Annotated in this window: 105 protein-coding genes, 1 tRNA gene, 5 pseudogenes and 1 riboswitch (2 of these 112 only partly in view); of the genes and pseudogenes, 70 read left to right on the forward strand and 41 right to left on the reverse strand. The window is 58.9% G+C overall.

What is annotated here, in order from left to right; all coding sequences use genetic code 11:
* The 7 genes from AC3WP4_RS00280 to AC3WP4_RS00310 form a co-directional block, all read left to right on the forward strand.
* A protein-coding gene (locus AC3WP4_RS00280; RefSeq protein WP_074877331.1) for a DUF3455 domain-containing protein crosses the window boundary here: on the forward strand, window positions 1–131 show its 3' portion. It extends 412 nt beyond the left edge of the window; the window shows 131 of its 543 coding nt (coding positions 413–543); its start codon lies beyond the left edge, outside the window; its stop codon occupies window positions 129–131.
* A 107-nt stretch (window positions 132–238) separates the two neighbouring features.
* The gene (locus AC3WP4_RS00285) at window positions 239–805 is read left to right on the forward strand and encodes a sigma-70 family RNA polymerase sigma factor (protein WP_371916918.1); all 567 of its coding nucleotides are present in this window, start codon (window positions 239–241) and stop codon (window positions 803–805) included.
* A complete protein-coding gene (locus AC3WP4_RS00290) occupies window positions 802–1,533 on the forward strand; it encodes an anti-sigma factor (protein WP_102615860.1) in 732 nt (243 codons plus the stop codon). Before AC3WP4_RS00285 ends, AC3WP4_RS00290 begins: the two co-directional genes overlap by 4 nt.
* Window positions 1,534–1,720: 187 nt before the next feature.
* The gene (locus tag AC3WP4_RS00295; RefSeq protein WP_074877333.1) at window positions 1,721–1,996 is read left to right on the forward strand and encodes a metal/formaldehyde-sensitive transcriptional repressor; all 276 of its coding nucleotides are present in this window, start codon (window positions 1,721–1,723) and stop codon (window positions 1,994–1,996) included.
* Between the two features lie 20 nt (window positions 1,997–2,016).
* The gene (gene dmeF / locus AC3WP4_RS00300; RefSeq protein WP_102615861.1) at window positions 2,017–2,940 is read left to right on the forward strand and encodes a CDF family Co(II)/Ni(II) efflux transporter DmeF; all 924 of its coding nucleotides are present in this window, start codon (window positions 2,017–2,019) and stop codon (window positions 2,938–2,940) included.
* Between the two features lie 36 nt (window positions 2,941–2,976).
* On the forward strand, window positions 2,977–3,333 hold the full coding sequence (locus AC3WP4_RS00305; protein WP_076030848.1) for a hypothetical protein: 357 nt from the start codon (window positions 2,977–2,979) through the stop codon (window positions 3,331–3,333).
* Between the two features lie 2 nt (window positions 3,334–3,335).
* Entirely contained in the window at window positions 3,336–3,506 is a 171-nt protein-coding gene (locus AC3WP4_RS00310; RefSeq protein ID WP_074877338.1) for a DUF1289 domain-containing protein, read from the forward strand.
* Window positions 3,507–3,691: 185 nt separating this feature from the next.
* Here AC3WP4_RS00310 and AC3WP4_RS00315 read toward each other — a convergent pair whose 3' ends face one another.
* A complete protein-coding gene (locus tag AC3WP4_RS00315; protein WP_102615862.1) occupies window positions 3,692–4,609 on the reverse strand; it encodes a MerR family transcriptional regulator in 918 nt (305 codons plus the stop codon).
* 164 nt (window positions 4,610–4,773) lie between these two features.
* Here AC3WP4_RS00315 and AC3WP4_RS00320 point away from each other — a divergent pair, with 164 nt between their 5' ends.
* The 7 genes from AC3WP4_RS00320 (at window position 4,774) to AC3WP4_RS00350 (ending at window position 10,301) form a co-directional block, all read left to right on the forward strand.
* Window positions 4,774–5,220 (forward strand): PAS domain-containing protein, encoded by a 447-nt coding sequence (locus tag AC3WP4_RS00320; RefSeq protein WP_074877341.1) that lies wholly within the window; start codon window positions 4,774–4,776, stop codon window positions 5,218–5,220.
* 125 nt (window positions 5,221–5,345) lie between these two features.
* Complete coding sequence (locus tag AC3WP4_RS00325) at window positions 5,346–5,768, forward strand: nuclear transport factor 2 family protein (RefSeq protein WP_102615863.1); 423 nt, start codon at window positions 5,346–5,348, stop codon at window positions 5,766–5,768.
* Window positions 5,765–6,514 carry an SDR family NAD(P)-dependent oxidoreductase gene (locus AC3WP4_RS00330; protein ID WP_102615864.1) on the forward strand — a complete coding sequence of 250 codons (750 nt, stop codon included), beginning with the start codon at window positions 5,765–5,767 and terminating at the stop codon, window positions 6,512–6,514. Before AC3WP4_RS00325 ends, AC3WP4_RS00330 begins: the two co-directional genes overlap by 4 nt.
* 6 nt (window positions 6,515–6,520) lie before the next feature.
* Complete coding sequence (locus tag AC3WP4_RS00335) at window positions 6,521–7,768, forward strand: NAD(P)/FAD-dependent oxidoreductase (RefSeq protein WP_102615865.1); 1,248 nt, start codon at window positions 6,521–6,523, stop codon at window positions 7,766–7,768.
* Window positions 7,765–8,577: a DUF1365 domain-containing protein gene (locus AC3WP4_RS00340; protein WP_102615866.1), complete on the forward strand. Its 813-nt coding sequence runs from the start codon at window positions 7,765–7,767 to the stop codon at window positions 8,575–8,577. Before AC3WP4_RS00335 ends, AC3WP4_RS00340 begins: the two co-directional genes overlap by 4 nt.
* Window positions 8,552–9,811: an SAM-dependent methyltransferase gene (locus AC3WP4_RS00345; RefSeq protein ID WP_102615883.1), complete on the forward strand. Its 1,260-nt coding sequence runs from the start codon at window positions 8,552–8,554 to the stop codon at window positions 9,809–9,811. Before AC3WP4_RS00340 ends, AC3WP4_RS00345 begins: the two co-directional genes overlap by 26 nt.
* Before the next feature lies 1 nt (window position 9,812).
* Window positions 9,813–10,301 (forward strand): DUF2878 domain-containing protein, encoded by a 489-nt coding sequence (locus AC3WP4_RS00350; protein ID WP_076030841.1) that lies wholly within the window; start codon window positions 9,813–9,815, stop codon window positions 10,299–10,301.
* A 48-nt stretch (window positions 10,302–10,349) separates the two neighbouring features.
* On the opposite strand, the gene AC3WP4_RS00355 is transcribed toward AC3WP4_RS00350, so the two are convergent.
* The 5 genes from AC3WP4_RS00355 to AC3WP4_RS00375 form a co-directional block, all read right to left on the reverse strand.
* The gene (locus tag AC3WP4_RS00355) at window positions 10,350–10,886 is read right to left on the reverse strand and encodes a DUF3833 domain-containing protein (protein WP_074877352.1); all 537 of its coding nucleotides are present in this window, start codon (window positions 10,884–10,886) and stop codon (window positions 10,350–10,352) included.
* 10 nt (window positions 10,887–10,896) lie between these two features.
* On the reverse strand, window positions 10,897–11,391 hold the full coding sequence (locus AC3WP4_RS00360) for a chalcone isomerase family protein (protein ID WP_076031593.1): 495 nt from the start codon (window positions 11,389–11,391) through the stop codon (window positions 10,897–10,899).
* Between the two features lie 398 nt (window positions 11,392–11,789).
* Entirely contained in the window at window positions 11,790–12,206 is a 417-nt protein-coding gene (locus AC3WP4_RS00365) for a hypothetical protein (RefSeq protein ID WP_371916914.1), read from the reverse strand.
* Window positions 12,207–12,614, reverse strand: coding sequence for a Mu transposase domain-containing protein (locus AC3WP4_RS00370; RefSeq protein ID WP_371916915.1), 408 nt, complete (start codon window positions 12,612–12,614; stop codon window positions 12,207–12,209).
* Complete coding sequence (locus AC3WP4_RS00375) at window positions 12,598–12,726, reverse strand: hypothetical protein (protein WP_371916916.1); 129 nt, start codon at window positions 12,724–12,726, stop codon at window positions 12,598–12,600. Before AC3WP4_RS00375 ends, AC3WP4_RS00370 begins: the two co-directional genes overlap by 17 nt.
* 23 nt (window positions 12,727–12,749) lie before the next feature.
* On the opposite strand from AC3WP4_RS00375, the gene AC3WP4_RS00380 reads away from it, so the two are divergent.
* Both AC3WP4_RS00380 and AC3WP4_RS00385 read left to right on the forward strand, forming a co-directional pair.
* Window positions 12,750–13,067, forward strand: a complete 318-nt coding sequence (locus AC3WP4_RS00380) for a hypothetical protein (protein WP_371916917.1) — start codon at window positions 12,750–12,752, stop codon at window positions 13,065–13,067.
* A gap of 490 nt (window positions 13,068–13,557) precedes the next feature.
* Complete coding sequence (locus AC3WP4_RS00385) at window positions 13,558–14,658, forward strand: low temperature requirement protein A (RefSeq protein ID WP_102615868.1); 1,101 nt, start codon at window positions 13,558–13,560, stop codon at window positions 14,656–14,658.
* A 141-nt stretch (window positions 14,659–14,799) separates the two neighbouring features.
* Here AC3WP4_RS00385 and AC3WP4_RS00390 read toward each other — a convergent pair whose 3' ends face one another.
* Entirely contained in the window at window positions 14,800–15,597 is a 798-nt protein-coding gene (locus tag AC3WP4_RS00390; RefSeq protein WP_173860480.1) for a CmcJ/NvfI family oxidoreductase, read from the reverse strand.
* A 586-nt stretch (window positions 15,598–16,183) separates the two neighbouring features.
* Between AC3WP4_RS00390 and AC3WP4_RS00395 the strand changes: the two genes are divergently transcribed.
* Together AC3WP4_RS00395 and AC3WP4_RS00400 are read left to right on the forward strand one after the other, a co-directional pair.
* A complete protein-coding gene (locus AC3WP4_RS00395; RefSeq protein WP_102615870.1) occupies window positions 16,184–17,308 on the forward strand; it encodes an alkene reductase in 1,125 nt (374 codons plus the stop codon).
* 171 nt (window positions 17,309–17,479) lie between these two features.
* The gene (locus AC3WP4_RS00400; RefSeq protein ID WP_047530947.1) at window positions 17,480–17,785 is read left to right on the forward strand and encodes an ArsR/SmtB family transcription factor; all 306 of its coding nucleotides are present in this window, start codon (window positions 17,480–17,482) and stop codon (window positions 17,783–17,785) included.
* Between the two features lie 96 nt (window positions 17,786–17,881).
* Here the strand turns inward: AC3WP4_RS00400 and AC3WP4_RS00405 are convergent, their stop codons facing one another.
* The gene (locus tag AC3WP4_RS00405) at window positions 17,882–18,769 is read right to left on the reverse strand and encodes a LysR family transcriptional regulator (protein ID WP_102615871.1); all 888 of its coding nucleotides are present in this window, start codon (window positions 18,767–18,769) and stop codon (window positions 17,882–17,884) included.
* Between the two features lie 103 nt (window positions 18,770–18,872).
* Here AC3WP4_RS00405 and AC3WP4_RS00410 point away from each other — a divergent pair, with 103 nt between their 5' ends.
* Complete coding sequence (locus tag AC3WP4_RS00410; RefSeq protein WP_077045095.1) at window positions 18,873–19,871, forward strand: zinc-dependent alcohol dehydrogenase family protein; 999 nt, start codon at window positions 18,873–18,875, stop codon at window positions 19,869–19,871.
* Here the strand turns inward: AC3WP4_RS00410 and AC3WP4_RS00415 are convergent.
* Complete coding sequence (locus AC3WP4_RS00415) at window positions 19,868–20,170, reverse strand: ArsR/SmtB family transcription factor (protein ID WP_064680709.1); 303 nt, start codon at window positions 20,168–20,170, stop codon at window positions 19,868–19,870. The two genes, AC3WP4_RS00410 and AC3WP4_RS00415, sit on opposite strands and share 4 nt — an antisense overlap.
* Window positions 20,171–20,256: 86 nt before the next feature.
* On the opposite strand from AC3WP4_RS00415, the gene AC3WP4_RS00420 reads away from it, so the two are divergent.
* The 4 genes and pseudogenes from AC3WP4_RS00420 to AC3WP4_RS00435 all read left to right on the forward strand — a co-directional run.
* Window positions 20,257–21,348 (forward strand): NADH:flavin oxidoreductase/NADH oxidase, encoded by a 1,092-nt coding sequence (locus AC3WP4_RS00420; protein ID WP_084322895.1) that lies wholly within the window; start codon window positions 20,257–20,259, stop codon window positions 21,346–21,348.
* A gap of 189 nt (window positions 21,349–21,537) precedes the next feature.
* Complete coding sequence (locus AC3WP4_RS00425) at window positions 21,538–21,831, forward strand: putative quinol monooxygenase (protein ID WP_102615872.1); 294 nt, start codon at window positions 21,538–21,540, stop codon at window positions 21,829–21,831.
* Window positions 21,832–21,841: 10 nt separating this feature from the next.
* Window positions 21,842–22,861: a zinc-binding alcohol dehydrogenase family protein gene (locus tag AC3WP4_RS00430; RefSeq protein WP_102615873.1), complete on the forward strand. Its 1,020-nt coding sequence runs from the start codon at window positions 21,842–21,844 to the stop codon at window positions 22,859–22,861.
* Window positions 22,862–22,897: 36 nt separating this feature from the next.
* Window positions 22,898–23,077: pseudogene (locus AC3WP4_RS00435) on the forward strand (IS630 family transposase); the annotation flags it as partial.
* Between the two features lie 67 nt (window positions 23,078–23,144).
* On the opposite strand, the gene AC3WP4_RS00440 reads toward AC3WP4_RS00435, so the two are convergent.
* The 3 genes and pseudogenes from AC3WP4_RS00440 to AC3WP4_RS00450 all read right to left on the reverse strand — a co-directional run bounded on the left by AC3WP4_RS00440 (window position 23,145) and on the right by AC3WP4_RS00450 (window position 26,093).
* A complete protein-coding gene (locus AC3WP4_RS00440; protein ID WP_102615875.1) occupies window positions 23,145–24,452 on the reverse strand; it encodes an OprD family porin in 1,308 nt (435 codons plus the stop codon).
* A gap of 484 nt (window positions 24,453–24,936) precedes the next feature.
* Window positions 24,937–25,160 (reverse strand): annotated as a pseudogene (locus tag AC3WP4_RS00445) (hypothetical protein); the annotation flags it as partial.
* 345 nt (window positions 25,161–25,505) lie between these two features.
* Complete coding sequence (locus AC3WP4_RS00450; RefSeq protein WP_173860481.1) at window positions 25,506–26,093, reverse strand: TetR/AcrR family transcriptional regulator; 588 nt, start codon at window positions 26,091–26,093, stop codon at window positions 25,506–25,508.
* 149 nt (window positions 26,094–26,242) lie between these two features.
* Here AC3WP4_RS00450 and AC3WP4_RS00455 point away from each other — a divergent pair, with 149 nt between their 5' ends.
* From AC3WP4_RS00455 to AC3WP4_RS00480, 6 genes are all read left to right on the forward strand, one after another.
* Entirely contained in the window at window positions 26,243–27,343 is a 1,101-nt protein-coding gene (locus tag AC3WP4_RS00455) for an alkene reductase (protein ID WP_102615877.1), read from the forward strand.
* 52 nt (window positions 27,344–27,395) lie between these two features.
* Window positions 27,396–28,184: an SDR family NAD(P)-dependent oxidoreductase gene (locus AC3WP4_RS00460; protein ID WP_076030826.1), complete on the forward strand. Its 789-nt coding sequence runs from the start codon at window positions 27,396–27,398 to the stop codon at window positions 28,182–28,184.
* 67 nt (window positions 28,185–28,251) lie between these two features.
* The gene (locus AC3WP4_RS00465) at window positions 28,252–29,121 is read left to right on the forward strand and encodes an alpha/beta fold hydrolase (protein ID WP_102615878.1); all 870 of its coding nucleotides are present in this window, start codon (window positions 28,252–28,254) and stop codon (window positions 29,119–29,121) included.
* A 68-nt stretch (window positions 29,122–29,189) separates the two neighbouring features.
* Entirely contained in the window at window positions 29,190–30,188 is a 999-nt protein-coding gene (locus AC3WP4_RS00470) for an NADP-dependent oxidoreductase (RefSeq protein ID WP_102615884.1), read from the forward strand.
* A 370-nt stretch (window positions 30,189–30,558) separates the two neighbouring features.
* The gene (gene acmB / locus AC3WP4_RS00475; RefSeq protein ID WP_102615879.1) at window positions 30,559–31,743 is read left to right on the forward strand and encodes a methyl acetate hydrolase AcmB; all 1,185 of its coding nucleotides are present in this window, start codon (window positions 30,559–30,561) and stop codon (window positions 31,741–31,743) included.
* Between the two features lie 106 nt (window positions 31,744–31,849).
* The gene (locus AC3WP4_RS00480; protein ID WP_102615880.1) at window positions 31,850–32,773 is read left to right on the forward strand and encodes a transporter; all 924 of its coding nucleotides are present in this window, start codon (window positions 31,850–31,852) and stop codon (window positions 32,771–32,773) included.
* Window positions 32,774–32,852: 79 nt separating this feature from the next.
* Here AC3WP4_RS00480 and AC3WP4_RS00485 read toward each other — a convergent pair whose 3' ends face one another.
* A complete protein-coding gene (locus AC3WP4_RS00485; RefSeq protein ID WP_102615881.1) occupies window positions 32,853–33,878 on the reverse strand; it encodes an AraC family transcriptional regulator in 1,026 nt (341 codons plus the stop codon).
* Between the two features lie 53 nt (window positions 33,879–33,931).
* A complete protein-coding gene (locus tag AC3WP4_RS00490; RefSeq protein ID WP_207250588.1) occupies window positions 33,932–34,882 on the reverse strand; it encodes a LysR family transcriptional regulator in 951 nt (316 codons plus the stop codon).
* A 394-nt stretch (window positions 34,883–35,276) separates the two neighbouring features.
* Between AC3WP4_RS00490 and AC3WP4_RS00495 the strand changes: the two genes are divergently transcribed.
* The 11 genes and pseudogenes from AC3WP4_RS00495 to AC3WP4_RS00545 all read left to right on the forward strand — a co-directional run bounded on the left by AC3WP4_RS00495 (window position 35,277) and on the right by AC3WP4_RS00545 (window position 47,997).
* Window positions 35,277–35,606 carry a DUF485 domain-containing protein gene (locus AC3WP4_RS00495; protein WP_074877444.1) on the forward strand — a complete coding sequence of 110 codons (330 nt, stop codon included), beginning with the start codon at window positions 35,277–35,279 and terminating at the stop codon, window positions 35,604–35,606.
* On the forward strand, window positions 35,603–37,252 hold the full coding sequence (locus AC3WP4_RS00500) for a cation acetate symporter (RefSeq protein ID WP_076030821.1): 1,650 nt from the start codon (window positions 35,603–35,605) through the stop codon (window positions 37,250–37,252). The genes AC3WP4_RS00495 and AC3WP4_RS00500 overlap by 4 nt, the downstream gene beginning before the upstream one ends.
* A 168-nt stretch (window positions 37,253–37,420) precedes the next feature.
* Window positions 37,421–38,671 carry an OprD family porin gene (locus tag AC3WP4_RS00505; RefSeq protein ID WP_207250586.1) on the forward strand — a complete coding sequence of 417 codons (1,251 nt, stop codon included), beginning with the start codon at window positions 37,421–37,423 and terminating at the stop codon, window positions 38,669–38,671.
* A 353-nt stretch (window positions 38,672–39,024) separates the two neighbouring features.
* Complete coding sequence (locus AC3WP4_RS00510; protein WP_102616558.1) at window positions 39,025–40,728, forward strand: AMP-binding protein; 1,704 nt, start codon at window positions 39,025–39,027, stop codon at window positions 40,726–40,728.
* Window positions 40,729–40,830: 102 nt separating this feature from the next.
* Window positions 40,831–42,339 carry a CoA-acylating methylmalonate-semialdehyde dehydrogenase gene (locus AC3WP4_RS00515; RefSeq protein WP_102616559.1) on the forward strand — a complete coding sequence of 503 codons (1,509 nt, stop codon included), beginning with the start codon at window positions 40,831–40,833 and terminating at the stop codon, window positions 42,337–42,339.
* A gap of 29 nt (window positions 42,340–42,368) precedes the next feature.
* Window positions 42,369–42,485 (forward strand): annotated as a pseudogene (locus tag AC3WP4_RS00520) (enoyl-CoA hydratase); the annotation flags it as partial.
* Between the two features lie 25 nt (window positions 42,486–42,510).
* A complete protein-coding gene (gene mmsB / locus AC3WP4_RS00525) occupies window positions 42,511–43,407 on the forward strand; it encodes a 3-hydroxyisobutyrate dehydrogenase (RefSeq protein ID WP_102616560.1) in 897 nt (298 codons plus the stop codon).
* Window positions 43,404–44,492, forward strand: coding sequence for an enoyl-CoA hydratase/isomerase family protein (locus AC3WP4_RS00530; RefSeq protein ID WP_102616561.1), 1,089 nt, complete (start codon window positions 43,404–43,406; stop codon window positions 44,490–44,492). The genes mmsB and AC3WP4_RS00530 overlap by 4 nt, the downstream gene beginning before the upstream one ends.
* A gap of 18 nt (window positions 44,493–44,510) precedes the next feature.
* On the forward strand, window positions 44,511–45,662 hold the full coding sequence (locus AC3WP4_RS00535) for an acyl-CoA dehydrogenase family protein (protein WP_102616562.1): 1,152 nt from the start codon (window positions 44,511–44,513) through the stop codon (window positions 45,660–45,662).
* A 68-nt stretch (window positions 45,663–45,730) separates the two neighbouring features.
* Entirely contained in the window at window positions 45,731–47,359 is a 1,629-nt protein-coding gene (locus tag AC3WP4_RS00540) for a methyl-accepting chemotaxis protein (RefSeq protein WP_102616563.1), read from the forward strand.
* The gene (locus AC3WP4_RS00545; protein ID WP_076030814.1) at window positions 47,356–47,997 is read left to right on the forward strand and encodes a TetR/AcrR family transcriptional regulator; all 642 of its coding nucleotides are present in this window, start codon (window positions 47,356–47,358) and stop codon (window positions 47,995–47,997) included. Before AC3WP4_RS00540 ends, AC3WP4_RS00545 begins: the two co-directional genes overlap by 4 nt.
* Before the next feature lie 81 nt (window positions 47,998–48,078).
* Here AC3WP4_RS00545 and AC3WP4_RS00550 read toward each other — a convergent pair whose 3' ends face one another.
* Entirely contained in the window at window positions 48,079–49,014 is a 936-nt protein-coding gene (locus AC3WP4_RS00550) for an AraC-like ligand-binding domain-containing protein (protein WP_102616564.1), read from the reverse strand.
* Between the two features lie 548 nt (window positions 49,015–49,562).
* Here AC3WP4_RS00550 and oxdA point away from each other — a divergent pair.
* The 12 genes and pseudogenes from oxdA (at window position 49,563) to AC3WP4_RS00610 (ending at window position 61,860) form a co-directional block, all read left to right on the forward strand.
* Complete coding sequence (gene oxdA / locus AC3WP4_RS00555) at window positions 49,563–50,621, forward strand: aliphatic aldoxime dehydratase (protein WP_102616565.1); 1,059 nt, start codon at window positions 49,563–49,565, stop codon at window positions 50,619–50,621.
* Window positions 50,622–50,749: 128 nt separating this feature from the next.
* Window positions 50,750–51,619 (forward strand): transporter, encoded by an 870-nt coding sequence (locus AC3WP4_RS00560; protein ID WP_076030812.1) that lies wholly within the window; start codon window positions 50,750–50,752, stop codon window positions 51,617–51,619.
* Between the two features lie 209 nt (window positions 51,620–51,828).
* Window positions 51,829–53,343 carry an amidase gene (locus tag AC3WP4_RS00565; RefSeq protein ID WP_102616566.1) on the forward strand — a complete coding sequence of 505 codons (1,515 nt, stop codon included), beginning with the start codon at window positions 51,829–51,831 and terminating at the stop codon, window positions 53,341–53,343.
* A 93-nt stretch (window positions 53,344–53,436) separates the two neighbouring features.
* A complete protein-coding gene (nthA, locus tag AC3WP4_RS00570; RefSeq protein ID WP_102616567.1) occupies window positions 53,437–54,036 on the forward strand; it encodes a nitrile hydratase subunit alpha in 600 nt (199 codons plus the stop codon).
* Between the two features lie 41 nt (window positions 54,037–54,077).
* On the forward strand, window positions 54,078–54,740 hold the full coding sequence (gene nthB / locus AC3WP4_RS00575; RefSeq protein WP_074877475.1) for a nitrile hydratase subunit beta: 663 nt from the start codon (window positions 54,078–54,080) through the stop codon (window positions 54,738–54,740).
* Complete coding sequence (locus AC3WP4_RS00580; RefSeq protein ID WP_102616568.1) at window positions 54,737–55,960, forward strand: GTP-binding protein; 1,224 nt, start codon at window positions 54,737–54,739, stop codon at window positions 55,958–55,960. Before nthB ends, AC3WP4_RS00580 begins: the two co-directional genes overlap by 4 nt.
* Before the next feature lie 934 nt (window positions 55,961–56,894).
* Complete coding sequence (locus tag AC3WP4_RS00585; RefSeq protein ID WP_074877491.1) at window positions 56,895–58,037, forward strand: sensor histidine kinase; 1,143 nt, start codon at window positions 56,895–56,897, stop codon at window positions 58,035–58,037.
* Between the two features lie 361 nt (window positions 58,038–58,398).
* Window positions 58,399–58,803, forward strand: coding sequence for a DUF6632 domain-containing protein (locus tag AC3WP4_RS00590; protein WP_102616569.1), 405 nt, complete (start codon window positions 58,399–58,401; stop codon window positions 58,801–58,803).
* A gap of 240 nt (window positions 58,804–59,043) precedes the next feature.
* Window positions 59,044–59,562, forward strand: coding sequence for a cysteine hydrolase family protein (locus tag AC3WP4_RS00595; RefSeq protein WP_102616570.1), 519 nt, complete (start codon window positions 59,044–59,046; stop codon window positions 59,560–59,562).
* Between the two features lie 129 nt (window positions 59,563–59,691).
* Window positions 59,692–60,069 carry a c-type cytochrome gene (locus AC3WP4_RS00600; protein WP_074877497.1) on the forward strand — a complete coding sequence of 126 codons (378 nt, stop codon included), beginning with the start codon at window positions 59,692–59,694 and terminating at the stop codon, window positions 60,067–60,069.
* 142 nt (window positions 60,070–60,211) lie between these two features.
* Window positions 60,212–61,436: pseudogene (gene tnpC, locus AC3WP4_RS00605) on the forward strand (IS66 family transposase); the annotation flags it as partial.
* 58 nt (window positions 61,437–61,494) lie between these two features.
* The gene (locus tag AC3WP4_RS00610; protein WP_102616571.1) at window positions 61,495–61,860 is read left to right on the forward strand and encodes an NIPSNAP family protein; all 366 of its coding nucleotides are present in this window, start codon (window positions 61,495–61,497) and stop codon (window positions 61,858–61,860) included.
* Between the two features lie 382 nt (window positions 61,861–62,242).
* On the opposite strand, the gene AC3WP4_RS00615 is transcribed toward AC3WP4_RS00610, so the two are convergent.
* From AC3WP4_RS00615 to AC3WP4_RS00630, 4 genes are all read right to left on the reverse strand, one after another.
* Window positions 62,243–63,019, reverse strand: coding sequence for an MFS transporter (locus tag AC3WP4_RS00615; protein WP_146011614.1), 777 nt, complete (start codon window positions 63,017–63,019; stop codon window positions 62,243–62,245).
* Between the two features lie 450 nt (window positions 63,020–63,469).
* The gene (locus AC3WP4_RS00620) at window positions 63,470–64,225 is read right to left on the reverse strand and encodes an HvfC family RiPP maturation protein (RefSeq protein WP_074877503.1); all 756 of its coding nucleotides are present in this window, start codon (window positions 64,223–64,225) and stop codon (window positions 63,470–63,472) included.
* Window positions 64,218–65,063: an HvfB family MNIO-type RiPP peptide maturase gene (locus AC3WP4_RS00625; protein WP_102616573.1), complete on the reverse strand. Its 846-nt coding sequence runs from the start codon at window positions 65,061–65,063 to the stop codon at window positions 64,218–64,220. Before AC3WP4_RS00625 ends, AC3WP4_RS00620 begins: the two co-directional genes overlap by 8 nt.
* A gap of 143 nt (window positions 65,064–65,206) precedes the next feature.
* Window positions 65,207–66,541, reverse strand: coding sequence for an acetamidase/formamidase family protein (locus tag AC3WP4_RS00630; RefSeq protein ID WP_102616574.1), 1,335 nt, complete (start codon window positions 66,539–66,541; stop codon window positions 65,207–65,209).
* Between the two features lie 464 nt (window positions 66,542–67,005).
* On the opposite strand from AC3WP4_RS00630, the pseudogene AC3WP4_RS00635 reads away from it, so the two are divergent.
* A pseudogene (locus AC3WP4_RS00635) lies at window positions 67,006–67,251 on the forward strand (LysR family transcriptional regulator); the annotation flags it as partial.
* Between the two features lie 409 nt (window positions 67,252–67,660).
* Here AC3WP4_RS00635 and AC3WP4_RS00640 read toward each other — a convergent pair.
* The 6 genes from AC3WP4_RS00640 to AC3WP4_RS00665 all read right to left on the reverse strand — a co-directional run bounded on the left by AC3WP4_RS00640 (window position 67,661) and on the right by AC3WP4_RS00665 (window position 72,187).
* Window positions 67,661–67,736, reverse strand: a tRNA-Gly gene (locus tag AC3WP4_RS00640).
* 62 nt (window positions 67,737–67,798) lie between these two features.
* The gene (gene pgsA / locus AC3WP4_RS00645) at window positions 67,799–68,359 is read right to left on the reverse strand and encodes a CDP-diacylglycerol--glycerol-3-phosphate 3-phosphatidyltransferase (protein WP_008150904.1); all 561 of its coding nucleotides are present in this window, start codon (window positions 68,357–68,359) and stop codon (window positions 67,799–67,801) included.
* A gap of 32 nt (window positions 68,360–68,391) precedes the next feature.
* Window positions 68,392–70,215, reverse strand: coding sequence for an excinuclease ABC subunit UvrC (gene uvrC, locus AC3WP4_RS00650; protein WP_074877509.1), 1,824 nt, complete (start codon window positions 70,213–70,215; stop codon window positions 68,392–68,394).
* Window positions 70,216–70,217: 2 nt separating this feature from the next.
* Complete coding sequence (gene gacA / locus AC3WP4_RS00655; protein ID WP_008015884.1) at window positions 70,218–70,859, reverse strand: response regulator transcription factor GacA; 642 nt, start codon at window positions 70,857–70,859, stop codon at window positions 70,218–70,220.
* A gap of 126 nt (window positions 70,860–70,985) precedes the next feature.
* Entirely contained in the window at window positions 70,986–71,429 is a 444-nt protein-coding gene (locus AC3WP4_RS00660; protein ID WP_074877511.1) for a GNAT family N-acetyltransferase, read from the reverse strand.
* Window positions 71,429–72,187 carry a carbon-nitrogen hydrolase family protein gene (locus AC3WP4_RS00665; RefSeq protein WP_102614320.1) on the reverse strand — a complete coding sequence of 253 codons (759 nt, stop codon included), beginning with the start codon at window positions 72,185–72,187 and terminating at the stop codon, window positions 71,429–71,431. Before AC3WP4_RS00665 ends, AC3WP4_RS00660 begins: the two co-directional genes overlap by 1 nt.
* Window positions 72,188–72,347: 160 nt before the next feature.
* Between AC3WP4_RS00665 and AC3WP4_RS00670 the strand changes: the two genes are divergently transcribed.
* From AC3WP4_RS00670 to AC3WP4_RS00725, 12 genes are all read left to right on the forward strand, one after another.
* Window positions 72,348–72,476, forward strand: coding sequence for a hypothetical protein (locus tag AC3WP4_RS00670; protein ID WP_256581310.1), 129 nt, complete (start codon window positions 72,348–72,350; stop codon window positions 72,474–72,476).
* A gap of 336 nt (window positions 72,477–72,812) precedes the next feature.
* The gene (locus AC3WP4_RS00675) at window positions 72,813–73,901 is read left to right on the forward strand and encodes a 3-deoxy-7-phosphoheptulonate synthase (RefSeq protein WP_102614319.1); all 1,089 of its coding nucleotides are present in this window, start codon (window positions 72,813–72,815) and stop codon (window positions 73,899–73,901) included.
* 291 nt (window positions 73,902–74,192) lie between these two features.
* Entirely contained in the window at window positions 74,193–75,074 is an 882-nt protein-coding gene (locus tag AC3WP4_RS00680; protein WP_102614318.1) for an esterase/lipase family protein, read from the forward strand.
* Between the two features lie 108 nt (window positions 75,075–75,182).
* Window positions 75,183–75,464 carry a peptidylprolyl isomerase gene (locus AC3WP4_RS00685; RefSeq protein ID WP_046048458.1) on the forward strand — a complete coding sequence of 94 codons (282 nt, stop codon included), beginning with the start codon at window positions 75,183–75,185 and terminating at the stop codon, window positions 75,462–75,464.
* 134 nt (window positions 75,465–75,598) lie between these two features.
* Window positions 75,599–77,467: an extracellular solute-binding protein gene (locus AC3WP4_RS00690; RefSeq protein ID WP_074877518.1), complete on the forward strand. Its 1,869-nt coding sequence runs from the start codon at window positions 75,599–75,601 to the stop codon at window positions 77,465–77,467.
* Window positions 77,467–78,528, forward strand: coding sequence for a microcin C ABC transporter permease YejB (locus tag AC3WP4_RS00695; protein WP_076030787.1), 1,062 nt, complete (start codon window positions 77,467–77,469; stop codon window positions 78,526–78,528). The genes AC3WP4_RS00690 and AC3WP4_RS00695 overlap by 1 nt, the downstream gene beginning before the upstream one ends.
* A complete protein-coding gene (locus AC3WP4_RS00700; protein ID WP_102614317.1) occupies window positions 78,528–79,550 on the forward strand; it encodes an ABC transporter permease in 1,023 nt (340 codons plus the stop codon). The genes AC3WP4_RS00695 and AC3WP4_RS00700 overlap by 1 nt, the downstream gene beginning before the upstream one ends.
* Before the next feature lie 14 nt (window positions 79,551–79,564).
* On the forward strand, window positions 79,565–81,148 hold the full coding sequence (locus AC3WP4_RS00705; RefSeq protein ID WP_074877525.1) for an ABC transporter ATP-binding protein: 1,584 nt from the start codon (window positions 79,565–79,567) through the stop codon (window positions 81,146–81,148).
* Complete coding sequence (locus AC3WP4_RS00710; protein WP_102614316.1) at window positions 81,145–82,560, forward strand: sigma-54 interaction domain-containing protein; 1,416 nt, start codon at window positions 81,145–81,147, stop codon at window positions 82,558–82,560. Before AC3WP4_RS00705 ends, AC3WP4_RS00710 begins: the two co-directional genes overlap by 4 nt.
* Window positions 82,561–82,846: 286 nt before the next feature.
* Window positions 82,847–84,238 carry a GntP family permease gene (locus AC3WP4_RS00715; RefSeq protein WP_074877530.1) on the forward strand — a complete coding sequence of 464 codons (1,392 nt, stop codon included), beginning with the start codon at window positions 82,847–82,849 and terminating at the stop codon, window positions 84,236–84,238.
* Window positions 84,239–84,245: 7 nt separating this feature from the next.
* Window positions 84,246–85,019 (forward strand): 3-hydroxybutyrate dehydrogenase, encoded by a 774-nt coding sequence (locus AC3WP4_RS00720; protein WP_074877531.1) that lies wholly within the window; start codon window positions 84,246–84,248, stop codon window positions 85,017–85,019.
* A 152-nt stretch (window positions 85,020–85,171) separates the two neighbouring features.
* Complete coding sequence (locus tag AC3WP4_RS00725) at window positions 85,172–87,127, forward strand: acetoacetate--CoA ligase (protein ID WP_102614315.1); 1,956 nt, start codon at window positions 85,172–85,174, stop codon at window positions 87,125–87,127.
* A 116-nt stretch (window positions 87,128–87,243) separates the two neighbouring features.
* Here the strand turns inward: AC3WP4_RS00725 and AC3WP4_RS00730 are convergent, their stop codons facing one another.
* On the reverse strand, window positions 87,244–88,353 hold the full coding sequence (locus tag AC3WP4_RS00730) for a PilT/PilU family type 4a pilus ATPase (RefSeq protein ID WP_074877534.1): 1,110 nt from the start codon (window positions 88,351–88,353) through the stop codon (window positions 87,244–87,246).
* 119 nt (window positions 88,354–88,472) lie between these two features.
* Between AC3WP4_RS00730 and AC3WP4_RS00735 the strand changes: the two genes are divergently transcribed.
* A complete protein-coding gene (locus tag AC3WP4_RS00735; protein ID WP_102614314.1) occupies window positions 88,473–91,010 on the forward strand; it encodes a PAS domain-containing hybrid sensor histidine kinase/response regulator in 2,538 nt (845 codons plus the stop codon).
* Between the two features lie 66 nt (window positions 91,011–91,076).
* The gene (locus AC3WP4_RS00740) at window positions 91,077–91,352 is read left to right on the forward strand and encodes a peptidylprolyl isomerase (protein ID WP_007898282.1); all 276 of its coding nucleotides are present in this window, start codon (window positions 91,077–91,079) and stop codon (window positions 91,350–91,352) included.
* Window positions 91,353–91,407: 55 nt separating this feature from the next.
* Here AC3WP4_RS00740 and AC3WP4_RS00745 read toward each other — a convergent pair whose 3' ends face one another.
* The 8 genes from AC3WP4_RS00745 to AC3WP4_RS00780 form a co-directional block, all read right to left on the reverse strand.
* Window positions 91,408–92,343 carry a sugar kinase gene (locus tag AC3WP4_RS00745; RefSeq protein ID WP_102614313.1) on the reverse strand — a complete coding sequence of 312 codons (936 nt, stop codon included), beginning with the start codon at window positions 92,341–92,343 and terminating at the stop codon, window positions 91,408–91,410.
* Window positions 92,344–92,483: 140 nt separating this feature from the next.
* Complete coding sequence (locus tag AC3WP4_RS00750; protein WP_102614312.1) at window positions 92,484–93,701, reverse strand: amino acid deaminase; 1,218 nt, start codon at window positions 93,699–93,701, stop codon at window positions 92,484–92,486.
* 39 nt (window positions 93,702–93,740) lie between these two features.
* A complete protein-coding gene (locus AC3WP4_RS00755) occupies window positions 93,741–94,505 on the reverse strand; it encodes an IclR family transcriptional regulator (RefSeq protein ID WP_033061664.1) in 765 nt (254 codons plus the stop codon).
* Window positions 94,506–94,648: 143 nt separating this feature from the next.
* The gene (locus AC3WP4_RS00760) at window positions 94,649–95,038 is read right to left on the reverse strand and encodes a RidA family protein (protein WP_007898265.1); all 390 of its coding nucleotides are present in this window, start codon (window positions 95,036–95,038) and stop codon (window positions 94,649–94,651) included.
* Between the two features lie 44 nt (window positions 95,039–95,082).
* Window positions 95,083–95,874, reverse strand: coding sequence for an amino acid ABC transporter ATP-binding protein (locus tag AC3WP4_RS00765; RefSeq protein WP_102614311.1), 792 nt, complete (start codon window positions 95,872–95,874; stop codon window positions 95,083–95,085).
* Entirely contained in the window at window positions 95,871–96,533 is a 663-nt protein-coding gene (locus tag AC3WP4_RS00770; protein ID WP_074877545.1) for an amino acid ABC transporter permease, read from the reverse strand. Before AC3WP4_RS00770 ends, AC3WP4_RS00765 begins: the two co-directional genes overlap by 4 nt.
* Window positions 96,534–96,542: 9 nt before the next feature.
* Entirely contained in the window at window positions 96,543–97,205 is a 663-nt protein-coding gene (locus AC3WP4_RS00775; protein ID WP_074877547.1) for an amino acid ABC transporter permease, read from the reverse strand.
* Between the two features lie 52 nt (window positions 97,206–97,257).
* Complete coding sequence (locus AC3WP4_RS00780; protein WP_074877549.1) at window positions 97,258–98,106, reverse strand: transporter substrate-binding protein; 849 nt, start codon at window positions 98,104–98,106, stop codon at window positions 97,258–97,260.
* 484 nt (window positions 98,107–98,590) lie between these two features.
* Between AC3WP4_RS00780 and AC3WP4_RS00785 the strand changes: the two genes are divergently transcribed.
* Window positions 98,591–99,022, forward strand: a complete 432-nt coding sequence (locus AC3WP4_RS00785; protein WP_102614310.1) for a thioredoxin family protein — start codon at window positions 98,591–98,593, stop codon at window positions 99,020–99,022.
* A 67-nt stretch (window positions 99,023–99,089) separates the two neighbouring features.
* Here the strand turns inward: AC3WP4_RS00785 and AC3WP4_RS00790 are convergent, their stop codons facing one another.
* On the reverse strand, window positions 99,090–100,649 hold the full coding sequence (locus tag AC3WP4_RS00790; RefSeq protein ID WP_102614309.1) for a TerC family protein: 1,560 nt from the start codon (window positions 100,647–100,649) through the stop codon (window positions 99,090–99,092).
* A 267-nt stretch (window positions 100,650–100,916) separates the two neighbouring features.
* Entirely contained in the window at window positions 100,917–101,783 is an 867-nt protein-coding gene (locus tag AC3WP4_RS00795) for a LysR family transcriptional regulator (protein ID WP_074877560.1), read from the reverse strand.
* Window positions 101,784–101,886: 103 nt separating this feature from the next.
* Here AC3WP4_RS00795 and AC3WP4_RS00800 point away from each other — a divergent pair, with 103 nt between their 5' ends.
* Together AC3WP4_RS00800 and AC3WP4_RS00805 are read left to right on the forward strand one after the other, a co-directional pair.
* A complete protein-coding gene (locus AC3WP4_RS00800; protein ID WP_102614308.1) occupies window positions 101,887–103,458 on the forward strand; it encodes an MFS transporter in 1,572 nt (523 codons plus the stop codon).
* Between the two features lie 55 nt (window positions 103,459–103,513).
* Window positions 103,514–104,740 (forward strand): NADH:flavin oxidoreductase/NADH oxidase family protein, encoded by a 1,227-nt coding sequence (locus tag AC3WP4_RS00805; RefSeq protein WP_102614307.1) that lies wholly within the window; start codon window positions 103,514–103,516, stop codon window positions 104,738–104,740.
* Window positions 104,741–105,031: 291 nt separating this feature from the next.
* Here the strand turns inward: AC3WP4_RS00805 and AC3WP4_RS00810 are convergent, their stop codons facing one another.
* The 5 genes from AC3WP4_RS00810 to cobW all read right to left on the reverse strand — a co-directional run bounded on the left by AC3WP4_RS00810 (window position 105,032) and on the right by cobW (window position 113,447).
* Window positions 105,032–106,678 carry a phospholipase D-like domain-containing protein gene (locus AC3WP4_RS00810; protein WP_102642470.1) on the reverse strand — a complete coding sequence of 549 codons (1,647 nt, stop codon included), beginning with the start codon at window positions 106,676–106,678 and terminating at the stop codon, window positions 105,032–105,034.
* Between the two features lie 28 nt (window positions 106,679–106,706).
* A complete protein-coding gene (locus AC3WP4_RS00815) occupies window positions 106,707–107,246 on the reverse strand; it encodes a vWA domain-containing protein (protein WP_256581314.1) in 540 nt (179 codons plus the stop codon).
* A gap of 119 nt (window positions 107,247–107,365) precedes the next feature.
* Complete coding sequence (locus AC3WP4_RS00820; RefSeq protein ID WP_074877571.1) at window positions 107,366–108,364, reverse strand: magnesium chelatase ATPase subunit I; 999 nt, start codon at window positions 108,362–108,364, stop codon at window positions 107,366–107,368.
* Between the two features lie 139 nt (window positions 108,365–108,503).
* Window positions 108,504–112,370 carry a cobaltochelatase subunit CobN gene (gene cobN / locus AC3WP4_RS00825; RefSeq protein ID WP_102614304.1) on the reverse strand — a complete coding sequence of 1,289 codons (3,867 nt, stop codon included), beginning with the start codon at window positions 112,368–112,370 and terminating at the stop codon, window positions 108,504–108,506.
* A gap of 3 nt (window positions 112,371–112,373) precedes the next feature.
* Entirely contained in the window at window positions 112,374–113,447 is a 1,074-nt protein-coding gene (gene cobW, locus AC3WP4_RS00830) for a cobalamin biosynthesis protein CobW (protein ID WP_074877575.1), read from the reverse strand.
* A 101-nt stretch (window positions 113,448–113,548) separates the two neighbouring features.
* Window positions 113,549–113,629, reverse strand: a riboswitch (cobalamin riboswitch); it runs 134 nt beyond the window's last position.

A 113,629-nucleotide genomic window follows, 5' to 3' on the forward strand; every position in this document is an offset into this window, starting at 1 on the left:
GTGTCAGTTTTATCCAGCGGGTGGCCGTAAAAGGCGGCGTTGCGCCCACGACTGAATGCTCCACCGCTGACAAAGGCAAACGTGAGGTAGTGAAATATCAGGCTGACTATATTTTTTGGGCAGCCAATTAAGCCAACTACCTGGAACAGGTTGTTAGCGCACAAAGTCGTCTACTCTGCTCCGATGGAACTCCAGCCCAATGGCTGGGAAATTTACTACCAGCTGGCGGCTGAAAACTTTGTCCCTACCTGAGCCCTGTTTTGACTATGAAGCCTGTCTGGCTGCTTGCTCCCGGGGCGAGCAGCAGGCACTGCGAGACTTGTATGAGCAGGAAAGTGCTCGACTTTTGGGGGTTGCCAAGCGAATCGCTCGCAATAACTCCTTGGCGGAAGACATTGTGCACGATGCCTTCATCAAAATATGGACCCGTGCCGCCAGTTTTGATCCGGCACGAGACTCTGCCCGTGGCTGGATCTTCAGCGTGACGCGACATCTGGCGCTCAATTTCATGCGAGATAACGCCAGAGAGGTACAAGTCAGCGAGCAAAGTGAAATGGCACTGCAAGCTTTGTCATCCATGGAGACATCGTCAGAGAGTGTGGAGGCCTTCGATTTTCGAACCCGTTCAGGACGTATTTATTTATGCCTTGAACAACTGGAGCCGGTACGTCGCAACTGCATCCTTCATGCATATGTAGACGGCTATTCGCATTCTGAAATATCGCAGAAACTGGACGCACCGCTGGGGACCGTCAAAGCCTGGATCAGACGCAGTCTGGTTGTATTGCGGGAGTGCATGGGATGACCATAAGCCCGGAGGATGACCATCCCGAGAACATTGACGAACTGGCGAGTGAGTATGTATTAGGCACGTTGCCGGCTGAGCAACGCATCGAGATACAAAAGCGTCTCGCTCAGGAATTCGATTTGCGATCTGCTGTAGATGCGTGGGAACAGCGCTTGCTTACGTTGACCGAATTGGCTGAACCGCAGAATCCTACCCCGCTGCTCTGGAGGCGGATTGAGCGTAGCTTGAATAGCAATGACCGGCGAGCATCAGCAGTGGCAGCCGCCGCGAAGCCAACTTCATGGTGGAACCTTCTTCCCCTATGGCGTGGGCTCGCGGGATCAGGTCTTGTCGCAACGCTCTTGCTCGGATCAGTACTACTGACACGAACAGCTCCGGTAAATCCGACCACCTACCTGGTCGTTCTGGTGGCTCCACAAAGCCAGGCGCCCGGCTGGGTCATTCAGGCGAGCAACCCAAGGGAAATCCAACTGATACCCTTGGTGGTAGCGCAAGTCCCAACCGATAAAGCACTTGAGTTCTGGACCAAAGCGGACGGCTGGCAAGGACCGGTATCCCTTGGATTGGTCAAACCAGGGCAAACGCTTTCAGTCCCTCTGGATAAATTACCCCCGCTGGAACCCAACCAGCTCTTCGAATTGACTCTGGAAAGTCCAAATGGATCGCAGACCGGCAAACCCACGGGTCCGGTGCAGTTCATTGGCCGGGCCATTAAAGTGATCTGATCATGAGCGCCTTTGAAGGAAAAGGCCGCAGAGGCGGCATTCCCCTTCCCTCACCTCTCTACCTGAGTTCCCAATGAAGTCCTCTCTTTCCCCTAAACGGCCGTAGATGATCCCTTTGTCCGCCGCCCCTTGCATAGGCATAGGGGGTATACCTATCATTTGCGCAACATAGGTGGGGGGGTATCCAATGGGCCATATCGCTGCAAACAAAGACGATCTTCTCAAGCGTGTTAAACGCATCGCCGGACAAATTCAGGCCGTTGAACGGGCACTGGAGTCGGACCTCGATTGCGCAAAGACACTGCACCTTGTTGCTGCCACTCGCGGAGCCATCAACGGCTTAATGGAGGAAATCATCGAGGATCACGCGCGTGAGCATGTTGCGAACCCTGGGCTCAGTGAAGAAGAACGCAATACGGGCGTCGAAGAGCTTCTTGAAGCCATTCGCCGTTACTCCAAGTGAACACATCCCGGCACACACTCATGAACAGTACGAACATCAACTACACGCACGACCACGTGTTCCTTGGCTCAGCGCATGACGAAAACGCAAAGCGTACGCTTTGGGTAGTGGCTCTAACTGTTGTGATGATGGTTGGTGAAATCACCACCGGGTATATCACAGGCTCGATGGCGTTATTGGCCGATGGGTTTCACATGGCAACTCATGCCGGCGCATTGGGCATCGCGGCAGCCGCGTACGGATATGCTAAACGCCACGCCTCCAGCCAGCGTTACAGTTTCGGTACCGGCAAGGTTGGAGATTTGGGCGGGTTCGCTTCGGCGTTGATTCTCGGTATGGTTTCCCTGGGCATTGGCGTTGAGTCCGTCATGCGCCTCTTGCAGCCAACGGACGTTCAGTTCGGCATCGCTACGCTCATCGCAATTGCCGGTTTGATCGTCAACATCGTCAGTGCCCTGCTGCTGGGCCGCGGGCACAGTCATGGGCACGATCATGATGATCATGGCCATACCCATGCTCATCATGGAAACGACAACAACCTGAAATCGGCCTATGCCCACGTCATCGCAGACGCGCTGACTTCGGTACTGGCCATCGCTGCACTGCTCGCCGGTCGGTATCTGGGTTGGGTATGGCTGGACCCGGTCATGGGCATCGTCGGCGCCATCGTTATCGCGCGGTGGGCATGGACCTTGATGGGGGCCACCGCAGGTGTATTGCTGGATCAAACAGACGCCCACGTTGCCGAGGAAATCCGCGAACTGGTTGAAAAACCGGGGGATGCCACCATCACGGACTTGCACGTCTGGCGGGTTGGACCGCAAGCCCATGCCGCCATCGTCAGCGTCCTTGGTGAAGCCACTGCGAACGCCGACAGCATTCGTGAACGTCTCAAGCCGGTTCACGAGGTCAGCCATCTGACGGTCGAATTTCGACCTGCCTGATCAGGACCTCCCCCATTAACTCCAAAGGAAATTGCGATGCCTCCAGGGAAACGTGAACTGGCGCGAATTGAACGCCGGTTGATAACCGCGCTGACCGAAGCGTGCGAAACAGCAAAAGGTAAAATCAAAGGCTTTATCTGGCTCACCCACATTGCTGACCTGAACGCGTTGGCTGAAACCCTGAAGGTAATCTGGGTGTTCGAAACCCTGGCTGACAGAAAGCTCGCCCAAGTTGACGCGAAGGCTCACATCTTTGAGCTGACGGCCATCGCGTTGAATGAGGTCGGCATCGATCTGAACCTTTCAGATCGCAATGTCTGCCTTGACTCTGAAGAAGAATGCCAGCGTATCCAGGGTGGTGATTGGCAGAAGCGCCTGGCTAAAGGTTATTGACGATGGCTAAAGAAATCGAAAATCCCTGCGTCTCGGTGTGCCAACTTAGGGGGGATCTGTGTGTGAGTTGTGGGCGGAGCAAGGAAGACATTAGAAAGTGGAAACGCATGAAGCGACCTGAAAAAATGGCCGCGGTGCAAAGGGCGAATGTACGTATGAAAGGGCTGAACTAAGCAGACCTCGGATCTAATTACACCGAAAGCCAGAAAAAGCTGATGTGGGATTAACTGGCAGGAAGGCGACTCTCTCAGCCCATATCCCAGTGTTCCTGGTCAGGCTCTGTATCAACTCTTGGCAGGATCTGGATGAAGTTTGCAATGCAGTTTGAGATAACCCTCCTTAGCTGGAATGACTGGATTCAAATTTGCAGTGTTCCCCTTACCAAGGCTTCCAGCCTGGGCAAAATACTCGCTTCGTCATTGCCCAAAATGGCAATCGAAGAACCCCGCAACCCTGCCGACGAAGCGGCAGCTGCGTCGCCGGCCAAGGCTACTGGGCACGTAACGCCCATTTGAAGGGCACGCAGTCGCTTGAGCGCATCTTCCTGCAGTGGCGCCTGGACCAATAGCACCAGCGCGGCGGGCTGAATTGCTTCACATAGCAACGGCAGTTCTTCCAGAGGCTGGCCCGTGCCCAACACCTCGATGCGAAGCTGGTCGCTGCTCATCAACAAACCAGCACACAACAGCTCCAATTCGCGCGCATGGCCCGAGCCGTCTGCCAGCAGCACGCAAGCACCGTTGCTCTGGTTCATCTGCAGTCGCAATAACATCCGCGCACGCAAGAAGGCGTCAAGGAACAACCACTGGCTGCGTCGACCGAAATTATTACCGGATGCCAGGCTGCGCCAAACCGGCAGCAGAATAGCCTCCAGTGCAGTTGCTTTCGGATAGATCGTAAATAGTTGCCCGTGCAGGCGCTCCAGCTCAGCGCCGTCAAAAGCCTGCGTGGCACGATAAACGGCCTCTTGCCACTGGACCAGGGGAGCTTCCGCCGAGCCAGATACAGTGACATCGGGTGTGTCCTGCTGCCGGACGAGCAAAGCGCCTATCTTGCTGATGGGCAGGCCCCGGCTGGTCCAGAGCATGATGCTACGAATATGTTCGATGTCCTGTTGCGAATACAGGCGATGCCCTCCCACAGTGCGTACGGGTCGGATCAGCCCGTGGCGGCGCTCCCATGCCCGCAAGGTGATCGGGTTGACGCCAGTCAGGCTGGCGACTTCCCGCATGGGGAGCAATGCGTCGTCGGAGGTGGATTCGATGGGCTCGGTCATTGAAAGTCGTTGCATCCTGAGTGTGTCGGCATTCTAAACCAGGCATGACGCTTTTTAACCAGCACCAATCGATGTCCGACGGTCCTGCGTCCTGCCATCTAGGCATGGCTGTCGCTGGCGACTACGCTGTGGGGCAACCCCATGAATCACAATGAGCCCAGATCATGATTGACGCCAAACTCCTGCAACTTATGGTCGAAGCCTCCAATGACGGCATCGTCGTGGCCGAGCAGGAAGGCAATGACAGCATCCTCATCTATGCCAACCCTGCCTTCGAGCGCCTGACCGGCTACAGTTCAGACGAAATTCTCTACCAGGATTGCCGCTTCCTGCAGGCAGACGATCATGCCCAGGCCGGGCTGGAGGCAATCCGTGACGCCATCCGCCTCGGTCAGCCCTGCCGTCAGGTGCTGCGCAACTATCGCAAGGATGGCAGCCCGTTCTGGAACGAGCTGTCTATCACTCCCGTGCACAATGATGCCGACCAGTTGACCTACTACATTGGCATACAGCACGACGTCAGCGACAAGATTGCCGCTCTGGAAAGGATACAGTCACTTGAGACCGAAGTGGCCGAGCTTCGCAGTAAACTGGCAAGGCTTGGTGGCTAACGACGAGTAGCACTAAAACCTACACAAAAAGTGTACAAGAATATTGACTTGTACAATTTTCCCCGTAGGCTTCAAATAAATCTGTACAGTTTTCTCGAATTGTACAACTTTACCTGGAGCCTGCCATGTCTGCATATCTCCACCATTTCGCGGATACGTTCGCAACGCTGAACGCTGATTGCCTGGACCGCCTGGGCGAGCTATACCGCAACGACGTTCAGTTTCGTGACCCGTTGCATCAGCTGGATGGCTTGCCCGCACTGCGCACGTACTTTGAAAAGCTGTACACCAACGTCCAGGATATCCGCTACGACCTCCTTGACGCGGATGAAACCGCCCCCGGCCAGGGTTATCTGCGCTGGATCCTGCATTTCCGTCATCCGCGCCTGTCCCGCGGTCAGCCAATCAGTCTGCATGGCTGCAGCCACCTGCGCTGGACGACACATGTCTACCTGCACCACGACTACTTCGATGCCGGCGCCCTCCTCTACGAGCACGTTCCCGTACTGGGCGGAGTGATTGGCTGGATCAAGGGCAGGCTCGCATGAGCCGCTGCTGGCTGACAGGCGCCAGCAGCGGCCTCGGTGCTGCCCTGGCTGAACGGCTGCTGGAGCAAGGCCATGAGGTGGCCTTGGGTGGCCGGCGGGCGGAGGCACTGATGCCGCTGGTGCTGCGCTACCCTGGGGCCCTGCTCACTACCGGCGACGTGACTGACCCACGACACGTCTCGGCTATCTGCGAAAACATCGAGCATGCCTGGGGCGCACTCGACCTGGTGATCCTGAACGCCGGTACCTGCGAATACCTTGTGCCGGGCAGGTTCGAAGCCGAGACCGTCGAGCGGATGATGCGCACCAACCTGCTGGGGGTCAGCTACTGCCTGCAGGCGGCCCTTCCACTGCTGCGCCGGGGGCATAGACCACATCTGGTAGTGATCGGCAGCTCGGTAACCTGGCTGGCGCTACCCCGGGCTGGAGCCTATGGCGCGTCCAAGGCGGCTCTGCGTTATCTGATCGAATCCCTGCGCCTGGATCTACATGCCGAAGGCATCGATGTAACGCTGGTCAGCCCCGGCTTCATCGACACCCCCCTGACTCAGCGCAACACCTTTGCCATGCCCCAACTCTGGACGGCCGACCGCGCCGCGCGGCATGTCGTCGCGCGCCTGACGCGACGACCGTTGGAGATCAACTTTCCACGCTTCTTCATTCTCATTCTGCGCTTGCTTGGCGCCCTGCCAGCGCGTTGGCGCCTGGCCCTGGGCCGTCGACTGGCGCGAACCGAACAGGAATAGCGTCATATGCGTATCGCCATTATCGGCAGCGGGATCTCTGGGCTGACCTGTGCCTATCTGTTGTCACGTCGCAATGAGGTGACCGTGTTCGAAGCGGCTGACTGGATCGGCGGTCATACCCATACTGTCGACATAGAATGGCAGGGCCAGCGTTATGCAGTAGACACCGGTTTCATCGTATTCAACGACTGGACCTATCCCAACTTCATCCGCTTGATGGATCGCCTTGGAGTCGTCTCACGCCCCACCGAGATGAGCTTTTCCGTGAACGATCCGGAGAGCGGCCTGGAATACAACGGCAATAACCTGGACACCCTCTTCGCCCAGCGCGGCAATCTGCTGTCGCCGGGCTTCTGGGGTATGTTGCGCGATATCGTGCGCTTCAACCGCCAGGCGGTGGCCGACCTTGACGGCCACCGCATTGAGCCGGGCATGAGTCTTGGCGATTACCTGCACACGCGACGCTACGGGCAGCGTTTCATCCATCACTACATCGTCCCCATGGGCTCGGCCATCTGGTCGGTATCACGGGCCGATATGCTGCGCTTCCCGTTGCACTTCTTCATCCGCTTTTTCCGTAACCATGGATTGCTCTCGATCAGCCAGCGGCCACAATGGCGAGTGATCGAGGGTGGCTCGCGCAGCTATGTGAAGCCGTTGTGCAAGACCTTCAGCGAACGCATTCGGCTCAACTGCCCGGTGATGAGCGTCCGCCGGGACGACAACGGCGTGGTGATCACAAGTGCGGCAGGCCAGGAGCGTTTCGACAAGGTCGTGTTCGCCTGCCATAGCGACCAGGCTTTGGCGCTGCTGGAGAAACCGACGGCCACCGAGCACGAGGTGCTAGGCGCCCTCGACTATGCCGCCAACGAAGTATTGCTTCACACCGACACCCGCCTGCTGCCCAGCCGGCGCAAGGCTTGGGCCAGCTGGAACTATCGCCTCGGTGGACCCGCGCACGCCCCGGCGGCCGTGACCTACAACATGAACATACTGCAAGGCCTCGACGCCCCGGTAACCTTCTGCATAAGCCTCAATCAGGGCGATTGCGTGGACCCGTCGCAGGTGCTGGCTCGCTTCGAATATGCACATCCTCAATACAGCCTTGCCGCCATGGCGGCCCAAGCGCGCCAGGGCGAGCTACAGGGAAACCAGCACAGCTACTTCTGCGGCGCTTATTGGGCAAACGGCTTCCATGAGGATGGCGTGGTCAGCGCACTGGACGTCGCCCAAAGATTCGGGGAGCGCCTGTGAACAGCAGCCTTTGCTACGGTTGGGTCATCCACCGGCGTCTGGCGCCGCGGTTCCATGGGTTCCGTTATCGCATTGGCATGCTTTATCTGGATCTGGACGAACAGGATCTGCTGCTGGGCCTGTCTCCGTTACTCGGTGCTTCTCGCCTGGCGCCGTTGTGTTGGCGAGAAACCGATTACCTGCCAGCCTGGACTCGTCGCGGTATCCCCTTGAAGGAAGCGGTGCGCGAAGTGGTGGCCAAGGCCTTGGGCCAGGCGCCCTGCGGCACCATTCATTTGCTGACCCAGCCGCGCAGTTGGGGGATTTCATTCAATCCGGTCAGTTTCTATTTTTGCCACGACAGCGACGGTCTCCTGGCGGCGATTGTGCTGGAGGTACGCAACACCCCTTGGCGAGAACGTTTTCATTACGTGTTGCCTGTGCTGCCCGGGCAGCCCCGTCAGTTCTCGGTCACGAAGGCATTCCATGTCTCGCCATTCCTGCCAATGGATATGCAGTACCACATGCGCTTTTCCATTGATGAGGCGCACATGCGCATCCACATGGAAAACCGCCGCGAAGGACAAAAAGTGTTCGAGGCCGACCTGTCCCTGCACCGACAGCCGCTGGATGCCGCCGCACTACAGCGTCACGTACTGGCCTTCCCCTGGATGAGCCTGCGCACCCTCGGTGCGATTTATTGGCAAGCCATGCGCCTGTTACTCAAACGCACCCCGCTCTATGCCCACAAGACCAGTCAGAGCAGCCAAAACCTTCGCCATCACATCCACGAGGAGCCCAAGCATGTCCGATCCAACTCTGAGCGTTAGCAAATCGTGGGGCCTGGCGCCGTTATTCGGCGGCCTGGCCAGGAGCGCCGTGCTCGCTCAGCTTCGCAACTTGCGCCAAGGCCGGCTGCGCCTGATCTACCAAGACCGGCAGTGGCTGTTTGGCGACGTCGGCAGCGCGCTGCACGCTGAGGTCGAGATCTTCGACGAGGCAGCTTGGGGGATGGTGGCTGCCAACGGCTCTATCGGTGCCGGCGAAGCTTACATCCATGGCTACTGGCGCAGTCCGGACCTGGCCGCGGTCACTCGCCTCTTCGTCGCCAATCTGGAAGTGCTCGACGCCCTTGAAGGCGGGTTGGCGCGCCTGGGCCGTCCGATCCTACGCCTGCTGCACTGGGTAAACCGCAACAGCCGGCGCGGCGCGCGACGCAACATTCTCGCCCATTACGATCTGGGCAATGCCTTGTTCGAGCGGCTGCTGGATCCGACCATGATGTACTCGGCAGCCATGTTCGACAGTCTGGAGCAGAGTCTGGAGCAGGCCCAACTGAACAAGCTCGAGCGTATCTGCGCCAAACTCGCGCTGCGCCCCGATGACCACCTGCTCGAGATCGGTAGCGGATGGGGTAGCCTGGCGATCCATGCCGCTACCCACCACGGGTGCCGGGTGACCACCACCACGTTGTCCGAGGCGCAGTACGCCCATACCCTGCAGCGCGTCCAGGATCTTGGTCTGCAACACCGCATTACCGTCCTGCGCGAGGACTACCGTGATCTTGGCGGACGCTTTGACAAGCTGGTCTCTATCGAGATGATCGAGGCGGTCGGGCACCGCTATCTACCTGTTTACTTTCAGCGCTGCGCGTCGCTGCTCAAGGATGACGGCTTGATGCTGCTGCAGGCCATCACCATCCGTGACCAGCGTTATGAACAGGCCCGGCAGTCGGTAGATTTCATTCAGCGCTATATCTTTCCCGGTGGCGCCCTGCCCTCCCTGAGCGTCATGCTGCAGACCGCCAGTAGCCATACCGCGTTGAACCTGGTGCACATGGAGGACTTCGGCCTGGACTATGCGCGGACTCTGCAGCACTGGCGGGACAACTTGCGTCAGTCGCGCACCGCCTTGACCGAGCTGGGTTATGACGACACCTTTCAACGCCTCTGGGAGTTCTACCTTTGTTACTGCCAGGGTGGTTTCGAGGAGCGTACTATCGGCGTCGCGCAACTGCTCTGGGCAGCTCCGGCCGCACGCCGCGCAGCGCTGCCGAGCGCCTGATTTGAGCCGGGCCTGGTTGATCGGCAACGCGCTATGGATGCAGGCCGCCTGGTGGGCTTGCGTACTGAGCGAGCGGCATCCTTGGCTGCTACTCCCCGTGGCGGCAGGCCTGTTGGTGCATGTGGCTGCTTGCCCACGACCAGGCGACGAAGCAATCACTCTGGCCTGTGTGGGGATGGCAGGCTGTTTACTGGACGCCAGCCTGGGTGCACTGGGAGTCTTCGATTTTGCCCAGCAACCCCTTCCCCTGTGGCTTGCCATGCTGTGGCTGGTACTGGCCAGTGGGCTTCGCCACAGCCTGGCGTGGGCTCGACGTCCCATCTGGTACGGGGCGCTACTGGGTCTGTGCGGTGGACCTCTGGCTTACATCGCCGGCGCAACGCAGGCCGGTGTAGGCCTGCCCTTGGGCACCCTTTGCACGGCCCTGCTACTTGCGGCGCTGTGGGCTGTATGGATGCCAATCATCCTGCGACTGGCTGCGTCCCGCTGATAAGCAACGGCCTGCGTGAATATCGCCTGCTTTGCCGGTTTTGTGGGTTTACGGAAGCGACTCCGGCTGACGGCGGAAGAACAGGATCACTTCTCCCAACTCGACTCCAAGCTTGCTCATACTCGAGCGATTTATCATCGTGTCTTCGTCCATCAGGTACATCCAGTCGTCCAGATCCACTTCCCAATGCCTGCCGTCAACCGGCAGGTCAAGGCGATAGCGCCAGCGCAGCGCGTTGCCAGCGACCTCGCCGCTAGCCTCACCGACTACATCGTCCGCACGACCACGCCAACGCCCGGCGCCGACCGGTTGCAGCGTCCAGACGCGCCGCTGACGCGTGCCATCGCTGTAGAGAAATCGCTCGTCGAGGATCAATTGCTGGCCCTCGACGCGGCTTTCAATCTGGACATGGAAACGCTTGACCACCTCGCCCGAGCGATTCTGGAACAGGCCCCAAGCCTGTACCGGCCGAGAGAAGAACGCCACGAGATCCAGCGTGGGTCGCTCCTTTGCGTAGTGCTCCACGCCAACGTTGTTACAGCTGACCAGCAACAGGCTAACGAGCACTACCAGTATTTGACGCATCCCAACCTCCTCACTCCGCCGGCCCGGCCATCCCCAGCAGTCGTTGACGCAGTTGCTTGTCCCGAGTGCGCGGATCAAGCCAGATATTGAAGAAGGCGCGGGCGAATGCAGGGTCGTCGACCCGATGGTGCAACTGGCCGTCGACGAAGAACGTGCAGCCTTTGCCGGGATGGTAGACCCCGGTGATGCGCATTCCGGGCCGAACATCGACGAAGGCTTCACGCATTTCATTGGACCAGCGCTGGAGGGTGGACTCCTCTAGACGAGCCTCTGCCATGCGCGCCATTTCAGTGAGGCTGGCCTCCACCAGCGTGTCCCGGGAAAAGACACGGTGATAAGTCAGTTCGAGGGCAAAGGGCTGATCCCAGGTCAGCGGCAACCCAGAGCTCCACAACCGCGCGGTGTATAGACTCACGCCGAACCAGGTAAAGTCGCCGCTGCCCACCAAACGCCTATCGGGCAGCGCGGGATGCCAATCCGCCCAGGCAGGTACGGCGAGTAACATCGCGAATAGCCAGCATATCGACAGGCGATGTACGAGAAAGCGTCTGGACTCAGCCACGTTCATCAACGTCTCGGCCTTTTTTAAAATTCTATACAAGATTAGCTCAATGTATAGTTTTTGCGCCGTAAGTACAGAGCGTGTACAACTTTTTACCCCCAAGGGCAGCGGTTGAGAACACAGGTCCCGTTGGCATCCCACTGGAGGTGTCCAACTTTATGCGCTAGAGGTTTCTTTGATGATCGTCTTTATTGGGTGGTACCTACGTACCCAAAATAAAATCCGATTTTAATGGCGGCGTACGCAGCAGCGTGAATGGCACCCCAGCGTTTTACATTGACGGGCTTCGCTATGACGGGGCTCCAGAGTTCACCGAAATGAGTCAGATGATTGAGCTTTCGTTAGTGAGTTGACATCGCTAGATAGCGAAATCGCTTGGCATCACCCACACCGTAGCCGAGGGCGAACGAGAGGGCTTGAAAATAGCAGCGTTCAATCTGGCCGGTTTCTGTCTGTCGCATGCCATGTTCCTTGTCCCGTTTGTTTAGGGGCATACAAAAGCGCTTGTGGGGGGCGAATGCAAAACAATTAGCAATGGAATGCATTTGCGGCATCGGGCAGCATATAGAAATTTCCAATTCCGGCAGGCGGCTCTCCTCACCTGTTGTACGGAGTTGGTCATATCGGGCGGTGTTGGCAACGGGCGCCACCTTGAGTTGCAGGCTGGTTTCTACGGAGGGCAGCGGTGCAGTGGCGGTGAGTCGGGCGAGACCATTTAGGATGTGATCGGCCCTCAGGCTTCCCGACTCAAGCACCATCTATACCGCTATCAGCACCAGGTCGAGACCGGCGATGGGCACAGCAGCCGGTACCTGCGTCATAATTCGGTCACCGTTGCTGTGATGTCTCAGGCCCTGCTTGAGAATCCGCAACGGAGTAGGCAGATCAGCAAACGGCGCCCCATTGCGTAGCGCACCGGTTTTGCATTCGATGAGTGGGATGTAATGCTGCCAGTCAAAACTGACCTGATCTCGATCAAAGAGGCGCTCGTGGCTGGCAATCATCGTGTCATCGACGATGACCACGATCCGGGGAGGATAGACGGCTGCTGACCCACTGGCCGACTCGCTCACACGCACCGAATAGCGATTTCGTGCCACGCAGATCAGGCAGGTTCTGGAGACCCTTACGGTGTGCTCGACGTAGCGATCAAAGGCGGTCGGCATCCATTTCGACCCGCTCCAGCTCCAAAACGTCCGCCACCGTCAGCCCGTTGTACTGCGGGTGTAGCAGCTCGCTCCAGAGCGCAAGCACGACAGCGTTGGCCGAGCCAGGCATTCAGCTCCTCGAAGGTGTGGAACATGCAGTTTGAGCTTCAAGCCAGATTCGCAGTCGACTGCCTTGAACGTTCTTCTCAACAAAGACCTTTTCCCAGCCAGAGGCTACGTCGCAGAATCCGGATCATTATTTCAATACGGGAGATTGAAGAACCCGCGGTGCTGCCAGTGATAGGCATCGCTCATAAAGCAGCGGCACGAAAATATCAGCCCAGCGAACCGAGGACAAAAAAAATGGCGGTGTTAATTTTTGACAGTTCGGAAGATTCCATAGTCGAAGCCCGTGTCCTGGTCGAGGCGCTGAATGAATGGTTGGCGGAACAGCAGCCCAGTGCACGCTAAGGTCCGCCCGTGCGCAATGTTGCTATCGGCCCGATGGCACGCTGGATTCTGTATTGACCGTACTAACAGACGTGGCGGTGGACTAATAACAGCCCCGGATTGGAGCGGCGCTTCGTGCTGGTATGCACTTGACCGTAGAATGCCCGCCGTGACGCGAATTTCGAGGGGCATCGGCGACAACAGGATTGGCAAACAACGGGGCATGTACGACTGTTGAAGTCGCCTTGTGCGGCAGTATCTGCCCGATCCAATTGGCTCGCTGCCCTGCAATATTCGCCAGCAATCCTGCTCGCTCATGTCCCGCACTCGCCATTTGGCCTCATACAGGTCGCCGACCGTTTGCTGTCGAAGTTCGTAGGGACCGAACAGGTCAGGTGTTGCACTCAGTTTTTGCGACCGCCCCCAAGGTTGACGCCTATACCCGTCCACCCGTTCGCTTATCCGTTAGTTTCCTTCTACATTAAAGAGGTGCACACGGAGCCAGCAGCGAATGAAATCTTTGAAGTATTATGAAAAAAATCGACACGCCACATGGTTAGAGTTGTTTTTTGACCTGATTTTTGTTGTTGCAATTGGCAAGGTTACGCATACTCTCGGACATCTTCATCACGGCCACTTTGAACAGGAGCAATTATGGACATTTTTACTGCTTTTTGTTCCATTATGGTGGATCTGGTCCAGCCACACGATTTACTCAAATAGGTTTGATACAGACAGTAACCTTCACCGCTTGGCAACATTATTTTTAATGTTGCTGCTCATTGTGCTGTCTGCACGGATTGGGGAAGAATTGGAAGTAAACTATGCGCTTGTTATTGCTTGCTATTTTGGTATACGTGCCATCATCAGTATTATGTACATTTCGTCCATAAATAAATTTGATCACCGTAGCGAATTCTCCTCCAGGCTTGGCTTCGCCCTGTTAGTTAGCGCAGTGATTAGTCTTTCATCCATTCTTTTTGACCCACCTATGCGTTACCTTGTCGCTTACATTGGGATTTTTCTTGACATTCTGCTCCCTTTATTTTCTTGGGGTAAGCTAAAGCCATTGCCCGCACATACAGAACACTTGGTTGAACGACTAGGTTTACTCACCCTTATCTTATTGGGCGAGTCGGTAATTAGCCTTTCTGGAGGGTTATCTGACATTCAATGGGATCGTTATAATGTGATGGCGGCAATCACCGGATTTATCATGATTTGCAGTATCTGGTGGATCTATTTTGATAGCTTTTACCTACTGAGCAAAAATGAAAGTAGTATGAGTGGGCACTCCTTAATTTACTCGCACCTTTTTCTATTTATGGGGTTAGCACTTCTCGCAAATTTGATCAGGCATGCGATCCTGAATGACATTGCGATGCGCGATTTCCAGATTACGTCAATCATCGGCATGGCCTTATTTTTCTTAGGCAAGCAATATGGCTACTTCATAGCGGTACCTAAAATAAGGAAATACATACTACAAAACACCTTGATCGTGTTTTCTCTAGGTGGTTTGGTTATATTCCTACCCCGCGTCGAGTACATATTGGTCGGCCTGACAGTAACCATGATCTGTTATGTTTTACTAAACTTCAGGTATCGTTGAATCTTTAAAGTTAGGCCATATCACGGGTGTATCAGCTATCCGCGCACATCAACACATCCCTACCAACCAAAGCGGGTGGTCGCCTGGAAAGCATGGGGGCAAACACCGCGCGGCGTGAGGCCCGCGCCAAGCGGTAAAAACCTAATCAAAGAAGGCCAGGGTGCGAATTTCGATACTCTCGCGCGGCGGGGCTCCCGGCGGCGTGTTGGGATCTTTGAAGGCGGTATGGGGCGTGAAGCGGGCACGGCCGTCGTGACGTGAGTCATACCCCTTGATCAGCAAGACTTCGTCACGGCGCATGTCCGGAAAATAGTACCAGCGCTGTTGCGGATTGTAGGCCAGGTGGTAGATCTCACCGATACGATCCGGATAGACCAAGTCGGTGGCCAGCAGGTCATTGGGGTCGAGCGTCGAGGCGTCCAGCACGGCCAGCGGTGAGCGCTTGACGGGCCCGCTTATCGGGCGCCAGAGGTTAATCTGGGCCACCGACACCAGTGCGGCGGCCTGATCCTGGCCCAGCACGTCGCGAATACGCTCAGGTCCCGAGCGGTCGGTGTAGTCATTATGCACACGGCTGGCTGGGCCGCGAATATCCCGCTGCTCGGCGTCGCTGCGCCTTGTGTGGTCGAAGATGACGACCCGGCTCGCGCCCGTCAACTCCTTGATCAAGGCCTTGACCTCGTCATAGTAGACGCTTTCCACTGAGGTATCGTCGTAGAGATCGTCGACCACCGTATCCCGCCGATGGAGTTCAAACCCCTGCTTGTCCAGAGAAAGGCTGTCTGCCAACGGACGACCGTTGTGTATCGTGACCTCGCACTCCTCCTGCTCAGCAAAGTAGTGCGGTTCACTGTTACCGGTCAGAGCCTCGGTATGCACATAGGGCTTCGCATCGTGCTTGACCAGGTAGGTGAGTTTTGTGATGACGCTAGCGGGCATATCAGTTGTGCACTTCAAGTAACGCCTCCCGGTCTGCTGACCGCATTCGGCGTGGTGTCACCGTGGCGGCGCTGTAGCTTGCCTGTAAACTGCCTCATCCTCGATCGTATGCCTTCCAAGGGACACTTTCAAATGCACCCCGAGGTGCATGGTCCCCGACCGGTAGAAAAGGACATACCTACCTCGGCACCGACGTGCAGCTTGACCAGTACTGGCGCGTCGGACTCCAGGCCCGCGCCTAGGGCGACTACTACATCGAAGTTTTGAACCAGCAGCGCAAATACGGTGGATATCCGGATGGAAGATCGCATCCCAACACATCATCTTTTGCGCAGCATTGATCAGTATCTCGATCTGAGCAACCTGCGATAGCTGACCAAATTGAGAAAGAAAAAACTAGATATTGACATATCTCGATATCGCAAATAGTCTGAGTTCGAAACCACCCCCCGTATCTCAGGAAGCGCCAAATGCAGAAGATGTGGGTGAACACCTCAACGAAGCGCCTTACGGTTTGCTCTGATCCCGTGGATCCGCATCCATTTAGCTTAATACATCGATATTTTTATATATGCAGGTAAATGAAATGACACAGTCCGCGCTCTTCAAAACCGCACAGCTGGGGCCCTACACCCTCAAGAATCGAATCGTTTTGCCACCGCTTACCCGTTCGCGTAGCTCCCAGCCTGGCAACATTCCGAACGATCTCATGGCCACGTATTACCGCCAGCGTACTGGCGCGGGATTCATGGTGACCGAAGGCACCCAGATCGAGCCTCGTGGACAGGGTTATGCCTGGACTCCCGGCATTCACAGCGCCGAGCAGATTGAAGGCTGGCGCAAAATCACCGACGCCGTTCACGCCGAAGGGGGTGTGATCTTCGCTCAACTTTGGCATGTCGGCCGCGTGTCGCACACGTCCTTGCAGCCCGGCGGTGAAGCGCCGGTCGCGCCGTCAGCCATAAAGGCGGACAACGTCAAGGTATTCATCGAGACCGGCCCTGGCACGGGTGCACTGGCCGATCCATCGACCCCGCGCGCTCTTTCCACCGCAGAGGTGAAAGAACTGGTCCAGCTCTATGCCCAGGCGGCCCGCAATGCCCTGGACGCTGGGTTCGACGGGGTGGAACTGCACTGCGCGAACGGCTACCTGGTGAACCAGTTCATTTCCGCCCACACAAACCAGCGTGATGATGAATATGGTGGCTCGTTGCAAAATCGACTGCGCTTCCTGCGCGAAATCACCCAGGCAGTTGCTGGCGTCGTTGGCAAGGAGCGTATGGGCGTTCGCTTCGCCCCGCTCTTCGCGACCACCGATGAAGATCGCGTCTACCTCGGCCTGGTCGAGAAAGATCCCCATCAAACCTATGTCGAAGCGGTGAAGATTCTCGAGGAAGTGGGTATCGCCTACCTGTCGCTCGCCGAGGCCGACTGGGAGAACGCACCCGATCTACCTGAAGCGTTCCGGGAAGATATTCGCAGTATCTTCAGCGGTAAGATTCTCTATGCCGGCAGGTACACCGCTGAACGCGGAAATCGTGTCATCCAGGCGGGTTGGGGTGATCTGATCGCGTTTGGTCGTCCTTTCATCGCCAACCCCGACCTGCCCGCCCGTATCGCCAACGACTGGCCGCTCAATCCGGTCGACCCGACAAGCATGTATGGCGGTACCGACAAGGGCTACACCGACTATCCGAGCTATCGCCCCTGAGCAATCCGCGCCGCGTCCCAGACTCCAGGGCGCGGCTTACGCTTGCTGACCGAGGAAGGGGAACATCTTGTGGCAACAAACGGACGCAGAGGTCACTTTGGGTGCCTTCCAATTCTCCGTGCGAACGACGAAGATATCGCAATATCGCGAAAAACAGGTATCGCCAATTTTATGAACATTGACATCAACGAAGCCCTGAAAGCCTTGGCGAACCCGACGCGCCTTGACATCCTCAATTGGCTCAAGGATCCCAGGACGAACTTTCCCGAGCAGGAAGTCGACCCGGAAACAGTAGGCGTGTGCGTCAGCATCATCCAGGAGCGCACGGGCCTTTCGCAGTCCACTACATCGCTTTACCTCACAACCCTGCAGCGCGCGCACCTGGTAACCTCGCAGCGGATAGGCCCTTGGACCTATTACAAACGTCACGACGAAAATATCGATGCCTTTTTCAAAGCGCTGCAAGAAAAGATCTAGGTCCAGGCTACCCGAGGACCGTTTACCGGCGGCGCCCAAAGCTTTTCCTTAACGAAAGCGCTTCAAAAGGTGGATTGTCGCCCATCAGCGCTCAATTTAAACGGGGTGGGCCGCGACCCACTCTTTGAGATGAGCAACAAAACTGAGAACAGTCGGAGCGATGTTTTCTCTTGAAGGGTATACCGCATAGATTCCCACCGGCGGCTCAATGGCCCAATCGGAAAATGCCTCCACCAGCTTTCCTGAATCAAGATCATCTCGTATATGCCAGTCCATCAGCAGCGCTACTCCATGCCCATCTATTGCCATCTGGCGAACCACTTCCCCCAAACTGGATGAAAAACGGTTGCGTATTTTGCATGTTTTTTTAACGCCTCCTCGGGACATGGTCCAACTGGAATCTTTTCCGACGATGAGGCCGTCCAGCGTGGTTAAGTCTTTTGGAGAGGTAGGCATACCCTGTTTTTCCCAATATTGGGGGGCGGCGCAAATCAGACGTCGGGACGCAGAAATCCTCTGCGCGATCAGGGATGAATCGGCCATTACTCCGTGCCGAATCGCAAGGTCGGTACCATGGGCGGCCAAATCAACCAGTTGATCTGTCGGGTGTAAATCAACGATAACGCCAGGGTAGCGTTTGAGATAACTGCTCACGACGCTCGATAAATAACCTTGGGCAAATGTCGCGGAAGCGGTTATGCGTAGATGACCGGTAATCTCGGTCTTCTGGAAAAATCTTCGCTCCGCTTTTTCGACGCTTTCCAGGATGCTTAGTGCGTGTTGATAAAGCTTCTCACCGTCCGAAGTGGGACTTAGCTTGCGGGTGGTGCGGTTAAAAAGTCTCCGACCAACGCTGTCTTCAAGGGCCAGAAGACGCTTGCTTGCGCCTGCGGCAGTCATCCCCATTCGTTCGGACGCTGCGCGGATGGAACCCTCCTCGAAAACAGCAATAAACAACCGCAATTCATCAATGGAATCCAGCATTTATTACCAACCAAAAGGACCGAAAGATTCAATAATTCTAGCGTATTTATCCCATATTACTGATGATAAATTTGTTGGCCTATTGTTCCTCGGAGTTTAAGCCTTGAAAGCCATTGTGATAAATCAGCATGGTAACTCAGACCTTTTTGTAGAAATTAATACGGAAAACCCCGTTGCCCGCCCAGGTCATGTGATTATCGACGTGCGGGCGACAAGCGTGAATCCAGTGGACACGAAAATTCGTCGGGGCAGCGAAGGTACGGCCGGTCTGACTTTTCCGGCAATTCTTCACATCGATGTTTCAGGGGTGGTCAGCTCCGTTGGTGCTGGTGTGACCCGCTTTAACGTAGGCGATGAAGTCTATGGCTGTTTCGGTGGCATCGTGGGGATTCCCGGTGCGTTGGCAGATCAGATGGAGGCCGATGCTGAGATGCTTGCTCTAAAACCCAAGTCGCTCTCTTTTGGCGAAGCAGCCAGCTTGCCGCTCGTGGCAATTACGGCCTGGGAGGCGCTGATCGACCGAGCCTCGATCAAACCCAATGACAACGTCTTGGTGCATGGTGGCACCGGTGGTGTTGGGCACATAGGCATTCAATTGGCCAAGGTCCTGGGGGCCAGGGTTTCGACGACGGTTTCAACGCCAGAAAAAGCGGAAATTGCCCGTCAACTGGGCGCCGATGAGATTATTTTTTATAACAGCGAGACGCCCCAGGAATACAGTCAGCGAATCACCGAAGGAAAAGGATTCGATACGGTCTTCGATACCTTGGGCGGTGAGGTCTTACAAAACTCACTGAAAGCCGCGAAGCTTAAGGGCCATGTGGTCTCGATCATCGGTTACGACAGCTACGATCTGACCGAAATGCACTTTAAGGCATTGAGACTCGACTTTGTATTCATGGCTATTTCGATCATTCATAACGAAGGCCGCAAGCACCATGGCGAGATCCTGCAAAGACTGGCTGCCCTGGTTGATCGCGGCCTGGTTAAACCATTGATCGATGAGCGCCATGACTTCACTGCTGCGGGTGTCAGCGCGGCACATGATCGCCTTGAGTTAGGCCGTGCCATTGGCAAAGTCGTCATTGAGCGACAGGCTTAGTCGTGCTGGGACAGGATCGTTTCCAGCAGGCCCGGAAAACGGTTACTCAAGTCTTCTCTACGCAACGAGTTCATGTGGGTCGTGCCGATGGTCTGGGTTTGAACCAAGCCGGCATCTCGCAGCACCCGAAAATGATGGGACATGGTGGACTTCGCGCGGCCACCGTCCAGGTCGCCGCAGCTGGCCTCTCCCAGCTCGGCGAGGCGCCGGACAATCTCCAGGCGTACAGGGTCGCTCAAGGCGTAAAACAGACGCTCAAGAACGAATTCGCTGAGAGGAAGGTGTTTGAAGGGGCGCATGAGCGAATCATACACGGGTTTGCTCTAGGTCAATAGTTCGAATATTATCGAACAACAGTAATAGTATCCCTCGGAGAAAAAACCTGATGTCTGCACTGTTCCAACCTTTCACGCTCAAGGATGTCTCCCTTCGCAACCGGATCGCGATTCCCCCCATGTGCATGTACTCGGCCAATGATGGCCTGATCAACGATTGGCACACTGTGCACTATGCCACCCTCGCGCGTGGCGGGGCGGGACTGGTGGTTGTCGAGGCGACCGCCGTGTCACCCGAAGGACGGATCACGCCTGGCTGCGCTGGTATCTGGAATGATGAGCTCGCTCGTGCCTTCGTGCCGGTGGTGCAATCGATCAAGGCTGCCGGCGCAGTGCCAGGTATCCAGATTGCCCACGCGGGGCGCAAGGCCAGTGCGAACCGTCCTTGGGAAGGTGACGATCATATCGGCGAGGATGATTTGCGTGGCTGGCAGACCATCGCCCCGTCGGCTGTTGCCTTTGGCGCTCATCTCGCCAAGCAGCCGAAAGCCATGACGCTGGAGGATATCGCCCGAGTGCGCGAGGATTTTGTCTCCGCCGCTCGCCGTGCACGTGAAGCCGGCTTCGAGTGGTTGGAGCTGCATTTCGCCCATGGCTATCTGGCCCAGTCATTCCTCTCTGAACACTCCAACCTTCGTGACGACGCCTATGGCGGAAATTTCGATAACCGTAGCCGCTTTCTGCTGGAAACACTGGCGGCGGTTCGCGAAGTATGGCCAGAGCACTTGCCGCTGACCGCTCGTCTGGGTGTCATCGAATACGACGGTCGGGATGAACAGACCTTGTCAGAGGCTATCGAACTGACACGTCGTTTCAAGGACGGTGGATTGGACTTACTCAGCGTCAGTATCGGGTTCACCATCCCTGAATCCAACATTCCTTGGGCCCCCGGTTTCATGGGCGAAGTTACCCAGCGGGTACGGCGCGAGGCGGGTATTGCGGTGGCCTCGGCATGGGGCTTCGGCACGCCGAGCGTCGCCGAAGAAGCGGTGAAGAGTGGTCAACTGGACCTGGCGATGATTGGCCGGGCGCACCTGGGCAATCCCAACTGGTCCTATTCAGCCGCCCAGGCGCTGGGTGTAGAGCGAGCTGCCTGGACCCTGCCCGCTCCCTATGCCCATTGGCTTGAACGCTACAGGTGATCCCGCCGGAGCGAGGGCGCTCGCATGGCCTTAGGGCTATCAACTTGGTCGAATGCCCAAGCGGGCAAGATTGTTGTCGCGCTCTCACCCGGATTCAGGTTTTTGGCCGCATGGCCGGCATGGACATCTTCGATACTCCGTGCCAGCCAATGCGCTCCCTCTTTATATCGCACACAGACAGGAGGTTTGATGACCACCCCTCTGACACTGATTGCCACCTTGGTCGCCAAGGCCGGCTTCGAAGCCGAGCTCGAGCAAACGCTGCAGGGCCTGCAAGGCCCAAGCCGAGGCGAAGCGGACTGTATCCAGTACGACTTCCATCGTGATGCCGAGCAGGCTCGCACTTTCCACATGATCGAGCAGTGGCGGGACGAAGCGGCGCTGACTGCTCACGAAGCGACACCGCATTTTCAGGCAGCGCTCCCTTTCATCGAACGTGCTGCTGAAAAGCTCACCATCACGAAAATGTATCGCATCTCCTGAGGATCTTCGAATGAAAGCCATTGCACACTTCAAATGCCTGCCTATTGAACATCCCGACGCCTTGGTGGAGATCGATATTCCCGAGCCAGTGCCGGGGCCGCGCGACTTGCTCGTAGAGGTAAAGGCCGTATCGGTCAATCCTGTCGATACCAAGGTGCGGCAGGGCTACGTACCGCACGAGGACGAAAGCCAGCCGCGCATCCTCGGTTGGGACGCTGCCGGCGTGGTCAAGTCGGTCGGCAGCGACGTGACGCTATTCAAGCCCGGTGACAGGGTCTGGTACGCCGGATCGCTGATCCGCCCGGGCAGCAACAGTGAGCTGCAACTGGTGGACGAGCGTATCGTCGGCTCAATGCCCCAGTCGCTGGATTTCAGCAAGGCTGCGGCATTGCCACTGACTTCCTTGACCGCTTGGGAATTACTGTTTGATCGCCTCGGTGTTGCACGCGATACCACCGACCGGGGCGAAACGCTGCTGATCATCGGCGCTGCAGGCGGGGTGGGTTCAATCCTGACTCAGCTGGCGCGTCAGCTAACCGGGTTGACGATCATTGGTACGGCTTCGCGCCCTGAAACTCAGACCTGGGTCACCGAGCTTGGTGCGCATCATGTCATCGACCATACCAAGCCACTCAGCGAGGAGCTCAAGCGCATCGGTATCGCACAAGTCAGCCATGTCGCTAGCCTGACCCAGACCGATCGGCACTACGAACAAATCATCAAATCACTGAAGCCTCAGGGCAAGCTGGGCCTGATCGATGACCCGGCCACGCTGGACGCCGTACCGCTCAAGCGCAAGAGCCTGTCGTTGCACTGGGAGCTGATGTACACCCGCTCGCTTTACGAGACAGAGGACATGCAGGAGCAGCACAACATCCTCAACGAAGTTTCGCGGCGCATTGATGCGGGTGACTTGCGCACCACCGTTGGCGACAACTACGGGCGCATCAGCGCAGAAAATCTTCGTCGTGCCCATGCTCTGCTGGAAAGCGGCAAGGCGAAGGGCAAGGTCGTGCTGGAAGGCTTCTAAGAGGGTGTAGACAAACCCGCCGCCCCATTCGTTTTAATGCGATTTGACCACGCCACACTACAAGGCTGGTCGCGGATGGGCTGGCTGGGGCAACGTCTTGGGCTGCGGGCCAAAATTCTGCTGTTATTGGCGGAGGGATTAACGCCCAAAGAGGTCAGCCATCAGTTCCAGGTCTCAGCGCCCGTAGCGCTTGCCAAGCTCTTCAAGTGGAACAAGACGACTGAATCCATCATTAGCTCTGTAAACAAAAACAAAGCTGGGAATTAACCGCTCATGACAATAGTTAGAGAAGCGGAAGGCTATAGCTTACAAAAACACGATTCTGATCTACGCTACGAGCCGCTTCGCTGTTGGACTTGCCGTTACGCCAGCCGAACCCGACGCCTTTGAGCGCTCCCGACTGAAGGACGTAGTCCAGACTAATGTCTCTTTCCCATTCCTTTTGGTTGTCGCCTGACGTAGTTTTAATATTATCGCCGGAGAGGTACATGACCGAGCCTTTCAGGCCAGGGACACCCAGAGCGACGAAGTCGTAAGCATACTGACCGAAAGCTGTTCGCTCGCCTGCACGGGTGAAAGTTTGGATCAGGCGGTCTGTATACAGATACAGGCTTGCTCCACCGGCGCCCTTGTCTACCAGGCTACCCTGACTGAGTTGAGTGAAGTTGCTGCCATCCGACACACTTTGGTACCCCGCAGTAATCGCGTGGCCACCCAGTGTGTAAATCAACGCGGCACTCCAGGTACGGTTGTCGATCTCTCCACTACCGTTTTTGGTGTAGCCACTAATTCTGTAGCCTGACGTCCCGGAGCTATTGGCCCCTGACGAGTCAGTTTTGAAATAGCGCAGGTCTGTTTTAAGGGACTGATTGTCCGAGAGGGCAAGGGTGTGAATTAATCCCATAAAATGCTGCGTATAGTAGTTATCGAGGCTGGCGTAGTAGTACTGAGCTGTCAGATCCTTGGTGACGTTCCAATCGCCCCCGGCGAAGTTAAACTGATTGCTTTCCCGCGTACCACCAGCAACGGCCAACTCCGTCTGATCGCTCGAACCACGTCCTGTTGCATGTTCGATCCGACCTCCAGTCAAGGTCAGCCCCTTGAACTCGCTAGAGGTGATTTGACCGCCCTCGAAGGTTTGTGGAAGCACGCGCCCATCATTGGCGACTAGAATTGGGAGTTTGGGAATCAAGGTGCCGTAGCGAAGTTCAGTTTTCGACATTTTGACTTTTACGGTCAGCCCCAGCCGGCTCCACTCGTCGACGGCACGGTTGTCACTGTCAGAAGGCATCATGGTGCTTCCGACATGCCGTCCTTTGCCGCTGTCTAGGGTAACCCCCAGCAACCCCATGCCATCGACACCAAAGCCAACCATGCCATCGGTGTAGCCCGATTTGAAGTCCAACATGAAACCATGCGCCCATTCTTCGGTTTTGGAAGGGGCGGCAACGCCATCGCGGTTGTCGTTATTGAAGTAGAAATTTCTCATCCCCAAGTTGGCTTTGCTATCACTCAGGAAGTCAGCATGCGCCTGGGCAGTCAGGGTGACACAAAGAAACACCGAACTTGCAGTTATTGTTTTTCCACTCACTTATATAGCGCTCCATTTGTTATTTTCAAGTAATACAAGCAACACAAAATCTTCCAGATAAACGCAGCGCACACGAAGGAACGGTATGTAGTTAATTTTAACTAGCCCGATAAATAGCGCGCGATTTTATTATTCTGAATATCCTGCTGAAAGCGAGAGATCGACGATATCCAGCCCCCTGCATTAACGTGGCGCCGTGTAATGCAAGCTCCAAATCCGCTCATCGCACCTATTTCGATGACAATCGCAATACCCTTATTTAAAATTATTCCTTATGGTGCTGAGCGGCTAATTAATTTATCTATTTTAAATAGATTGGACGGTAATCAACGCGCATTTAGATAAATGAGCTAGTGGCCTGGGCGGTTAGTTCGTTAATCAACAACAGCCAGAAACAGGCTTTTAAACAATTCAAATAGATAAACGAATTGACCGTATAGGCAACTAGTCGGCCTTGAAGTCATGCCTCGAACCGGACGTCCCGCCAGCGCTTGACGACTTCGCCGATCAGCACGCCAGGCACACCTTTCATCAGCAGCGCTTTGGAAAAGTCCACTAAGGTGATCCGTGCATGAGCGTGTCCAGGAGGGATCGCAGCGTCATCGGCATAGCAGCCGAGGCCGGCATCAATGCGGCGTCCTCGACACGGGTCTGACGGGCGCCGATATGGCCGGCCTGGCTTTCGGTAGCAGATGGGAAACTAGTCATTTTTTCGCGGCTCTTGTTGTTATGCAGCGCGATAGCGTTAGAGCCGAGTGTGTGAGAAAGGCGCAGGGAGCGCCTTGCCTGGGGAGATGAAGTTCTGCGCTGGGGTCTGAAAATTTGCCTTAGCGCCTGATTTTCAAGGCTGGGACCAGACAGAATTGCCGGTCAGGGGTGTGGAAGCGGTATGGTCAGGAAAGCTTCGATTTCTGCATCGGGAATCGGTTTGGCAAAGTAGTACCCCTGAAAAATATCATTCGTGAGCCGCAGCTTTCGACCCAAAATTGACTTTCTGGTCCAAGCATAAAATTGAACTTCATCCGAAAACTACGCTTTGAATAATCCGCCCTTCTAAACCGCTTCCACATCATCGTTCGGCAACGAAGCAAACATTTCAGCGCGGCACACCTCAAGGATCTCATCCGCCAGCGCGGAATCATCCGGGCAGGCACGCGACAAAATAATCGCGCCGACAGCACGTGACAGCAGGTCAATCATTTTCTTTCTTCCCTCACCCGCCGCGGAGTCCGGCCCCGCCGGATATTTTTCCCCCAGCGTTTGGAGAGTGTGTTCGATCCCTTCAGCAAACGTCGCTTTCAAATCATCCGATTGACGCGCCGCGTCGCCACACAACGCGGCCATGGTGCAACCGCTGCCACGTCCGTCCCGATGTTCCCTCGTCACATAGACGTCGATGAAGCCGGGAACGTCGAGAGCTTTGGCGCCTGTCAGCGACTTGGCAAGACTGCAAGCAGAGGCTTCGGCCATCAGGTCGGCCTTCGAACCGAAATGCTTGTAGAAACCTCCATGGGTGAAACCGGCAGCCGCCATGAGATCCGACACACCGACGCCGTCAAAGCCACGCTCACGGAACAGCTCAGAGGCTGTCTCGACGATGTGCTCTCGATTGGCCTGCGCCTGGGCCTTGGTCACTCTCACGTGCAATACCTCATGTTCACTGGGAAATCATGCGGCCAAGCATACATAGATGCTGGTCATAATCAAAGCCGTTGACAGCTTAGATTAAGATCATCATCCTAATTGCACGCACCACCGACCTCCATCAACGGGCACGGAAGAAATACCAGATGACCGATCAGAATCTGTTCACCCCTTACACGCTTGGCGCCCTCACGCTGTCGAACCGCATCGTCCTGGCGCCGCTGACACGTAACCGCGCCGGTCAAGGCTTTGTCCCCAGCGAGTTCGCGGCCAGTTATTACAGCCAACGTGCCAGCGCAGGCTTGCTGATCAGCGAAGCCACGCAGATTTCCCAACAGGGCCAGGGCTATCAGGACACCCCCGGGATCTACACGCAGGCGCAGATAGACGGCTGGCGCACAGTGACCGATGCCGTCCATGCCAAGGGCGGAAAAATCTTTCTGCAACTGTGGCATGTCGGCCGCGTGTCGCACGTTGATCTGCAAGAAAACGGCGCCGCACCCGTGGCCCCTTCTGCGCTGCGCGCCGCCACCAAAGTATTCGTCAACAACCGCTTTGAAGACGTCTCCGAGCCGCGCGCACTGGACATCAGTGAACTACCAGGGATCGTCTCCGATTTCTGCCAGGCCGCGGCAAACGCGCTCGATGCTGGGTTCGATGGTGTAGAGATTCACGGTGCAAACGGCTATTTGCTGGATCAATTCCTCAAGGACAGCGCCAATTTGCGTACCGATGCTTACGGCGGTTCGATTGAAAATCGAGCGCGTCTGTTGCTCGAAGTGACGGCGGCCGTCGTCAATGAAATCGGCGCGGATCGCACCGGTGTGCGCTTATCGCCGGTGTCGCCGGCCAATGGCGTTTCCAGCAGTGATCCGCAGGCGCAATTCGATTACGTCGTCGACCAACTCGACGCGCTCGGTGTGGTTTATCTACACGTGGTCGAAGGCGCGACCGGTGGCCCGCGTGACGTGGCGCCATTCGATTTCGGCGCCCTGCGCCAGCGCTTCAAAAATACCTACATCGCCAACAACGGCTATGACCTGAATCTGGCGACATCAAGGCTCGCCGAAGACCAAGCCGATCTGATCGCATTCGGTCGCCCGTTCATTGGCAATCCGGATCTGGTAGAGCGCCTCAAAAGTGGCGCGCCATTGTCCGCCTTCAATCCCGCCACGCTCTATGGCGGCGGTGCAGCAGGCTACATCGACTACCCGACGTTGGCTGAATCGAACGCTACCGCAAGCTGAGCAATCAGTGATCGCGCTTTCTGTTTCACACATCCTCAAAGAGAGATAACCCATGAGCACTCGCCCTGCTGTTCTCATCACTGGCGCCTCCACCGGCATTGGCGCCGTCTACGCCGAGCGCTTCGCGCAACGCGGACACGATCTGGTACTGGTCGCCCGAGACCAGGCACGTCTGGACGCACTTGCAGCCCGATTGCGCAGCGAACACGGCGTCGCCGTCGATATCATTCCGGCGGACCTGACCCAACTCGGCGATCTGACAACTGTTGAAACCCGCCTGCGCGACGACGCCCGTATCGGCATCCTTGTCAATAACGCCGGTGCCGCGCTGTCCGGTAACTTTATCGACCAAAGCACCGACAGCGTTGCGCAACTGGTCGCCCTCAACACCACAGCGCTGGTGCGCTTGGCCAGCGCCATCGCCCCACGCCTGGCCAAAGCAGGCGAAGGCGCGATCATCAACATCGGTTCGGTGGTGGGTCTTGCTCCGGAGTTCGGCATGTCGGTCTATGGTGCAACCAAGGCGTTTGTGCTGTTTCTTTCCCAAGGCCTGAGCCTGGAACTTTCTCCTCAGGGCGTCTACGTGCAGGCCGTGCTGCCGGCGGCCACCCGCACGGAAATCTGGGATCGCTCCGGGGTCGACATAAATACCTTGAGCGAAATCATGGAAGTGGGCGATCTGGTGGATGCCGCACTGGTCGGATTCGATCGTCGCGAACCGGTAACGATCCCGCCGCTGCACGAAGCTGAACGCTGGGATGACCTGCAGAGCGCACGTCAGGGCTTGCTGGGGCAAATCCGCCAGGCTGCGGTTGCCCAGCGCTACCTAACCCAACAGTGATCTTTTGGTAGCGAGCATTCGCGCCGGATTTGATGCAGGCGCGTCAGGCTCGCTGTCCGGAGTAGAAATGAATCCAACGAAGACAAATACCCCCTCTGGTTCGCAGACGTCGTTCATCAACGCGGCGAACCTGTCGATCACGGTCAACGGCATTCCCTTCGCCTACCGCGATACCGGTCCCACAACCGGTGTGCCTCTCGTACTGTTCAACCATTGGGGCGCGGTGCTGGACAACTTCGATCCCGCGATCATCGATGGCCTGGCACAAACCAGGCGCGTCATTACCACCGACTATCGTGGTATTGGCGGCTCAGGTGGAACCGCACCACTGACGGTCGGCGAAATGGCTGACGATGCCATCCAACTGATGCATGCGCTGGGGTTCGACACCGTTGATATGCTCGGTTTTTCGCTCGGCGGTTTCGTTGCTCAAGACATCGCCCTGAAAGCGCCAGAATTGGTGCGCCGCTTGATTCTGACCGGCACCGGGCCAGCCGGCGGCACTGGTATCGACAAGGTCGGTTCGGTCACGTGGCCATTGATGCTCAAAGGCTTACTGACCTTGCGCGATCCCAAGTTCTACCTGTTCTTTACTTCGACGCCCAACGGCCGTCGATCCGCCTCGCAGTATTTGCAACGCTTGAAAGCGCGGAAAAAAAATCGCGACAAAGGCCCGACGCCCTACGCTTTCCTGCGGCAGTTGAAAGCCATCACCGCGTGGGGCAATCAGGCACCGCAAGACCTCGAGCGCTTGCGGACGCCGACGCTGATCGTCAACGGCGACAACGACATCATGGTGCCCAGTGAAAACTCGCTGGCACTGGCCAACCGCGTCCCGAACGCACAGTTGGTTATTTATGAAGATGCCGGGCACGGCGGAATTTTCCAGAACTACGCTGACTTCGTGGCCAAGGCACTGGCGTTCCTCGATGCCTGACAACGCCGCACATCAACGCCGAATACGTACCGCCCTCCCTCCCTCCAACCGACAAGAGCCGCACCATGATGAAGGCATTTCTAATTGATCGCTATGGCAAGAACACTGGGCGCATTGGAGAAGTGCCCGTCCCTGAAGTGGGCGCCCACGACGTATTGATTGAGGTACACGCCAGCAGCGTCAACGTTCTGGATTCGAAGATCAGGAAAGGCGAATTCAAACTGATCCTGCCCTATGCATTTCCGCTGGTGCTGGGCAATGACCTGGCGGGCGTAGTGGTTCAAATTGGAGCACAGGTGACGGGGTTCAAGCCGGGAGACGAGGTCTACGCTCGCCCGCCTGAAGCGCGGATCGGAACGTTCGCCGAATTGATCGCAGTGGACGAAAACGCGGTCGCACGCAAACCCGCCAATACCACCATGGCACAAGCCGCGTCCCTCCCCTTGGTTGCACTGACCGCCTGGCAAGTGCTGGTCGAAACCGCCCAACTGAAAAAGGGCCAGAAAATACTGATCCACGCCGGCTCCGGCGGCGTCGGCACTCTCGCCATCCAGCTCGCCAAACACCTCGGCGCCTTTGTCGCGACCACCACCAGCACCGCGAATGTCGAATGGGTGAAGGCACTCGGGGCCGATGCAGTGATCTATTACACACAGCAGAACTTCGAAAGTGTCTTGCACGACTATGACGTGGTGTTGAACAGCCTTGGCGCCGATGTACTGGAGAAGTCACTCAAAGTCCTCAAGCCCGGCGGCCAACTCATTTCCATCTCAGGTCCACCCACTGCACAGTTCGCGCAGGAGCAAGGACTGTCCTGGCCATTGAAGCAAGTCATGCGCCTGCTGAGCCTTGGCATTCGTCGCAAAGCGCGCAAGCAGGATGTCAGCTATGCATTCGTGTTCATGCGGGCCAATGGTGCTCAACTGCAACAAATCACCGCGCTCGTTGAGGACGGCATCATCAAACCTGTGGTTGATCGCGCCTTCACCTTTGAATCAACGGCAGAGGCGTTGAAGTACGTCGAGCAGGGACGAGCCAAGGGCAAGGTCGTTGTTACGCTCAGATGACGACGCCACATATCGATGAGCTAACCGATTGGTCTGTACTGGCGCTTAAGGACTTCAATGAGCAACGCAGTACGGATACGCGCAAACTTCCCTCCAGGCGGATCTGCGACCGCTTTGCTCTGCTGGCGAGCCTCACTCAGTAGGCGCTCGTTATCTCTGTTTGCTCGTCGCCCTCCTGCGCAGTACTTAAATAAGTGCCTGATTCCGACACCCCTTGCCGGCAGACGACAGACGCTCCGAACTTGTTTTCTTAGTCTCCCCTGGACCGACGTTCAACGCTTCACGTCGGCTTAACCAGTCTTGCCACTGCACATCCCGCCATAGGCTCTAGCCGAGCGCACCAGGGATGGGTTCAAGGAGAATAAGAATAATGAATCCGGCTTTCACTTCATCAATCAATAACCTGCTCGATACCGTCACCGCGGGACAACAGCGCGTGCCAGGCGTAGTTGCAGCAATAACCGGGCGAGATGGTTTGCTCTACGAGGGTGCTTCAGGACAACGAACGCTCGGTCAAACTGATGCAATGACGACCGACAGTGTTTTCGCCATGTTTTCCACGACTAAAGCGATCACCGCCACGGCGGTGCTTCAGTTGGTCGAGGACGGCCGACTGGATCTCGATGCGCCTGCCAGGGACTATGTGCCGATGATCGGCGAACTTAAGGTGCTTGACGGATTTGATACCGACGGCACCCCGCGGCTTCGCGCGCCCAAAAAACACATCACCACGCGGATGCTTCTGCTTCATACAGCAGGCCTGGGTTATGAATTCTTTAACGAAAACTACAACAGGCTAGTCCAGGAAGGACGCCAACCCAGCATCATCAGTGGATCGTTGGCGGCACTTATGACGCCCTTGCTGTTTGAGCCTGGTGAACAGTGGGAATACGGTTCCAACATGGATTGGGCCGGTCTGGTGGTCGAGGCCATTACCGGCAAACGTCTGGGTGAAGTCATGCGACAGCGTATTTTTGAGCCGCTGGGCATGACCGATACCGCCTTTAGCATGAGCGCATCGATGATCCAGCGACGGGCTGGAATGCATCAGCGTGAAGAAGATGGATCGCTGACCGCGGTCGAGGGCTCCCTCCTTCCAGAGGAACCAGAAGTGCACATGGGAGGCCATGGCCTGTTCTCGACAGTGAAGGATTATTGCCTGTTCATCCGGGCCTGGCTAAACGATGGACAGGGTGATCACGGACGAATTCTGAAGCCTGAGACGATTCGTTTCGCTGAAAAAAACGGGCTCGACAACCTGAAAATAAAAGCCCTTCCCTGCGTGATTCCGAGTATCTCCCACACTGCGGAATTCTTCCCTGGCATGCCAAAGTCATGGGCGTTGAGTTTCATGATCAACGAACAAGACGCACCCACCGGTCGTCCTGCGGGCTCTTTGGCGTGGGCTGGATTGGCCAATCTTTTCTATTGGATCGATCGCAAGAATGGCATCGGTGGTTTTTGGGCCACTCAGATATTGCCATTCATAGACCCTGTTTCGACCAATGGATATCTGGATTTCGAAACGGCGGCCTACCGCAATCTGACCACCTGAACCCGTACCTGATTCGATTCGCATGAGAGCCCCCCAAGGGCTCCAGGCGATGGCGCAAGAAAACTATCCCCTTCTCCGAAAACAACAAAAACAAAACAGGTGACTCATGGAGATCTCCCCACGTACCCCTGCGCGCGCTCGATCCACAAAATGCGCATTTGGCACTTCAACAATCAGTGCCGGCATCCTGCTGGCGACTCTGGCGGGCAACGCCGGAGCCGTCGATGTGGACGCCGGCGAATACGCCGCTGCGCTTCCAGCCGGCAGCAATATCGGCTTGCTTTACCTCCAGCATGCCGAACGGCGGTCACTTTACGGTAATGGTCACAAGGTTGCGATAAAAGCGGGACTCGACTCGGATATCGGCATATTGCGCGTCGCGAATTACCAGCAGCTGGGTGACTACACGATCAATACGCAGTTCCTGTTGCCATTCGGGCGCCTGGAAGGAACACGCGATAACGACTCGTTGGGACAAACCAATGGCGTGGGCGACTTGGTCCTGGCGTCCACTCTGTGGCTCGTGAATGATCCGGCGAAGAACCGATATTGGGGCATTGCGCCCTACCTGTTCGTGCCGACCGGTAACTATGACCGAAACGATGCACTCAACCTTGGCGAAAATCGTTGGAAGATGACGTTGCAGACAGGCTATGTGACCGGCCTCACTGAAAAGTTGTCTCTGGACCTCACCGCCGATGTAACCCTGTTTGGCAAAAATGATGACCTCACGAGTCAAGGCCTGACGTTGCGACAGAAGCCTCTATGGCAAGCCCAGTCCTACCTGAGATACGCCGTGACACCCAAGCTGTCGGTGCATGTCGGCGCGTCTCAACTCTGGGGTGGTGAGACGCGCGTTGACGGTCAGGATCTGAACGATGAACCCAACACCAGCAAGTACCGTGTCGGGGGATCGTACTGGTTGACCCCTACGTTCCAGACCCTGCTCAATTACGGCCAGGACGTATCGGTCGACAACGGCTTCAAGGAAAAGCAGCGGGTTAACCTACGGCTGTTGTGGGTGTTCTGACCCACAGCAAGTGGTTGGTTTCCTGGGCACCGAGAGCGTCTTGGACGTCACTCTCGGTGCCCTTTTCTGCCTCGCATCGCTAACGCAGTCGGCGCAAGGTTTGGGAGGGTAATTCACTGAAACGCTTGCGATAGATTCCCGCAAATTCACCCAGGTTTAGATAACCCCACCGAAAGGCGATGGTGGAAACAGTTGTCCCCGACTCCGGACCCGTTGCCAATAAATCGCGGCGCACACCCTGCAACCGCTGCTCGCGCAAGAACGCACCGGGCGTCATGCCGCGAAAACGCGAGAAGGCTCCACTCAATGCCCGCACACTGGTCCCGACGGCACTGGCAACCTCTGCCATCGTCGGCAGGCTCGCTGCGTTGGCACTCATAAACTCTTCAGCGGCCCTGACATAACGCGGTGCAATCCGGTTCATTGGACTATTGAAATCAAGCCCTGCTTGCTCGGCGCGGCCAGCCCACTCTCGCAATAAATGAACGCAAAGACTTTGCTCCAGGTGAGCCCCCATACGTCCTTCAGCCATGTGCTCGGAAGCCTCGGAAACACAACGAACCGTGTACTCCAGCAGGCTTAGCCAGCTAGAACCGACTCCGCCGATAATGCATTTATGTCTCCAGAACCGATCATCGGGCACGAACCCAAACCATTGCTGCGCCATCCGTTCCAGAACTGCATGAGGAATAGTCAGATTCAGTTGCAGGTGATCCGGGTCGAGGTCAATCCGGTAATCGACACGACTGCAATTGGCAATGAAGGATTGACCTACTGCCGTATCCTCAGTGACCGAACGTTGAGCCCAGTGCCGGGCATTGCCGCGAATGGTCGTCAGCAGTAATGCATTCCCCGACTCGGGCGAAAATTCATCGACGCTCACGGCGACTCCATAGGCAAAACGAGTCAGCGTCAACTCGCCAATCCTGGACGAATGCATGGTTGCGTGCGGCTTGATGGCATGCCCGATGGGGGCCACACGATAGGGCATGTAAACGCGATCCGACCAGTCGCTGATTTCATCCCAATCGGTTGAAAAAATTTTGTGCTGCTGACGTATCGGTTTGCCGCTGACATCGGTTAACAACGCATGGTCGAGACGCATGGAGACACCTGTTTTTATTATTTTAGGGTGAACCGCTGATCAGAGTAGCAACCTCAGGGCGATGGCAAGTAGGCCATCGCTTGCGACTCGCCCATCAGCAGCGGGCGATTGAGATCCGCACAGGCGCGCAAATAGTCGGCTACCAAGGTGATCCGCTTGAGCTTGCGCAGGTCCTCGCTGTAGTACATCCAGAACTGTCGAGTGACCTCCACCTGATCCGGTAGCACTTCGCACAGGCGCGGGTCGGGACCGGCGAGGAAGCAGGGCAGGATGGCCAGCGCGCGCCCTTCCAACGCCGCATGGTACTGGGAAACTACGCTGGTGCTGCGCAGGCGGCTGTGCGCGCCGGGCAGCAGGTCGTTCAGGTAGAGCAACTTGAAGCTGAAGGCCAGATCCTCGACATAGGTCACGAATGGGTGACCGGCCAGGTCCTCGCGACTGGCAATCGGCGAATGATTGGCCAGGTACTCCGGTGTCGCATACAGACGCAGACGGTAGTCGCACAGCCGCGAGCACACGTACGGACCGCGCTCAGGCCGCTCCAGAGTGATGGCGATGTCTGCCTCACGCCGTGACAGGTTGACGAAGTGCGGGACCGGCAGGATGTCCACGGAGATATGCGGATAGTGGATGATGAAATGGCTCATCTGCGTGGTGACGAAACAGGAGCCGAAAGCTTCGGTACAGCCAATACGCAGGTGCCCGGCGAGCCCCCCGGTGGTTCCGGAAACCTGCTCGCAGGCTGCCAGCAGCGTACTTTCCAGAGTTTCGGCGTGACTGACCAGGCGCTGCCCCTCGATGGTCATGACGAAGCCCGACGCTCGGGACTTCTCGAAAAGCAGCGCACCAAGGCTTTGCTCAAGAGCGCGGATGCGCCGCGACACCGTGGTGTAGTCCACCCCCAAACGGCGCGCCGCGCCACTCGCGGTGCGTGCCCGGGCGACCTCGAGAAAGAAACGCATATCGTCCCAATTCACGTGACTTTGCGTTGTGCTTTTTTGCATATTCATCAGGCTTTTCTGCCAATACATATTGGAAATTAGCCAACATATACTCGCATTCAGCCTGGTTTGACCAGCATCGTTTCTCAACCGGAAAGGCCCCGATTTCAACCAGGGCTAACGGCATGAATGCAGGGTAAAAAACACTGCTTTCAAGCCGAAAACAGGCGGCTGCGCGACCGCGCAATCACTGCCACCATCGCGCCCGCCGAGGGCTAATACGGCGGGTTTCTTTTCGGCGCCACACCTGCCATTTCAACCCTCGCCTCCGGAAGATCGCCAGGGCAGATACGACTCCAGCAGCATTCAGGTGACGCTCCGCTTCGGGACGTCGCCCGGGTACCCGTACGCCTCTCAAAAGGCGACATACAACAACAATTAAAAGCGGAGCCTCATCATGACGACTGACCATCCGAACCACGCCCAGACCTGCGCCCAGGTCAGGGCCAATCCCAAGTTCCAGCGACTCACCCGCCAGCGCGCACTGCTGGCCTGGTCACTGAGCGCCGCGGTCCTCGCTGTCTATTACAGCTTCATCATGGTAGTGGCCTTCGCACCTGCCTGGCTGCACCTGCCGCTGTACGACGGCAGTCATCTCAGCCTCGGCATGCCAATCGGCGTGGCAATTATCCTGCTGTCCTGGCTGCTTACCGCCTGGTACGTGAACACCGCCAACACACGTTTCGACGCGCTCAGCGCGCAGATCCTCCAGGAGACCCGCGCATGAAACGCCTACTCGCCCTTCTCGCCCTCAGTCCCCTGCTGGCCAACGCCGCACCCATCACCGCAGAGAAGCAACCGCTCAATGTGCATGCCATCGGCATGTTCTTCATCTTCGTCCTCGCCACTTTGCTGATCACTTGGTGGGCGTCCCGTCGCACGCGCTCCGCTGCTGACTTCTACAGTGCCGGCGGCGGTATCACGGGCTTTCAGAATGGCCTGGCGATCGCCGGTGACTACATGTCGGCGGCCACTTTGCTGGGCCTCTCGAGCCTGGTGTTCGCCAAGGGCTATGACGGCTTCATCTATATCATTGGCTTCTTCGTCGGCTGGCCCATCGTCACCTTCCTGATGGCCGAGCGCCTGCGCAACCTGGGCCGCTATACATTCGCCGACATCGTCTCCTTCCGCCTGGATCAAACTCGCGTGCGCAGCTTTGCCGCCCTTGGTTCGCTGACGGTGGTGTGTTGCTACCTGGTGGTGCAGATGGTCGGTGCTGGCCAGTTGATCAAGCTGCTGTTCGGCCTCGACTATCGCACGGCGGTGGTGGTGGTCGGCCTGCTGATGCTGGTCTACGTGATCTTCGGCGGCATGCTCGCCACCACATGGGTGCAGATCACCAAGGCGGTCCTGCTGCTGGCGGGCGGCACGACCCTGATGCTGATGGCCCTGAGCCGTTTCGGCTTCAGCTTCGAGACGCTGGCTGCCCAAGCCGTGGCGGTGCATGCCAGCGGCGTGCAGATTATGGGCCCGGGCACCTTGCTGGCCGACCCGATCAACGCGGTGTCCCTGTCCCTCGGACTGGTCTTCGGCATCGCCGGCCTGCCGCACATTCTGATGCGCTTCTTCACCGTGCCCAACGCCAAGGAGGCGCGCAAATCGGTGCTATTCGCCACGGTGTTCATCGGCTTCTTCTTTCTGGTGGTCTGCATCCTGGGCTACACCGCCATCGTCATCGTCGGCACAGACCCGCAGTACTATGTCGACGGCAAGCTCGGCGGCACCATGATCGGCGGCGGCAACATGGTTGCCATGCATCTGGCTAAAGCGGTGGGCGGCAACCTGTTTCTAGGATTCCTCTCCGCCGTGGCCTTCGCCACCATTCTTGCAGTGGTGGCCGGCCTGGCCCTGGCCGGCGCCTCGGCCATCTCTCACGACCTTTATGCATCGGTACTGAAGAAGGGCCAGGCCGACGAGAAGCAGGAAATGCGTGTGTCGCGCATCGCCACTGTCGGTCTCGGTATCGTCGCGATTTCCCTCGGCATTCTGTTCGAGGGCCAGAACATCGCCTTCCTGGTCGGCCTGACGTTTGGCATAGCGGCCTCGGCGAATTTCCCGGTATTGATCATGGCCATGTACTGGGGTGGCCTGACCACCCGTGGCGCCCTCTATGGCGGTATGACTGGCCTGATCAGCGCCCTGGCCCTGGTCATCGGCTCTCCGTCGGTATGGGTCGGCGTATTGGGCCATGCCCAGGCAATCTTCCCCTACGACCAGCCGGCGCTGTTCTCCATGCCTTTGGCCTTCCTGGTCATCGTGGTGGCGTCCAAACTGGACCGTAGCGAGCGTGCCGACCGCGAGCGCGCTGCCTATGCCGATCAGTTCGTCCGCGCCCAGACTGGCCTGGGCGCTGCTATGGCCAGCAGTCACTAACGCTGCAGCTTCCCGGGGTCTATGCCCCGAGCGCGAGTTCGCCCCTTAGCGTCGCGCTTTTTTACTCCCGTCCTGCGCCGCCCGGCGCAGGGCACCTCCAACGAGTCTTCCCTCCACCGGCCCCGGCCAGTGCGGGAAAGGCTTGCTTATAACAACAAGAGGCATGCAATGAAACCCACCCTTTTTACCCTGCTCCTGGCAAGCAGCAGCGTTGCCACCCAGGTCCACGCGGACTTCCTCGCAGACAGCAAAGCCAGCCTGGAACTGCGCAACTTTTACTTCAACCGAGATTATCGTCAGACCAACGCCGCCCAATCCAAACAAGAGGAATGGGCCCAGGGGTTCCTGCTGCGCTACGAATCGGGATACACCGACGGGTTGATCGGTGTCGGCTTCGATGCCATCGGCCTGCTCGGCGTCAAGCTCGATTCCAGCCCTGATCGCGCAGGTTCCGGCCTGCTTAAACGCCACCGTGACACGAGCAAAGGGGCGCAGGACGAGTACGGCGAACTGGGCCTGACCGCCAAAGTGCGTGCCTCGAAAAGCACGCTGAAACTGGGCACGCTGCTGCCGAAACTGCCGACGGTACTGGCCAACGATTCACGGCTGTTGCCACAAACCTTCAAGGGCGGTCAGTTGACGTCGCTGGAACTCGAAGGCCTGACCGTGGATGCCGGGCGACTGACGCAAGTCAATCAGCGCGACTCCTCGGACTACGAGGACATGGGCATCACCCGCACCGGCGCCAAAGGCATCACCACGCGTCATCTCGACAGCGACAGCTTCGATTTCGCCAGCCTGAACTACAAATGGACCAGCAACCTCGCCACCGGCTACAGCTACGGCCACCTCGACAACTTCTACAGTCAGCACCTGGTCAACCTGACCTACGTCTTGCCAGTCACCACCGGCCAGTCGCTGAAGACGGATCTGCGCTTCGCCCGCTCCACGGACGATGGCGGCAGCAATGTCGATAACAACGCCATCGGCGCGATGTTCACCTACAACCTCGGCGGGCATGCGTTGGGCCTGGGTTATCAAGGCATGAGCGGCGACACCGGCTACGCCTACGTCAACGGCACCGATGCCTTCCTGGTGAACTTCGTGCAGATCGGCGACTTCGCCAGCAAGGACGAACAGTCCTGGCAGGCGCGCTACGACTACAACTTTGCGGCCATCGGCATTCCGGGCCTTACCTTCATGACCCGCTACCTCACCGGTGACAACATCGATCTGGGCGGCAACCGCCCGGAAGGCAAGGAATGGGAACGTGATACCGACATTGGTTATGTCGTGCAAAGCGGGCCGCTGAAGAATGTCGGCGTGAAGTGGCGCAATGCGACGGTGCGCTCGACCCACTTCGGCAGCGACCTGGATGAAAACCGGTTGATCGTCAGTTATACCCTGGCGCTCTGGTAAATCCCCCCGCGAGACGGGGGCCGCTCGCATCGCCTGAGAGTGCGAGTGGCCCTCCATCCAACGCGCCACCTCTATGATTTTTTTGCACAACGCACCGGTTTTTATGAGCATTTTTAATTGATTTTTGCATGCATATACTGGGCTCAAGCGCCTGGTCATGAACCGCGCCAGACCCAACAAAAACAAACAAGGGCATACACCGTGAAGACATCCATGCTTGCCGCCGTCTCCCCGCTCTCAGGTACCTGCATGCGTCTAGTACGCATTGCTGCCCGCAGCGAAGCCCCCCTCGCCGCCTGACCATCCCGTACCTGTACCCGCGCCGATCGTCACCACGATCGATGGAGACTCCAATGAACAGCAACTGCCAACCGTTCCTCGCCGCTCGAGACTTCCTGCTGGCCCACCGTACCGACTACGCCACTGCCGTGCGTGACTTCCGCTGGCCGCAACTGAACGAGTTCAACTGGGCACTGGATTACTTCGATGCCATGGCCGAGGACAATCACGCCAACGCCTTGTGGATCGTCGAAGAAGACGGCAGCGAACAGCGCTACAGCTTCCAGCAACTGGCCTCGCGCTCTAACCAGGTGGCCAACCACTTGCGTGCCCTCGGCGTGCGCCGCGGCGAGCGCATCCTGCTAATGCTCGGCAATGATGTCGCCTTGTGGGAAACCATGCTGGCCGCCTTCAAAATCGGCGCCGTGGTCATTCCCGCCACCGCCCTGCTGACCCCCGATGACCTGGGCGACCGCATCGAGCGCGGCCAGGTTCGTCACCTGGTGGTCGGCAGCGCCCATGTCGACAAGTTCGTCGGCCTGGGAGAAGGCTGCAGCCGCATCTGCGTCGGCCCGGCCCCCGCCGGCTGGACCCCGCACAGTGCCGCCAGCGAGTATTCCGAGCAGTTCGACGTCGAGGACCGCACGCTAGCCACCGACCCGATGCTGCTGTACTTCACCTCTGGCACTACCTCCAAGCCAAAGATGGTGCTGCACAGTCACCAGAGCTACCCGGTCGGCCACCTGTCAACCATGTACTGGATCGGCCTGCAGCCGGGTGACCTGCACTTGAACATCTCGTCACCGGGCTGGGCCAAACATGCGTGGAGCTGCCTCTTCGCACCATGGAACGCCGGCGCCTGCATCTTCATCCACAATGTCGCGCGCTTCAGCGCCACGGCTCTGCTCGGCGCGCTGGAGCGCTACGGCGTCACCAGCCTGTGCGCCCCGCCCACCGTGTGGCGCATGCTGATTCAGGAGGATCTGGCCAGTTACAAGGAGCGCCTGAACCTTCGCGAACTGGTGGGTGCCGGTGAGCCACTGAACCCGGAGATCATCGAGCAGATCCTGCATGCCTGGGACTTGCCACTGCGCGACGGCTTCGGCCAGTCGGAAACCACCGCCCTGGTCGGCAACACACCCGGCCAACTGCTCAAACCCGGCTCCATGGGCCGTCCGTTGCCGGGCTACCGAGTGACCATGCTTGACCCCGATGGCATACCCGGCAATGAGGGTGAAGTAGCGCTGCCGCTGGATGTACGACCACTCGGTCTGATGTTGTGCTACGAGGACAGCCCGGAAAAAACCGCAGAAGTAATGCGCGACGGTTACTACCGCACCGGCGATACCGCACAGATCGATGAAGAGGGCTACATCACCTTCGTCGGCCGTGCCGACGATGTGTTCAAAGCCTCCGACTACCGCATCAGTCCCTTCGAGCTGGAAAGCGCACTGATCGAGCACCCGGCGGTGATGGAAGTGGCCGTGGTGCCAAGCCCGGACCCGCTACGCCTGGCCGTGCCCAAGGCGTTCCTGATCCTGGCCCATGACGAACCCGGCAGTGCTGAACTGGCCGGCAACATCCTCGCCTTCGCTCGCGAGCACCTGGCGCCCTACAAGCGGGTGCGGCGTATCGAATTCGTCAGCGAACTGCCCAAGACCATCTCAGGGAAGATTCGTCGGGTGGAATTGCGGCAAATGGAAGTGCAGCGCCGCCAGAGCGATGCACGCGGCGCGCAAGAGTACTTCGAAGAAGACTTCCCTCACCTCAAGGGCTGAACCCGGGCCGGTACGCCGGCCCTCCTGAATTCAAACGCGACCGCTCGGCCAATCAGGCCGAGGGGCCTCACTCGACTCAAAGAAAGTAGACAGGACCCGAAAATGACCTCCTCCAGCATTCCTAGCGTCAAGCTTCTCATCAACGGCGAATTCGTCGAATCGCGCAGCACCCAATGGCGCGACGTGATCAACCCGGCTACCCAGGAAGTCCTGGCCCGCGTGCCCTTCGCCACCGCCGAGGAAATGGACGCCGCCGTGGCCAGCGCCAAGGAAGCCTTCAAGACCTGGCGCAAGACTCCGATCGGCGCCCGCTCCCGGATCTTCTTCAAATACCAGCAACTGATCCGCGAGAACATCAAGGAACTGGCCGCTCTGCTCACCGCTGAACAGGGCAAAACCCTGCCGGATGCCGAAGGTGATGTGTTCCGCGGCCTGGAGGTGGTCGAGCACGCCGCCTCCATCGGCAATCTGCAGATGGGTGAGTTGGCCAACAACGTGGCCAATGGCGTCGACACCTACACCTTGATGCAGCCGCTGGGCGTGTGTGCCGGCATCACCCCGTTCAACTTCCCGGCGATGATCCCGCTGTGGATGTTCCCGATGGCCATCGCCACCGGCAACACCTTCATCCTCAAGCCGTCCGAGCAAGACCCGCTGGTGACCATGCGCCTGGTCGAACTGGCGCTGGAGGCCGGTGTACCCAAGGGTGTGCTTAACGTCATCCACGGTGGCGTCGACGCGGTGAACCTGATCTGTGACCACCCGGACATCAAAGCCGTGTCCTTCGTTGGTTCGACCAAGGTCGGCACCCACGTCTATAACCGCGCGACCCAGAATGGCAAGCGTGCACAGTGCATGATGGGCGCGAAGAACCACGCCATCGTCCTGCCCGATGCCAACAAACAGCAGACGTTGAACAACCTGCTGGGCGCCTCCTTCGGCGCCGCCGGTCAGCGCTGCATGGCCCTGCCGGTGGTCATTCTGGTGGGTGAAGCGCAGACCTGGTTGCCGGACCTGATCGAGCGGACCAAAACCCTCAAGATCAATGGCGGCACCGAACCTGGCACCGACATCGGCCCGGTGATCTCCTGCGCGGCTCTGGATCGCGTCAACAGCCTGATCGCCAGCGGCATCGAAGAAGGCGCCAAGCTCGAATTGGATGGGCGCAACCCGAGTGTGCCTGGCTACCAGGACGGCAACTTCGTCGGCCCGACCATCTTCTCCGGCGTCACGGCACAAATGTCCGTGTACCGCGAAGAAATCTTCGGCCCGGTGCTGTGCGTCATGCATGCCGCCAACCTGAGCGAGGCGATCGAGATCATCAACGCCAACCCGAATGGCAACGGTACCGCCCTGTTCACCCGCTCCGGCGCTGCGGCCCGTCACTTCCAGGAAGAAATCGACGTCGGCCAGGTAGGCATCAACGTGCCGATCCCGGTACCGGTCCCGCTGTTCTCGTTCTCCGGTTCGCGCGCCTCCAAACTCGGTGACCTGGGCCCCTACGGCAAACAAGTGGTGACCTTCTACACCCAGACCAAGACGGTCACCCAGCGCTGGTTCGACGAAGACGACACCAGCGGTGCGGTCAACACCACCATCACCCTGAAATGACCTTTGCTGGCCGGCGCCCGGCGCCGGCCAGTCAGGGCGTACGTTTCGAGCGGCGGCTGTTCCATTCGCTATTTGCCAGCCACGACCAAAAGGAAGGCATGCAAGCCTTCGTCGACAAGCGCGTGCCGAATTTCCTGCACCGCTGATCCCCACTCGCAAAAGGTAGTCATCATGCATATCGGATTTCTCGGCCTCGGCAACATGGGCGGCCCAATGGCCCGCAACCTGCTCAAGGCTGGACACAGCCTGACCGTCTTCGATCCTTTCCCGCAGGCGGTCGCGACCCTGGTGGAGGCCGGTGCCAGCGCCGCTGACTCACCCGCCGCCGTGGCCAAAGCCAAGGTTGAGGTGATCATCACCATGTTGCCGACCGCCGACCATGTGAAGCAGGTCTATCGCGGCAAGGACGGCCTGTTGGCCAATATTGGCCAGGGCGTGCTGTTGATCGACAGTTCAACCATTGACCCGCTCAGTGCCCGCGAGGTGGCCAAATTCGCCCTTGCCCAAGGCAACCCGATGCTCGACGCGCCGGTATCCGGCGGCACCGGTGGCGCGACGGCAGGCACCCTGACCTTTATGGTCGGCGGCCCGGTCAGCGTATTCGACCAGGCCCTGCCAATCCTCTCGGCCATGGGCAGGAACATCGTGCACTGCGGCGCAGCAGGTAACGGCCAAGTGGCCAAGATCGCCAACAACATGCTGCTCGGCATCTCCATGGTTGGCGTCGCCGAGGCCATGGCCCTGGGTGTGGCCCTGGGCATGGACGCCAAGGTGCTGGCCGGTGTCATCGGCACCTCCACCGGTCGGTGCTGGAGCTCGGAGATCAACAATCCGTTCCCGGGCGTGCTGGAAAACGCTCCGGCCTCGCGTGGTTACAGTGGCGGCTTTGGTACCGCCCTGATGCTCAAGGATCTCGGCCTCGCCACCGAAGCAGCAAAACATGTGCGTCAGCCGGTGGTGCTCGGTGCTGCCGCCCAGCAGCTGTACCAGACCTTCAGCCTGCAAGGTAATGGCGGCCTGGACTTCTCCGCCATCATCAAACTGTTCCGTGGGGAAGCAAAAGCATGAGCGAGCAGCAAGCCCCGGTGCTGGCCAGTGTGCGCAACCGCATCGGGCACCTGACGCTGAATCGACCAAGTGCGTTGAACACCCTGGACCTGCCCATGGTGACACTGTTGTGCCGGTACCTGTGGGTCTGGGAACAGGACCCGGAGATCGTCGCCGTGACCCTTCGTGGCGCCGGGGAAAAAGCCTTCTGTGCGGGTGGCGACATCCGCATGCTGTACGACAGTCACAAGGCCGGCGACAACCTGCACGAGCTGTTTCTCGAGGAAGAGTACGCCCTGGATGAGTACCTGCACGGCTATTCCAAACCGGTGCTGGCGCTGCTCGATGGTTTCGTCCTCGGCGGCGGCATGGGCCTGGCCCAGGCCGCCTCGTTACGGGTGATCACCGAGCGCACGCGGATGGGCATGCCGGAAGTCGGCATCGGCTTTTTCCCCGATGTCGGCGGCAGCTATTTCCTGCCGCGCCTTCCGGGTGAGCTGGGTATCTATCTGGGGGTCACAGGTTGCCAGGTACGTGCCGCCGATGCCCTCTATGCCAACTTGGCTGACTACTGCCTGCCCAGTGAACAACTGGCCGAACTGGATGCCGCCCTGGATCAATTGAACTGGACCGGTGCGCCCGACGAAGACCTGCAAAACCTGCTCGCCCGCATGTCCACCGAACGTATTGCGGGATCGGAACTCAAGGCCTATCGCCAGGTGATCGATGAATATTTTTCCCTGCCCGATGTGCCGGCCATTCTCACCGCCCTGCAGCGCGAGCAACGTCCCGAGCTGCGCGACTGGGCCGAGCAGACGGCCAAACTGCTCGACAGCCGTTCGCCACTGGCGATGGCCGTGACCCTGGAATTGCTGCGTCGCGGCCGTTACCTGAGCCTGGCCGATTGCTTTGCCCTGGAGTTGCACCTGGACTATCAGTGGTTTGACAAAGGTGACCTGATCGAGGGCGTGCGCGCGTTGATCATCGACAAGGACAAAACCCCGCGCTGGAACCCGCCAACCCTGGCGGAACTGGCACCACCGCGGGTGCAATCCTTTTTCAGCGGCTTCCGCCCGGCCTCTGCAAACCCTCTTCGCACCGCCTGATCGGCAGGAGACACCGCAATGCACGATATCGAATTGACCGAAGAACAACGCATGATCCGCGACATGGCGCGCGACTTTGCCCGCAGCGAAGTCGGCCCGCATGCCCAAGCCTGGGAGAAGGCCGGCTGGATCGATGACGCCGTGGTGGCGCAGATGGGTGAACTGGGCCTGCTGGGCATGGTAGTGCCGGACACTTGGGGTGGCAGTTACACCGACTATGTGGCCTACGCCCTGGCCGTGGAGGAAATCTCGGCCGGCGACGGTGCCCTCGGCGCATTGATGAGTATCCACAATTCAGTGGGCTGCGGCCCCCTGCTGAAATATGGCAGCCCGACTCAGCAAGACGACTGGTTGCCGCTTCTGGCCAGCGGCCAGGCCATAGGCTGCTTCTGCTTGACCGAGCCTCAGGCCGGCACCGAAGCACACAACCTGCGCACCCGCGCCGAGCTGCATGATGGGCAGTGGGTGCTCAACGGTGCCAAGCAGTTCGTCAGTAACGGCGAGCGCGCCAAGCTGGCCATCGTTTTCGCCGTCACCGATCCGGAACAGGGCAAGAAGGGGCTGTCGGCCTTCCTGGTACCGACCGACAACCCTGGTTTCGTGGTCGACCGCCGTGAGCACAAAATGGGGATCAAGGCCTCGGATACCTGCGCAGTGACCCTGGACAATTGCATGATCCCCGAGGCTAACCTGCTGGGCGAACGCGGCAAGGGCCTGGCCATTGCCCTGTCCAACCTGGAAGGTGGCCGCATTGGTATCGCCGCCCAGGCCTTGGGCATCGCCCGCGCCGCTTTCGAAGCCGCGCTGGGGTATGCCCGCGAACGCGTCCAATTCGGCAAGCCGATCATTGAACACCAAAGCGTATCCAACTTGCTCGCCGATATGCACACCCGGCTCAATGCCACCCGACTGCTGGTGCTGCATGCCGCACGCCTGAAAAGCGCCGGGCAACCGTGTCTATCAGAAGCCTCGCAGGCCAAGCTGTTCGCCTCGGAAATGGCCGAGCGCGTGTGTTCCAGCGCCATGCAGATCCATGGCGGCTACGGCTACCTGGAGGATTATCCGGTTGAGCGTTACTACCGCGATGCACGCATCACCCAGATCTACGAAGGCACCAGCGAGGTCCAACGCCTGTTGATCGCCCGCGAGCTGGCCCACTACGCGCTCTGAGTCCCCCGTCCGGATGCGCCTGCCGCGTCCGGACGCCCTCTTTTCTGCCCCTCCTTGTGGAGTTGCCCATGCCCCGCTTGCGCAATATTCCCATCAACCGCCGACTGTGGTTGATCCTGCTGACGTCCATCCTGATGCTGCTGATTCTTGCCGGCATGATGCTCAAGCAGAGCTATGACAACTTGTATGCAGCCAAGGCGCTGAAAACCCGTCACGTGGTCGAGACGGCCAGCGGGATCCTGCGCCACTTCCAAAACCTGGAAGAACACGGGCTCAGTCGGGAACAGGCGCAGCAGCAGGCTATCGCGGTCATACGCGATCTGCGCTATGACCACGGGGACTACTTCTGGCTCGAAGACCTCGACACGCGCATGATCCTGCATCCCAATGCCAAGCTTGAAGGCAAGCGCATGGCTGGCACCCTCGACCCTGATGGCAAGGCGCTCTTCGACGAAATGGTTGCCGTGGCAAAACGCGACGGCTCAGGCCTGGTGAGTTACCGCTGGCCCAAGCCGGGTTCCGACGCGCCAGTGGAGAAGGTTTCCTACGTCGAACTGTTCAAGCCCTGGGGCTGGATCGTCGGCTCGGGTATCTACATTGACGACGTGCAAGTCGAGTTCCGCCGCCAGCTGGTACACACCTTCGTCATCCTGATAATGATCACGCTGCTGCTCAGCGCGCTGATCCTGCTGATTGCCCGCAGCATCGCCTCGCCACTGGCGCAAGCGGTCGATGCCATGCAGAACATCGCCAGCGGCGATGCCGACCTGACCCGCAACCTGGACAGCCAGTGGCGCGACGAGCTCACTGCCCTCAACGTCCACTTCAACGTGTTCACCAACAAGCTACGCACTGTGATCGGCCAGTCTATGCAGACCGCAGGCAGCCTGGACCAGGCCTCGCAATCACTCGCTGAGATTGCCAGCGATAGCCAGCGCCACAGCCAACAACAGTCCCAGCAGATGGAGTTGGTGGCCACCGCCATTCACGAGGTTTCTTACGCCGTGCAGGAAGTGGCGAAGAACGCCGAACACGCCGCCAACGAAGTACGCCAGGCCGATGAGCAGGCACGCCAGGGTCAGCACAATATTGACAACAGCCTGAGCCAGATCGACCAGTTGTCCGAGACCATCGGCCAGGCTGTCGAGGTGATCCAGAGCCTGGCCCAGGAAAGCACCCAGATCGGCAGTGTGCTGGAAGTCATTCGCGCCATCGCCGAGCAGACCAACCTGTTGGCGCTGAATGCCGCCATTGAGGCGGCGCGCGCTGGCGAACAGGGCCGCGGCTTCGCCGTGGTAGCAGACGAAGTGCGCCTGCTGGCCCAGCGCACTCAGCAGTCCATCGCACAGATCCAAGGCATGATCGAGCGCCTGCAGGGCAACTCGGAAGCGGCGGTGAAGGTCATCAATACCAGCAGCCAAGCCGCTCAACAAACCGTGGAACAGGCCCGCCGAACCGGTGAAAGCCTGCACCAGATTCTCAGCGCGCTGCGCAATCTCACCGAACTGAACGCCTCGATCGCCAGCGCCACCCTGGAGCAGTCCCATGTGGTCGAGGACATCAACCAGAATGTCACCCGTGCAGCTTCGCTGGCCCACAAAAATGCCCAGGCAGCAGGCCGGTCCAACGAGGCCAGCCAGGAACTGGGCCAACTGGCGGGTCAGCTGAATCGGCTGTTGGGGCAGTTTCGCGTATGAAGGGGATGGCGCTACCTGTCGAACTAGGGCACCACTCGCGCTACCTGGAAACCCGCCACAAGGCTCTCGAGCTGTTCGCCAGGTGTGGCTTCAGCCGGGTAAGCATGCGCGACCTCGCCACTTATCTGGGGATCAATGTCGGCTCCATTTACAACCACATCGATAGCAAGGAAGCACTGTTGTTCGAGCTGATCGAGGAACTCTACGAACAGTTGCTTCACGGCGCCAGCCTGGTGAATCGTCGCAAATCCGCACCGGCGGTACGACTGCATGGCCTGCTTGAGGCGCACCTCCTGCTACACGAGCGCATGGGGGCGCATTTCCGCCTGGCAGAGTACGACCTCCATTGCCTGAGCAGCGAACAGCATGCCTTGATCCTGACGCTGCGCCGACGCTACGAGGAGCACCTGGTGGAAACTATAGAGCAGCTCACCGGTAAACCGACCAATGCCACCCGGCGCGCCACCTTGAGCGGCATCGTGTCCCTCCTCAACCAACTGCCAGCCTGGGTTGGAGAGCCGCACGCAAGCAAGGGAGTACGCCGCAAGTTGCTGCATGACATGGTGATGAGTACCCTCCAGGGTGCGTTGCAGGCGACTCATACCTCAGGCTCTGAACTCTCGTCAAAGCCGGGCTAATGGCCGGACGCTGAACATTAATCTCATGCACAAAAAACGCCACTCATTGAGTGGCGTTTTTTGTGAATCCTGGGGCCTTTCTCAAGTTCGGCGCAGGAGTGTATGAGGTGCCACACCAAAGGCCTTGCGAAAAGCATGACTGTAATGGGAAAAATCGGAGAATCCGAAATCCAGTGCAGCTTGGGAAATGCTGCGTACCTGGCCGCGCTCTATAGCCTCACGACTGGCGATCAGGCGCTCTTTCCAGATCTCCGCAACCGGCGTTTTCTGGTAACGGGCGAAAGCGCGCGTGACGGTTCGCGTGGACACATAATGCACTTGAGCGATGCGCTCGATCGACAGGTCCGGATCGGTCAGATTCTGCTGGATGTAGTTCATGATCCGACCATAAAGATCCAGCTCCTCATGGGTCGTCTTCAAGTCCTGGAGTTCCAGGCTGATCGCCAGAAGATCCAGCAAGGTGTTGGAGAAGCGGCTGGAAAGCCCCCCGTCTTGAAAGCTTGCAGGAATGCTCGCCGCTTGGTGCAACATCTCGCGCAATGGAATCACCCCTGGACGGCGATCGTCCAGTACCACGGCTGTGCAGCCTGCAATACCTGGCAACCGCTGGCTGAGCAACTGTCTCGGAATGCGGACCAAGTGGTTTTCGGTACCACCCAGGCTGAATCGGAACGTCTGGGATGCGTCATAAAGAAACAAATTGTCCGCCGCCAGCGTTGCCCTGCGCCCTCCCTGCTCCAATTCACCATAGCCTCGCCGGGTGAAACCCAGCCATAGATCTTCATCAGGACCACTGCGCAAATGCTGGGGCGAACGCTCCCAAAAATGCAGTGGCGAGGACAGCGTACAGATCTCCAGCGGCCCCATGCCGTGCACCTCCAGCGCCCCGTCGAAATCGCTCTGCGTCAATGGTTTGCTGTCCGCCGCCAGGCAGTGACGGCATACCACTTCTTTCCAGTAATCAAAGCGACGTGGAGTCGCAACGGCGAGGGTTGAATACTGATTGCTATGACTCATGGCATTCACCTCACGGCGGCAGCTGAACAATAAGGGTGACGGTAACGTTAGCTCCCTGTTTAGCAAATAGCAGGCCACTCCACTTTTGTACTGCCAAGGTTATGTGCGCCTGAAATATCAGACCCTTGCGCTCGGGAAGGGGCTGTCACACGGACGACTCCTGCCCATTATCGATACATGCATTCGAAGTGCGCGCACCAATTAAGCTCATCGTGATCCTGTATTCAGGGCCTGTCCTTTCTAGCCAAACGGTTGTCCGTACGAGCCAAGCGTACCGTGCCGTCCCCGCCTAACTTCTACCCCACACCGTGCCCCTTCAACCACAACTGATGAGGTGTCCCATGCAACCGCCAGAGCAGCAGCGACAGTCCGATTCATCCTGGCTTTTGCAGAGGCGCGACTTGGCACCTGAAGAGTTCGCCACCTACCTGTTAGAGCTGGGGACACTGGCGCTGCGGCGTCGACTGGTTGCGCCAACCGTCAGACAGCCTCGTCCTTCGAAACGTTGAACAGATAACCGCATACCAAAAAAAACAAAGGAGCCCCCCATGGAATCTGCGATCGATAAGCACCTCAAATGCCCGCGGACGTTGTCTCGTCGCGTCCCCGATGAATACCAGCCCCCCTTCCCCATGTGGGTTGGGCGCGCCGATGAGCAACTGGAACAGGTGGTGATGGGATATTGGGGTGTGCAATACCGCGGGGAGGACCAGCGTGCAGCGGCCCTGCACGCCATGCGCCACATCGCCGCGAGCCTGGGTTTGCCCGACGGCCCCCTGAGCCATGACCTGACTCACCACACCGACAACAGCGGTTACGACAACCTGATGATCGTCGGGTACTGGAAAGACCCCGCCGCGTATTGCCGTTGGCTGCGCACACCCGAGGTAAGCCAATGGTGGTCGTCAGAGGATCGCCTGAACGACGGTCTCGGTTACTTTCGGGAGATCGTCGCGCCGCGGGCCGAGCAGTTCGAGACGCTGTATGGCTTTCGCGATGAGTTGCCCGGTCTTGGTGCCGTCATGGACACCATCAGTGACGACATCGAAGAACACGGTTACTGGGGATCGATGCGGGACCGCTTCCCGATTTCCCAGACCGACTGGATGGCTCCTTCCGGCGAACTGACGGTCATCGCAGGTGACCCGGCCAAAGGTGGGCGCGTGGTCGTGCAAGGCCACGACAATATCGCGCTGATCCGCTCCGGCCAGGACTGGGCGGATGCCGGCGAAGAAGAAAGATCGCTCTATCTCAACGAAATTCTGCCGACGCTGCAGGCGGGTATGGATTTCCTTCGCGACAGTGGCAAGGACCTGGGTTGCTACAGCAATCGCTTCGTGAATTACATCGACCTGGACGGCAATCTTCTGAACCTGAGCTACAACATCGGCCACTGGCGCTCCCTGGAAAAACTCGAGCGCTGGGCCGAATCCCATCCAACCCATCTGCGGATCTTCGTGACCTTCTTTCGGGTCGCCACCAGCCTGTCGAAGCTACGCCTCTATCACGAAGTCTCGGTATCCGACGCCAAGGATCAAGTGTTCGAGTACATCAACTGCCACCCGCAGACGGGCATGTTGCGTGACGCGGTAATCCCTAAAACCTGACGTCTGACGCTACCCGGCGTCCACGGGCGGACTTGATCCAAATTCCGCCCTGACACAGATCTCGCGTCCAAACAACTTTTGGCCCCCCAGCGCATGGGGTTGGGGGTCCTTTTGTCAGGAAATCGATCATGAAGTTGAGTCACTCTTTACTCGTGCTGTGCATGCTGCCCTTTGTCAAAAGCCAGGCCATCGAGATAGCTCCCGGTGATTTCGAACCATTGCCGGCCGGCGCCAACGCCTTGCTGCTCTACTACCAGCACGCCGACCGCTCGGATCTGTACCAGAACGGCCACAAGGTATCCGACGACGCCAGGCTCAGTTCGGACATCGGCATCCTGCGGTATGTGCACGCCATCGGCCTGTCAGAAAACCTCTCATGGGAACCGCAGATTCTGTTGCCTTTCGGCCAGATGAACGCCTCGGGAGATATCGGTGCCTTGGGCGATACCCGCGGCATCGGCGACCCGATCATCACCGCGCCGCTGAAGTGGACGCTGCCCACCGCGAACAAGGACATCTTCGCCTTGGCACCCTACCTGTACGTTCCGGTAGGGAGCTACGACAAGAACGATGCCTTGAACCTCGGCGAGAACCGCTGGCGCGCCACGCTACAGGCGGCGTACATCCACCATTTCTCCCCGAAATGGGCGCTGGACACGGTGGCCGAAGCCTCTTGGGTGTCGGCCAACAATGACTTCGGCCCGTCCGGGGCGAAGCTGGAAGAAAACACCCGCTACGAGTACCAGACCGCCGTGCGCTACAACTGGACCCCGAGCACCACCTTCGCCGTGGGCGGCGGCTACATCACCGGCTCGGCGACCACCGTCAACGGTGTCGATCAGCACGACGGGGTCTCCACCTCCTACGGGCGTTTTACCGTCACGCACTTCATCGAGCCCACGCTGCAGATTCAAGCCCAGATCGGCACCGACATCGAGGTCGAACAAGGCTTCAAGGAAGGCGCACGCCTGAACCTGCGCGTCTTGAAAGTGTTCTGAGCGCGCCACGCTTGGCAGGTTGTCCTTTTCAACCAAATGGCTGTCCTTCTCAGCCAAGCAAAGGCTGAGAAGGATGCCTAACTTGAACCCAGTTACCCACTTGATTGATGTCGCCCCAGGTGCCCGGCGCGAGGTGTTTTGCGAACACCTTCGAACGCTCCCGTACTGACCGAGCCGTTGTCGATCACAGACAAAAGAATAGGAAAATCATGGCCATTGTTCGCCCTACCCTCGACCAACTGCAAGACATCGCTGGCCGACTGAATATGCAGCTGACCCATGAGCAGGCAGCGGAATACCTGGCACTTATGCAGCCAAGTTTCGACGCCTATGACCTGGTCGACGAGTTGCCGGATTTCACCCCACCGGTGCGCTACGACCGCAGTTCCGGCTACCGCCCGTCTAACCCGCAAAACCTGCTCAACGCCTGGTATTACAGGACTGAAGTAAATGGTGCCCGTGAGGGCAAGCTTGTAGGCAAGACTGTTGCGCTCAAGGACAACATCTCCTTGGCTGGCGTCCCGATGATGAACGGAGCCTCAATCCTGGAAGGGTTTGTACCGTCGTTTGACGCAACCGTGGTGACCCGTTTGCTAGACGCCGGGACGACCATCCTGGGCAAGGCGACTTGTGAGCACTACTGTCTCTCCGGTGGCAGCCACACCTCTGATCCGGCGCCCGTACACAACCCATACCGGCACGGTTTCGCTGCCGGCGGATCCTCCTCCGGAAGCGCTGCATTGGTGGCAGCCGGCGAGGTGGACCTGGCGGTTGGCGGCGATCAAGGCGGCTCGATCCGCATCCCTTCAGCGTTCTGCGGCACCTATGGCATGAAGCCGACCCACGGTCTGGTGCCCTACACCGGAATCATGGCGATCGAGGCCACCATCGACCATGCCGGTCCAATCACCCGCAACGTGCGTGACAATGCGCTGATGCTGGAAGTCATGGCCGGTGCCGACGGGCTCGATCCTCGTCAGGCCGCCCCTCAAGTCGACGCCTATTGCGACTATCTGGAGCGAGGTGTGAGCGGACTGCGGATCGGCATCCTGCAGGAAGGCTTCCAGCTGGCCAACCAGGATCCACGCGTTGCCGACAAGGTACGCGGCGCCATCGCCCGACTCGAAGCCTTGGGAGCTCGCGTCGAAGAGGTCTCCGTTCCCGAGCACAACCTGGCAGGTTCGCTGTGGCACCCCATCGGCTGCGAAGGCCTGACCATGCAGATGATGCATGGCAATGGCGCAGGCTTTAACTGGAAGGGGCTCTACGACGTCGGTCTGCTGGATAAACAGGCCGGTTGGCGCGAACAAGCGGACGCATTATCCGCATCGCTCAAGCTGTGCATGTTCGTCGGCCAGTACGGTCTGGAACGCTACAACGGTCGTTTCTACGCCAAGGCTCAGAACATCGCACGCTTCGCCCGGGCCGGTTACGACAAGGCACTGCAGACCTACGACCTGCTGGTCATGCCGACCGTGCCGATCATCGCCCAGCCCCACCCCGAACCCGATTGTTCGATCACTGAGTACGTGGCCCGGGCACTGGAAATGATCGGTAACACCGCGCCGCAGGACATTACCGGCCATCCGGCCATGTCAATCCCGTGCGGTCTGGTGAACGGTCTGCCGGTGGGGCTGATGTTCGTCGGCAAACACTATGCCGAAGGCACGATTTACCAGGCGGCGGCAGCGTTCGAGGCCGATGTCGACTGGAAGACGTTGTAAGGCTGCCTCCCCCCAAACCTCCCGGACATCAATAAAAAACCGGGGACTGTTCTTCACTTTTTTGACCGTATTAAATCGATGAGGAGTTACACCATGAGCGCCACTGTATCCCCAGCATCCACTTCGACGCCCAGCGAGCGGGCGTGGGCCTTGTTCAAGGTTATGAAAGACAAGGAACTGATTCCAGAGGGCTATATCGAGCAGCTGACCGATTTGATGGAGCACCAATGGAGCCCGGAAAACGGCGCCCGTGTAGTCGCCAAGGCCTGGGTCGATCCACAGTTCCGGGAGCTGTTGCTCAGAGACGGTACTGCAGCGTGCGCGCAGTTCGGTTTCACCGGCCCGCAAGGCGAATACATCGTGGCCCTGGAGGATTTGCCGCAGCTGAAAAATGTCATCGTCTGCAGCCTGTGCTCCTGCACCAACTGGCCGGTCCTGGGGTTACCGCCGGAGTGGTACAAGGGTTTTGAGTTCCGTGCACGCCTGGTTCGTGAAGGACGCACCGTGCTGCGTGAGATGGGCACAGAGTTGCCAAGCGATGTGGTCGTCAAAGTCTGGGACACCAGCGCAGAAAGCCGCTACCTGGTCCTGCCCTTAAGGCCCGAAGGCTCCGAGCACATGAGTGAAGAAGAGCTTCAGAAACTGGTGACCAAGGATGTGCTGATCGGGGTTGCCCTGCCCCGCGTACGTTGACCCAAAGACTCTTCATCTTCTAACTTTCGGAGGTTTTTATTATGGATGGCTTTCACGATCTCGGTGGTTTTCAAGGCTTTGGCAAGGTTCCCCATGTCATCAATAGCCAGGATTACAAACAAGTCTTCAAACAGGAATGGGAGCACCTGGCTTACAGCCTGATGTTTATCGGTGCCGACCAGTTGAAAAAATTCAGCGTCGATGAAATACGTCACGCCGTCGAACGACTCGATGTCCGCCAGCACGTTGGCACGCAATATTACGAACGCTACGTCATCGCCACGGCCACGTTGCTGGTCGAAACCGGCGTCATTACCCAGGAAGAACTCGATTTGGCATTGGGTTCAACCTTCAAATTGGCCAATCCTCCCCATGACAAGGGCCGCCCCGCCATCACCGGCCGCCCGCCATTTGAAGTGGGCGACCGGGTAGTGGTTCGCGACGAATACGTGGCCGGCCACGTGCGCATGCCGGCCTATGTGCGCGGCAAGGAAGGCATCGTCCGACACCGCACCTCGGAAAAATGGCCATTCCCGGATGCCATCGGCCACGGCGATTTGAGCGCGGCGCACCAGCCCACCTACCACGTTGAATTCCAGGTGAAGGATCTGTGGGGCGATGCTGCGGATGATGGTCTGGTGGTGGTCGACCTGTTCGAAAGCTACCTGGACAAGGCCGTCGATGCGAAAACGGTGGCCGCATGATTGACGGGGCCCTGTCGGGCCGGCTGCCGGTGACGGTCCTTTCAGGCTTCCTCGGCTCCGGCAAGACGACCCTGCTCAACCACATCCTGCGCAATCGCGCAGGCATGCGGGTGGCGGTCATCGTCAACGACATGAGCGAAGTCAACATCGACGCCGAGGACGTAGCGCGCAATGTGTCGCTGCACCGCGGCAGCGATGAACTGGTCGAGATGAGCAACGGTTGCATTTGCTGCACGCTGCGCGCTGACCTGCTTGAGCAGATCAGCCTGCTGGCGCGTCAGCAGCGCTTCGATTACCTGCTGATCGAGTCCACCGGAATCTCCGAGCCGATGCCGGTCGCCGAGACCTTCGCCTTCCTCGACTCGCAAGGTTTCAGTCTGAGCGAACTGGCGCGGCTCGACACCTTGGTCACCGTCGTCGACGGTAGCAACTTCCAGGCGCTGTTGGCCTCGCGGGACACCGTTGGCGGCGAGGACGAAACGGGCACGCCATTACGCCACTTGTCCGATCTGCTGATCGAACAGGTGGAGTACGCCAACGTCATCCTCGTCAGCCGGTTGGACCTGATAGGCGAGAAAGGCTTTCTGGAACTGAGCGCCCTCCTCGCGGGCCTCAATCCGAAGGCGGAAATCCTGCCCATGACCCACGGTGCCGTCGATCTGTCGAAGATCCTCGACACTGGCCGCTTTGATTTGCCGAGTCTGGTGCAGTCACCCGGCTGGATGAAAAGCCTGGAAGCCAGTGACGAGCATCCACCCGAGTCGGACACCTATGGAATTGCTTCCTGGGTGTATCAGGAGCGTGCGCCATTCCATCCGCAACGGCTGCTGGAGTTCCTGCAGTTGCCCTGGCAAAACGGGCGACTACTGCGTTGCAAAGGCTACTTCTGGGTTGCCAGTCGGCATCTGGACATCGGCATGCTGGTGCAAAGTGGCGGGCAATTTCGTTGGGACTATGTCGGGCGCTGGTGGACATTCATCGCGCAATCACAATGGCCTCAGGATGACTATCGCCGCGGAGGGATAATGGCCAAATGGGACGAGATCACCGGGGATTGCCGGCAGGAAATCGTCTTCATCGGTCAGGGTCTCGACCTGGATATGTTGAAGCGGCAACTGGACGCCTGCCTGCTGACCCCGGAAGAGATCATGGACGGTCCACAGACATGGCCAACCTTGCCAGGCGCAACATCCTTCGACCTCAAGGCATTGTCGCCCTGACCGCTCGGCAGTCTGCCTGGCAATGCACCACTTTAGCGAAGCCCGGCAAGCCTCGTTATAACCTTTGACTTCAATTTCACGGACTGAGAGGCGCTGACTCAGACATAAGAGCGGTGAATACCGTTGGTTCCGCGGCCGTGGCCAGACCCGACGCGCGGCTGACGGTTCGCCTATGACCTTGAACGCCCAATGGCGCTCAACTGCAACAAATCACCGCGCTCGTTATGGACGCATAGCAAATGCGCAGAAGGAAAAATGTAGGGATATTCGGCATGAGATAGAGGATGCGGCGGATCTAGAGATCACTGATTTCGGGCAGCCTCCTCAATCAGGAAGCAGAAACGTCTCGCCCCAGGACAGGACGTTAAGAGCTACGCAGTACTGACGTTTTAGGCAGGATTTCGATGTACGTTTTAACGCACAAGAAAAACGTGGTTGGTAGTTGTTTTCAGCAAAACTCGCTGGAGCAAAAAAGAAGCCGAAGCGTCTCTTTTCAACGCTTCCGGTCGAGGATTGGGGCCTACTTTTCCTCGATCTGAATGCTCAATCTTCCCAGGGTCAATGCTCTGTTGCGCCTGGCCGACAGCAATTGAGGGGACGCGGCCGTACGGCGGTTTCGGCACCAGATCCAGGTTTCCCGGTGAGCCACCGAATCGCTCAGAGCGGAAACGCCCATTTCGGGCTCACGTTCGGATCACACACCCTCTCGGCGCGAACTTCGGAGGGGTGCTCTAGGCAATGGACGCAAGAGTCAGGGTCAGGGTCAAAGCTGGCGACGCCTTGATCATGCGTATCGACAAAGCGGGCCTCATACGCACTGAGCTTTAAAAGCTATAAACAACCTCCTACACTGCTGAACACCCGCTCACACCGTATCTGCGCAGCCTCGCTTTCCTGCCGGCCTCTGCATCGCCCTCCCATTAGGATCACCGACATGCGCCTGTCCGATTTTATTCTTGAGAACCTTGAGCCGATTCTGCAGGCCTGGGAAGATTTCGCCAGAACCATTGAGACGCCGGGTGCGGACCTCGATAGTGAAGCTCTGCGAGATCATGCCGAACAGATGTTGCGGGCAATTGTAAGTGACCTGCGAACAAAGCAGACGAAGCGAGAGCAAGCGGCCAAGTCTCAAGGCCAAGCCCCTTCAGATGATGAAGAAACCGCAGCTGAAACGCATGCAATGACGCGGCTAATGGCAGGTTTCACGATCGATCAAATGGTGTCGGAATATCGAGCACTAAGAACGAGTGTCGTCAGTCAGTGGATGAGGCAAGTGAAGGATGGCACGCCGATTAATGTCGACGACATGACCCGATTCCATGAGGCCATCGATCAGGCTCTCGCCGAATCCATTGCCAGTTACTCACGCGCGGTGGAGGCGTCACGCAACGTATTTTTAGGCATTCTCGGCCACGACCTGCGCACCCCGCTTGGAGCAATCTTGCTGGGTGCCGATATGTTGAGGCGCTCAGAAGGGGCCGGAGCCCGGGCTACCAAGGTTGCCAATCAGATATATACAAGCGTGCGGCGAGCGAGCCAAATTGTTGGAGACCTACTTGATTTAACACGCTGCCAAATGGGCCCAGGCATTCCTGTCAAAACGACGGATCTAGATCTCTCGCACGTTTGCGAACGTGTTGTCGAAGAAATCCGAGCGTCTCATCCAGAGGCGATTGTCTTGTTCGACGCGAAGACTCCAGTTCAAGGGCAATTCGATGGCGCCAGAATGGAACAAGTCTTCTCGAATGTAATCAGCAACGCTGTACAGCATGGAGATAATCAACTCCCTATCAAGGTGGAGTTAGAGACCTCAGAAGACTGCGCTATTTTTACCGTCCATAACAGTGGAGAGCCCATACCAGAGGACGTTCTCCCGTTTATATTTAACCCTATGGGTCGTTTCTCTCAGCGATCTGCAATTGATCACGGGCCGACAGAGGGGCTGGGCTTGGGCCTGTTCATCGCGTCAGAGATCGTGGCATCACATAACGGTTCAATCGATGTCAGTTCTGACTCAAGTGGAGGCACCACTTTTCTAGTCAAGCTTCCAATTACTGAATCGCCCCAGCTTAAGTAGACACTTTACCGCGGGTCACCCAACAGATTTGTGTCGATTGAAGCCTCAAATATTAGGGGCGTTAGTCGTATCCCGGATTGGATTTAAAACCATCACCCCATCCCACTATCAATGTTTAACTTGTCGCCAACCCCAAACCACATATCTGAGGGTGGCGAAAGGAAAAAATCGACCCATAGCTGCCGGTGAGCACCGACAGAAATCGGCCAGAAGCGGACGGTGGACGGAGCGATAGCAAATGAGTAGCTATGCTTGGTCTACTGCCGAAACTGATTGAGCAGATTGTTATCCACCAAGCCCGTGAAGGCGTTATTACCCCACTTGGGGTCCAATTAGAGTCAGGCCCAAAGAGGAGTCCGCCATGACCTTAGTCGATCGCCTCAGGTATTTACGTGTCGTTCTAATTTTGGCTGGCCTCGCCTGCCTTGCTCTCTACCCACTTATGTTGTTCTGGCCGTCCGGCTGGGCCTGGCACGTCGGTCACTCGGACTACCCGATGATGATCGTTGGCATCTACGCCACACTTGGCGTGTTCTTGATCCTGGCCGCACGTGATCCATTAGCCAATCTGAGCCTGATCTGGTTCACCGTGTGGTCTAGCGCCGTACACGGAGCAATCATGGCCGTCCAGACGGTCACCCAACCGGGGCAAATGGGGCACTTGGCAGGTGACGTGCCGGCGCTCTTCATCGTGACGGTTGCCTTGGCCATCTTGACGCCCCGCTCGCAATTGGCCGCTCGGCCCGGGACACACAATCGGGCCTGAGAGCAGGCATGAAACTACTTTCATCCCGGGTATGCTCACTTGCAAGGCCAGCGCGTCAACGTTAAGGTCTGCGTCATGACTACGCCACGCATCGAATCGACCACAACCTTCACGACCGCCACAGGCGGGTCGTGGGAGGTTGTGTGAGTTAAAACAACGCATAACCCCGAAGACCCGCCAGTGATGGACCGGGTCTTTTTTTTGCCCCCGGATTTATTGGCACAACGTAAGGAAACGCACATGTATGCACTACTGATTCTCGACATGCAGGTAGGGCTCGTTCACGGCCCGGACAGGCCCTGGGGCAGTGAAGCGCTTCTCGATACATTGAACAGGCTAATCAGAAACGCACGGGAGGCCGGCGCCCCAATCTTTCTCGCTCGCCACCTGGGTCCGGCCGGATCTCCTATTGAGCCGGGCAGTCCGCTCACCGAGCTTGTCCCAGAGTTGCAGCTAATGGGTGACGAAGTGATTTTTGAGAAAAATCGTCCCAACGCCTTTGTGGCGACCGGGTTGGCCGGTCAGCTACGCGAACGCGACTGTGAAGGCATCGTCGTGACAGGAATGAAAACTCAATACTGCGTAGACAGTACTTGCCGTGCTGCCCGCGATTTAGGCTTCGATGCTGTACTCATCGCCGATGGACATACCTGCTCTGATACTCCAACGCTTAATGCAGAGGCCATCATTGCCCACCACAATGCAACCTTGGCGGGGCCATTCTGCCGAGTCGTTCAGGCTGATGAATGGAGTTTTTAGGACACTCCCCTGATCGACCCAAGCCAAGGGTCGATCAGACCGCGTGGGTGCCGACGCGACGGCTGATATCTTACCCGCACACCAGATCGCGTCCGATCGACGCTGAGCCCATCAAGGAAGATAAAAACAATGAAAATACTATTCATCGCTTCGCTAGGAATTTTATCGCTGACTCAAACTTCAATAGGCTTCGCGGATAATGCCAATGGAAAAAATCTCTATCTACAGCGATGCAGCATGTGCCACGGAACAGATCTCAAGGCAACAGGACCACTGGCCAATAAAAGCAATCCGCCTACGCCTGATCTAACAACGTCCGCTTTCAAAAAGCGATTGAATGATTATCCAGGCGTGATTGTCTCTTCGATAATACTTCGCCCAAATGGCGACTTGATTCCAAGAACCTTGCGTGAGAATGGTGTAAAGCTTTTGCCGCACTCATGGAGCGTTAAGGACCTGCGCGATTTGAATCAATACATGGGTGGTGTGATTTCACAAAAACGATGACCTTTAAAGTGCCTGGTCCTGTCGCCAGCGCTTGACTCTGTCCCTTGGGGCAACCCCTACCCTGCCTTGTCCATTTCAGGTTCCGCCGTCAGCGGATAAGGCAATCCATGAATATGTTATCGCTGGTCAGAAAAAAACAGCCAAGCGCACTGCGTTGCCGGCAGAGTTTCCACGCACGCCGATCCATCACGAACCGGACAACACCTACTGCCCATGTGGCTGCGCACTGAAACGTATCGGTGAAGACGTCAGCGAGAAGCTGGACTACACGCCCGGCGTGTTTACCGTTGAACGCCATGTCCGTGGCAATTGGGTATGCGATGACTGCGAAACGCTGATCCAGGTACCCCGTTCCGGCGCAGGTCATCGACAAGGGCATCCCGACCGTAGGGTTGCTAGCCCACGTCATGATCGCGAAGTTTGCTGACCATCTGCCTCTTTACCGTCAGGAATCGATTTTCGGTCGAGCTGGCTTGGCGATTCCACGTTCAACTTTGGCTCAATGGGTTGGCGTGACTGGCTTGCAGTTACAGCCTCTGGTGGATGCGTTGCGGGACGTAGTGCTCGGGCAGCAGGTTATCCATGCCGATGAAACACCCGTGCAGATGCTCGTTCCAGGCTCAAAGAAAACCCACCGTTCTTATGTTTGAGCCTACGCCACCAGCCAGTTCTCGGACTTGGCAGCGGTGGTTTATGACTTCAGCCCCAGCCGCGCCGGAAAACATGCACGTAACTTCCTGCAAGACTGGAAGGGCAAGCTGGTGTGCGACGATTTTGGCGGCTACAAAGCCAGTTTTGAACTCGGCGTCACCGAGATCGGTTGCATGGCCCATGCGCGGCGCAAGTTTTTTGAGCTGCACGCCACCAACAAGAGCCAGCCCGCCGAGCAGGCCCTGCGTTATATCCAGTTGCTTTACGAAATCGAACGTGAAGTCCACGACCTAGAGCCGGATTTACGGCGCCGAAAACGGCAAGAAAAAGCGGTACCGGTGATGGATATGCTGCATGCTTGGATAATTGCCCAGCGTGATCTCGTGCCTGAAGGCTCAGCCATCAGCAGAGCATTGGATTACAGCCTGAAACGCTGGGCAGCGCTGTCGCGCTACCTTGATGACGGGACCGTACCCATTGACAATAATTGGGCAGATAACCAGATCCGGCCGTGGGCTCTTGGACGCAAGAACTGGCTCTTCGCAGGATCGCTACGCAGCGGACAACGGGCGGCGGCGATCATGAGCCTGATCCAATCGGCGCGGCTCAACGGGCATGAACCGTATGCTTATTTGAAGGACGTCCTTACGCGCCTGCCGACGCAGCGAGCGAGTGAGATTACGCAACTGCTGCCGCATAGCTGGACTCCCGCCTAATAACGTAAGCTGGGGATGTACGGATGCTCACGTTGAAACTCCACATGGAAGACTTGGAATGACTCGAATTATTGAAATCCTGATGTACACCTTAAAGCCAGGATCGGGATTGGACTTTCATCAAGTAATGCAGAATGTAAGTGTTCCGCTTCACCTAGAAGCTGGCATAGATGTCGTTTCTTATGGCAGCTCATTACATGATTGTGACAGCTATCACCTGATTCGTTCCTATGAAAGCGAGAGCCATCGCCAAGTATCTCAAGATGCTTTTTACGCAAGCGATGCCTGGAAACAGGGCCCGAGAGAGGACATTATCAGTCGGATTGAAATCAGTACAACGACAGTTATGGCGCTCGCTCAAGACGTAATTGATGCCATCAGAGCTTCCGTAGATCTATCTAGAACCGAAGCTCGATCCGCGTAGCTGACATCGACAAAGGCAGACCCCGTAGCCTTAAACACGGGGATCAGGAGATGTGTTGGCCGGACGGTTACGCCTATCGCGAGGTTGCAATGGGAAGTTTGGTAGCCGTTCCTATCGACTATTCGATATTTCTAAGCGTTGAGGCAAAACTATTGGTGAAATCCGGACGGCCGCTGACTGTTCCCGCTCAAGAGCTGCTGAATTGGATGTTGCAGCGCCCGCCAATGTTTGCCTCGGACAAATAAGCACAATGCCTGGCGTCTCCAAAAAAAACCGGAGCCTGATGGAGACTCCGGGTTTTCTGTGAACTGATTAGTCAATAATTAGCTGGCTTTATCCTTCGGGCCGAACGATCTATCTGAATTGAGCGCGACTGGTGAGGTTACTCCGCAAGTGTGACCTTCGCAGTGTGAGTCCTGCGCGCGCGCATGATTCGGAAGGCTAAGAAACCGGCGACGGCGAAGGCGGCATTCAGAGCAACCATCGGTAAGGCCGAGTCGTCCTGAAGTCGACTGAGCAATAGGCCGGAAATAGTCGCGCCAGCCATCTGGGCAAAGCCGATAAAGCCCGCCGCCAGCCCTGCGCGATTCGGGTTGGGAATCACCGCGCCCGCGACCGCCCCCGGCAAGACCATGCCCGCGCCCAAAGTCAGCACCATCTGTGGCAGCATTAGACCAATCACTGATGGGCCAATAAGTTCATGAAATACCAGGACCAGGCTGGCGCCGACCGCAACTAGGCTGGTGCCGATACCCACGATTTTTTCCGGACCGAACTTCATGATGGTACGGTTGGTAAAGATCGCGCCAGCGATCATCCCCGAAACGATGCCGCCGAAAACTAGGCCATACTGGGTCGGGCTCAAGCCGAGTTGACCAACAAACACTCGCGAGGAAGCGGCGATAAAGCAGAACATCGCGCCGTAGGTGCAGGCAATGGCAATGGAAAAGCTGCGCAAGGATGAGCCTTTAAGTAACAGGGCGTAGTTGCTCAGAAGCGTTTTTAACCGACCCGCTTGTGGGTCGCGTTGCAAATTGGTCTCCTTGTAGAACAGCGAGGCGATCAGTGCAAGCGCGCCAAACAATACAGTCGCGAACACAACCGCGCGCCACCCTCCGGCGTGGGTAGCGATCAGTCCACCAAGCGCCGGTGAGAGCATGATTGCACGTGGTGACAATATGTTGCTCGGCGAAACAGGATGTCGAATTTACCAGGTTCATCAGTTAATACCCGCATGACGCAATTCGGATCGCCGACATGTGCATGCAGAGTCCGCCAATAAATCGACCGCAGTCGAACGACCCGACCTAGCCTTCTTCGGTCATCAACCGTTACCAACGCTCCTTCCTGGGCTTGGCACCAAAGGCGACGGTGTCCACCTGATTTGAACTGACTAACAAAGTTGGATGATTACTCATCTATGCCTGAGCGTCCTGATTTCTGTTTTCGACAGGGCTTAGGTCGTTGAACTTCAGTCTGAATACTGAATGTACTCGTCGATGCCTGCGTGAAGCCCATCAAGGTCGTTACATTTTCAGATAGATTGCTGTAGGACGTTTCGCTAAAAGCAAAACGCGCCGTAGGATCTGTCCTTACGTCACGGGGGCTATCAGCCAAATCCCACCACTCGTTGTTCATGCAACTGCTGCAACATTGACAATCCGTTATTGAAGAACTCCGGTGATTCGGTCATTCCCGCCTCGCCTGCCAATGCTTGCAAATGCGCCCGCCCATCCAACCTGGGGAATTGCTCGATGCGTTGCAACAATCGAAAGGCCCAAGGGCTCAAGCTAGAAAATTTCACACTAAAGTCCAGATCACGACGCACCAACAGCAAAGTTGGCTGATCCAGCGGCGCATCGGGCTGAAAATCCGGCCCCACCAACTGCACCGGCCAGACATACGCCAACGGCCACGCCAATGACGAGACCTGTAACGGACTATCCAACAACGACTCGCTTTCACCGGATAACAATGGCTCGGCCTCGGACTGTTGCAAAGCCATTTCCACCCATTCGTAGTGCGCAAGCTCCACCATAAACGGTGGCCACGACCCACCGGCCAGTGCTGCAGGCTCAGAGGCGAGAAACTCCACGAACTCCTCAGCGATCTCGCCGAATTTCGGCGTGTGAGCTCGGTAGTCACGCAGGAAAATCCGCACCAGTGCCCGCCACTGTTGGTCACCGAGGATCTTCACCAGCACCGGAAAAGTGCCGCTGATCAACGTCGACAGGTTGGCGAATACTAGGTCGCGATAAATCTGCGCCCGCGCCGGGTCCATCTCGGGTGGTGGCGCGCAGTGGTCGGGATCGCGCAGGTACAGGCCCATGCTGTTTTGTTGCTCGTGCAGTGAACGTTTAGGCACAGTTCATCTCCCCAACCTGCAAATGGCGAATGGTGTCCAGTTCGGCAATTAATTCGGAAAATGCCGGGAAGTTGAAGTCCCGCTCCAGCAAAGTCGGTTGCGCACCAAACCGGGCGTAGGCCTCAGCCAGCAACGACCACACCGCCGGTTTGACTGAGGCGCCATGGGTATCGATTTTCAAAGTGTCCGACTGATCGAAGTGTCCAGCGATGTGCATGGCCACCACGCGCCCGGCATCGATGCCGGCCAGGAATGCATGTGGATCGAAGCCGTGGTTGATCGAATTGACGTAGACGTTGTTGACGTCCAGCAACAGGTCGCAATCGGCCTCGCGCAGCACCGCATTGGTGAACGTTACTTCGTCCATGTCCTGTTGTGGCACGGCGTAATAGGAGACGTTTTCCACCGCCAGCCGACGGCCGAGAATGTCCTGGGCCTGAAGGATGCGAGCGGCGACGTGATGCACTGCCTCTTCGGTAAAGGGTAGCGGCAACAGATCGTAGAGATGACCGTCGTCGCTGCAGTAACTTAAATGCTCGCTGTATAGCGGCACGTTGTAGTGATCCAGGAAACCCCTCACTTCTTGCACAAAACCGATATCTAGCGGCGACGGCCCGCCCAGTGAAAGCGACAAGCCATGACACGACAACGGATAACGCTCGGCCAATCTGCGTAACGCTGCGCCATGGGCACCGCCAATGCCGATCCAGTTTTCCGGCGCGACTTCGAGAAAGTCGAAATGACCGGCCGGAGCAGCCAATAGGTCATTCATTAAACCGCGTCGCAAGCCGAGCCCGGCGCTGGCTTTGGCTTTGGCGCAAGAGATGAGGGTGTGCATGGTATCGATCTCAAAGTTATCGGTACGGGCTCACAGTTAACCGTAACCGTGTATCGGCCCTGTGTTGCGCACCGCTGGAAAACCGCAGGACTTGTATCGCCGGCGGGTTTGTACACATTGCGGTACAGCCCCGCCGGTGCGCGTTACGCCAAGTCGTACTTCTCGCGCACAAAATGGCCGATGCCGATGCGATCCAGCACAATCATCGGGCACAGGAACGTCACGCGCACGGTGCCCGGCAAGCGACTGATATCGATGGAGCCGGTAATCGTGGCGCGGTTGAGCACTTCGTCATAAGGCAAGCCGGTGACGGCAGCCGCACGCTGCAAGCCGTTTTCGACCGCAATGTTAAGGTTTTCGCCACTGCCAATGAACGTGATCGGCCCGCTCTGCTCGATCTCGTGCTGGCCCCAGCGCTCCCCCAGCTCGCGGACTTTCTGAAGCTGCCTGGCATTCATCGGCCGAGCCATGGGCGGCAAGTCGTCGAGGTTTTGCAGCAGGATAGGCCCTTCCAGCGTCAGGTTCTTCACCACTTCCACCACCACTTCGGTTTCCCCGGAGCAGTCGGTGGCATGCCCGGCGATCTCGCCATTGCCCTGCTGGGCGTGCATGTCGCCCATGTACACGCCGGCGCCTGGCACTTTGACCGGGCAGATCAACACGCACCCCTCGCGGATCGAGTTGGTGTCCATGTGACCGTCAGTCTTGGCCGCGTGCAATTCTTCGCGGGTCATGCCGAAACGGTGCGGCGCGCCGATCAGGTACTGGCCGAAATCGGCGCAGTTGTGCGAGTCGGGCAAATCACGGGACGGCGTGGTGCCGATGTTGCCGAGGAATGGCCGCATGTGCGCCGCCACTCCGGGAATGTCTGCGCGCGCCAGGGACAGGATCGAATGTTGCGCGGCGAATTCCGGCAACGCCGACATCTCGGCTGCGTTACCGGCCAGTTGATTGGCGACGTCCTGATTGACGGTCAGGCTGACCTGATTCTGCGCATCGAACACGATCACATAGCCATGGCTGAAGCGAAACGCGCTGACCTCTGCGCCACAGGTGTTACAGCGAATCGAATCCTCGCCAATGCCTTCGACATGGCTGGCTGGATGTTCGGTGCCGCACTTGGCGCAGAATTTGGAGACGAACGGATCGCCGTGGTAGCGACCTTCAACGAAGCTCATCACCCCGGACGAAGTGGCCAGCGAGGTGACGCGCATGCGTTTGATCTTGATCGCCACCGCGTCGCCGATTTCCGCACCGGCAATGGCCACCGGTTGCGTCACTTCATGGCCACCCTCGAAGGCCGGCGTGATCATCGGCCCCCAACAGCCCGGCGGTGTACCGGTGATCAAGGTGCCGCCGTCGGCCAGTGGCCCGAGCATCGGCTGGCTTGGGCCGATGATGCCGTTGGTGTAGTGATCGACCCGTAGGCGATGGACCGGCGTGGCATTGAGATTGGTTTCAGGCACAAATGTTGTCATTGTGGTCCCCTTGACCGCATCAGGCGCGGAACAGAGTCAGGAGCGAACGGCCGTCGATGAATGCGGCCAAGGAAGGTGGCCCGCATAGTTCAGCGCAGATTTGTATCTGGTCTGTGTTCGACCATGCGCCTGAGTTATAGGGACTGTATCGAGAGTCCGGTTAGATACAGAGAGATACAAACCTATGGTCAACACCTTGTCGGAGCTGGCTTGCCCGCGAGGTGGCCGGGACACGTTGCACCTTCGGCGGCTGATACACCGCCCTTGTGGGCAAGTCAAATCGTAGAGCTAAGCAGGTGAACTCAGCGCAAAGTCCTGATCATCTCCGTACGCTGGGTGGGGGGCATCGCTCAGTAAGCGTTCTTATCCACCTGATCGATTGGAATAGCGCCTCGACGATACTCGGTGTTGCTCATTGCTGGGGCGCTCTTATACCTATTATCTAGTATCCAATCATGGAAAACTTGGGCCAGTGGAGAGAGCTGCCTGTGTCGCAGGGAAACCAGGTACTCACCCTTATCCGTTTTACCCAGGCCGCCACCGAGCTGTTCCTCACGCAAAGCGCAGTGAGTAAGCAGATGCATGCCTTGGAAGAAAGCCTGGAGATGCCGCTGTTCGAAAGGAAACCGCGTGGTGTCGCGCTGACCACGGCTGGTGAAGAATTGCTCTCAACGGTCGACGTCGTACTTGAGAGGTTGCACCACAGCGTCCGGCTACCGGCGGCGACCAGAATGGAGCATCTTCAGTTGTTTGCGTGGAAGCGAATCGTGCTCTGTCCGGCCCAAAATGGTGATTGCTATGGGCAGGATGCCGTTGATAACTGATGCCGTCGCTACTCCTGTCAGTTGAACCGGCGCTCCGAGAAGGGTGAAGTATAGGAAGGCTTCTCAGTGTAGCGAATTCGCTTCTGTGAACGCACGATCAATGAGCAACGTAGTACTGACGTTTCAGCCAGGACCTCGACGTACGTTTTAACGTACAAGAAAAGCATGGCTGGTAGTAATTTTCAGCAGAACTCGGCGGAACAAAAAAAGAGGCCTAAGCCTCTATTTTCAACGCTTCGTGTAAATATCACGCACAAAAAAACGCCACTCATAGAGTGGCGTTTTTTGTGAATCTTGGAGCGGGAAACGAGACTCGAACTCGCGACCCCGACCTTGGCAAGGTCGTGCTCTACCAACTGAGCTATTCCCGCGTCTTGGTGTGGCGCATTCTATAGATTCCAGAAGCCCCGTCAACCCCTTGATTCAAAAAAGTTTATTTCTTTTCCACGTCGGTCTTCAGATGCGGCCAGGCAGCCCGCAAATACTGGACCATGGACCACAACGTCAGGCCCGCGGATATCAGCAGCAAGGCGTAACCCAGCAGTACCCAGAACGTGAAATCCGACGGATTGGCCAGCAGGATCACCAGCGCCAGCATTTGCGCGGCGGTTTTCCATTTGCCCAGGTTAGACACCGCGACGTGAGCGCGGGCGCCGAGTTCGGCCATCCACTCGCGAAGTGCCGAGACGACAATCTCGCGACCGATGATCACGGCGGCCGGCAGCGTGAGCCACAGGTTACCGTGTTCTTGCACCAGCAATACCAGCGCAACGGCGACCATCAGCTTGTCAGCCACCGGATCAAGAAAAGCCCCGAACGGCGTGCTTTGTTCCAGTCGGCGGGCCAGATACCCGTCCAGCCAGTCTGTGGCAGCGGCAAATGCGAACACCGAGGCGGACGCCAGGTAGCTCCATTGATACGGCAGGTAGAACAGCAAAATGAAGATCGGAATGAGCAGGACGCGTAGTACGGTAATCAGATTAGGGATATTCATCGGCACAACTGGCTACGAGGTGAGGGGGCATTCTACTCGCTGTGCAGATTGGCATAAATCAACTCTGCGAGCTTTTTACTGATCCCGGGTGCTTTGGCGATCTCTTCGATGCTGGCACGAGACAGCTCCTGCAATCCACCAAAATGTTTCAACAAATCGCGGCGACGTGTCGGCCCGACACCGGCAACGCCCTCAAGCGTAGACGTGCGGCGGGTTTTGCCACGACGGGCGCGGTGCCCGGTAATCGCGAAACGGTGAGCTTCGTCGCGTATCTGCTGGATCAAATGCAGCGCGGGGGAATCACCGCGCAAGGTGAATTCGTGGGCAGCATCGTTCAGGTACAGGGTTTCGAAACCGGCCTTGCGCGTGGCGCCCTTGGCGACGCCCAGCAGAATCAGATCAGGCACGGCCAATTCATTGAGCACGTCGCGGGCCATGGACAGCTGTCCCTTGCCACCGTCCACCAGCAAGATGTCCGGCAGCTTGCCCTCCCCGTCCTTCAGTTTGCTGAAGCGTCGGGTCAGGGCCTGATGCATCGCGGCGTAGTCATCGCCCGGGGTGACGCCTTCAATGTTGTAGCGACGGTAGTCGGACTTGATCGGACCTTCGGGGCCGAACACCACACAAGAAGCCACGGTCGCTTCGCCGCTGGAGTGACTGATGTCGTAACACTCCAGGCGCTGTGGCGGTTCGTCCAGGTTCAGCACTTCCGCCAGCGCATCGAAACGTGCAGCAACGTGTTGACGGTTAGCCAGTCGCGCTCCAAGTGCCTGCTCGGCATTGGTGACCGCCAACTGTTGCCAGCGTGCTCGCGTACCACGAACCCTATGACTGATGGTCAATTCGCGACCACGCAGCTCATCAATGGCCGCGATCAGGGTCGGAAAGTCTTCGTGAACCACGTTGACGATCAGTTCGCTCGGCAGGTCGCGCTCGGGACTGCTGATGAAGTACTGGCCGAGAAACGCCGCCATGACTTCAGAAACGTCCTCTTCAATACCCACCTGCGGAAAGAAGTTCTTGCTCCCCAACACCCGCCCGCCCCGCACACTGATCAAATGGACGCAGGCACCACCCGGATTGACGAACGCGGCGATCACGTCGACGTCGCCCGTCCCGCCTTCCATGCTTTGCTGGTCCTGGACCCGGCGCAGTAATGAAATCTGATCCCGCAGCTCAGCCGCACGCTCAAACTCGAGGTTGATCGCCGCCTCTTCCATGGCTGCGGACAACTCGTCCGTCAGCGCATTGCTGCGCCCCTCAAGGAACATTACCGAGTGCCGGACGTCTTCGGCATACACCTCGGGCTCCACCAATCCGACACAGGGCGCCTTGCAACGTTTGATCTGGTATTGCAGACAAGGACGCGTACGGTTCTTGTAATAGCTGTCTTCGCACTGGCGAACGAAAAACGTCTTCTGCAGCAGGCTCAGGCTTTCACGAATGGCGCCGGCGCTGGGATAAGGGCCGAAATACTTGCCCTTGGCCTTTTTTGCACCGCGGTGGATGCTCAAGCGAGGGAACTGGCCATCCGAGAGAAAGACATAAGGGTAGGATTTATCGTCGCGCAGCAGGATGTTGTAGGGCGGACGCCATTCCTTGATCAGCGTCTGCTCAAGCAACAAGGCTTCGGTTTCATTGGCCGTAATCGTCGTTTCGACCTGAGCGATACGCGCGACCAGCGCCGCGGTCTTGGGTGCAAGACCGGATTTTCGGAAGTAACTCGACAGGCGATTCTTGAGGTTCTTGGCCTTGCCGACGTAGAGCAGGCGTGCTTCGCTGTCGAACATGCGATACACACCGGGACGCCCACTGACCGTCGACAGAAAGGCGCTTGGATCGAAGACTTCAGTCATTTTCAGAGGCTGGCATCGACCATGCCGTGACGAACCGCCAACAGCGTCAACTCGACATCGCTGCTGATCGAAAGCTTCTCGAAAATGCGGTAACGGTAAGTGTTGACGGTTTTTGGCGACAGACACAGCTTGTCGGAAATGATCTGGACCTTCTGACAGCCGACAATCATCAGCGCGATCTGGATTTCCCGCTCCGACAAGGCATCGAAAGGTGAATCATTGGTCGGCTGGAAGGATTTGATCGCCAGTTGTTGCGCGATCTGCGGGCTGATGTAGCGCTGCCCGGCAAACACCAGGCGGATGGCCTGGACCATTTCCGGCAACCCGGCGCCCTTGGTCAGATAGCCCGCGGCACCGGCCTGCAACAACCGGGTCGGAAACGGATCTTCTTCGCACACGGTGACCGCGACGACTTTGATATCCGGGTGACTGCGCAATAATTTGCGCGTGGCTTCAAGACCGCCGATACCGGGCATCTTGACGTCCATCAGGACCACATCGGGTTTCAACTCACGCGCCTTGAGCAGGGATTCTTCGCCTGACTCAGCCTGGCCGACTACTTGCAGGCCATCGATGTCAGCCAGCATTCGTGTAATGCCTGTACGAACGAGATCATGGTCATCGACTACTAGCACCCTAATCAAGCAGACACCTCGCGATATGGTCTTATTGGGTTGCCGACACCTTAGCAAAAAGCAACTGGCAGACCTAGCGGCAAGCGTCATATAAAAAGTTTCAATACATCTTGAAAGGCTTGCCGTATGCGTGTTTCAGCCAGGCGAGGCGTTGATATCACGCTGCATTCTCAGGAAACACTCGTCCGTGCCGACTACCTTGAGGCCCTTTCTCGCATACAACGCTTGCGCAGGATTATTTTCAAAAACCGTCAAGCGCAATGCCGGACGCCGCTCCTTGCACGCCATGGCGAATACCTGATCAATCGTCCAGGAACCGGCGCCCTGCCCTCGAAACGCTTCAATGACATGCAACTCGCGGATGTACAGGGCTTTGGCGTCACGACTCAGACTGACGAAGCCTAGCAAGGTCTCATTGCGCACAATCAACCAGTTTTCGCGCCCTGCCCAGCCAACATCAAAACCTTCGTCCTGCCACAGCAGATCGTGCTGAATGTAATAGCGCAGCATGTTTTTGCGGGTCAGTTCACGAGCGAAGGCGAGGTCCCGGTGCGTCGCCGGGCGTAATTCGAATGCCATCAAGCCTCCTCGACAGTCACTATTTGCCCCTGCCAACCCTCAGCATCGCGGCGAGCCACGACCATCAGGTTGCCTGTACCCGGCGCGGCCGCAATCAGCGAACCGTCCGACGCCCAGATCGCGCTGCGTCCTGCCGATTCCCAGCCCCCCGTCGCACCGCCATGGTTGGCCATCAGGACCGCCATCGAATGATGGCTGGCGTAGCCTTGTAACAAAGCGGTATCCGGGGCGTAGCCGTTTTCCGTGATCAGCACGCCCGCCGCATAGAGACCGGCACCTTGCTGCGCCGCCGCGGCGGCATGACTGGGATGAGAGAAATCCGCGCACACCGCCAACGCGACCGTATCGGCACCTACGGTCAGGGTCGGACCGCCGGTTCCCGGTGCAAATGCCACCTCCTCGCCTGGATGCAGATGTTGCTTGCTGTAGATCCCGAGCGATCCATCAGCGCCCAACACCAGCGCGCCAATCAATACGGGCGAATCCTCCGACAGGCGAATCGGCATCCCGACGACAGCCGTCACACCGACTTCCCGAGCGAGATCCCGTAACGGTTGCAGAACCCTGGCGTCTGGCGCAATGGCCAATTCAGCCGCAAGTCCACGCTCGTACCCGGTCAGGGACAACTCCGGGAACACCAGCAATTGCACGCCCTGCTCAGCAGCCACCTGCATGAAGCGCTGGTGCCACACAATGTTTGCAGCAAGGTCACCGGCGATGGAGACCGATTGAGCAGCGGCGATGATCAGTGGCGTCATGGTTCGTCCTTGCGAGGTTGTACATAAGCGAAGCACAAAGTGTGTCACAACCGGCGACGCACTCAAGCGATAGAAAATGCCTGCGGTGATCGATAGCATTTTCTGATTGAATCCACGTACCGGCCTCTAGTAAGCTCGGCGCACTCATCGGAGACAAACCATGTTCAACACCCTCTCACAGCTTCGTACCGTCAGCGCCCTGCGCTCGGTGGCGGCTGCCCGGGTGAATGACGTTTGTGCTCCGGTCAGCTTTTATTTTGGGTATTGGTTTAGCCACTGGCGCGCCTGATACCCACACGGCGCCCACTTTAAACGGGTCGCCACCAGAGATTTCTCAACCCCCGGTCGGCTTCCCGACCGGGGGTTTTGTTTTTTCAGCCCCGCACATTTTTAGCGACACACCAGACAACCAGAGGATTCAACAATGAACTACGCCACTTATTACCGTTACGACAGTTTTTCCGCCTGGCGATTTAGCAGCCTCCGCTCGGGACAGCCTGCCGCCTCCGATCGGTCACCCACAGGTGGCAAGCACACACACGCAGCCAATCCGACCAATTGTCGAACACCCCAGTAGGGCCGAGCGCGCGGGAACGAACCCGCCGCCAGCCCAGGAAGCCCGAATATGAACTCGTCCGTCTCTGCTCTGCCGCTGTCCACCTTGAGCCCTGCCAATGAAGCGCTGACCCTGCGTCTGCCCAGCTCATTGCAACTCAAACAGCAACTGCCTCTCAGCAACGCCCTGACCCAGCAAGTCGCCGCCCACCGCCAAGCGGTTCGCGCGATCCTCAATGGTGAAGATTCCCGTCTGCTGGTCATCGTCGGTCCCTGCTCGATTCACGATCCTCAGTCCGCCCTCGAATACGCCGGCAACCTCGCCCGCCTCGCCGCCGACGTCAGCGATGAAATGCTGCTGGTGATGCGCGCCTACGTCGAAAAACCCCGCACCACCGTTGGCTGGAAAGGCCTGGCCTACGATCCTCATCTGGATGGCAGCGATGACATGGCCGGCGGTTTGACGTTGTCCCGCGAGTTGATGCGCGAAATGCTCCGCCTGGGATTGCCGATTGCCACCGAACTGCTGCAACCGATGGCTGCCGGCTACTTCGACGATCTGTTGAGCTGGGTTGCCATTGGCGCTCGCACCACCGAATCGCAGATTCACCGTGAAATGGCCAGTGGCCTGAGCATGCCGGTCGGCTTCAAGAACGGCACCGATGGCGGTGTCGGTGTGGCCAGCGACGCCATGCGCTCTGCCGCTCACCCGCATCGCCATTTCGGTGTCGACAGCCAGGGTCACCCGGCAATCATTCAGACACCGGGCAACCCCGACACCCACCTGGTACTGCGTGGCGGACACCGCGGGCCGAACTACGACCGCGACAGCGTCGCCCGGGTGAACAGCGACTTGATCAAACTGAAGATCCCGGCCCGGATCATGGTCGACTGCAGCCATGCCAACAGCGGCAAAGACCCGTTGCGTCAGCCGGCGGTGTTTAACGATGTGCTTGAACAGCGCCTGCAAGGCGATCGATCACTGATCGGCATGATGATCGAGAGTCACCTGTTCGAAGGCTGCCAATCGCTGGGCCCGTCCATGCGTTACGGCGTGTCAGTCACGGACGGTTGCCTTGGCTGGAGCGCAACAGAACTGTTGCTGCGCCAGGCAACCGATCGGCTCAGGGCTCGGAACAGGGATCAACAATCGGCGTGAGCCACACACCCAACGTCCAGCCCTCACATTGAGGGCCGGACGTCGGAATCGAGACACGACTCACAGGCAAAGGGTGTTGCCGAAGTAGGCCATTGCTGAAACATCCTCTGTTACAGATCAAAAGATGTCCAAATATTCCGAACGAGACCTCATCCACTTTCGAACTTTCGTACATTTTCTATTCCGTTTTCATCAGGTTACAGCGGCTTCTTCATACAACGCCGAACAGCGGGTGTGCATTAGAGTGAGCCCATCAACACACCTCTGAACGACTGCGAAAAAGGAAAGAACATGCTACGGAATGCAACTACTCAGTATCCGATGCTGTTGGTCCACGGGCTGTTCGGCTTCGACCGCATCGGCAAGATCGAACTCTTTCATGACGTCAAGCAGGCACTTCGATGTGCAGGCGCAAGAGTGTTTATCCCGCACTTGTCGGCTACCCATAGCAATGAAGTCCGCGGCGACCAACTTCTGGCGCAGATCGAACGCGTACTGGAGGGAACCGGTGCGAACAAAGTCAACCTGATCGGCCACAGCCAGGGCGCACTCGCTGCACGTTATGCGGCGGCGGCAGCGCCGCAAATAATTGCTTCGGTAACCTCCGTCAGCGGACCGAATCACGGTTCGGAACTGGCCGACTTCTTGCGCAAGGCGCTGACGCCCGGGCGCCTGCCGGAACACGTTGCCTCGACGGTTGCAACGTTGTTTGCAGACTTTCTATCGTTGCTCAGCGGCCACAGTCACCTGCCGCAGAACGCCATCGCCGCGCTGAATGCCCTGACCACCGAAGGCGTGGGCGCGTTCAACGACAAATACCCCCAGGGATTGCCGAAAACCTGGGGTGGCAAGGGCCGCGAACTGGTCGACGGTGTACGTTATTACTCCTGGAGCGGCACCCTGCAGGGCGACATCCTCGACAAAGGGCTTGATGCGCTGAGCCCACTGCACGGGTTCCTCCGCGCCTTTTCCCACTACTTCACCACCGAACCCGAGCAGAACGATGGCCTGGTTGGCCGCTACAGCTCCCACTTGGGCAAAGTCATCCGGTCCGACTACCCGCTGGATCATCTGGACAGCCTCAGCCAGACCGCCGGTCCGTTGCACAAGGGCATCGACCCGACTGTCTTGTATGTGCAGCATGCAGAGCGTCTGAGAAATGCCGGCTTATAAAGGAACACCGTGTCGGTCTGCATAATCTGGACGGAACTTTGAGAAGAAATAGACCACTGAATCCGGTAGGCTCCGCACTTTACTGAACATTGAAAGGAGTATTTCACCATGGCTAAAGCCACTGCCCGTCACATCCTCGTTGCCAGCGAAGCCAAGTGCAACGAATTGAAAGCTCAAATCGAAGGCGGCGCTGATTTCGCCGAAGTCGCCAAAGCCAACTCCACTTGCCCATCCAGCCGCCAGGGCGGTGATCTGGGTTCGTTCGGTCCAGGCCAGATGGTCAAGGAATTCGACGCCGTGGTATTCAGCGCACCGATCAACGTGGTGCAAGGCCCGGTCAAGACCCAGTTCGGTTACCACCTGCTGGAAGTGACCAGCCGCCAGGACTGATCAGCCTTTAAGTTTCTGCATAACGGCCCGCCTTCTGGTGGGCCGTTGTGTTTGGGATACGTGATACGGGTGGCGAGGGACGCGCCGCTAGCGTACAAATTGCGGTTACTGACCACCCGGCTCTAAGGCTGACAATGCGACTGGCGTTCCCTACTTTATTGTTCACGGCCGTGGCTCTGTTGTTGAGCGTCACCGGCGTGACCGCAGCACCGCAACATGCGTTGACCGTGTACGGTGAACCGGCAAAGTATCCTGCCGGCTTTAGTCATTTTGCCTACACAAACCCGCAAGCCCCCAAGGGCGGCACAATGCGCCGCTCGGCCGTCGAAATCGGTCATTTCGATCATATGTTGCCCTACATCGATAAAGGCATTGGCGTCACACAGGTCGACGGCCTGCTTTACTCGCCCCTTGCCCAGCGTTCGCTGGACGAGCCTTACACCGTGTACGGCCTGGTGGCTCAGAAGATGGAGCGCTCGGATGACGGTTTGTCCCTGCGCTTCTACCTCAACCCCAAGGCCCGTTTCGCCGACGGCAAACCGATCACGGCCGAAGATGTGCGCTACACCTTTGACCTGTTGATGACCCAGGGCAGCCTGCGTTATCGCACCCAATTTGCCGACGTCAAAGGCGTCGAAGTGGAATCACCGCTAACGGTTCGGTTCGACTTTAAAAGCAATGAAAACCGTACCCTCCCCCTTGATATCGCGACCTTGCCGGTGTTTCCCGAGCATTGGTGGAAGACTCGTGACTTCGCCAATGGCGGCGGTTACGAGCCACCGTTGGGCAGCGGCCCCTACAGGGTAGGCAAGGTCGACTCCGGTCGCAGCATCACCTTCAAGCGCAATGCCGATTGGTGGGGCAAGGATCTACCGGTCAGCCGCGGCCTCTACAATTTCGATCATTTCAGCATCGAGTACTTCGGCGATACCGACGTCGCCCGCCAGGTACTGCGCGGCGGTGCCTACGACTACAACCGGGAATTCTCCGCCACCGCTTACTCCATCGGCTACGAAGGCCCGGCCCTCAGTGACGGGCGTCTGCAAAAGGCGCACCTGGCAACCCAAGCCCCGCAACCGGCCCAGGGCTTTGTGTTCAACTTGCAAAACCCGCTGTTCCAGGACCGTCGAGTGCGTCAGGCGCTGGCCATGCTCTGGGATTTCGAGTGGAGCAACCGGCAGATGATGCGCGACATGTACATCCGCCAGCAGAGTTACTTTTCCAACACCGACCTCGCCGCCCGACACCTGCCGGACGCCGGCGAACTGGCGATTCTCGAACCGCTGCGCGGGCAGGTCCCCGACGAGGTGTTCAGCCAGGTTTTCCAGGCTCCGAAAACCGATGGCAGTGGCGTGATACGCGACAAACAATTGCAGGCACTCGATTTGCTCGGACAGGCTGGCTGGAAACCCGATGGCGATCGACTGGTCAACGCCGAAGGCCAGTCTTTGAGTTTCACTTTCCTGGTCAGCCAGAACGGCATGGACCGATTGCTGTTGCCGTATAAACGCACCCTGAAACAGATCGGCATCGACATGAACATTCGCCGCATCGACTCCTCCCAGTACGTGAATCGCCTGATGAGCCGCGACTACGACATGATTGTCACCGGCTACCCGGTCACGACGTCGCCCGGGGGTGAACTGCTCAATTACTTCGGCTCGGTCTCGGCCAACGACCCTGGCGCCAATAACTACATGGTGTTGAAAAATCCAGCGGTCGACACATTGATCGCCGGACTGATTCGCGCCACCACCCAACCCGAAATGCTGCGCTACGCCCACGCGCTGGACCGGGTGCTGCAATGGAATTACTACTGGATTCCCAACTATTACCCGCCGGGCAGCTCCACCGTGTGGTGGAATCGTTTCGGCAGGCCCAACGAGCAAGCCAGCAATGACGAAGCCATCGAGAGCTGGTGGGAAATCAGCACCACGCCGCTGACCAATCAACAGATGACCGCTGAGCAAATCAGCCGTGGCAGACCCGGAGGGCCGCACTGATGTGGGCTTACATACTGCGGCGTCTGCTGCTGATCATTCCGACGCTGGTGATCATTCTTCTGGTCAACTTCATCATCGTCCAGGCCGCGCCGGGCGGCCCGGTGGAACAGGCCATCGCGCAGTTGCAAGGCATCGGCGGCGCGGGTGTCGGCGGCGGTTCCGGCGAACGCATGTCCGGCACCTCCCGATCCAGTCGCGGCCTCGACCCGCAACTGATCAAGGACATCGAAAAGCAATACGGCTTCGACAAGCCGGCGCACGAGCGCCTGTGGCTGATGCTCACCAGTTACGCGCGCCTGGACTTCGGCAAGAGCTTTTTCCGTGGGGTGACCGTCACCGACCTGATCCTGGAAAAAATGCCGGTGACCATTTCCCTCGGGCTCTGGGCAACGCTGATCACCTACCTGGTGTCGATCCCTCTGGGTATCCGCAAGGCCGTGCACCACGGCAGCCATTTCGATATCTGGAGCAGCACCGCGATCGTCATCGGCTACGCCATGCCGGCGTTCCTGTTCGCCATGTTCCTGATCGTGGTCTTCGCCGGCGGCACTTCGCTGAACTGGTTCCCGGTGCGCGGGCTGGTCTCGGACAACTTCGAATCGCTGTCGACCGTGGGCAAAATCGCCGATTACTTCTGGCACCTGGTCTTGCCGGTGACAGCGCTGGTGGTCGGCGGGTTCGCCACGCTGACCATTTTGACCAAGAACTCCTTTCTCAATGAAATCACGCGCCAGTACGTGGTCACCGCCCGGGCCAAAGGTCTGAGTGAACGCCAAGTGCTTTACGGTCACGTGTTTCGCAACGCCATGCTGCTGGTGGTCTCGGGGATTCCCCAAGCGTTCATCAGCGTATTTTTCGCCGGCTCCCTGCTGATCGAAGTGATTTTCTCCCTCGACGGCTTGGGTCGCATGAGTTACGAAGCCGCGGTTTCCCGGGACTATCCGGTGGTATTCGGTTCGCTGTTCATCTTCACGCTGTTCGGTCTCTTGATAAAACTGGTCGGCGACCTGTGCTACACCCTCGTCGACCCGCGTATCGACTTCGCCGCGAGGAACGCCTGATGTTCAAGCTCTCGCCGTTAGGACGTCGTCGTTTCGAACGCTTCAAGAAAAACCGGCGCGGCTGGTGGTCGCTGTGGCTGTTTGTCGGCCTGTTCCTGTTGACCCTTGGTGGCGAGCTGATCGCCAACGACAAACCGCTGATCGTCAGCTACCAGGGCTCACTCTACTTCCCGGTTCTGAAGCGTCATACCGAGCAGGAGTTTGGCGGACAGCTGCCGTTCCAGGCCGACTACCGCAGTGACTATGTACAGAAGCTGATTCACCAGGGCGATGGCTGGATGTTGTTCCCGCCAATCCCCTTCAGCGACGACACGCCGAACTATGACCTCAATCAACCCGCGCCCAGCCCTCCGACGAAGGTCAACTGGCTGGGCACCGACGACCAGGCGCGGGACGTGTTGGCCCGAGTGATTTTCGGTGCGCGGGTGTCAATCCTGTTTGCCTTGATGCTGACCTTTGTCAGCGCACTGATCGGCATCGCTGCCGGCGCCCTGCAAGGCTATTACGGCGGCTGGGTCGACCTGATCGGTCAACGGTTGCTGGAGGTTTGGTCGGGACTGCCGGTGCTGTACCTGCTGATCATCCTGTCGGGTTTTGTCGAGCCCAATTTCTGGTGGCTGCTGGGGATCATGGCGCTGTTTTCCTGGCTGGCCCTGGTGGATGTGGTGCGCGCCGAGTTTCTCCGGGGACGCAATCTGGAATACGTCAAAGCCGCCCGGGCGTTGGGCCTGACCGACCGTAAAGTCATCGTCCGGCACATCCTGCCTAACGCAATGAACGCGACCCTGAGTTACCTGCCGTTCATTCTGACCGGGGCGATCTCGACCCTCACAGCGCTGGACTTCCTCGGTTTCGGCATGCCTGCCGGCAGTGCATCGCTGGGCGAGTTGATCGGTCAGGGCAAACAGAATCTGCAAGCGCCGTGGCTGGGTTTGACGGCGTTTTTTACCCTGGCGCTGATTCTTTCTTTACTGGTGTTTATCGGGGAGGCGTTACGTGACGCTTTCGATCCACGATCATGAAGCGGACGGCTGATATGAGTAACAACCTGATCGAAATCCGTGACCTTAATGTGGCCTTCAGCGGCCAGACCGTGGTGCGCAATCTGTGCCTGGACATCCGCCCCGGTGAATGCCTGGCGCTGGTGGGCGAGTCGGGCTGCGGCAAGTCGGTGACCGCTCACTCGATCCTGCAACTGCTGCCCGAGACCGGTACCGAAACCACCGGCAGTATTCGCTACCGTGGCCAGGAGCTGGTCGGCGCATCGGCCAAGGTGTTGCGAGAACTGCGGGGTGACCGCATCGCGATGATCTTCCAGGAGCCCATGACTTCGCTCAATCCGCTGCACAGCATCGAAAAGCAGATCGGCGAAACCCTGCTGCTGCACAAGGGCCTGGCCGGTAAAGCGGCGCAAGCGCGGATACTTGAGTTGCTGCATCTGGTCGGCATTCAGAAGCCCCAAGAGCGGCTCAAGGCCTATCCCCATCAACTGTCCGGCGGCCAACGGCAACGGGTGATGATCGCCATGGCCCTGGCCTGCGAACCGGAGCTGCTGATCGCCGACGAGCCGACCACAGCGTTGGACGTGACAGTGCAGCGCAAGATCCTGCTGCTGCTCAAATCCCTGCAACAGCGTCTCGGCATGTCGCTGCTGCTGATCAGCCACGACCTCAATCTGGTGCGCAGCATTGCCCAACGGGTCTGCGTGATGAAGGCCGGGGAAATCGTCGAGCAGGCACCTTGCGAAACACTGTTTACCGAACCGAAACATCCTTACAGCTGCGTGTTGCTGAATGCCGAACCGGAAGGTGAAGCGTTGCCCCGGGACGAGCGCGAGAACGTGCTTGAGGTCGATGACTTGCGGGTGCGGTTCGTCGTCGGTGGCGGGCTGTTTCAGCGCAAGACCTACCTGAAGGCCGTGGACGGCATCAGCCTCAACATTCAGCGCGGCAAGACGCTGGGCATTGTCGGCGAGTCCGGTTCCGGCAAGTCGACGTTGGGTCAGGCGATCCTGCGCTTGCTCGATTCCGAAGGCAGCATCCGCTTTCAAGGTGAAGCGCTGGATGGCCTGACGCAAAAACAGCTGCGGCCGTGGCGCAAGAAAATGCAGGTGGTGTTCCAGGACCCGTTCGGCAGCCTCAGCCCGCGGATGTCCGTGGCGCAGATCATCAGTGAAGGCCTTGAGGTGCATAGCCAGTTGACGGCTGACGAATGCAAGGCCGAAGTGATTCGGGCACTGGAGGAAGTCGGCCTCGACCCGCAAAGCCGTCATCGCTACCCGCATGAGTTTTCCGGCGGCCAACGCCAACGCATCGCCATCGCCCGGGCGCTGGTGCTGAAACCGGCGCTGATCCTGCTGGACGAACCGACCTCGGCACTGGATCGCACGGTGCAAAAACAAGTGGTCGCCCTGCTCCGCCAACTTCAGGAAAAACATGGCCTGACCTACCTGTTCATCAGCCACGACCTGGCGGTGGTGCGCGCCCTGGCGCATGACATGATCGTGATCAGGGACGGCAAAGTGGTGGAAAGCGGTGCCAGCCATGACGTGTTCGAATCGCCGCAGCATCCGTATACCAAGGAGCTGTTGGCGGCGGCGCATCCTGAGGCCATCCGATGAACACCACCGAAAGCCTCAAGGACTACCAGCGCGTTCGCCTTCTGGCCATCCGTTCGTTGTTCGAGATCATCGAGCAGTCCAGCGAAGGCACGGTGATTGTCGACCGCGATGCGAACATTGTCTGGATGAACGAGCGCTATGCCCGGCGCTTTGGCCTGGAATCGGCGGAAGTGGCGATCGGCAAGGCCTGCGAAAGCGTGATCCCCGGCAGTCTGTTGCGCGAGGTGGTGCGCACCGGTCGGCCGATCCTGCTCGATATGCAGGACACCCCCAAAGAACCGCTGGTGGTGATGCGCCTGCCGATTCATGACGACGCCGGCGTGGTGATCGGCGCCATCGGGTTTGCGCTGTTCGATGAATTGCGCAGCCTCTCGCCGATGCTCAAGCGCTACATGAGCATGCAGGAAGAACTGGCCTCCACCCGCTCGCTGCTGCGGGCGCGGCAAACCAAGTACAACTTCGCGCACTTTATCGGCACCAGCGCCGCCAGCCTCGAAGTCAAGCGCCGTGCTCGACGCAGCGCCAGCGCCGAGTCGCCTGTGTTGCTGCTGGGTGAAACCGGCACTGGCAAAGAGTTGCTGGCTCAAGCGATCCACGGCGCTTCGCCGCGTGCGCATAAAGCCTTTGTCAGCATCAACAGCGCGGCGATTCCCGAATCGTTGCTGGAAGCGGAATTCTTCGGCACCGCGCCCGGCGCGTTTACCGGTGCCGATCGCAAAGGCCGTGCCGGCAAGTTACAGATCGCCCAGGGCGGCACCCTGTTTCTCGATGAAATCGGCGACATGCCGCTGCCCCTGCAAAGCAAACTGCTGCGGGTACTGCAGGAGAAAGAATTCGAGCCGGTGGGGTCCAACGAAGTGATCCAGAGCGATGTGCGAGTAATTGCCGCGACCTCCACGGATCTGGAAGCGGCGATCAAACGCGGCGAGTTTCGCGCCGATCTGTATTACCGCCTCAACGTGCTGCCAATCCAGGTCCCGCCGCTGCGTGATCGACTCGATGACCTGCCGGCCCTCAGTGAAGCGATTCTGGAGGAGCTGCGCAGTCAGCACGAATTGAACCGCGAAGCCCTGGAGTTGCTGGGTCAACATGCCTGGCCGGGGAACATTCGCGAGCTGCGCAACGTGCTGGAGCGGGCAGCGCTGCTCAGTGATGACTTGATGCTGAATGCCGCGGATATCCGCGCGGCGATTGGTACGTTCACACCGGTCGCGCGCGTGGCGCCTGTCACGATTGAGCCGGTTGCGCAAGAGACGTTCAGTGCGGCGCGAGAGCGGTTTGATCGGCAGTTGATTGAAGCGGCCCTCGCGCAATGCGGCGGGAAGGTGGTTGAAGCGGCGGCGCGGTTGGGGTTGGGGCGGTCGACGTTGTACAAGAAGATGGTGGCATTGGGGATTGCGGAGTCTCTATAACGAGACACAAATCTCCATCTATAGAAAGACCTTCGCGAGCAGGCTCGCTCCCACATTTACCGCGTTCTTGCGCGCAACTCGGTCAACCTGTGGGAGCCAGCCTGCTCGCGAAGAGGCCTTCAAAATCGACACACGTCTCCGATTAGAGACAACAACTTCAAGCGCGCCATGAAAACCTGAAAAAAATCCATATATTTCAATGCCTTAACCATCTGGCACGAAACTCGCTAAAGCCCTCTCCCACAACAGTTCCACCCTACAAAAATAACAATCCAGGAGACACACCATGAGTGTGATCATTGCCTTGGCAGCCCTCACGCTGCTAATGCTCGCGGCCTACCGTGGCTACAGCGTTATCCTCTTTGCCCCGATTGCCGCCCTCGGCGCCGTGCTGCTCACCGACCCTTCCGCCGTCGCCCCCGCCTTCACCGGGGTGTTCATGGAGAAAATGGTCGGTTTCATCAAACTGTATTTCCCGGTGTTCCTGCTCGGTGCAGTGTTCGGCAAGCTGATCGAGTTGTCGGGCTTCTCCCGCTCCATCGTCGCTGCGGCGATTCGCCTGCTCGGCACCCGTCAGGCGATGCTGGTGATCGTGCTGGTCTGCGCCCTGCTGACTTACGGCGGCGTGTCGCTGTTCGTGGTGGTGTTCGCGGTCTACCCGTTTGCTGCCGAAATGTTCCGCCAGAGCAATATTCCCAAGCGCCTGATCCCGGCGACCATCGCCCTCGGCGCGTTCTCTTTCACCATGGACGCCCTGCCCGGCACCCCGCAGATCCAGAACATCATCCCCAGCACTTTCTTCAACACCACCGCCTGGGCCGCGCCCTGGCTGGGCCTGATCGGCTCGATCTTCGTGGTCTGCGCCGGCATGCTGTTTCTGCAACGCCAGCGCAACAAGGCCCAGCGCACAGGTGAAGGTTATGGCACCGAACTGCGCAACGAGCCGGAAACCGCTGCCGACATCAAACTGCCTAATCCGTGGATTGCTGTGTCGCCGCTGCTGGCGGTGGGCATCATGAACCTGCTGTTTACCCAGTGGATTCCACAATGGTACGGCAAGACCCACAGCCTCGCGCTGCCGGGCATGGCCGCGCCGGTGACCACTGAAATTGCCAAGCTGACGGCGATCTGGGCCGTTCAGGCAGCCTTGCTGGTCGGCATCCTTATGGTGCTGGTGTTCGGCTTCCAGGCGATTCGCGGCAAGTTGGCCGAAGGCAGTCGAAGTGCGGTCAGCGGTTCGTTGCTGGCGGCGATGAACACCGCGTCGGAATATGGATTCGGCGCAGTGATCGCCTCGTTGCCAGGCTTCCTGGTGCTGGCTGACTGGCTCAAAAGCATTCCCAACCCGCTGGTCAACGAAGCGATCACCGTGACCCTGCTGGCCGGCATCACCGGTTCTGCGTCGGGCGGCATGAGCATTGCGCTGGCGGCCATGGCCAATGACTTCATCGCAGCGGCCCACGCCGCCAACATCCCCCTGGAAGTGCTGCACCGGGTGGCGGCGATGGCCAGTGGCGGCATGGACACCCTGCCGCATAACGGCGCGGTGATTACCTTGCTGGCGGTCACCGGCCTGACCCATCGCGAAGCCTACAAAGACATTTTCTGTATTACGCTGATCAAGACCCTGGCAGTTTTTGTGGTGATCGGTGTTTTCTACGCCACTGGCATTGTGTGAGGTATTCATGACAACTCTTTCGGGCAAGACTGCACTGGTCACCGGGTCCACCAGCGGCATCGGCTTAGGGATAGCCCTCAGCCTGGCCAAGGCTGGCGCCAATCTGATCCTCAACGGTTTCGGTGATGCATCCAAGGTGATTGCCGAGGTCGAACAATTCGGCGGCAAGGTCGGCCATCACCCGGCCGACGTTAGCAACCCTGAGCAGATCGCCGACATGATCGCCTACGCCGAGCGTGAGTTCGGCGGCGTGGACATCCTGGTCAACAATGCCGGCATCCAGCACGTGGCGCCGCTGGAAGAGTTCCCGGTGGAGCGCTGGGATTCGATCATTGCGATCAACCTGTCGTCGGTATTCCACAGCTCCCGTTTGAGCCTGCCAGGCATGCGCGCCAAAGGCTGGGGACGGATCATCAATATCGCTTCGGTGCACGGCCAGGTCGGGTCGGTGGGCAAGGCAGCCTACGTGGCAGCCAAGCATGGGGTGATCGGTTTGACCAAAGTGGTCGGGCTGGAAACGGCCACCACCAATGTCACCTGCAACGCCATCTGCCCGGGTTGGGTGCTGACGCCTCTGGTGCAAAAACAGATTGATGACCGCATCGCCAAAGGCATCGACCCGCAACAGGCGCAGCATGATTTGCTGGCCGAGAAGCAGCCTTCCCTGGAGTTTGTAACGCCGCCACAATTGGGCGAACTGGTGCTGTTCTTGTGCAGCGAGGCCGGTAGCCAGGTGCGTGGCGCGGCGTGGAATATTGATGGTGGGTGGTTGGCGCAATAACCAACCGGACCCTGATCGTTCCCACGCTCTGCGTGGGAATGCAGCCCGGGACGCTCTGCGTCCCAAGAGCCGAACGCGGAGCGTCCGCTGAGGCATTCCCACGCAGAGCGTGGGAACGATCTGAACGAGAGAGCAACAAGAAGAGGCAAGCCATGTCCGACATCCTCTGGCAACCCAGCGCCAAGCGCATCGGCAAGACCCGCATGGAGGCCTTTCGGCGCTTCATCAATCAGCGACACAACCTCCACGTCGACGACTACCCTGCCCTGCATCAATGGTCCATCGATCAGCGTGAAGCGTTCTGGCAGGCCATCGTCGATTTCTTCGACATCCGTTTCCACGATCAACCGGACGCAGTACTGGTCGAGGGCACGCAAATGCCCAGCGCCCAATGGTTTCCCGGCGCCACCCTGAACTTCGCCGAACACCTGATGCGCCGTCGCGACGATGGCGTGGCGGTCATTGCCATCGGCGAAAACGGCCAGCGTGAACACCTGACCTGGGCCGAACTGGCGGAGCATGTCGCCGGTTTCCAAAACAGCTTGATCGCCGCTGGCGTCGTCATTGGCGATCGAGTGGCCGCCTGCATGCCGAACACCTGGCAAACCCTGGTGGCCATGCTCGCCACCACCAGCCTGGGGGCAATCTGGTCTTGCTCTTCGCCGGATTTCGGCACCCAAGGGGTGATCGATCGCTTCGGCCAGATCGAACCGAAAGTGCTGCTCACCTGCGCCGGGTACCGCTATGCCGGCAAGGACATCGACCAGACCGCCAAGGTCAATGAAATCCTCGAGCGCTTGCCGTCCTTGCAGCAGTTGATTGTCGTGCCTTACGCCCGGCCGCAAGCGCGCATCGAACACTTCCACACCACGGCCAACGTGACGCTCTGGGATGACTTCTACGACGTGGGCGGCGAGCCGGAATTCGTCCCCGTGCCGTTCGCGCATCCGCTGTACATCCTCTACTCCAGCGGCACCACCGGCGTGCCGAAATGCATCATTCACAGCACCGGCGGCGTGTTGCTGCAACACGTCAAGGAACACGGATTGCATTGCGACCTCGGCCCCGGCGACCGGTTGTTCTACTACACCACCTGCGGCTGGATGATGTGGAACTGGCTGGTCTCGGCGCTGGCCGTGGACAGCACGGTGGTGCTGTACGACGGCTCACCATTTCATCCGGACCCGGAGCGCCTGATCGACCTGATCGACGACGAACGCATCAGTGTCTTCGGCACCAGCCCCAAGTACCTGGCAACCCTGGAAAGCAGCGGCATCAAACCTCGCGAAAGCCATGACCTGAGCAGCCTCAAAACCCTGCTGTGCACCGGCTCCGCGTTATCGCCGCAAAGTTACGACTACGTCTACCGCGACTTCAAGCCCGACCTGTGCCTGGCCTCGATGTCCGGTGGCACCGACATCGTCTCGTGTTTTGTGAACGGTAATCCGTTGCAACCGGTACGCCGTGGCGAGATACAAGGCAAAAGCCTGGGCATGGCGGTGGAAGTCTGGAACGACAATGGCCAGCCGGTAGTCGGCGAAAAAGGTGAGCTGGTGTGTACCCGGCACTTCCCGGCCATCCCCATCGGGTTCTGGAATGACCCTCGGCAGGAAAAGCTCCGCGCTTCGTATTTCAGTCAGTTCCCCGGTGTCTGGGCCCAAGGCGATTACGCAGAACAATTGCCCCACGGCGGGATGATGATCCACGGACGCTCCGACGCTGTGCTCAACCCCGGCGGCGTGCGCATCGGAACCGCGGAAATCTACCGTCAGGTGGAGAAAGTGCCACAGGTCCTGGACAGCGTGGCCATCGGTCAGCAGTGGCAGGATGACGTGCGGGTGGTGCTGTTCGTGCGGTTGCGCGAGGGCGTCAAACTGGACGAAGCGCTGCAACAACAGATTCGCCAGGTCATCCGCGCCAACACCACACCGCGGCATGTGCCGGCGAAGATTGTCGCGGTGACCGATATACCGCGCACTATCAGCGGCAAGGTCGTTGAACTGGCGGTGAGGAATGTGGTGCATGGGCAGAAGGTCAAAAACACTGATGCCTTGGCCAATCCCGAGGCGCTTGAGCAATTCCGAAACCGCCCCGAACTCAACGACTGAACGCCGGGGATCTACTGTGGGAGCGAGCCTGCTCGCGAAAGCGGTGTGTCAGTCGACATCAATACTGACTGACCCGCAGCCATCGCGAGCAGGCTCGCTCCCACATGGGATTTATGTCAGTCCATTAATCCCCATTCACCCGGTGGTGCGGGGGATTGCGGTGACGCTTCGGCGTGCAGCTTTAGCCGCAGACGCAAATTGTTCACTGAATCCGCATACTTCAACGCTTCCTCCTCATTGATCGCCCCCTCGACAACCAATGCGTAAAGCGCTCCGTCGAACGTCTGCATCCCCAGCTCCACAGACTTCTCCATGATCCCCTTGAGTTCGGATAACTCATTGCGCCGGATCAGATCGCCGACAGTTGGCGTGCCAATCATCACTTCCACCGCCGCCCGTCGCTGACCATCCCGGGTGTGCACCAACCGTTGGGACACGAACGCCTTGAGGTTGTTGCCCAGGTCGTGAAGCAGCTGTGTCCGCCGTTCCTCGGGGAAGAAGTTGATGATGCGGTCCAGCGCCTGATGGGCGTTGTGGGCATGCAGGGTGGAAATCACCAGATGACCGGTATCGGCAAACGCCAGTGCATGCTCCATCGTTTCGCGGTCACGGATTTCGCCGATCAGCACCACGTCCGGTGCCTGGCGCAGGGTGTTCTTCAATGCGGCGTGAAAACTGCGGGTATCGACGCCGACCTCGCGCTGGTTGATGATCGATTTCTTGTGCCGATGAATGTACTCGACCGGGTCTTCGATGGTGATGATGTGGCCACTGCTGTGGCGATTGCGGTAGTCGATCAATGCCGCCAGCGAGGTAGACTTGCCCGAGCCGGTAGCGCCGACGAACAGCATCAGTCCTTGTTTGAGCATCACCGTCTCGAGCAGTACCGGCGGCAGTTTTAAGTTTTCGAAACGCGGAATGTCGAGCTTGATGTTGCGCGCCACGATTGACACATCGTTGCGTTGTTTGAAGATATTGACCCGAAAGCGCCCGATACCGGCCAAGGAAATCGCCAGGTTCATCTCCAGTTCACGATCGAACTCAAGACGCTGTTCGGCGTCCATGATGGACGCGGCAATGGCCGCGACTTCTCCCGGCTTGAACGGCTGATCAGCCAAGGGTTTAAGCACACCCTCGAAGCGTGCGCTGGGTGGCGCACCGGTGGACAGATAAAGATCGGAGCCATTCTGGCTGGCCAGGAGCCCTAACAGTGCATCGATTTCCATGGCAAAAAGCACCCGCGAAGCATTCAATGAACAAAAATGACCCAAATGGGTCAGCCAGCATCTACTGCGGTACAAGGATAGTCGACACCGCCACACCGACTTAAGTGCAGGACATCTTGATGAACGCAACACCGACCGGCAGCGATGCCCAGGCCTTGATTGCCCGACTGGACTGGAGACTCAGCCCACTGGGCGCTGCCAGTACCTGGCCGCAAAGCCTGCGCACCGCCGTGGATATCGTGATTCATTCGCCGATGCCCATGCTGTTGCTGTGGGGGCCGCAGCTCACCCAGATCTACAACGACGGCTTCGCCCTGCTGTCCGGCAGCAAACATCCGCATGCTTTCGGACAACCGACACACCTGGTCTGGCCAGAGCTAAAAGACTTTACCGACCCCATTTACAGCGCCGTCCTACAAGGACAGGTACGGACCTACAGCGAACAGCGCTTCACCTTGCAGCGCAACGGCCAGGATTCCGACTTCTGGCTGGACCTGACCTACAGCCCCATCCGCGATGAAAGCGCCCAGGTCGCCGGGATTCTGGTTACCGCCATCGAAACCAACGAGCGCCGACGCATCGCCCTCGAACTCGAGCAGCGTTCGGCTGCCAGCCTCAAGGCCCAGCACGAAACCGAGGAACGCCTGCAACTGGCCCTCGCGGCCACCGACGCCGTGGGCACCTGGGACTGGGACATCAACGAAGACCGTTTCATCGCCGACGCTCACTTCGCCCAGTTACACGGTATCGACCCGCTGCTCGCCAATCAGTTGCCCATCAGCGCCTACCTTCAGGGGGTGCACCCGCAAGACCGCGCCATGGTCGCCCGCAGCATCAAGCACTCCATCACCCACGGCACCGAATACGCCGAGGAATATCGCCTGCTGCAAGCCGACGGTCAGTTGCGCTGGGTGTTTGCCCGGGGTCGTTGCTACAAGGACCACCATGGACGGCCAATCCGCTTCCTCGGCGCAGCCCTGGACCTGACCGAACGTAAACATACAGAACAAGCCTTGCGGCAAAGTCAGACCGAGCTGCAACTGATCATCAACGCCATGCCGATCCTGATCAGCTACGTGGACAGCGAGGAACGCTTTCGCCTGAACAATGCGGCCTACCTCGACTGGTACGGGCTGACGCCTCAGGAGCTCTTTGGCAAAACCATCCGCGAAGTACTGGGTGAAGAAGCCTATTCCTTGCGCGCCGAACACATCGCACAGGCGCTGTCCGGCAAACCTTGTTGTTTCAGCCTCAGCACCTCGCACCGTGACGGCAGCATCCGCCATGCCCTGATGAACTACTTGCCGCGCCACGGCGCGGATGGTGCGGTCAATGGCTTCTATATCTTTGTGATTGACGAAACCGAGCGCAAACAGACCGAAGAAGCCCTGCGCAATCTCAACGAAACCCTTGAGGAACGAGTCGCCGCCCGCACTCAACAATTGGCGCAAGCCAACCAGCGACTGCAGAACGAGATGTTCGAACGCGAACGGGCCGAAGAGGCGTTGCGCCATGCCCAGAAGATGGAAGCCCTCGGCCAGCTTACCGGCGGCATCGCCCATGACTTCAACAATATGCTCACCGGAATTATCGGCAGCCTCGACTTGATGCAGCGCTACATCGCCGACGGGCGCGCCGCCGAGGTGGGGCGTTTCAGCGAGGCGGCAGTGTCCTCGGCCAACCGCGCCGCCGCCCTGACCCATCGCCTGCTGGCGTTTTCCCGGCGTCAGTCACTGGACCGCAGGCCGCTGAACGCCAATGATCTGATCCATTCCCTGGAAGACCTGCTCAGTCGGACCACGGGCGATCACATCGAGCTCAAACTGCAACTGGCCGATGACGTCTGGCCGGTCAGCACCGACGTCAGCCAGCTGGAAAACGGCCTGCTCAATCTGGTGATCAACGCCCGGGACGCCATGCCCGACGGCGGCGAGTTGCGGATCGAAACCGCCAACGTGTACCTCGACAGCAGTGACATCAACACCCTGGAACCGGTCAAGGCCGGGGATTATCTGATGATTGCCGTCAGCGACAACGGCACCGGGATGACCCCGTCGGTGCTGGCCAAGGCCTTCGACCCATTCTTCACCACCAAACCCATCGGCCAAGGCACCGGTCTTGGGTTGTCGATGATCTATGGTTTTGCCCAGCAGTCGGGCGGGCATGTCAGCCTGTTCAGCTTGCCGGGTCAGGGCACCAGCGTCCGTCTGTACCTGCCGCGGCTGCATAACGCAGAGCCCGAAAACGTCTTGATGCCGGTCACCAGCGAAGCACCGGCCGCGATTGCCGGGGAAACCGTGGTGTTGGTGGAGGACGACCCGGCGGTGCGCATGCTGGTGCTCGACCTGCTCAAGGAGTTGGGTTATCACGCCCATGAAGCCGAAGACGCGAAGACCGCCCTGCCCCTGCTCGAATCCGACCTGCGGATCGATTTGCTGGTCACCGACGTCGGGCTGCCGGGGATGAACGGTCGGCAACTGGCGGAGATTGCCCGCCAGCATCGGCCCGCGCTCAAAGTGCTGTTCATGACCGGTTATGCGGAAAAAGCCGCCGAGCGCCAGGGCTTCCTGGAGGAAGGCATGGACATGGTGGCCAAGCCGTTTTCCATTGACCTGATGGCCAACAAGATTCGCGCGATGATCGGCCAACCGGACTGAGTTCAGGCATAATCGCGCGCCTCACGCTGGCACCCACATAGCCACCACCGTTGCAAGGTACTGCGAATGAAAGCTCAAGCCCGCCATATTCTGGTGAAAACCTCGGAAGAAGCCGAACAGCTCAAACAACGCATCGCCAAGGGCGAAGCCTTCGATGTGCTGGCCAAGAAGTATTCCACCTGCCCGTCCGGCAAGCGCGGCGGCGACCTGGGTGAAGTGCGGCCCGGACAGATGGTCGGGGTTATCGATGCGGTGATTTTCAAAAAACCATTGCGGGTTGTGCATGGTCCGATCAAGAGCAAGTTCGGCTATCACCTGGTGCAGGTGTTTTACCGGGATTGATCGGTTGGCTGAGGGCCCCCTCGCCACAGAATCCCCTCGCCACAGGGATTGCATTTCAGTTTTTCGGAATAAGTGCTCCCGGCACCTGAATCACCCGACTCGCCAATCGATGCCCCGCTTCAGCCGCCTCAACCGGGCTGCCTCCTTTCAGGCGACTGGCCAAATACGCCGCGCTGAACGAATCCCCCGCCGCCGTGGTGTCCACAACCTGTTCGACTACCTGCGCCGGCACTTCAAACGACTCGCCATCACAACGAATCAAACACGCTTCGGCACCACGCTTGAGTACCACTTCAGGCGTGCCAATCTGCTCGTATGCGGCAAACACCGCCTCGCAATCGGAAAAATCAAACAGCGCCTGCTCGTCATCAACGGTCAGCAACGCCAGGTCAACATACGGCAGAACGCTGCGATAGGCCGCTCGTGCGTCCTCGATCGATGCCCACAAACGTGGTCGGTAGTTGTTGTCGAACACGATCCGCGCATCCCGCTGCCGGGCTTCGACCAGGGTTTCGAGCAGCTTCTCCCGACCTTGCGCACCGAGCACCGCCAGGGTGATGCCGCTGAAATACAGCACATCGTAATCCGGCAGTGCCGCCAGGATCGGCGCGGCAGCCGGGGTGGTGAAACAGTCGCGGACCGCCGCCTCGTTGCGCCAGTAGAGAAAACGCCGCTCGCCGGCAGCGTCAGTCTGGATGCAATACAAGCCGGGCAAACGGCCGGGCAAGCGCTGGACCAAACCCAGCCCGATGTTTTCATCAGCCCAGCTCTGGCACATGGCGTCGCTGAAACTGTCGTCGCCCAGAGCGGTGACGTAATCCACCAAGCCGCCCTCGCCCAACTCCCGGGACAGGTAAACCGCCGTGTTCAAGGTATCGCCACCGAAACTCTGTTGCAGACTGCCGTCGGCGCGTTGCTGCAACTCGATCATGCACTCGCCGATCAGGGCGATACGCGGAGTGTTGGGGCCGAGAGTGCTGATGGTGTTCATTGTTTTTGTAGTCCCAGGTGTTTCTGTGTTGTCTGGCCGGCCGTCATCGCGAGCAGGCTCACTCCCACAGGATTTGTGGACACTGAAGATCCAATGTGGGAGCGAGCCTGCTCGCGATGGCCGCGCCGCGGTCTGGAGCCTTAGAAACAGGTTTCCATGGTTTCGATGACATTCAGCTGCTCATCCACCAGACACCCGATACGCCACTTGTCGAACGTCAGGCACGGGTGCGAAGTGCCAAAGGAAATAATGTCCCCCACCCGCAACTCAACCCCCGGCGCCACGGTCATGAACGCATGCTGGTCCATCACTGCTGTCACCTTGCAGGCGCTGACGTCGTCGCCCGTCGCCGGCACCACGCCCGCCTTGTAACGCAACAGCGGCACCGGTAACCCGGCGTCGTAGGCCACGTCGCGTTTACCCAGGGCGATCACCGCAAAGCCCGGTTCCGGCAACGACTGCACATGCGCCCAGACTTCCATCGCCGGGCGCAGGCCTTCGTGCAGGTCGCTGCGGCGGTCGAGCACGCAGCATTGCGCTTCTTTGTAGATGCCATGGTCGTGAGCCACGTAGCTGCCGGGACGCAGCACACTGAGGAAACGCCCGCCAGCGTTCTGCGCTTCGAAGGATTCAGCGATCAGGTCATACCAGGCCGAACCCGACGCCGTGATGATCGGCTTGGGAATGGCGAACGCGCCGCTGTCCTGCAATTGCACGGCCATACGTACCAAAGAATCAGCGAATGCACGAATACCGCTCACCGCGTGATCGCCGTGAATCACCCCTTCGTAACCTTCGATCCCGGTCAGCGCCAGGGCAGGTTGTGCAGCAATGGCTTTGGCCAGCGCGACCACTTCGTCTTCCGTGCGGCAACCACAACGACCGCCGACCACGCCGTACTCGATCATCACGTTCAAGCGCACACCGCGGGAGGCGAAATACGCGCCCAGGTCAGCGACGTTGTCCGGGTGATCGACCATGCAATAGAAATCGAAGGCAGGGTCTGTCAGCAGATCAGCGATCAGCGCCATGTTCGGCGTACCGACCAGTTGGTTGGCCATCAGCACCCGATGCACGCCGTGGGCGTAAGCCGCACGAGTCTGGGTGGCACTGGCCAGGGTGATGCCCCAGGCACCGGCATCCAGTTGGCGGCGAAACAGCGCCGGGGTCATGCTGGTTTTACCGTGGGGGGCGAGTTCGGCGCCGCTGTTGCTGACAAAGTCCTGCATCCAGCGAATGTTGTGTTCCAGCGCTTCGCGGTGCAGCACCAGCGCAGGCAGGCTGACGTCACGCACCAGATTGGCGCCTGTGTGGGCAAAGCCCTTTTCCACGGTGGCAGTATTTTTCACAGAAAACATACTCGAACTCCTCACATTCGCGGCCGCAGGCAGCCGCTGTTATTCGTTGATGCGACGGGCCAGGCTGTTGGCGCTGTCGATCAGCACCCGGCGGTAGTCGTTGTAGTTGTTCTTGGCATCGGCCCGTGGGGCGACGATGCACAGGGTCGCAATGGCCACGCCGTTCGGGTCTTTGACCGGGGCGGCGAAGCAATGGGTAAAGGTGTCCGCGACGCTATCGAAAGAGAAGAAGCCATCGATAGCGGCTTGACGGATTTCACCGAGAAACTGCTCCAGCGGCAGACGCTCGCCGTTGGGCAGGATGAAATCATCGTGGTCAATCAGGTCGACGATTTCCTGGTCGCTCAAGTGCGCCAGCAGCAGGCGCCCGGAAGCGGTCCAGGGGATCGGCGCGTTCTCGCCGATGTCCGAGGAAATGCGGAAATGCCGCTCGCCCTCTTTCATCAAGGCCACGGTGTATTTGCGCCCGTTGAGCAGGCACATCTGCGCGGTTTCGCGGGTCTGGCTGACGATCTCCTGCAAGGCGTGATCGGCCTCGCGGGTCAGGTCGAAATGGCGCAGATGCGCCTGTCCGAGGAAGTACAGTTGACGGCCGAGGTAGACGTGACCGTCCTTGCCCACGGCCTCCAGAATCCGTCGTTCCAGCAGGGAGGCCACCAATTCGTAGACCGTGGATTTGGGGCTGCCGATGCCGCTGGCGATTTCGTTCGGGCGCAGGGGCTTGCCGACTTCCTTGAGGAAATCCAGGATATCGAACGCCCGGTCCAGACCGCGAGCCCGGCGCTTGATGGTGTCTTCGGTCATTTCATTGGTTCCCATAAAAGTGCCGGGAGTTTAACCAGAGTGCAGCGACGACCGTTAGGCCGTCTTCGCGGGCAAGCCACGCTCCCACATTAGATTGCATTCCCCTGTGGGAGCGTGGCTTGCCCGCGATGGCGCGACTCGGTTCAGGCCTTTTTCTTGTACGCGATGCAATCGATCTCGACCTTGCAATCGACCATCATGTTCGCCTGCACACAGGCTCGGGCCGGTGCGTGTTCGCTTTTGAAGTACTCGGAAAACACCTTATTGAAACTCCAGAAATCCCGCGGGTCTTCCAGCCACACACCGGTGCGCACTACGTCTTCGAGGCCGTAACCTGCCTCTTCGAGAATCGCGATCAGGTTCTTCATGGTCTGGTGAGTCTGTTCGACGATGCCACCCACAATGATTTCGCCATCCAGCGCCGGTACTTGTCCGGACACATGCAGCCAGCCATCGGCTTCAACGGCGCGGGCGAAAGGACGGGGCTGGCCGCCACCGGCGGTGCTGCCGGTGCCGTAACGAGTAATGCTCATGAGTGTTTCTCCTGGTTGAAAAGTGAAAATGCTTTTGAAAAAAATCAGAACCGCGTGTTCTTGAGAAACTCCGCCAGACGCGGTGATTGCGGGCGTTCGAACAGTTCCTTGGGTGGCCCCTGCTCTTCGATCCGCCCCTGATTCATGAAAACGATCTTGTCCGAAACCTCGAAAGCGAAGCGCATTTCGTGGGTCACCAGCAGCATGGTCATGCCATCCTCGGCCAGGCCTTTGATCACGCTCAGCACTTCGCCCACCAGTTCCGGGTCGAGGGCCGAAGTGACTTCGTCGAACAGCATCAAACTCGGGTTCATCGCAATCGCCCGGGCAATCGCCACACGCTGCTGCTGACCACCGGACAACTGACCGGGATAGTGATCGCGGCGTTCCAGCAAGCCGACCCGCTCCAGCCATTTTTCCGCCAGGGCCACCGCTTCATCCTTGTGCAGCTTTTTGACCTTGAGCAAACCGAGGGTGACGTTCTGCAACGCCGTGAGGTGCGGAAACAGGTTGAACTGCTGGAATGCCATGCCGGTCATGGCCCGATGCCGCGCAATGACTTTTTCCGCGTGACGCACGCGCTTGCCGTTGACCTCGTCATAACCGATGGACTCGCCATCAAGCATGATCCGCCCGCCCTGGAACTCTTCGAGCATGTTCACGCAACGCAGCAGCGTGGTCTTGCCCGAGCCACTGGAACCGATCAGCGTGACGACGTTGCCGCGCTGCATGCTCAGGTCAACGCCCTTGAGCACTTCGAGCTCGCCGTACTTTTTGTGCAACCCGCGAATGTCCAGCAGGGGCTGATCGTTGTGAGCGTTATTAGATGGAGTCATGGCAAGGCCACCCGCTTTTCAATGTGCCGGCCGAGTAATTCGATGGCGTAGTTGATGACGAAAAACAGCAATCCGGCGAACAGGTAAAACTCGAGGGTCATGAAAGTCCGGGCGATGATCTGTTGCGTGCTGAGCAGCAATTCAGCGACCCCGATCACCGACAGCAGCGTCGAAGCCTTGACGATCTCGGTGGACGAGTTGACCCAGGTCGGCAAGATTTGCCGCAACGCCTGAGGCAGCAACACGTAGCCCAAAGACTGAAAGAACGTCAGGCCGATGGCCTTGCTCGCTTCCATCTGACCACTGGGCAGCGCTTGCAACGCGCCGCGTACAATTTCGGCGACGTGGGAGCCGCAGAACAGCGTCAGCCCCAACGCACCCGCCTGAAACGCACCGATCTGCCAGCCCAGCGCCGGCGCCATGTAAAAGCAGGCGAGCACCAATACAAACACCGGCGTACCGCGAATGATGTCGACATAAAACCGAAACGGCGCGCGCATCCAGAATTTGCCGTAGGTCAGCACCAGGCCGGCGACGATGCCGACCATCGTGCCCAGCAGAATCGCCAGGGCCGAGACCTGCACACTGGTCAAAAAGCCTTGCCACAGCACTTCCCGGGCAACCCATAACTCATGCAACCAACTGGGGGATTCGTACATGTGGGCCTCCTATCGGCGAATCGCCAGACGCTGTTCGAGGTAGCGCAGCATCATGGCAATGAGGTAACAGGCCGCCACATAGAGCGCGGTGGTCACCAGCCAGGTTTCAATCACCCGGTAGCTCTCGACATTGATCTTGCGTGCGTAATAGGTCAGTTCCGGCACGGCAATCGCCGCGGCCAGCGAAGTGTCCTTGAACAGCGAAATGAAGTTGTTCGACAAGGCCGGCAGCACATTGCGCAGCATCACCGGCACGGTGATGTACGCCTTGACCTGCCACTCGCCCAGACCGATCGCCAACCCGGCTTCGCGCAGGCCTTTGGGAATGCTCAACAGCCCAGCGCGGAACACTTCGGTCAGGTAGGCCCCGGCATACAGCGACAGGGTGATGATGAACGACGGGATCTTGTCCAGACGAATGCCCAGACTGGGCAAGGCGAAGTAGATCAACAGAATCAACACCAGAATCGGCGTGTTCCGGATCACCGTCACATACACCGACGCCAGCACCCGCAATGCGCGGTGCTTTGACAGCAAAGCAAACGCCATCATCAGGCCGATCACGCAACCGATGGCGATCGACACCAGCGCCAGCTCAAGGCCCAGACCGAGCCCCGCCAGCAAGGTGTCGAAATCGCGCCACACGGCGGCAAAATTCAACTGATAGTTCATGGTCAGCAATACCTTGAGCGGGGCGATACATCACCGCCCCGCTCTCACAGGATCATTTGAATTCGACAGGGAAACCGATCGTAGGTGTTGGAAGGTCTACACCGAACCACTGTTTGAACGACGCGGCATACGTCGGGAACTCAACGCCTGTCATGCCTTCATGCAGGACGGTATTGACGAAGTTCAGCCAGTCCTGGTCGCCGCGCTTGACCGCGCAGGCGTAGGTTTGCGGGCTCCAGGCATACGCCGGGCTGCGATAGCGCCCCTGGTTCTGCACCATCAGGTATTTCACCGACGACTGATCGGTCGCAGCGGCGTCGGCACGGCCGGAGTTCACCGCCTGATACATCAGGTCCACGCTGTCGTACTGATCGACCTTGGCCTTGGGCAAGGCCTGATGCACCAGTTCTTCGGCGTACACGTTCTGCAACACCGCCACGGTCACACTGTCGCCGGCGGCTTTCAGGTCTTCGATTTCCTTGTACTTGCTGTTGGCCGGCAACAGCAGGCCGACGCCTTCGCGGTAGTACGGCAGCGTGAACGCCACTTGCTGGGCGCGGCTGGCGGTGACGGTAATGAACTGGCAACTCATGTCGACCTTGTCGGTCAGCAGGTTAGGAATCCGCGCATCGGACGACTGCACCACGAACTCGACTTTGCTCGGATCGTTGAACAACCCCTTGGCCACCATCCGCGCGATATCGATATCAAAACCCTGCAACTTGCCATCCGCTCCCTGGAAGTGCCACGGCGCATTGGTACTGCCCGTGCCCACAATCAGTTTCCCGCGGGCCAGCACGTTATCGAGCTTGCTGTCTGCCGCCTGGGCCACGCCCATGACAGCAGCCGAAGCCGCGAAAACAAAAACACACGCTTTAAACAAGGAAGGTCGGCGATGCATGGCAAGCACTCCAGGGTGATGTTTATTCCGCTATACCGGATGTTGGTATGTAACAACGGAATAGACAGCAGAAAGTGTGCCACAGGATGTGAGGGGAATGTTGGGGAGATTGAAAAGTGTTTTGAATCAGATGGATGGAGAAAAATACAAAACCAACGTTACGAAACGCACAGGTGAATGACCGCTACCGTTGGCTACAAAGTGCGGGTACCTGGTTCACAGTTGGAGTTTTTATGGGCTAATTCGGTGCGGTACTGCGTTGGACAAGGGAGGCGGAAAATAAGCTTGATAAGGTCGATTAGCGTTCGGCTGCATCCATTTCCAAGCCCGCTGAGTCGGTCGGGTTGATCCTGTAACACGGTAAGGAGTGTCCAAGACTACGTAGGAAAACCTACCTACCTGTTATTTCTGACAGTAGACCCATCCCTGCGCCTTCCTTTACCGTCGATGGACCGTCAATGGCCGTTGTGAAAAGGAGATTTCAATGAGCTCGAAAATCGCTCGCAAAACGCTGGCCCCGGTCTATCGCAAGGCCTTGAAAACCTGGCGCCCAGTGATCCTGTACTTTGGCAGTGAACACTGTCCCGCCTGCGAAATGGCCGGACCGGTGTTTCGCCAGATTGCCGAACCGTATCGGCATCACGCGCAGATCTACATGCTGACCACCAGCGAGTCCCCCCGGCACCCGGACGTCACCGGCACACCCACCGTGCTGTTTTACAAGGAGGGAAAGCTGCTGAAGAAGCTCAAGGGAATCGGCACCGAGCAAACCCTGCAAGAAGACTTCGCCAGGCACATTGGCAAGGTCAAACCCAGATACGTAGCTCGCAAACCGAGCCATGACCTGGCCTGGTTGCATCAAACTCTGCGGACTTTGTGCACCGTACCTCGGGCACGTCTGGTGGGCAGGGCTTGAGTTGTCTGTCGCCGGATTGAGCGCTTTCGCGAGCAAGCCCGCGAAAGCCCCTCAAATCCGGCGAGAATTACCCGTCGATACGCGCCAGCAACACACGTGTGACACGCCGCTCTTCAATCGCCACCACGGTCATCCGCCAGCCTTCCCACTCATGACTGTCACCGATGATCGGCAGGCGATCCAGCAAGCTCACCACCAGCCCGGCCAGAGTCTGATAGTCGTCGGTGGGTTCTGCCGCAAATCCGGTCCGCTGTCGCACGCGCGCCAGGTTCAACGCGCCGCTGACCATGAATCCACCCTTCTGCTCGACCACATCCGGGCCCTCGATTTCGCTGGCGTCAGGTAACTCGCCGGCAATCGATTCGAGAATGTCGGTCATGGTCAACACACCGACGAAGTCACCGAATTCATTGACCACAAACGCAATGTGCGTCGAGGCTTTGCGCATCTGCTCCAGGGCATTGAGGATCGAGTAACTGTCCAGCAAGTTGATGGTCTTGCGCGCTAACTGCTCAAGACCGGGCGAGTGGCCGGCCAGGTGCTCCTTGAGCAATTCCTTCTTGTGCACGAAGCCCAGCGGCTCATCCACGGCGCCATCGCGAATCAGTGGCAGGCGTGAATAGGACGAATGCATCAGGCGCGTGCGAATGGCCTCGGCATTGTCGGACAGGTCGATGTAGTCGACGTCAGCGCGCACGGTCATCAAGGTGCGGATCGGCCGCTCGGCGAGTTGCAGCACACCGCTGATCATCACTCGCTCACGACGATCGAACAGTTCTGCGCTCGGTGCTTCACCGTTGTCCAGCATGTCGGCAATCTCCTCGCCGACCTCCTCCGCCGCCAGCTTGCGGCCACCGAGCAAACGCAGCACGGCGTGGGCCGTGCGCTCACGCATCGGTCGCAGGCCCTGCAAGGATTTCTTGCGGCGAGCCCGGGCGATCTGGTTGAAGACCTCGATCAGGATCGAGAAGCCGATGGCCGCGTACAGGTAACCCTTCGGTATGTGGAACCCCAGGCCTTCAGCGGTCAGCGCAAAGCCGATCATCATCAGGAAGCCCAGACACAGCATGATCACCGTCGGGTGTTCGTTGACGAAACGGGTCAGCGGCTTGCTGGCGACGATCATCAGGCCGATGGAAATAATCACGGCGATCATCATCACCGCCAGTTCATCGACCATGCCCACAGCGGTAATCACCGCGTCCAGAGAGAACACCGCATCGAGCACCACGATCTGCGCCACGATCGGCCAGAACAGCGCATAACCGGCGTTGGACGAGCGTTGGCCGATATGGCCTTCGAGCCGCTCGTGCAATTCCATGGTGGCTTTGAACAACAGGAACACCCCACCGAACAGCATGATCAAGTCGCGGCCGGAGAAGCTCTTGTCGAACACCTCGAACAGCGGCTGAGTCAGCGTCACCAGCCAAGAAATACTCGCCAGCAGGCCCAGGCGCATCAGCAACGCCAGGGACAAACCGATGATCCGCGCACGGTCGCGCTGCTCGGGCGGCAGTTTGTCGGCGAGGATGGCGATAAACACCAGGTTGTCGATGCCCAGCACCAGCTCCAGCACAATCAACGTCAACAGGCCCAGCCACGCGGTGGGGTCAGCTATCCATTCCATAAAAACGTCTCGATCTCTTCAGTGAATTCAGAATGCCGGGCACGGCAAGGCGCGGCGCGGAAGCCGTGGAACTGCAATATCAAAGGTCTTCAGAAGTCGAAAGACTGGGTGTTTCGCGTGCATCAAGACCGCGCAGTCGCGCGAGGAGAAAGGATAACCGGGAGGCTCCAAGAGGGTGTTCATGCAGGTCCTGAAAGGAAAAAGGCCTTGGAGCGTACAGGCGAAAGCGACATTTCCTACAGCTGGAAATCATTACAAAATCTGTAATCAGCGATTTTTGACCTGTTCGATATACCTCGCCACTGCCGGTGATTTTTCGAACCGCCGATAAATCAACGACAACCACGAGCTCGCCTCGCAACCTTTGATTGCCCGGTACAACACCCCGGGCAAACCTACATGCCCCACCACTGATTCGGGCACCACCGCAACGCCCTGCCCCAACGACACCAACGCAATGACCGCCACCAGCCCGCCCGGTTGCGCCCCCAGTTTCGGTGCAAATCCGCCCTCGGCGGCGACTTGCAAGGTGCCGCTGATTTGCTCCGGCAGGATGAACGTCTCGTTCTGCAAATGTTCCGGGCCAATCTCTGGCAGTCGGCACAGCCAGGACTCGGCCGGCAGCGCCAGCACAAAGCCTTCTGCGTCCAGGCGAATGGCTTCCAGGCCCTCTGGCAAGGTCATGGGTGAGCGGACATAGCCAATATCGAAACGCCCCTCGAGCACCATCATCGGCAATGACGCCATGGGACTTTCCCGCACGTTCAGGCTGACGTCAGGACACTCGCGGCCGAAAGCTTGCACCTGTTTCTGCAGCACGCCCGAATACACCGCCGACGCCACGTAACCCAGTTCGATATGGCCAATATCCCCGCGCCCGGCGCGCTGGGCGTTGTACTGAGCGTATTCGAATTGCCGCACCGTCGCCTCGGCCTCGATCAGCAGCGCGGCGCCGGCCTCGGTCAGGCTGACTTCACGTGTCTGGCGCACGAACAATCGCGTGCCGAGTTCGTTCTCCATGTCCTGGATCTGTCGAGTCAAAGTCGGCGGTGCGATACCGAGTTGTTCAGCGGCGCGGGTGAAGTTGCCTTGCCGGGCAACGGCCAGAAAATAGCGGAAATGGCGAATATCCATCGGTGCGTTAGCTCAAAGGTAATGAAGTGACAAGGCGTACCTAACAAGGACGGTAGCAACCGGCGATAAGCTGCACTGACTTTTACAGTAGAGAAACGCTGCCATGCCCGTCAAACCCAAGGTGAGCCCGCGCCTGACATTACTCACAGCCTCAGGCGTTTGCTCGCTGATCGTTCTCGACACCAACATCGTCGCCGTTACCCTGCCTGCGATCGCCCGCGACCTGGGCGCAAACTTCGCCGACATCGAATGGGTGGTCAGCGCTTACATGCTGGCCTTCGCGGCCCTTTTGTTGCCGGCTGGCAGCATCGCCGACCGCTTTGGTCGGCAGAAAACCCTGCTCTGCGGGTTGGCCATTTTCGTTCTCGCGTCCATTGGTTGCGGTGCCGCGCCCAACGCGCTGTTCCTCGACATCGCCCGGGCGATCAAGGGTGTCGGCGCGGCCTTGCTGCTGACCTCGGCCCTCGCCTCCATCGGCCACACCTTTCACGACGAAGTGGAACGGGCCAGGGCCTGGGCATTCTGGGGCGCATGCATGGGAGTGGCGATGACCGCTGCGCCGACAGTCGGCGGGCTGATCACCGAATACCTGGGCTGGCGCTGGATTTTCTACCTTAACCTGCCCGTCGGATTGTTCCTGATGGTGATGGTCTGGCGTGCCGTGCCAGAGTCCCGCGACACTCAGTCCGCACGCCTCGATCCCTGGGGCAGCCTGGCGTTCAGTGCGAGTTTGCTGTGCCTGATCTGGGGGCTGATCGAGGCAAACCGGATTGGCTGGAGCAATCCGCTGACCTACGCTCGGCTGATCGGCGGTGCCCTGTTGCTGGGGCTGTTCGTGGTGATTGAACGGATGCAGCGGCGGCCGATGGTCGACCTGCAACTGTTCAAGCATCCGCGTTTCATTGGCGCGCTATTGGGCATGTTTGCCTATGCCGGTTGCGCCCAGGTGATGATGACCTTGCTGCCGTTCTACCTGCAAAACGGCCTGGGCTTCTCGGCCATCGCTTCAGGGTTGGGGATGTTGCCGTTTGCCCTGACCATGCTGATTTGCCCGCGCATCGGTATACGTCTGGCGAGTCGATTTGCCCCGGCCACATTGATGGCCGCCGGTTTGACCCTGGTCGGCAGCGGCAATCTGCTCAGTGCCTGGGCGGTCAGTAGTGGCGGCTACCTGCCCTTCGCCCTGGCGATTGCCGTGACGGGTGCCGGTGCCGGGCTGCTCAATGGCGATACGCAGAAGAACATCATGGCCTGCGTGCCACGGGAGCGTACCGGCATGGCGTCAGGCATGAGCACCACCATGCGTTTCAGCGCAATCGTGCTGGCCATTGGCGTGTTCGGTGCATTGCTGTCCAGTCACACCGAACTATTGCTGCGTACGAGCCTGACAGCACAAGGTGCGCAATGGCTCGGCCAAACCCAAGACATCGCCTCGCGGGTAGTGGCCGGTGACATGACGGCGGCGATGGGCCTGTTACCGGAAACCGCGCGCACGATGGTCGAACCGTTGGCCCGACAAGCCTTCGTCGGCGGCTTCAGTCTGTTGCTGTGGGTAGCGGGGTTGTTGGCATTACTGGGTGCGCTGGTGGTGGGCACGCTGATGCGCAATCCCATTCCCGCCCACTCAACTGCGCCAATTCACCAACCTTCATCCCGGCCTCATTTGCGCGCTTGACATTAAAGTTAACTTTAAGCTTAGCCTCTGCTCATCACTGATGAGGAGTCAAAGTATGTCGCCCTTCCAAATGTTGAATTTGCCCAACGGCCAGACCATCGGCAACCGCATCGCCAAAGCCGCGATGGAAGAGAACCTTGCCGACAGCGGGCAGGCCCCTGCGCAGGCCTTGTTCCGGCTGTATCAGGCGTGGGCCGAAGGCGAAGCTGGCCTGTTGCTGACCGGCAACGTGATGATTGACCGCCGCGCCATGACCGGCCCCGGTGGTGTGGTGCTCGAAGATGAGCGGCACCTGGAACGCTTTCGCCAATGGGCCACTATTGGTCGGGCCGGTGGCGCGCAGTTCTGGATGCAGCTCAATCATCCTGGCCGTCAGACCATGGCCAACCTCGGCCAGCAAGCGTGGGCGCCATCCGCAGTGGCACTGGATCTGGGTGGGTTCTCGAAGATGTTTGCCGAGCCCAAGCCCATGAGCGAGCACGACATCGAAGAGGTCATCCAACGCTTCGCCACCAGCGCTGCCCTGGCGGAAAAGGCCGGGTTCACCGGGGTGCAGGTTCATGCCGCACACGGTTATCTGATCAGCCAGTTCCTCTCGCCCTTGACCAACCGCCGAACCGATCGCTGGGGTGGTTCCCTGGAAAATCGCGCGCGTTTGTTGTTGGCGGTGGTCAGCGCCGTGCGCAAGTCTGTATCGCCGCAGTTTTGCGTGGCGGTGAAGCTCAATTCCGCGGATTTCCAGCGCGGCGGTTTCGACGCAGACGATGCCCGGCAGGTGATCCAGTGGCTCAACGATCAATCGATCGATCTGCTGGAACTTTCCGGCGGCAGCTACGAAGCACCGGCCATGCAAGGCGAGGCCCGGGATGGTCGGACCCTGGCGCGTGAGGCGTACTTTCTGGAGATGGCCGGGGAATTGGCCCGGGTGGCGAATATGCCGGTGATGGTGACCGGCGGGATTCGACGCCTGGCGATCGTCGAACAGGTGCTCGACAGCGGCATCGCCATGGCCGGAATCGGCACAGCGCTGGCGATTGAACCGCAACTGGTCAAACGCTGGCGCGAAGGTCAGAACAGCCACCCGCAACTGCCGCCGATTCGCTGGAAGCGCAAACCCCTGGCAGCCCTGGCGAGCATGGCCGTCGTGAAATTCCAGCTCGATCGCCTGAGCCGTGGACGCAAGACCCGCCCTGATGTTTCGGCGCTATGGGCGTTGATTCTCGACCGCGTGTACATCGCCCGGCGGACTCGCCAGTACCGGCAGGCGATGGAAATGAAGTAATCCAATGTAGGAGCGAGCCTGCTCGCGATAGCGCCCCATCAGTCAAAAATTGATATCGCCTGACACACCGCTATCGCGAGCAGGCTCACTCCCACAAGGGCGGCGTTTGCGCTGCGAGGGTGTTTACCGTCCGGAAAAACGCAATCGGGAGACCTGGCGAAAATCGCCTCCAAATGTAGGAGCGAGCCTGCTCGCGATAGCGCCCGACCAGTCAAATCTGATGTCCCCTGATACACCGCTATCGCGAGCAGGCTCACTCCCACAAGGGCGGCGTTTGCGCTGCGAGTGTGTTTACCGTCCGGAAAAACGCAATCGGGAGAGCTGGCGTAAATCCCCGTCGAGGTAATAGTCATCGGTCCAGCTGTCATCCGCCGCCAACGGATGGACCTGCTTGAGCGCGAGTTTTCTGGCGAAGTAGCGAAAGCGGTAATGCTCGTAGAACCGCAGCAGTTCCAGGCCATAACGGTCTGCCAGGTCGGTATCGCCGCGAATGATCAGGTAGTTCTCGTCATTGCCATTGCTGGCCGCGGCACTGAGGTTATGGCTGCCGCTGATGATCGTCGGCGCATCGCTGGTGAAGTCCGTGACCACGGCTTTGGTGTGCACCAGCAGGTTGCCCTTCTGGCCTTTCATGTTCTCTCGAAGCCAGCCTTCCAGCCCGGTGTTGAGCAGCGCGGTGGCGGCGAATTCGGCGCTGCGGTCGGCGTGGAAACCGGTGATGCGGCTGGCGGTGTTTTGCAGGCCGTAACGCAAAATGTCGTCGTGGGGCAAGCCGAGCAAAGCGTTCAGGATGTCGTCGGGCAAGGCGAACGCGGTGACGAACAGCACGTCTTTTTTTGCAGCGTTGATGATCTCGACAAACGCTTGCAGGTCCCCTTTGCCCGAGCGGGGTGAGAAACCGGTGAACATCGGCTGCAGCGAATCCATCGGGTTGTTTTGCGTAAGCCAGTTTCGGGTGGCACCGACATCCGCAGGGTTAGCCCAGACCTGCTCGAAGGTGTGCAGATAGCTGGTGCCGACGCGTGTGTCGTCCAGCACATGCACCACGTTGGCCTGGCGGTAAACGCCGTTGGGCGTGAAGTTGGTGCTGCCGCAAAGCACCGCTTCGGGCTGACGCTGTCCCGCTGCGTCGAGCCGGCTCAGCACCATGAACTTGTTATGGAAGATGTTATGGGTGACCCGTCCGCGTTTGTTCTGTGCCGGGATTTTCTCCAGGCTGGCCTCGTTCATGGCGGTGTCCTCATCGCCCGGCTGGGCGTGATAAAGCACGCGAACGTTCACCCCACGTTCGAACGCGGCATTGACCGCATCGACGATGGCCTGCAATTCATACTCGTAGATGGCAATGTCCAGCGCCCACTGGCCATCCACCGCACGCTCGATAAACCCCAGCAAACGCCCGAGCAAACCGTTTTCCAGCCATTGCCGCGGAGCATCCGGCCAGGCTTCGATGGGCAGGTTCTTGTTGGCGCTGATCAGCGCGTCGAGCTCGGGAAACTTGCGCTGGAACGCCTGGCTGGCCGCCACTGCGCGATTGAAGATGACACTTTGGTTGTTCGGTTGACCATTGTCGGAGGTGACCGTCACTTCCAGAAATTCACCCAGTTGCGGCGCATCAACGCTGCCATAGGCCAGGTGGATTCGGTAATGGATCGTCATCCCCGGATTGACCGCGTAATCGGCCCAGCGAAATTTCTGTAATGGCGCGATATCGCTGGGGGTGGCGTGAAACTGGGGAAAGGTATGCGCCTTGCCGGGGAAGGTCAGGCTGTTGAACAGGAACAGCCAGGGTTTGGCGCCTTGCTGCTTTTCGATGGCGAACCCCAAGAGGCCTTTGCGCCGGTGTTCGGCCAGGTCCATGGCCAACAGCACGCCATTGGTGCCGGCGTAGGCTTTGACACGAAAATCGTCCTGAAGGTTGGCGGCTAGAACACGCATGACTCACTCCTGTGAAGATCTTTTCGGATCACTCCATATCATCGATATGTCGATATTCGGCCTGTAACTCGGCAGCCATCACCTTAGCCCGCCCAAGCCGGATCGGCCCGCGTTCGATGTCGATCAGCAGCCCCTGACAATCAAGCGCCGGCAACATCGACCAGTCCTTCAACCGGCCATCGGTCACCAGCAACAAGCGCTGCCGTTCCGCCGGAAAACGTTTCTGCCTGACCGCCAGCCAGCGCCCCGCCTCACCCAGCGCCGCCAGCAACGGCGTACCCCCGCCGGCTCCCAGCCCATCTAACCAATTGCGCAAACCCGCGGAAGCTTTCAACCCTTGCACTTGCCATTTCGGCACATGTCCACTGGCCGTGAGCAACGCCAGACGTACACGCTGGCGATAGGCATCGTCGAACAATTGCGCGAGCAAGCCCTTGGCATCGCTCATCGCCTGATGGCGGCGAGTTGAAGCCGAGGCATCAACGATCACCAGCCACAGTTCGTGGGGCGAGCGAGTGCGCAGGTGAAACAAGACATCGTCGCGTTGACGCGGACGACCGTTCAGCAAGGTGCCGGGCCAATTGATCGAGCCGCTGCGCGCTGCGTGACGTTTACCCTGTTTGCCGTTGTCCAGCCGTCCGGCCCGGGGTCTGGCATTCGCCCCCGCGTCAGATCGAGGGCGAATGCCTAGGGCTTTTTTGGCCAGCTCGGCACGTCACGTCGGGCACCCACCGGGAGCGCCTGAGCGGGCATTTCACCCCATTGGCCCTGGCCTTCGCTCGGGTTGGAATGTTGCGTAGAGGGCGGCTGATTTTGTTGCGGCGCCGGTGGCGATGACTCGCGACGGCGATGGCGCAAGGCAAACTCGGCAACGGCGTCGATGTCTTCCTCGGCGATGGCACTCGCCCCGCGCCACGCGGCGTGGGCCCGTGCCGCGCGCAACCAGACCAGGTCGGCGCGCAAGCCGTCGACCCCGGCGGCAAAGCAGCGCTCGGTAATCTGCGCCAGCGCAAGATCGTCGAGCGGGATGCTGGCCAGCGTGCTGCGTGCTTTCTGGCAACGTTCGCGCAGCGACTGCTGTTGGCGTTCCCATTCGGCGCAGAAGCTGTGGGGATCGCTGTCGAAATCCAGCCGCCGCCGGATGATCTGGCCGCGCTCGACCGGTGCTGTGTGACCGCTGAGGGCGACGTTCAGGCCAAAACGATCGAGCAGTTGCGGACGCAGCTCACCCTCTTCCGGGTTCATAGTGCCGATCAGCACGAACTTTGCCGAATGCCGATGGGAAATGCCGTCGCGCTCGATCAGGTTGGTGCCGCTGGCGGCCACATCCAGCAGCAGGTCCACCAGGTGATCGGGCAATAAGTTGACCTCATCAACGTAGAGCACGCCGCCGTCGGCCTTGGCCAGTACACCGGGGGAAAACTGTGCACGACCCTCGCTCAGGGCGGCGTCCAGGTCGAGGGTGCCGACCAGTCGTTCTTCGGTGGCGCCAAGCGGCAAGGTGACGAATTGGCCGCTGGCGAGCAAGTCCGCCAGGCCACGGGCCAGCGTTGACTTGGCCATGCCGCGGGGGCCTTCGATGAGCACGCCGCCGATTTTCGGGTCGATGGCGGTCAGGTAGAGGGCGAGTTTCAGATCGTCGGCGCCGACCACGGCGGAAAGCGGGAAATGGGGGGTGTCGGTCATGTCGGGTCTCGTTTGTGGTCGGTAATGTGATCGTTCCCACGCTCTGCGTGGGAATGCAGCCCGGGACGCTCTGCGTCCCAAGAGCCGAACGCGGAGCGTCCGTTGAGGCATTCCCACGCGGAGCGTGGGAACGATCCGGCTAACTGTCTTCTTCGATGTCCAGCAACAAATTCTCCAGAGCCTCGCGGTAGTCACCCGGCTCCTTCCACATCCCCCGCTGCTGCGCCTCCAGCATCCGCTCGGTCATGTCACGCAACGCATGCGGATTATGCTCACGAACAAAATCCCGGGTCGCGGGGTCCAGCAAATACGCATCCGCCAGCAACGCGTACTGGTGATCGTCGATCAGCTGCGTGGTAGCGTCGAAGGCAAACAGGTTATCGACCGTCGCTGCCAGTTCAAACGCGCCTTTATAGCCGTGGCGCTTCACGCCGTCTATCCACTTCGGATTGGCCGCCCGTGAGCGAATTACCCGGTTCAGCTCTTCCTTCAAGGTGCGGATCTTCGGCAGGTCCGGCTGACTGTGATCGCCATGGTAACTGGCCGCCGCTTCACCGCTGAGGCTTTCCACCGCCGCGAGCATGCCGCCCTGGAACTGGTAGTAGTCGTTGGAATCGAGCAAGTCGTGTTCGCGGTTGTCCTGGTTTTGCAGCACAGCCTGAACCTGGCTCAAGCGCTGAGCGAACTGCGCTCGCGCCGCGGTGCCTTCGTCAGAACCGCCGTAAGCGTAGCCGCCCCAGTTCAGATATACCTCGGCCAGGTCGTCGCGGCTTTGCCACAGACGACCATCGATGGCGCCCTGCACGCCCGCGCCGTAAGCACCGGGTTTGGCACCAAAGATGCGCCAACCGGCCTGACGCTTGGCTGCCTCTTCATCCAGCCCCGATTGCATTAACGCTTCGCGCTCGGCACGCACTTTGGCGGCCAGGGGGTTGAGGTCGTCCGGCTCATCGAGGGCGGCGACCGCTTGCACGGCGGCGTCGAACAGGCGGATCAGATTGGCAAAGGCATCGCGGAAAAATCCGGAGACGCGCAAGGTCACGTCCACGCGCGGACGGTCCAGCAGACTCAGCGGCAGAATCTCGAAGTCGTCGACCCGTTGACTGCCGGTGGCCCAGACCGGGCGCACACCCATCAGCGCCATGGCCTGGGCGATGTCGTCGCCGCCGGTGCGCATGGTCGCGGTGCCCCACACCGACAGGCCGAGCTGGCGCAGGTGATCGCCGTGGTCTTGCAGGTGTCGCTCAAGAATCAGGTTGGCCGACTGGAAACCGATACGCCATGCGGTGGTGGTCGGCAGGTTACGCACGTCCACCGAATAGAAGTTGCGCCCGGTCGGCAGCACGTCGAGCCGTCCGCGACTCGGCGCACCGCTGGGGCCGGCCGGCACGAAGCGGCCGCTGAGGGCGTCGAGCAGACCGCGCATTTCCGCCGGACCGCAGGCGTCCAGCCGTGGCGCGACGACTTCGCGCAGGTTGTCGATGATCGCGCTCACGTCAGACCAACCTACCTCCTGTGGGAGCGGGCCTGCTCGCGATAGCGGTGGGTCAGTCATATCAATGTTAGCTGTCACACCGATATCGCGAGCAGGCTCGCTCCCACAGGGGTCGGGTTTGGCTTGAGGTTGGTTCACCGTTTGGGAGATCAGATGAGCGGCGAACAGTTCCAGACGTTCGCGGGTATCACCGGCTGTGCGCCAGACTTCATCGGTGAGGGTTTGCAGTTCAGTCGGACGTGGCCCGGTCCAAGGTTCGGCGAGCGCGCAATCCAGCGGATCGAAGCCCAGCGTGAACGCTTTGGCCAGGGCTCGCAGCAGACTCGATTGTGCACCGCGCCCATCGCCTCGCGGAATGCGCAACAACGCCAGTAAGGTGTCGATGCGCAAGCGCCCGGTCGGCGACTCGCCAAACACATGCAGACCGTCGCGGATCTGTGACTCTTTCAAGTCGCACAAATAGGTATCCAGACGCGGCAACCAGATCGCTGCATCGGCATCACTGTCGAGCTTTTCGTCCAGTTGCAGTTCGCGGTCGATGTGCGTCTCGCGCACCAGTTGCAGGATGTCGCGCTGCAATTCCCGGGCACGGCGCGGATCGAGCATTTGCGCTTCGTAATACTCGTCGGCGAGTAGTTCGAGGTTGCGCAACGGGCCGTACGTTTCGGCGCGGGTCAGCGGCGGCATCAGGTGGTCGATGATCACCGCTTGCGTACGGCGCTTGGCTTGGGCGCCCTCGCCCGGGTCGTTGACGATAAATGGATAGATGTTGGGCAGCGGACCGAGCAGCGCATCCGGCCAGCAATGCTCCGACAGCCCGACGCCTTTGCCCGGCAACCATTCGAGGTTGCCGTGCTTGCCGACGTGGATCACCCCGTGGGCGCCGTAGGTGTTGCGCAACCAGAAATAGAACGCGAGGTAACCGTGTGGCGGCACCAGGTCCGGGTCGTGATACACCGCGCTCGGATCGACCTGATACCCCCGCGCCGGTTGAATCCCGACGAAGGTCAGGCCAAAGCGCAGCCCAGCGATCATCATTCGCCCGCCACGGAACATCGGGTCGCTTTGCGGCAAGCCCCAACGTTCCAGCACCGCTTGGCGATTGGATTCGGGCAAGGCGTCGAACATCAGGTTGTAGTCGTCCAGCGCGAGGCTTTGCATGCACGGGCGCTGGTCGAGGGTGTCGAGGTCATTGCTGACGCCGCCGAGTAATTGCTGGATCAACGCGGTGCCGCTATCAGGCAACTCGGCCGGCAGCGGATAACCTTCTTCATGCAGCGCACGCAGGATGTTCAGCGCCGCGGCCGGAGTGTCGAGGCCGACACCATTGCCGATGCGCCCGTCGCGGGTCGGGTAGTTGGCGAGGATCAGGGCGATGCGTTTTTCAGCGTTGGGCACTCGCGCCAGATCAATCCAGCGTCGCGCCAGCTCAGCGACAAAATCCATGCGCGCAGGTGCAGGTCGATAGCAGACCACATCGGATTGACTACGCTCGCTGCGCCAGGCCAGGTCCTTGAAGCTGATCGGTCGGCTGATGATCCGCCCATCCAGTTCCGGCAGCGCGATGTGCATCGCCAGATCGCGCGGCCCGAGGCCTTGTTCGCTGGCGCGCCAGCCGGGCTCGTTGTCCTGGGCGCAGATCGCCTGGATCACCGGGATGTTGCGGCGAAACGGTCGCAAATGCGGCGCTTCGGGGCTGGACTGGGCGAAACCGGTGGTGTTGAGAATGACGCCGGCCTCGACTTCATCCAGCCAGTCCTCGACCACCGTCAGGCAGCCGGGTTCCTTCAAACTGGCCACAGCAATTGGCAACGGGTTCAACCCCGCCGCCTGCAAACGCTGGCAGAAAATATCGATGAAACCGGTGTTCGCCGCCTGCAAATGCGAGCGGTAAAACAGCACCGCCGCCACCGGTTGACCGGCCTGCCAGTCGGCTTGCCAATCCTTCAGTTCAGCGGGGCTTTTGTGAGGGTGGTAAATCGCTGTGCGCGGCAGGGTTTGCGGCTCGGCCCAGGCGTAGTCGCGATCCAGCCAGCGATTGGCAAGGCAACGGAAAAAATCCAGGGCATTACCCATGCCGCCCTGACGCAGAAACTGCCAGAGTCGGTCGCGGTCTTGCGCGTCCACCGTGCTCAGGTCGCTGAGTTCCGGGTCCGGGCGGTCATCGCCGGGCACCAGAATCAGCTGTACACCGCGCTCCGACAGTTGCACCAGACGCTCGACGCCGTAACGCCAATAGGCGATGCCGCCGTGCAGCGAGATCAGAATCACCTTGGCGTGGCGCAGCACTTCGTCGACATACAAGTCGACCGAGGCGTGATTCTGCACCTGCATCGGGTTGGCCAGGCGCACGCTGGGGTAATCGTCGGGCAACTGCTGCGCGGCTTCGGCGAGCAGCGCCAGGCTGGAGTCGCCGCTGCACAGGATCACCAGCTCGGCGGGGGTTTGTCCAAGGTCGGCAATGTTGTCATCCGACACGAAACCGCCGGGCTGGGTCCTGAGCAGGTGCATGGCTTAAACGCTGAGCGCAGCGCGCAATTGCGCTTCAAGCAAAGTGGCGTCCAGCTTCTGGCCGATCAATACCAGACGCGTGGTACGCGCTTCGTCGGCGCCCCACTGACGGTCGAAATGCTTGTCGAAACGCGTGCCCACGCCCTGGATCAGCAGGCGCATCGGCTTGTTCGGAATCGCCGCGAAACCTTTGACGCGCAAAATGCCGTGCTGGACCACCAGTTGAGTCAACGCGTCCAGCAGCAGGCTTTCGTCGGCTTGCGGCAGTTCGATGGAGATGGAGTCGAATGCGTCGTGGTCATGCTCATCGTGATGGCCGTCTTCATCTTCATGGTGGTGATCGTGATGGCTGTGACGGCTGTCGATGTGTTCTTCGGAACCGGCGCCGAGGCCGATCAGCACGTCCAGTGGCACGCGACCGCTGCTGGCTTCGATGACTTTCACCGCTGGCGGCAGTTCTTCAGCGACTTCCAGGCGTACGCGGGCCAGGTCTGCGGCGCTGATCAGGTCGGCCTTGTTGAGGATCACCAGGTCGGCGCTGGCCAGTTGGTCGGCGAACAGTTCGTGCAGCGGCGATTCGTGATCCAGGTTCGGGTCGAGTTTGCGCTGGGCATCGACCTGGTCCGGGAACGCCGCGAAGGTGCCGGCGGCGACCGCAGGGCTGTCGACCACAGTGATGACCGCGTCAACGGTGCAGGCGCTGCGGATTTCCGGCCACTGGAAGGCTTGCACCAGCGGTTTTGGCAGGGCCAGGCCCGAGGTTTCGATGAGGATGTGGTCGAGGTCGCCGCGACGGGCGACCAATTCGCGCATCACCGGGAAGAATTCTTCCTGAACGGTGCAGCACAGGCAGCCGTTGGCCAGTTCGTAGACGCGGCCGTTGGCTTCTTCTTCAGTGCAACCGATGGAGCACTGCTTGAGGATTTCGCCGTCGATACCCAGCTCGCCGAACTCGTTGACGATCACCGCAATGCGACGGCCCTGAGCGTTGTCGAGCATGTGCCGCAGCAACGTGGTTTTGCCCGAGCCGAGGAAGCCGGTAACGATGGTGACGGGGAGTTTGGCCAGTGTTTTCATCGGATGCCCTTTGGCAAGGTGGCGGGCATACGGGACGACAATCGCAGCGGCGGATGCACGCGCGCAAGAGTTCCGCCACCGGATCACCCCGCCCGGTTGTAGTGAGAATCTGTTTCGAGGCAGGTCTCCTGGCTGACGGTGTGCTGGGCTTGTGGGCCTGGCATTCGCTGCGCCTTCCCGCG

The organism is Pseudomonas sp. FW305-20, from assembly GCF_058788075.1.

What these genes read in the sequence shown, in the direction of transcription:
- AC3WP4_RS00290 (WP_102615860.1), top strand. Translation starts at nt 802, where the DNA reads ATGACCATAAGCCCGGAGGATGACCATCCCGAGAACATTGACGAACTG.
- AC3WP4_RS00295 (WP_074877333.1), top strand. Translation starts at nt 1,721, where the DNA reads ATGGGCCATATCGCTGCAAACAAAGACGATCTTCTCAAGCGTGTTAAA.
- dmeF (WP_102615861.1), top strand. Translation starts at nt 2,017, where the DNA reads ATGAACAGTACGAACATCAACTACACGCACGACCACGTGTTCCTTGGC.
- AC3WP4_RS00305 (WP_076030848.1), top strand. Translation starts at nt 2,977, where the DNA reads ATGCCTCCAGGGAAACGTGAACTGGCGCGAATTGAACGCCGGTTGATA.
- AC3WP4_RS00310 (WP_074877338.1), top strand. Translation starts at nt 3,336, where the DNA reads ATGGCTAAAGAAATCGAAAATCCCTGCGTCTCGGTGTGCCAACTTAGG.
- AC3WP4_RS00315 (WP_102615862.1), bottom strand. Translation starts at nt 4,609, where the DNA reads ATGACCGAGCCCATCGAATCCACCTCCGACGACGCATTGCTCCCCATG.
- AC3WP4_RS00320 (WP_074877341.1), top strand. Translation starts at nt 4,774, where the DNA reads ATGATTGACGCCAAACTCCTGCAACTTATGGTCGAAGCCTCCAATGAC.
- AC3WP4_RS00325 (WP_102615863.1), top strand. Translation starts at nt 5,346, where the DNA reads ATGTCTGCATATCTCCACCATTTCGCGGATACGTTCGCAACGCTGAAC.
- AC3WP4_RS00330 (WP_102615864.1), top strand. Translation starts at nt 5,765, where the DNA reads ATGAGCCGCTGCTGGCTGACAGGCGCCAGCAGCGGCCTCGGTGCTGCC.
- AC3WP4_RS00335 (WP_102615865.1), top strand. Translation starts at nt 6,521, where the DNA reads ATGCGTATCGCCATTATCGGCAGCGGGATCTCTGGGCTGACCTGTGCC.
- AC3WP4_RS00345 (WP_102615883.1), top strand. Translation starts at nt 8,552, where the DNA reads ATGTCCGATCCAACTCTGAGCGTTAGCAAATCGTGGGGCCTGGCGCCG.
- AC3WP4_RS00355 (WP_074877352.1), bottom strand. Translation starts at nt 10,886, where the DNA reads ATGCGTCAAATACTGGTAGTGCTCGTTAGCCTGTTGCTGGTCAGCTGT.
- AC3WP4_RS00360 (WP_076031593.1), bottom strand. Translation starts at nt 11,391, where the DNA reads ATGTTACTCGCCGTACCTGCCTGGGCGGATTGGCATCCCGCGCTGCCC.
- AC3WP4_RS00365 (WP_371916914.1), bottom strand. Translation starts at nt 12,206, where the DNA reads ATGGTGCTTGAGTCGGGAAGCCTGAGGGCCGATCACATCCTAAATGGT.
- AC3WP4_RS00370 (WP_371916915.1), bottom strand. Translation starts at nt 12,614, where the DNA reads ATGCCGACCGCCTTTGATCGCTACGTCGAGCACACCGTAAGGGTCTCC.
- AC3WP4_RS00375 (WP_371916916.1), bottom strand. Translation starts at nt 12,726, where the DNA reads ATGCCTGGCTCGGCCAACGCTGTCGTGCTTGCGCTCTGGAGCGAGCTG.
- AC3WP4_RS00380 (WP_371916917.1), top strand. Translation starts at nt 12,750, where the DNA reads ATGCAGTTTGAGCTTCAAGCCAGATTCGCAGTCGACTGCCTTGAACGT.
- AC3WP4_RS00385 (WP_102615868.1), top strand. Translation starts at nt 13,558, where the DNA reads ATGAAATCTTTGAAGTATTATGAAAAAAATCGACACGCCACATGGTTA.
- AC3WP4_RS00390 (WP_173860480.1), bottom strand. Translation starts at nt 15,597, where the DNA reads ATGCCCGCTAGCGTCATCACAAAACTCACCTACCTGGTCAAGCACGAT.
- AC3WP4_RS00395 (WP_102615870.1), top strand. Translation starts at nt 16,184, where the DNA reads ATGACACAGTCCGCGCTCTTCAAAACCGCACAGCTGGGGCCCTACACC.
- AC3WP4_RS00400 (WP_047530947.1), top strand. Translation starts at nt 17,480, where the DNA reads ATGAACATTGACATCAACGAAGCCCTGAAAGCCTTGGCGAACCCGACG.
- AC3WP4_RS00405 (WP_102615871.1), bottom strand. Translation starts at nt 18,769, where the DNA reads ATGCTGGATTCCATTGATGAATTGCGGTTGTTTATTGCTGTTTTCGAG.
- AC3WP4_RS00415 (WP_064680709.1), bottom strand. Translation starts at nt 20,170, where the DNA reads ATGCGCCCCTTCAAACACCTTCCTCTCAGCGAATTCGTTCTTGAGCGT.
- AC3WP4_RS00420 (WP_084322895.1), top strand. Translation starts at nt 20,257, where the DNA reads ATGTCTGCACTGTTCCAACCTTTCACGCTCAAGGATGTCTCCCTTCGC.
- AC3WP4_RS00425 (WP_102615872.1), top strand. Translation starts at nt 21,538, where the DNA reads ATGACCACCCCTCTGACACTGATTGCCACCTTGGTCGCCAAGGCCGGC.
- AC3WP4_RS00430 (WP_102615873.1), top strand. Translation starts at nt 21,842, where the DNA reads ATGAAAGCCATTGCACACTTCAAATGCCTGCCTATTGAACATCCCGAC.
- AC3WP4_RS00455 (WP_102615877.1), top strand. Translation starts at nt 26,243, where the DNA reads ATGACCGATCAGAATCTGTTCACCCCTTACACGCTTGGCGCCCTCACG.
- AC3WP4_RS00460 (WP_076030826.1), top strand. Translation starts at nt 27,396, where the DNA reads ATGAGCACTCGCCCTGCTGTTCTCATCACTGGCGCCTCCACCGGCATT.
- AC3WP4_RS00465 (WP_102615878.1), top strand. Translation starts at nt 28,252, where the DNA reads ATGAATCCAACGAAGACAAATACCCCCTCTGGTTCGCAGACGTCGTTC.
- AC3WP4_RS00470 (WP_102615884.1), top strand. Translation starts at nt 29,190, where the DNA reads ATGAAGGCATTTCTAATTGATCGCTATGGCAAGAACACTGGGCGCATT.
- acmB (WP_102615879.1), top strand. Translation starts at nt 30,559, where the DNA reads ATGAATCCGGCTTTCACTTCATCAATCAATAACCTGCTCGATACCGTC.
- AC3WP4_RS00480 (WP_102615880.1), top strand. Translation starts at nt 31,850, where the DNA reads ATGGAGATCTCCCCACGTACCCCTGCGCGCGCTCGATCCACAAAATGC.
- AC3WP4_RS00485 (WP_102615881.1), bottom strand. Translation starts at nt 33,878, where the DNA reads ATGCGTCTCGACCATGCGTTGTTAACCGATGTCAGCGGCAAACCGATA.
- AC3WP4_RS00490 (WP_207250588.1), bottom strand. Translation starts at nt 34,882, where the DNA reads ATGCAAAAAAGCACAACGCAAAGTCACGTGAATTGGGACGATATGCGT.
- AC3WP4_RS00495 (WP_074877444.1), top strand. Translation starts at nt 35,277, where the DNA reads ATGACGACTGACCATCCGAACCACGCCCAGACCTGCGCCCAGGTCAGG.
- AC3WP4_RS00500 (WP_076030821.1), top strand. Translation starts at nt 35,603, where the DNA reads ATGAAACGCCTACTCGCCCTTCTCGCCCTCAGTCCCCTGCTGGCCAAC.
- AC3WP4_RS00505 (WP_207250586.1), top strand. Translation starts at nt 37,421, where the DNA reads ATGAAACCCACCCTTTTTACCCTGCTCCTGGCAAGCAGCAGCGTTGCC.
- AC3WP4_RS00510 (WP_102616558.1), top strand. Translation starts at nt 39,025, where the DNA reads ATGAACAGCAACTGCCAACCGTTCCTCGCCGCTCGAGACTTCCTGCTG.
- AC3WP4_RS00515 (WP_102616559.1), top strand. Translation starts at nt 40,831, where the DNA reads ATGACCTCCTCCAGCATTCCTAGCGTCAAGCTTCTCATCAACGGCGAA.
- mmsB (WP_102616560.1), top strand. Translation starts at nt 42,511, where the DNA reads ATGCATATCGGATTTCTCGGCCTCGGCAACATGGGCGGCCCAATGGCC.
- AC3WP4_RS00530 (WP_102616561.1), top strand. Translation starts at nt 43,404, where the DNA reads ATGAGCGAGCAGCAAGCCCCGGTGCTGGCCAGTGTGCGCAACCGCATC.
- AC3WP4_RS00535 (WP_102616562.1), top strand. Translation starts at nt 44,511, where the DNA reads ATGCACGATATCGAATTGACCGAAGAACAACGCATGATCCGCGACATG.
- AC3WP4_RS00540 (WP_102616563.1), top strand. Translation starts at nt 45,731, where the DNA reads ATGCCCCGCTTGCGCAATATTCCCATCAACCGCCGACTGTGGTTGATC.
- AC3WP4_RS00545 (WP_076030814.1), top strand. Translation starts at nt 47,356, where the DNA reads ATGAAGGGGATGGCGCTACCTGTCGAACTAGGGCACCACTCGCGCTAC.
- AC3WP4_RS00550 (WP_102616564.1), bottom strand. Translation starts at nt 49,014, where the DNA reads ATGAGTCATAGCAATCAGTATTCAACCCTCGCCGTTGCGACTCCACGT.
- oxdA (WP_102616565.1), top strand. Translation starts at nt 49,563, where the DNA reads ATGGAATCTGCGATCGATAAGCACCTCAAATGCCCGCGGACGTTGTCT.
- AC3WP4_RS00560 (WP_076030812.1), top strand. Translation starts at nt 50,750, where the DNA reads ATGAAGTTGAGTCACTCTTTACTCGTGCTGTGCATGCTGCCCTTTGTC.
- AC3WP4_RS00565 (WP_102616566.1), top strand. Translation starts at nt 51,829, where the DNA reads ATGGCCATTGTTCGCCCTACCCTCGACCAACTGCAAGACATCGCTGGC.
- nthA (WP_102616567.1), top strand. Translation starts at nt 53,437, where the DNA reads ATGAGCGCCACTGTATCCCCAGCATCCACTTCGACGCCCAGCGAGCGG.
- nthB (WP_074877475.1), top strand. Translation starts at nt 54,078, where the DNA reads ATGGATGGCTTTCACGATCTCGGTGGTTTTCAAGGCTTTGGCAAGGTT.
- AC3WP4_RS00580 (WP_102616568.1), top strand. Translation starts at nt 54,737, where the DNA reads ATGATTGACGGGGCCCTGTCGGGCCGGCTGCCGGTGACGGTCCTTTCA.
- AC3WP4_RS00585 (WP_074877491.1), top strand. Translation starts at nt 56,895, where the DNA reads ATGCGCCTGTCCGATTTTATTCTTGAGAACCTTGAGCCGATTCTGCAG.
- AC3WP4_RS00590 (WP_102616569.1), top strand. Translation starts at nt 58,399, where the DNA reads ATGACCTTAGTCGATCGCCTCAGGTATTTACGTGTCGTTCTAATTTTG.
- AC3WP4_RS00595 (WP_102616570.1), top strand. Translation starts at nt 59,044, where the DNA reads ATGTATGCACTACTGATTCTCGACATGCAGGTAGGGCTCGTTCACGGC.
- AC3WP4_RS00600 (WP_074877497.1), top strand. Translation starts at nt 59,692, where the DNA reads ATGAAAATACTATTCATCGCTTCGCTAGGAATTTTATCGCTGACTCAA.
- AC3WP4_RS00610 (WP_102616571.1), top strand. Translation starts at nt 61,495, where the DNA reads ATGACTCGAATTATTGAAATCCTGATGTACACCTTAAAGCCAGGATCG.
- AC3WP4_RS00615 (WP_146011614.1), bottom strand. Translation starts at nt 63,019, where the DNA reads ATGCTCTCACCGGCGCTTGGTGGACTGATCGCTACCCACGCCGGAGGG.
- AC3WP4_RS00625 (WP_102616573.1), bottom strand. Translation starts at nt 65,063, where the DNA reads ATGCACACCCTCATCTCTTGCGCCAAAGCCAAAGCCAGCGCCGGGCTC.
- AC3WP4_RS00630 (WP_102616574.1), bottom strand. Translation starts at nt 66,541, where the DNA reads ATGACAACATTTGTGCCTGAAACCAATCTCAATGCCACGCCGGTCCAT.
- pgsA (WP_008150904.1), bottom strand. Translation starts at nt 68,359, where the DNA reads ATGAATATCCCTAATCTGATTACCGTACTACGCGTCCTGCTCATTCCG.
- uvrC (WP_074877509.1), bottom strand. Translation starts at nt 70,215, where the DNA reads ATGACTGAAGTCTTCGATCCAAGCGCCTTTCTGTCGACGGTCAGTGGG.
- AC3WP4_RS00660 (WP_074877511.1), bottom strand. Translation starts at nt 71,429, where the DNA reads ATGGCATTCGAATTACGCCCGGCGACGCACCGGGACCTCGCCTTCGCT.
- AC3WP4_RS00665 (WP_102614320.1), bottom strand. Translation starts at nt 72,187, where the DNA reads ATGACGCCACTGATCATCGCCGCTGCTCAATCGGTCTCCATCGCCGGT.
- AC3WP4_RS00670 (WP_256581310.1), top strand. Translation starts at nt 72,348, where the DNA reads ATGTTCAACACCCTCTCACAGCTTCGTACCGTCAGCGCCCTGCGCTCG.
- AC3WP4_RS00675 (WP_102614319.1), top strand. Translation starts at nt 72,813, where the DNA reads ATGAACTCGTCCGTCTCTGCTCTGCCGCTGTCCACCTTGAGCCCTGCC.
- AC3WP4_RS00680 (WP_102614318.1), top strand. Translation starts at nt 74,193, where the DNA reads ATGCTACGGAATGCAACTACTCAGTATCCGATGCTGTTGGTCCACGGG.
- AC3WP4_RS00685 (WP_046048458.1), top strand. Translation starts at nt 75,183, where the DNA reads ATGGCTAAAGCCACTGCCCGTCACATCCTCGTTGCCAGCGAAGCCAAG.
- AC3WP4_RS00690 (WP_074877518.1), top strand. Translation starts at nt 75,599, where the DNA reads ATGCGACTGGCGTTCCCTACTTTATTGTTCACGGCCGTGGCTCTGTTG.
- AC3WP4_RS00695 (WP_076030787.1), top strand. Translation starts at nt 77,467, where the DNA reads ATGTGGGCTTACATACTGCGGCGTCTGCTGCTGATCATTCCGACGCTG.
- AC3WP4_RS00700 (WP_102614317.1), top strand. Translation starts at nt 78,528, where the DNA reads ATGTTCAAGCTCTCGCCGTTAGGACGTCGTCGTTTCGAACGCTTCAAG.
- AC3WP4_RS00705 (WP_074877525.1), top strand. Translation starts at nt 79,565, where the DNA reads ATGAGTAACAACCTGATCGAAATCCGTGACCTTAATGTGGCCTTCAGC.
- AC3WP4_RS00710 (WP_102614316.1), top strand. Translation starts at nt 81,145, where the DNA reads ATGAACACCACCGAAAGCCTCAAGGACTACCAGCGCGTTCGCCTTCTG.
- AC3WP4_RS00715 (WP_074877530.1), top strand. Translation starts at nt 82,847, where the DNA reads ATGAGTGTGATCATTGCCTTGGCAGCCCTCACGCTGCTAATGCTCGCG.
- AC3WP4_RS00720 (WP_074877531.1), top strand. Translation starts at nt 84,246, where the DNA reads ATGACAACTCTTTCGGGCAAGACTGCACTGGTCACCGGGTCCACCAGC.
- AC3WP4_RS00725 (WP_102614315.1), top strand. Translation starts at nt 85,172, where the DNA reads ATGTCCGACATCCTCTGGCAACCCAGCGCCAAGCGCATCGGCAAGACC.
- AC3WP4_RS00730 (WP_074877534.1), bottom strand. Translation starts at nt 88,353, where the DNA reads ATGGAAATCGATGCACTGTTAGGGCTCCTGGCCAGCCAGAATGGCTCC.
- AC3WP4_RS00735 (WP_102614314.1), top strand. Translation starts at nt 88,473, where the DNA reads ATGAACGCAACACCGACCGGCAGCGATGCCCAGGCCTTGATTGCCCGA.
- AC3WP4_RS00740 (WP_007898282.1), top strand. Translation starts at nt 91,077, where the DNA reads ATGAAAGCTCAAGCCCGCCATATTCTGGTGAAAACCTCGGAAGAAGCC.
- AC3WP4_RS00745 (WP_102614313.1), bottom strand. Translation starts at nt 92,343, where the DNA reads ATGAACACCATCAGCACTCTCGGCCCCAACACTCCGCGTATCGCCCTG.
- AC3WP4_RS00750 (WP_102614312.1), bottom strand. Translation starts at nt 93,701, where the DNA reads ATGTTTTCTGTGAAAAATACTGCCACCGTGGAAAAGGGCTTTGCCCAC.
- AC3WP4_RS00755 (WP_033061664.1), bottom strand. Translation starts at nt 94,505, where the DNA reads ATGACCGAAGACACCATCAAGCGCCGGGCTCGCGGTCTGGACCGGGCG.
- AC3WP4_RS00760 (WP_007898265.1), bottom strand. Translation starts at nt 95,038, where the DNA reads ATGAGCATTACTCGTTACGGCACCGGCAGCACCGCCGGTGGCGGCCAG.
- AC3WP4_RS00765 (WP_102614311.1), bottom strand. Translation starts at nt 95,874, where the DNA reads ATGACTCCATCTAATAACGCTCACAACGATCAGCCCCTGCTGGACATT.
- AC3WP4_RS00770 (WP_074877545.1), bottom strand. Translation starts at nt 96,533, where the DNA reads ATGTACGAATCCCCCAGTTGGTTGCATGAGTTATGGGTTGCCCGGGAA.
- AC3WP4_RS00775 (WP_074877547.1), bottom strand. Translation starts at nt 97,205, where the DNA reads ATGAACTATCAGTTGAATTTTGCCGCCGTGTGGCGCGATTTCGACACC.
- AC3WP4_RS00780 (WP_074877549.1), bottom strand. Translation starts at nt 98,106, where the DNA reads ATGCATCGCCGACCTTCCTTGTTTAAAGCGTGTGTTTTTGTTTTCGCG.
- AC3WP4_RS00785 (WP_102614310.1), top strand. Translation starts at nt 98,591, where the DNA reads ATGAGCTCGAAAATCGCTCGCAAAACGCTGGCCCCGGTCTATCGCAAG.
- AC3WP4_RS00790 (WP_102614309.1), bottom strand. Translation starts at nt 100,649, where the DNA reads ATGGAATGGATAGCTGACCCCACCGCGTGGCTGGGCCTGTTGACGTTG.
- AC3WP4_RS00795 (WP_074877560.1), bottom strand. Translation starts at nt 101,783, where the DNA reads ATGGATATTCGCCATTTCCGCTATTTTCTGGCCGTTGCCCGGCAAGGC.
- AC3WP4_RS00800 (WP_102614308.1), top strand. Translation starts at nt 101,887, where the DNA reads ATGCCCGTCAAACCCAAGGTGAGCCCGCGCCTGACATTACTCACAGCC.
- AC3WP4_RS00805 (WP_102614307.1), top strand. Translation starts at nt 103,514, where the DNA reads ATGTCGCCCTTCCAAATGTTGAATTTGCCCAACGGCCAGACCATCGGC.
- AC3WP4_RS00810 (WP_102642470.1), bottom strand. Translation starts at nt 106,678, where the DNA reads ATGCGTGTTCTAGCCGCCAACCTTCAGGACGATTTTCGTGTCAAAGCC.
- AC3WP4_RS00820 (WP_074877571.1), bottom strand. Translation starts at nt 108,364, where the DNA reads ATGACCGACACCCCCCATTTCCCGCTTTCCGCCGTGGTCGGCGCCGAC.
- cobN (WP_102614304.1), bottom strand. Translation starts at nt 112,370, where the DNA reads ATGCACCTGCTCAGGACCCAGCCCGGCGGTTTCGTGTCGGATGACAAC.
- cobW (WP_074877575.1), bottom strand. Translation starts at nt 113,447, where the DNA reads ATGAAAACACTGGCCAAACTCCCCGTCACCATCGTTACCGGCTTCCTC.